107 protein-coding genes and 2 pseudogenes (1 of these 109 running past the window's edge) are annotated in these 112,967 nt (G+C 72.0%); 56 read left to right on the top strand and 53 right to left on the bottom strand.

Annotated elements, in window-relative coordinates; translation table 11 throughout:
* Positions 1–117: 117 nt before the first annotated feature.
* Positions 118–1,284, bottom strand: coding sequence for an epoxide hydrolase (locus AB0F70_RS07280; RefSeq protein WP_357445400.1), 1,167 nt, complete (start codon positions 1,282–1,284; stop codon positions 118–120).
* A gap of 101 nt (positions 1,285–1,385) precedes the next feature.
* On the opposite strand from AB0F70_RS07280, the gene AB0F70_RS07285 reads away from it, so the two are divergent.
* Positions 1,386–2,336, top strand: coding sequence for a WYL domain-containing protein (locus AB0F70_RS07285; protein WP_357445403.1), 951 nt, complete (start codon positions 1,386–1,388; stop codon positions 2,334–2,336).
* Positions 2,337–2,342: 6 nt separating this feature from the next.
* On the opposite strand, the gene AB0F70_RS07290 is transcribed toward AB0F70_RS07285, so the two are convergent.
* The gene (locus tag AB0F70_RS07290; RefSeq protein ID WP_357445406.1) at positions 2,343–2,729 is read right to left on the bottom strand and encodes a MerR family transcriptional regulator; all 387 of its coding nucleotides are present in this window, start codon (positions 2,727–2,729) and stop codon (positions 2,343–2,345) included.
* Positions 2,730–2,907: 178 nt separating this feature from the next.
* On the opposite strand from AB0F70_RS07290, the gene AB0F70_RS07295 reads away from it, so the two are divergent.
* Positions 2,908–4,404 (top strand): mannitol dehydrogenase family protein, encoded by a 1,497-nt coding sequence (locus AB0F70_RS07295; RefSeq protein ID WP_357445409.1) that lies wholly within the window; start codon positions 2,908–2,910, stop codon positions 4,402–4,404.
* Between the two features lie 3 nt (positions 4,405–4,407).
* On the opposite strand, the gene AB0F70_RS07300 is transcribed toward AB0F70_RS07295, so the two are convergent.
* Entirely contained in the window at positions 4,408–5,349 is a 942-nt protein-coding gene (locus tag AB0F70_RS07300; RefSeq protein WP_357445412.1) for a sugar-binding domain-containing protein, read from the bottom strand.
* A gap of 172 nt (positions 5,350–5,521) precedes the next feature.
* On the opposite strand from AB0F70_RS07300, the gene AB0F70_RS07305 reads away from it, so the two are divergent.
* The 5 genes from AB0F70_RS07305 to AB0F70_RS07325 all read left to right on the top strand — a co-directional run bounded on the left by AB0F70_RS07305 (position 5,522) and on the right by AB0F70_RS07325 (position 10,358).
* Positions 5,522–6,898 carry a sugar ABC transporter substrate-binding protein gene (locus tag AB0F70_RS07305; RefSeq protein ID WP_357445415.1) on the top strand — a complete coding sequence of 459 codons (1,377 nt, stop codon included), beginning with the start codon at positions 5,522–5,524 and terminating at the stop codon, positions 6,896–6,898.
* Positions 6,895–7,842, top strand: a complete 948-nt coding sequence (locus AB0F70_RS07310; RefSeq protein WP_357445418.1) for a sugar ABC transporter permease — start codon at positions 6,895–6,897, stop codon at positions 7,840–7,842. Before AB0F70_RS07305 ends, AB0F70_RS07310 begins: the two co-directional genes overlap by 4 nt.
* A 2-nt stretch (positions 7,843–7,844) precedes the next feature.
* Entirely contained in the window at positions 7,845–8,714 is an 870-nt protein-coding gene (locus AB0F70_RS07315) for a carbohydrate ABC transporter permease (RefSeq protein ID WP_357445421.1), read from the top strand.
* Positions 8,715–8,836: 122 nt separating this feature from the next.
* Positions 8,837–9,646 carry an endonuclease gene (locus AB0F70_RS07320; RefSeq protein WP_357445424.1) on the top strand — a complete coding sequence of 270 codons (810 nt, stop codon included), beginning with the start codon at positions 8,837–8,839 and terminating at the stop codon, positions 9,644–9,646.
* A gap of 214 nt (positions 9,647–9,860) precedes the next feature.
* On the top strand, positions 9,861–10,358 hold the full coding sequence (locus AB0F70_RS07325; protein ID WP_357445427.1) for a nitroreductase/quinone reductase family protein: 498 nt from the start codon (positions 9,861–9,863) through the stop codon (positions 10,356–10,358).
* Here AB0F70_RS07325 and AB0F70_RS07330 read toward each other — a convergent pair.
* The 4 genes from AB0F70_RS07330 to AB0F70_RS07345 all read right to left on the bottom strand — a co-directional run bounded on the left by AB0F70_RS07330 (position 10,353) and on the right by AB0F70_RS07345 (position 13,035).
* Positions 10,353–11,162: a zf-HC2 domain-containing protein gene (locus AB0F70_RS07330; RefSeq protein WP_357445430.1), complete on the bottom strand. Its 810-nt coding sequence runs from the start codon at positions 11,160–11,162 to the stop codon at positions 10,353–10,355. The genes AB0F70_RS07325 and AB0F70_RS07330 overlap by 6 nt on opposite strands.
* Positions 11,159–11,683: a sigma-70 family RNA polymerase sigma factor gene (locus tag AB0F70_RS07335; protein ID WP_357445433.1), complete on the bottom strand. Its 525-nt coding sequence runs from the start codon at positions 11,681–11,683 to the stop codon at positions 11,159–11,161. The genes AB0F70_RS07330 and AB0F70_RS07335 overlap by 4 nt, the downstream gene beginning before the upstream one ends.
* 24 nt (positions 11,684–11,707) lie before the next feature.
* Entirely contained in the window at positions 11,708–12,391 is a 684-nt protein-coding gene (locus AB0F70_RS07340) for a YceI family protein (RefSeq protein ID WP_357445436.1), read from the bottom strand.
* A 113-nt stretch (positions 12,392–12,504) separates the two neighbouring features.
* Complete coding sequence (locus AB0F70_RS07345) at positions 12,505–13,035, bottom strand: cysteine hydrolase family protein (RefSeq protein ID WP_357445439.1); 531 nt, start codon at positions 13,033–13,035, stop codon at positions 12,505–12,507.
* A 186-nt stretch (positions 13,036–13,221) separates the two neighbouring features.
* On the opposite strand from AB0F70_RS07345, the gene AB0F70_RS07350 reads away from it, so the two are divergent.
* Entirely contained in the window at positions 13,222–13,923 is a 702-nt protein-coding gene (locus AB0F70_RS07350) for a class I SAM-dependent methyltransferase (RefSeq protein ID WP_357445442.1), read from the top strand.
* Between the two features lie 53 nt (positions 13,924–13,976).
* On the opposite strand, the gene AB0F70_RS07355 is transcribed toward AB0F70_RS07350, so the two are convergent.
* A complete protein-coding gene (locus AB0F70_RS07355) occupies positions 13,977–14,552 on the bottom strand; it encodes a shikimate kinase (RefSeq protein ID WP_357445446.1) in 576 nt (191 codons plus the stop codon).
* Between the two features lie 101 nt (positions 14,553–14,653).
* Here AB0F70_RS07355 and AB0F70_RS07360 point away from each other — a divergent pair, with 101 nt between their 5' ends.
* The gene (locus tag AB0F70_RS07360) at positions 14,654–15,031 is read left to right on the top strand and encodes a hypothetical protein (RefSeq protein WP_357445449.1); all 378 of its coding nucleotides are present in this window, start codon (positions 14,654–14,656) and stop codon (positions 15,029–15,031) included.
* A 104-nt stretch (positions 15,032–15,135) separates the two neighbouring features.
* Here the strand turns inward: AB0F70_RS07360 and AB0F70_RS07365 are convergent, their stop codons facing one another.
* The 4 genes from AB0F70_RS07365 to AB0F70_RS07380 are packed head-to-tail and all read right to left on the bottom strand — an operon-like array spanning position 15,136 to position 17,928.
* Positions 15,136–15,420, bottom strand: a complete 285-nt coding sequence (locus AB0F70_RS07365) for a hypothetical protein (RefSeq protein WP_357445452.1) — start codon at positions 15,418–15,420, stop codon at positions 15,136–15,138.
* A gap of 48 nt (positions 15,421–15,468) precedes the next feature.
* Entirely contained in the window at positions 15,469–16,008 is a 540-nt protein-coding gene (def, locus tag AB0F70_RS07370; protein WP_357445455.1) for a peptide deformylase, read from the bottom strand.
* A gap of 14 nt (positions 16,009–16,022) precedes the next feature.
* A complete protein-coding gene (locus tag AB0F70_RS07375) occupies positions 16,023–16,748 on the bottom strand; it encodes a hypothetical protein (protein ID WP_357445458.1) in 726 nt (241 codons plus the stop codon).
* Positions 16,749–16,752: 4 nt separating this feature from the next.
* Positions 16,753–17,928: a UDP-N-acetylglucosamine--N-acetylmuramyl-(pentapeptide) pyrophosphoryl-undecaprenol N-acetylglucosamine transferase gene (locus AB0F70_RS07380; RefSeq protein WP_357445461.1), complete on the bottom strand. Its 1,176-nt coding sequence runs from the start codon at positions 17,926–17,928 to the stop codon at positions 16,753–16,755.
* A 155-nt stretch (positions 17,929–18,083) separates the two neighbouring features.
* Here AB0F70_RS07380 and AB0F70_RS07385 point away from each other — a divergent pair, with 155 nt between their 5' ends.
* Positions 18,084–18,452, top strand: coding sequence for a helix-turn-helix transcriptional regulator (locus AB0F70_RS07385; RefSeq protein ID WP_357445464.1), 369 nt, complete (start codon positions 18,084–18,086; stop codon positions 18,450–18,452).
* Between the two features lie 33 nt (positions 18,453–18,485).
* On the opposite strand, the gene AB0F70_RS07390 is transcribed toward AB0F70_RS07385, so the two are convergent.
* From AB0F70_RS07390 to AB0F70_RS07405, 4 genes are all read right to left on the bottom strand, one after another.
* Positions 18,486–19,073 (bottom strand): ATP-dependent Clp protease proteolytic subunit, encoded by a 588-nt coding sequence (locus AB0F70_RS07390; RefSeq protein ID WP_357445467.1) that lies wholly within the window; start codon positions 19,071–19,073, stop codon positions 18,486–18,488.
* On the bottom strand, positions 19,070–19,699 hold the full coding sequence (locus AB0F70_RS07395) for an ATP-dependent Clp protease proteolytic subunit (RefSeq protein ID WP_357445470.1): 630 nt from the start codon (positions 19,697–19,699) through the stop codon (positions 19,070–19,072). Before AB0F70_RS07395 ends, AB0F70_RS07390 begins: the two co-directional genes overlap by 4 nt.
* A gap of 108 nt (positions 19,700–19,807) precedes the next feature.
* Positions 19,808–20,410, bottom strand: coding sequence for a response regulator transcription factor (locus AB0F70_RS07400; protein ID WP_357445473.1), 603 nt, complete (start codon positions 20,408–20,410; stop codon positions 19,808–19,810).
* The gene (locus AB0F70_RS07405; protein ID WP_357445476.1) at positions 20,407–21,669 is read right to left on the bottom strand and encodes a histidine kinase; all 1,263 of its coding nucleotides are present in this window, start codon (positions 21,667–21,669) and stop codon (positions 20,407–20,409) included. The genes AB0F70_RS07400 and AB0F70_RS07405 overlap by 4 nt, the downstream gene beginning before the upstream one ends.
* Before the next feature lie 165 nt (positions 21,670–21,834).
* Between AB0F70_RS07405 and AB0F70_RS07410 the strand changes: the two genes are divergently transcribed.
* Positions 21,835–22,392 (top strand): small multidrug efflux protein, encoded by a 558-nt coding sequence (locus tag AB0F70_RS07410; RefSeq protein WP_357445479.1) that lies wholly within the window; start codon positions 21,835–21,837, stop codon positions 22,390–22,392.
* A 127-nt stretch (positions 22,393–22,519) separates the two neighbouring features.
* On the opposite strand, the gene AB0F70_RS07415 is transcribed toward AB0F70_RS07410, so the two are convergent.
* Genes AB0F70_RS07415 through AB0F70_RS07425 form a run of 3 tightly spaced genes read right to left on the bottom strand, consistent with a single transcriptional unit; the run spans position 22,520 to position 24,041 of the window.
* Positions 22,520–22,855, bottom strand: coding sequence for a hypothetical protein (locus tag AB0F70_RS07415; protein ID WP_357445482.1), 336 nt, complete (start codon positions 22,853–22,855; stop codon positions 22,520–22,522).
* On the bottom strand, positions 22,848–23,228 hold the full coding sequence (locus AB0F70_RS07420) for a hypothetical protein (RefSeq protein WP_357445485.1): 381 nt from the start codon (positions 23,226–23,228) through the stop codon (positions 22,848–22,850). Before AB0F70_RS07420 ends, AB0F70_RS07415 begins: the two co-directional genes overlap by 8 nt.
* Before the next feature lie 45 nt (positions 23,229–23,273).
* Positions 23,274–24,041, bottom strand: a complete 768-nt coding sequence (locus AB0F70_RS07425) for an IclR family transcriptional regulator (protein WP_357445488.1) — start codon at positions 24,039–24,041, stop codon at positions 23,274–23,276.
* A gap of 189 nt (positions 24,042–24,230) precedes the next feature.
* Here AB0F70_RS07425 and hutH point away from each other — a divergent pair, with 189 nt between their 5' ends.
* From hutH to AB0F70_RS07450, 5 genes are all read left to right on the top strand, one after another.
* Positions 24,231–25,859 carry a histidine ammonia-lyase gene (hutH, locus tag AB0F70_RS07430; protein WP_357445491.1) on the top strand — a complete coding sequence of 543 codons (1,629 nt, stop codon included), beginning with the start codon at positions 24,231–24,233 and terminating at the stop codon, positions 25,857–25,859.
* Between the two features lie 67 nt (positions 25,860–25,926).
* The gene (gene hutU / locus AB0F70_RS07435; RefSeq protein WP_357445494.1) at positions 25,927–27,603 is read left to right on the top strand and encodes a urocanate hydratase; all 1,677 of its coding nucleotides are present in this window, start codon (positions 25,927–25,929) and stop codon (positions 27,601–27,603) included.
* Positions 27,600–29,039 carry an allantoate amidohydrolase gene (locus AB0F70_RS07440; protein WP_357445497.1) on the top strand — a complete coding sequence of 480 codons (1,440 nt, stop codon included), beginning with the start codon at positions 27,600–27,602 and terminating at the stop codon, positions 29,037–29,039. Before hutU ends, AB0F70_RS07440 begins: the two co-directional genes overlap by 4 nt.
* Positions 29,036–30,451 (top strand): formimidoylglutamate deiminase, encoded by a 1,416-nt coding sequence (locus AB0F70_RS07445; RefSeq protein WP_357445500.1) that lies wholly within the window; start codon positions 29,036–29,038, stop codon positions 30,449–30,451. Before AB0F70_RS07440 ends, AB0F70_RS07445 begins: the two co-directional genes overlap by 4 nt.
* A complete protein-coding gene (locus tag AB0F70_RS07450; protein WP_357445503.1) occupies positions 30,448–31,680 on the top strand; it encodes an amidohydrolase family protein in 1,233 nt (410 codons plus the stop codon). The genes AB0F70_RS07445 and AB0F70_RS07450 overlap by 4 nt, the downstream gene beginning before the upstream one ends.
* 317 nt (positions 31,681–31,997) lie before the next feature.
* On the opposite strand, the gene AB0F70_RS07455 is transcribed toward AB0F70_RS07450, so the two are convergent.
* From AB0F70_RS07455 to AB0F70_RS07470, 4 genes are all read right to left on the bottom strand, one after another.
* A complete protein-coding gene (locus AB0F70_RS07455; protein WP_357445506.1) occupies positions 31,998–33,827 on the bottom strand; it encodes a beta-galactosidase family protein in 1,830 nt (609 codons plus the stop codon).
* Between the two features lie 93 nt (positions 33,828–33,920).
* Positions 33,921–35,264 carry a sugar ABC transporter substrate-binding protein gene (locus AB0F70_RS07460; protein WP_357445508.1) on the bottom strand — a complete coding sequence of 448 codons (1,344 nt, stop codon included), beginning with the start codon at positions 35,262–35,264 and terminating at the stop codon, positions 33,921–33,923.
* 61 nt (positions 35,265–35,325) lie between these two features.
* Positions 35,326–36,255, bottom strand: a complete 930-nt coding sequence (locus AB0F70_RS07465) for a carbohydrate ABC transporter permease (protein ID WP_357445511.1) — start codon at positions 36,253–36,255, stop codon at positions 35,326–35,328.
* 3 nt (positions 36,256–36,258) lie between these two features.
* A complete protein-coding gene (locus tag AB0F70_RS07470; RefSeq protein WP_357446001.1) occupies positions 36,259–37,137 on the bottom strand; it encodes a sugar ABC transporter permease in 879 nt (292 codons plus the stop codon).
* 148 nt (positions 37,138–37,285) lie between these two features.
* Here AB0F70_RS07470 and AB0F70_RS07475 point away from each other — a divergent pair, with 148 nt between their 5' ends.
* From AB0F70_RS07475 to AB0F70_RS07485, 3 genes are all read left to right on the top strand, one after another.
* A complete protein-coding gene (locus tag AB0F70_RS07475; protein WP_357445514.1) occupies positions 37,286–38,350 on the top strand; it encodes a LacI family DNA-binding transcriptional regulator in 1,065 nt (354 codons plus the stop codon).
* 50 nt (positions 38,351–38,400) lie between these two features.
* The gene (locus tag AB0F70_RS07480) at positions 38,401–40,842 is read left to right on the top strand and encodes a glycoside hydrolase N-terminal domain-containing protein (RefSeq protein WP_357445517.1); all 2,442 of its coding nucleotides are present in this window, start codon (positions 38,401–38,403) and stop codon (positions 40,840–40,842) included.
* 117 nt (positions 40,843–40,959) lie between these two features.
* The gene (locus tag AB0F70_RS07485) at positions 40,960–41,703 is read left to right on the top strand and encodes a phosphatase PAP2 family protein (protein ID WP_357445520.1); all 744 of its coding nucleotides are present in this window, start codon (positions 40,960–40,962) and stop codon (positions 41,701–41,703) included.
* Here AB0F70_RS07485 and AB0F70_RS07490 read toward each other — a convergent pair.
* Together AB0F70_RS07490 and AB0F70_RS07495 are read right to left on the bottom strand one after the other, a co-directional pair.
* Positions 41,700–43,283, bottom strand: coding sequence for a glycerol-3-phosphate dehydrogenase/oxidase (locus tag AB0F70_RS07490; RefSeq protein ID WP_357445523.1), 1,584 nt, complete (start codon positions 43,281–43,283; stop codon positions 41,700–41,702). The genes AB0F70_RS07485 and AB0F70_RS07490 overlap by 4 nt on opposite strands.
* Before the next feature lie 44 nt (positions 43,284–43,327).
* Positions 43,328–43,918, bottom strand: coding sequence for a helix-turn-helix domain-containing protein (locus AB0F70_RS07495; protein ID WP_357445526.1), 591 nt, complete (start codon positions 43,916–43,918; stop codon positions 43,328–43,330).
* Between the two features lie 63 nt (positions 43,919–43,981).
* Between AB0F70_RS07495 and AB0F70_RS07500 the strand changes: the two genes are divergently transcribed.
* Positions 43,982–45,679 carry an FAD-binding oxidoreductase gene (locus AB0F70_RS07500; RefSeq protein WP_357445529.1) on the top strand — a complete coding sequence of 566 codons (1,698 nt, stop codon included), beginning with the start codon at positions 43,982–43,984 and terminating at the stop codon, positions 45,677–45,679.
* A gap of 9 nt (positions 45,680–45,688) precedes the next feature.
* Positions 45,689–46,615, top strand: coding sequence for a diacylglycerol kinase family protein (locus tag AB0F70_RS07505; protein WP_357445532.1), 927 nt, complete (start codon positions 45,689–45,691; stop codon positions 46,613–46,615).
* A gap of 72 nt (positions 46,616–46,687) precedes the next feature.
* On the opposite strand, the gene AB0F70_RS07510 is transcribed toward AB0F70_RS07505, so the two are convergent.
* Both AB0F70_RS07510 and AB0F70_RS07515 read right to left on the bottom strand, forming a co-directional pair.
* Positions 46,688–47,293, bottom strand: coding sequence for an IclR family transcriptional regulator C-terminal domain-containing protein (locus AB0F70_RS07510; RefSeq protein ID WP_357445535.1), 606 nt, complete (start codon positions 47,291–47,293; stop codon positions 46,688–46,690).
* Between the two features lie 22 nt (positions 47,294–47,315).
* Positions 47,316–47,567 (bottom strand): annotated as a pseudogene (locus tag AB0F70_RS07515) (helix-turn-helix domain-containing protein); the annotation flags it as partial.
* A gap of 216 nt (positions 47,568–47,783) precedes the next feature.
* Here AB0F70_RS07515 and AB0F70_RS07520 point away from each other — a divergent pair.
* The 3 genes from AB0F70_RS07520 (at position 47,784) to pntB (ending at position 52,172) form a co-directional block, all read left to right on the top strand.
* Complete coding sequence (locus tag AB0F70_RS07520; protein ID WP_357445538.1) at positions 47,784–49,049, top strand: cytochrome P450; 1,266 nt, start codon at positions 47,784–47,786, stop codon at positions 49,047–49,049.
* 88 nt (positions 49,050–49,137) lie between these two features.
* Complete coding sequence (locus tag AB0F70_RS07525; protein ID WP_357445541.1) at positions 49,138–50,754, top strand: Re/Si-specific NAD(P)(+) transhydrogenase subunit alpha; 1,617 nt, start codon at positions 49,138–49,140, stop codon at positions 50,752–50,754.
* Positions 50,751–52,172 carry a Re/Si-specific NAD(P)(+) transhydrogenase subunit beta gene (gene pntB / locus AB0F70_RS07530; protein WP_357445544.1) on the top strand — a complete coding sequence of 474 codons (1,422 nt, stop codon included), beginning with the start codon at positions 50,751–50,753 and terminating at the stop codon, positions 52,170–52,172. The genes AB0F70_RS07525 and pntB overlap by 4 nt, the downstream gene beginning before the upstream one ends.
* 88 nt (positions 52,173–52,260) lie before the next feature.
* On the opposite strand, the gene AB0F70_RS07535 is transcribed toward pntB, so the two are convergent.
* Entirely contained in the window at positions 52,261–54,072 is a 1,812-nt protein-coding gene (locus AB0F70_RS07535; RefSeq protein ID WP_357445547.1) for a cholesterol oxidase substrate-binding domain-containing protein, read from the bottom strand.
* Between the two features lie 175 nt (positions 54,073–54,247).
* Here AB0F70_RS07535 and AB0F70_RS07540 point away from each other — a divergent pair, with 175 nt between their 5' ends.
* Positions 54,248–54,676, top strand: a complete 429-nt coding sequence (locus AB0F70_RS07540) for a hypothetical protein (RefSeq protein WP_357445550.1) — start codon at positions 54,248–54,250, stop codon at positions 54,674–54,676.
* Between the two features lie 119 nt (positions 54,677–54,795).
* Here AB0F70_RS07540 and AB0F70_RS07545 read toward each other — a convergent pair whose 3' ends face one another.
* On the bottom strand, positions 54,796–56,262 hold the full coding sequence (locus tag AB0F70_RS07545; protein WP_357445553.1) for a hypothetical protein: 1,467 nt from the start codon (positions 56,260–56,262) through the stop codon (positions 54,796–54,798).
* A 35-nt stretch (positions 56,263–56,297) separates the two neighbouring features.
* Between AB0F70_RS07545 and AB0F70_RS07550 the strand changes: the two genes are divergently transcribed.
* Positions 56,298–57,626 carry a glycosyltransferase gene (locus tag AB0F70_RS07550; protein ID WP_357445556.1) on the top strand — a complete coding sequence of 443 codons (1,329 nt, stop codon included), beginning with the start codon at positions 56,298–56,300 and terminating at the stop codon, positions 57,624–57,626.
* Between the two features lie 20 nt (positions 57,627–57,646).
* Here AB0F70_RS07550 and AB0F70_RS07555 read toward each other — a convergent pair whose 3' ends face one another.
* Positions 57,647–59,047 (bottom strand): hypothetical protein, encoded by a 1,401-nt coding sequence (locus AB0F70_RS07555; protein WP_357445559.1) that lies wholly within the window; start codon positions 59,045–59,047, stop codon positions 57,647–57,649.
* Between the two features lie 180 nt (positions 59,048–59,227).
* Here AB0F70_RS07555 and AB0F70_RS07560 point away from each other — a divergent pair, with 180 nt between their 5' ends.
* From AB0F70_RS07560 to AB0F70_RS07570, 3 genes are read left to right on the top strand one after another with little or no spacing between them, the layout of a single operon-like run.
* Positions 59,228–60,718 (top strand): hypothetical protein, encoded by a 1,491-nt coding sequence (locus AB0F70_RS07560; protein ID WP_357445562.1) that lies wholly within the window; start codon positions 59,228–59,230, stop codon positions 60,716–60,718.
* Positions 60,715–62,244, top strand: coding sequence for a condensation domain-containing protein (locus tag AB0F70_RS07565; RefSeq protein WP_357445565.1), 1,530 nt, complete (start codon positions 60,715–60,717; stop codon positions 62,242–62,244). The genes AB0F70_RS07560 and AB0F70_RS07565 overlap by 4 nt, the downstream gene beginning before the upstream one ends.
* Positions 62,225–63,700 carry a hypothetical protein gene (locus AB0F70_RS07570; RefSeq protein WP_357445567.1) on the top strand — a complete coding sequence of 492 codons (1,476 nt, stop codon included), beginning with the start codon at positions 62,225–62,227 and terminating at the stop codon, positions 63,698–63,700. Before AB0F70_RS07565 ends, AB0F70_RS07570 begins: the two co-directional genes overlap by 20 nt.
* A 188-nt stretch (positions 63,701–63,888) precedes the next feature.
* Here the strand turns inward: AB0F70_RS07570 and mqo are convergent, their stop codons facing one another.
* The 8 genes from mqo to AB0F70_RS07610 all read right to left on the bottom strand — a co-directional run bounded on the left by mqo (position 63,889) and on the right by AB0F70_RS07610 (position 70,376).
* Positions 63,889–65,391, bottom strand: coding sequence for a malate dehydrogenase (quinone) (mqo, locus tag AB0F70_RS07575; protein WP_357445570.1), 1,503 nt, complete (start codon positions 65,389–65,391; stop codon positions 63,889–63,891).
* Positions 65,392–65,503: 112 nt separating this feature from the next.
* Positions 65,504–66,196 (bottom strand): maleylpyruvate isomerase family mycothiol-dependent enzyme, encoded by a 693-nt coding sequence (locus AB0F70_RS07580; protein WP_357445573.1) that lies wholly within the window; start codon positions 66,194–66,196, stop codon positions 65,504–65,506.
* Positions 66,197–66,247: 51 nt separating this feature from the next.
* A complete protein-coding gene (locus tag AB0F70_RS07585; RefSeq protein ID WP_357445576.1) occupies positions 66,248–66,901 on the bottom strand; it encodes a pyridoxal 5'-phosphate synthase in 654 nt (217 codons plus the stop codon).
* A complete protein-coding gene (locus tag AB0F70_RS07590; protein WP_357445580.1) occupies positions 66,898–67,470 on the bottom strand; it encodes a TetR/AcrR family transcriptional regulator in 573 nt (190 codons plus the stop codon). Before AB0F70_RS07590 ends, AB0F70_RS07585 begins: the two co-directional genes overlap by 4 nt.
* Positions 67,471–67,565: 95 nt before the next feature.
* Positions 67,566–67,784 carry a hypothetical protein gene (locus tag AB0F70_RS07595; protein ID WP_357445583.1) on the bottom strand — a complete coding sequence of 73 codons (219 nt, stop codon included), beginning with the start codon at positions 67,782–67,784 and terminating at the stop codon, positions 67,566–67,568.
* A gap of 25 nt (positions 67,785–67,809) precedes the next feature.
* Positions 67,810–69,018, bottom strand: a complete 1,209-nt coding sequence (locus tag AB0F70_RS07600; protein WP_357445586.1) for a GNAT family N-acetyltransferase — start codon at positions 69,016–69,018, stop codon at positions 67,810–67,812.
* A gap of 76 nt (positions 69,019–69,094) precedes the next feature.
* Positions 69,095–69,730, bottom strand: coding sequence for an N-acetyltransferase family protein (locus tag AB0F70_RS07605; protein ID WP_357445589.1), 636 nt, complete (start codon positions 69,728–69,730; stop codon positions 69,095–69,097).
* Positions 69,731–69,806: 76 nt separating this feature from the next.
* The gene (locus AB0F70_RS07610; RefSeq protein WP_357445592.1) at positions 69,807–70,376 is read right to left on the bottom strand and encodes an N-acetyltransferase family protein; all 570 of its coding nucleotides are present in this window, start codon (positions 70,374–70,376) and stop codon (positions 69,807–69,809) included.
* 89 nt (positions 70,377–70,465) lie between these two features.
* On the opposite strand from AB0F70_RS07610, the gene AB0F70_RS07615 reads away from it, so the two are divergent.
* The 5 genes from AB0F70_RS07615 to AB0F70_RS07635 all read left to right on the top strand — a co-directional run bounded on the left by AB0F70_RS07615 (position 70,466) and on the right by AB0F70_RS07635 (position 74,942).
* Positions 70,466–71,854 carry an MFS transporter gene (locus tag AB0F70_RS07615; protein WP_357445595.1) on the top strand — a complete coding sequence of 463 codons (1,389 nt, stop codon included), beginning with the start codon at positions 70,466–70,468 and terminating at the stop codon, positions 71,852–71,854.
* A gap of 19 nt (positions 71,855–71,873) precedes the next feature.
* Positions 71,874–72,716, top strand: coding sequence for a siderophore-interacting protein (locus AB0F70_RS07620; RefSeq protein WP_357445599.1), 843 nt, complete (start codon positions 71,874–71,876; stop codon positions 72,714–72,716).
* A gap of 176 nt (positions 72,717–72,892) precedes the next feature.
* Entirely contained in the window at positions 72,893–73,858 is a 966-nt protein-coding gene (locus tag AB0F70_RS07625; RefSeq protein ID WP_357445602.1) for a hypothetical protein, read from the top strand.
* A gap of 104 nt (positions 73,859–73,962) precedes the next feature.
* The gene (locus AB0F70_RS07630) at positions 73,963–74,418 is read left to right on the top strand and encodes a VOC family protein (RefSeq protein WP_357445605.1); all 456 of its coding nucleotides are present in this window, start codon (positions 73,963–73,965) and stop codon (positions 74,416–74,418) included.
* Positions 74,415–74,942, top strand: coding sequence for an N-acetyltransferase (locus AB0F70_RS07635; protein ID WP_357445608.1), 528 nt, complete (start codon positions 74,415–74,417; stop codon positions 74,940–74,942). The genes AB0F70_RS07630 and AB0F70_RS07635 overlap by 4 nt, the downstream gene beginning before the upstream one ends.
* 52 nt (positions 74,943–74,994) lie before the next feature.
* Here the strand turns inward: AB0F70_RS07635 and AB0F70_RS07640 are convergent, their stop codons facing one another.
* The 3 genes from AB0F70_RS07640 to AB0F70_RS07650 form a co-directional block, all read right to left on the bottom strand.
* Positions 74,995–75,918 carry an NADP-dependent oxidoreductase gene (locus tag AB0F70_RS07640; RefSeq protein WP_357445611.1) on the bottom strand — a complete coding sequence of 308 codons (924 nt, stop codon included), beginning with the start codon at positions 75,916–75,918 and terminating at the stop codon, positions 74,995–74,997.
* Positions 75,919–75,992: 74 nt separating this feature from the next.
* Positions 75,993–76,994 carry a hypothetical protein gene (locus AB0F70_RS07645; RefSeq protein WP_357445614.1) on the bottom strand — a complete coding sequence of 334 codons (1,002 nt, stop codon included), beginning with the start codon at positions 76,992–76,994 and terminating at the stop codon, positions 75,993–75,995.
* A gap of 91 nt (positions 76,995–77,085) precedes the next feature.
* Positions 77,086–79,596: an ATP-dependent DNA ligase gene (locus AB0F70_RS07650; RefSeq protein WP_357445617.1), complete on the bottom strand. Its 2,511-nt coding sequence runs from the start codon at positions 79,594–79,596 to the stop codon at positions 77,086–77,088.
* A gap of 126 nt (positions 79,597–79,722) precedes the next feature.
* On the opposite strand from AB0F70_RS07650, the gene AB0F70_RS07655 reads away from it, so the two are divergent.
* Both AB0F70_RS07655 and AB0F70_RS07660 read left to right on the top strand, forming a co-directional pair.
* Positions 79,723–80,046 carry a glutaredoxin domain-containing protein gene (locus AB0F70_RS07655; protein WP_357445620.1) on the top strand — a complete coding sequence of 108 codons (324 nt, stop codon included), beginning with the start codon at positions 79,723–79,725 and terminating at the stop codon, positions 80,044–80,046.
* Between the two features lie 57 nt (positions 80,047–80,103).
* Positions 80,104–80,985: a Ku protein gene (locus AB0F70_RS07660; protein ID WP_357445623.1), complete on the top strand. Its 882-nt coding sequence runs from the start codon at positions 80,104–80,106 to the stop codon at positions 80,983–80,985.
* Positions 80,986–80,990: 5 nt separating this feature from the next.
* On the opposite strand, the gene AB0F70_RS07665 is transcribed toward AB0F70_RS07660, so the two are convergent.
* Positions 80,991–81,515, bottom strand: a complete 525-nt coding sequence (locus AB0F70_RS07665; RefSeq protein WP_357445626.1) for a hypothetical protein — start codon at positions 81,513–81,515, stop codon at positions 80,991–80,993.
* 113 nt (positions 81,516–81,628) lie between these two features.
* On the opposite strand from AB0F70_RS07665, the gene AB0F70_RS07670 reads away from it, so the two are divergent.
* From AB0F70_RS07670 to AB0F70_RS07685, 4 genes are all read left to right on the top strand, one after another.
* Positions 81,629–83,305, top strand: coding sequence for a metallophosphoesterase (locus AB0F70_RS07670; RefSeq protein WP_357445629.1), 1,677 nt, complete (start codon positions 81,629–81,631; stop codon positions 83,303–83,305).
* Positions 83,306–83,314: 9 nt separating this feature from the next.
* Positions 83,315–84,022 (top strand): metal-dependent transcriptional regulator, encoded by a 708-nt coding sequence (locus AB0F70_RS07675; RefSeq protein ID WP_357445632.1) that lies wholly within the window; start codon positions 83,315–83,317, stop codon positions 84,020–84,022.
* Positions 84,023–84,102: 80 nt separating this feature from the next.
* Positions 84,103–85,332: an MFS transporter gene (locus tag AB0F70_RS07680; protein WP_357445635.1), complete on the top strand. Its 1,230-nt coding sequence runs from the start codon at positions 84,103–84,105 to the stop codon at positions 85,330–85,332.
* A gap of 46 nt (positions 85,333–85,378) precedes the next feature.
* Positions 85,379–86,038, top strand: coding sequence for a vitamin K epoxide reductase family protein (locus tag AB0F70_RS07685; protein WP_357445638.1), 660 nt, complete (start codon positions 85,379–85,381; stop codon positions 86,036–86,038).
* Positions 86,039–86,146: 108 nt separating this feature from the next.
* On the opposite strand, the gene AB0F70_RS07690 is transcribed toward AB0F70_RS07685, so the two are convergent.
* The gene (locus tag AB0F70_RS07690; protein ID WP_357445641.1) at positions 86,147–87,493 is read right to left on the bottom strand and encodes an alkaline phosphatase family protein; all 1,347 of its coding nucleotides are present in this window, start codon (positions 87,491–87,493) and stop codon (positions 86,147–86,149) included.
* A gap of 126 nt (positions 87,494–87,619) precedes the next feature.
* Here AB0F70_RS07690 and leuS point away from each other — a divergent pair, with 126 nt between their 5' ends.
* Positions 87,620–90,577 carry a leucine--tRNA ligase gene (leuS, locus tag AB0F70_RS07695; RefSeq protein ID WP_357446004.1) on the top strand — a complete coding sequence of 986 codons (2,958 nt, stop codon included), beginning with the start codon at positions 87,620–87,622 and terminating at the stop codon, positions 90,575–90,577.
* 61 nt (positions 90,578–90,638) lie between these two features.
* On the opposite strand, the gene AB0F70_RS07700 is transcribed toward leuS, so the two are convergent.
* Complete coding sequence (locus AB0F70_RS07700) at positions 90,639–91,505, bottom strand: DUF559 domain-containing protein (RefSeq protein ID WP_357445644.1); 867 nt, start codon at positions 91,503–91,505, stop codon at positions 90,639–90,641.
* Between the two features lie 131 nt (positions 91,506–91,636).
* Entirely contained in the window at positions 91,637–93,451 is a 1,815-nt protein-coding gene (locus AB0F70_RS07705; protein ID WP_357445647.1) for a helicase HerA-like domain-containing protein, read from the bottom strand.
* A 92-nt stretch (positions 93,452–93,543) separates the two neighbouring features.
* On the opposite strand from AB0F70_RS07705, the gene AB0F70_RS07710 reads away from it, so the two are divergent.
* A complete protein-coding gene (locus AB0F70_RS07710; RefSeq protein WP_357445650.1) occupies positions 93,544–94,425 on the top strand; it encodes a DegV family protein in 882 nt (293 codons plus the stop codon).
* Positions 94,426–94,452: 27 nt separating this feature from the next.
* On the opposite strand, the gene AB0F70_RS07715 is transcribed toward AB0F70_RS07710, so the two are convergent.
* Positions 94,453–95,331, bottom strand: a complete 879-nt coding sequence (locus AB0F70_RS07715; protein WP_357445653.1) for an alpha/beta hydrolase — start codon at positions 95,329–95,331, stop codon at positions 94,453–94,455.
* A gap of 233 nt (positions 95,332–95,564) precedes the next feature.
* On the opposite strand from AB0F70_RS07715, the gene AB0F70_RS07720 reads away from it, so the two are divergent.
* The 7 genes and pseudogenes from AB0F70_RS07720 to AB0F70_RS07750 all read left to right on the top strand — a co-directional run.
* A complete protein-coding gene (locus tag AB0F70_RS07720; RefSeq protein WP_357445656.1) occupies positions 95,565–96,569 on the top strand; it encodes a helix-hairpin-helix domain-containing protein in 1,005 nt (334 codons plus the stop codon).
* Positions 96,566–98,950, top strand: coding sequence for a ComEC/Rec2 family competence protein (locus AB0F70_RS07725; RefSeq protein WP_357445659.1), 2,385 nt, complete (start codon positions 96,566–96,568; stop codon positions 98,948–98,950). Before AB0F70_RS07720 ends, AB0F70_RS07725 begins: the two co-directional genes overlap by 4 nt.
* A gap of 169 nt (positions 98,951–99,119) precedes the next feature.
* Entirely contained in the window at positions 99,120–99,911 is a 792-nt protein-coding gene (locus AB0F70_RS07730) for a hypothetical protein (RefSeq protein ID WP_357445663.1), read from the top strand.
* Positions 99,912–99,921: 10 nt separating this feature from the next.
* Entirely contained in the window at positions 99,922–100,611 is a 690-nt protein-coding gene (locus AB0F70_RS07735) for a hypothetical protein (protein WP_357445666.1), read from the top strand.
* A complete protein-coding gene (locus AB0F70_RS07740; RefSeq protein ID WP_357445669.1) occupies positions 100,611–101,450 on the top strand; it encodes a neocarzinostatin apoprotein domain-containing protein in 840 nt (279 codons plus the stop codon). The genes AB0F70_RS07735 and AB0F70_RS07740 overlap by 1 nt, the downstream gene beginning before the upstream one ends.
* A 6-nt stretch (positions 101,451–101,456) precedes the next feature.
* Positions 101,457–101,687: a hypothetical protein gene (locus AB0F70_RS07745; RefSeq protein ID WP_357445672.1), complete on the top strand. Its 231-nt coding sequence runs from the start codon at positions 101,457–101,459 to the stop codon at positions 101,685–101,687.
* A gap of 237 nt (positions 101,688–101,924) precedes the next feature.
* A pseudogene (locus tag AB0F70_RS07750) lies at positions 101,925–102,083 on the top strand (IS3 family transposase); the annotation flags it as partial.
* A 56-nt stretch (positions 102,084–102,139) separates the two neighbouring features.
* Here the strand turns inward: AB0F70_RS07750 and AB0F70_RS07755 are convergent.
* Both AB0F70_RS07755 and AB0F70_RS07760 read right to left on the bottom strand, forming a co-directional pair.
* Positions 102,140–102,688 carry a helix-turn-helix transcriptional regulator gene (locus AB0F70_RS07755; protein WP_357445675.1) on the bottom strand — a complete coding sequence of 183 codons (549 nt, stop codon included), beginning with the start codon at positions 102,686–102,688 and terminating at the stop codon, positions 102,140–102,142.
* 17 nt (positions 102,689–102,705) lie between these two features.
* Entirely contained in the window at positions 102,706–103,419 is a 714-nt protein-coding gene (locus AB0F70_RS07760; RefSeq protein WP_357445678.1) for a hypothetical protein, read from the bottom strand.
* A 481-nt stretch (positions 103,420–103,900) separates the two neighbouring features.
* On the opposite strand from AB0F70_RS07760, the gene holA reads away from it, so the two are divergent.
* The 3 genes from holA to AB0F70_RS07775 are packed head-to-tail and all read left to right on the top strand — an operon-like array spanning position 103,901 to position 105,644.
* On the top strand, positions 103,901–104,911 hold the full coding sequence (holA, locus tag AB0F70_RS07765) for a DNA polymerase III subunit delta (protein WP_357445680.1): 1,011 nt from the start codon (positions 103,901–103,903) through the stop codon (positions 104,909–104,911).
* Positions 104,912–104,964: 53 nt separating this feature from the next.
* A complete protein-coding gene (locus AB0F70_RS07770) occupies positions 104,965–105,258 on the top strand; it encodes a metalloregulator ArsR/SmtB family transcription factor (protein WP_357445683.1) in 294 nt (97 codons plus the stop codon).
* Complete coding sequence (locus AB0F70_RS07775; RefSeq protein WP_357445686.1) at positions 105,255–105,644, top strand: VOC family protein; 390 nt, start codon at positions 105,255–105,257, stop codon at positions 105,642–105,644. Before AB0F70_RS07770 ends, AB0F70_RS07775 begins: the two co-directional genes overlap by 4 nt.
* Positions 105,645–105,736: 92 nt before the next feature.
* On the opposite strand, the gene rpsT is transcribed toward AB0F70_RS07775, so the two are convergent.
* Entirely contained in the window at positions 105,737–105,997 is a 261-nt protein-coding gene (gene rpsT, locus AB0F70_RS07780) for a 30S ribosomal protein S20 (protein WP_357445689.1), read from the bottom strand.
* Between the two features lie 243 nt (positions 105,998–106,240).
* Between rpsT and AB0F70_RS07785 the strand changes: the two genes are divergently transcribed.
* Positions 106,241–107,365 carry an ionic transporter y4hA gene (locus AB0F70_RS07785; RefSeq protein ID WP_357445692.1) on the top strand — a complete coding sequence of 375 codons (1,125 nt, stop codon included), beginning with the start codon at positions 106,241–106,243 and terminating at the stop codon, positions 107,363–107,365.
* 18 nt (positions 107,366–107,383) lie between these two features.
* Here AB0F70_RS07785 and AB0F70_RS07790 read toward each other — a convergent pair whose 3' ends face one another.
* The 3 genes from AB0F70_RS07790 to AB0F70_RS07800 all read right to left on the bottom strand — a co-directional run bounded on the left by AB0F70_RS07790 (position 107,384) and on the right by AB0F70_RS07800 (position 109,301).
* Positions 107,384–107,938, bottom strand: coding sequence for a type II toxin-antitoxin system PemK/MazF family toxin (locus tag AB0F70_RS07790; protein ID WP_357445695.1), 555 nt, complete (start codon positions 107,936–107,938; stop codon positions 107,384–107,386).
* 84 nt (positions 107,939–108,022) lie between these two features.
* On the bottom strand, positions 108,023–108,454 hold the full coding sequence (locus tag AB0F70_RS07795; protein WP_357445698.1) for a type II toxin-antitoxin system PemK/MazF family toxin: 432 nt from the start codon (positions 108,452–108,454) through the stop codon (positions 108,023–108,025).
* 55 nt (positions 108,455–108,509) lie between these two features.
* Positions 108,510–109,301, bottom strand: coding sequence for an alpha/beta hydrolase (locus tag AB0F70_RS07800; RefSeq protein WP_357445701.1), 792 nt, complete (start codon positions 109,299–109,301; stop codon positions 108,510–108,512).
* A gap of 134 nt (positions 109,302–109,435) precedes the next feature.
* Between AB0F70_RS07800 and AB0F70_RS07805 the strand changes: the two genes are divergently transcribed.
* Complete coding sequence (locus AB0F70_RS07805; protein ID WP_357445705.1) at positions 109,436–110,323, top strand: aminoglycoside phosphotransferase family protein; 888 nt, start codon at positions 109,436–109,438, stop codon at positions 110,321–110,323.
* A gap of 40 nt (positions 110,324–110,363) precedes the next feature.
* Here the strand turns inward: AB0F70_RS07805 and AB0F70_RS07810 are convergent, their stop codons facing one another.
* Positions 110,364–111,101 (bottom strand): maleylpyruvate isomerase N-terminal domain-containing protein, encoded by a 738-nt coding sequence (locus tag AB0F70_RS07810; protein ID WP_357445708.1) that lies wholly within the window; start codon positions 111,099–111,101, stop codon positions 110,364–110,366.
* Between the two features lie 261 nt (positions 111,102–111,362).
* Between AB0F70_RS07810 and AB0F70_RS07815 the strand changes: the two genes are divergently transcribed.
* Together AB0F70_RS07815 and AB0F70_RS07820 are read left to right on the top strand one after the other, a co-directional pair.
* Positions 111,363–112,781 (top strand): hemolysin family protein, encoded by a 1,419-nt coding sequence (locus AB0F70_RS07815; RefSeq protein WP_357445711.1) that lies wholly within the window; start codon positions 111,363–111,365, stop codon positions 112,779–112,781.
* Positions 112,778–112,967 carry the beginning of a hemolysin family protein gene (locus tag AB0F70_RS07820; protein ID WP_357445714.1) on the top strand. 842 nt of this gene lie beyond the right edge of the window, so 190 of the gene's 1,032 nt are visible here — the first part of the coding sequence; it begins with the start codon at positions 112,778–112,780; its stop codon lies off the right edge, out of view. Before AB0F70_RS07815 ends, AB0F70_RS07820 begins: the two co-directional genes overlap by 4 nt.

Below are 112,967 nucleotides of genomic sequence, written 5' to 3' on the forward strand. Positions count from 1 at the left end.
TCCCGTGACTCGAGGGGATCGGTGACGCGGAGGGCGATCCGTGCACTGACGTTGGCACGGAGGTCCGGCCCGACCGTCGAGACAAGTCTCGACGAGCTCGACCACCGTCTTGCGTGCTCAGGCCTGGGCGAAGAACGTCCGCAGGTCCTGCACCACCAGCTCCGGAACCTCCAGGGCCGCGAAGTGGCCGCCCTTCGGGTACTCGGCCCAGTGCTCGATGCGCGCGTTGTCCCGCTCGGCGAACGCCCGGATGGTCTGGAAGTCGTCGGCGAAGACGGCAACGCCGATCCGGCCGGTGCTCACCACGGGCTCCGCGCCCGTACGCAGCTCGGTGTAGTGGTAGCGCACTGCCGTCGCGGAGGTGTTGGTGAGCCAGTAGAGGCTGGCCTGGGCGAGCACCTGGTCGCGGGAGACGAGGCTGGTGCCGTTGCCGAAGTTCTCGAACAGCTCGCTGTACGCGAGCTGTGCCACTGGCGAGTCGCTGAGCCCGGCGGCGATCGTCTGGGGCCGCGAGCCGTTCATCGCGTTGTACCCGCCCACGCTCTGGAACCACTGCATGTGTCCGAGGGCGGCGAACTCCTTGGGGCCGAACCCGTCCATCTCGCCCTCCGCGCCGGAGGGGAACGAGAAGAGCTGCAGCACGTGCGCGCCGAGGAAGCCCTCCGGGTCGAGGATCGCCAGCTCGCGCCCGATCATGGCACCGCCGTCGCTGCCGTGGATGCCGTAGGAGTCGTAGCCGAGCTGCCGCATCAGCGTGTCGAAGGTGCGGGCGACGCGGGCCATGGTCCAGCTCCCGCCGTCGGTCGGCTCGCTCAGCGGGGTGCTGAAGCCGAAACCGGGGGTGGACGGGACCACCACGTTGAACGCGTCCTCTGCCCGGCCGCCGTGCGCCACCGGGTCGGTGAGGGGCCCGATCATGTCGAGGAAGTCGAGGAACGAGCCCGGGTAGGTGTGGGAGAGGAGCAGGGCCGGCGCCCCCGGCTCTGCCGAGCGGACGTGGAGGAAGTGCACGTTCTGGCCGTCGATCTCGGTGATGAACTGCGGGAAGGAGTTGGCGCGCTCCTCGACCGCGCGCCAGTCGAACTCGGTCCGCCACTGCTCGACGGACTCGCGGAGGTACGACTCGGGCGTCCCGTAGTCCCACGAGTCGCCGGGGGCGGCCGGGGCGAACCGGGTGCGGGCGAGGCGGTCCGCGAGGTCGTCGAGGTCGGCCTGCGGGATCTCGATCCGGAAGGGGCGGATGTCGGCGGCGGTGTTGTCCTGGGTGTTCTGCGTGGTCTCCATGTCTCAGACATTACGAGCAGTTCAGGAACCGTTCGTTCCTCTATTCTCGTATTAGTGGAGTAACTTCTCGGACAAATTAGTGCCAGTTGGAAGGAGCCGCGATGAGCACGACGGCGGGGCGCCTGCTCGCCCTCCTCGGCCTGCTGCAGTCCCGCGCCGAGTGGTCGGGGGCCGAGCTCGCCGACCGGCTCGACATCACCGGCCGCACGGTGCGCAACGACGTCGCACGCCTGCGCGAGCTGGGTTACCCCGTCGACAGCGTGCGCGGGCCGGGTGGCCGGTACCGGCTGGGCATCGGCGGCAAGCTCCCCCCGCTGGTGCTCGACGACGACGAGGCGGTCGCGATGGCGGTCGGCCTGCGCTCCGCCAGCGCTGTCGCGGGCATCGAGGAGAGCAGCGCCCGGGCGCTCGGCAAGCTCGAGCACGTGCTGCCCGACCGGCTGCGTCGCCAGGTGGCCGCGCTGCGGGACGCCACGAGCGCCGGACCGGTGAACACGAGCAGCAACGTCGAGGACCCCGCCGTCGACCCCGGGCTGCTCACCGAGCTGGCCGCCGCTATCCGCGACCATCAGGGCCTGCGCTGCTGGTACCGCGAGGCACCACGCGAGATCGAGCCGGCGCGGCTCGTGGCCTGGCAGCGCCGGTGGTACCTGGTGGGGCGCGACGTCGGCTCGGGTCAGTGGCAGCAGTTCCGCGTGGACTGGCTGGAGCTGCGCACACCGGGCGGACGGCGGTTCGTCCCCACCGACCCGCCCTTCGACCTGACCGAGTTCGTGGTTCGCGAGGTGGCCCGGACGGGTTGGGCGGTGCACGCCCGGGTCCTGGTGCACGCGCCTGCCGACGGCGTGCTCGCCCGGATCAACCCTGCAGTGGGCACCGTCGAGCCGGTGGACGACAAGACCTGCGTGCTGGTCACGGGCGGCGACAGCATCGAGACGGTGGCCGTGTGGATCGGGATGCTCGGTCTCGACTTCACGGTGCGGGAGCCGCAAGGCCTGGTCGACCACCTGGCGGCGCTGTCCCGGCGCTACGCGGCGGCGATCGGCGGTTGAACCGGCTCAGCCGCGCGTGGCGCGGCCCTGCTCGATGACGGTGGTGAGCCGGTCGCGGGTCTCTGCCAGCTCGCGCATGCGCTCGTCGATCCGGTCGCGCTCGGTGGCGAGCAGCTCGAGCATGCTCGTCGAGGCCATGCCCGAGTCCATGCACGGCATGATGTCGCGCACCGCCTTGCTGTTGAGACCGGCGGCGTACAGCAGCTGGATCAGCCGGACGCGGTCGACGGCGTCCTCCGTGTAGTAGCGCTGGTCCGAGGGGGAGCGCTCCGAGGTCAGCAGGCCCTGCTCCTCGTAGTAGCGCAGCGCGCGGACGCTCACGCCGGCCTGTCCGGCGAGCTCGCCGATCCGCATCATCTCGCCGGTCCGCGCCATCGTGTGCCCCCATGCCATGTGCCTCAGCCAGTGCCTCAGCCAGTGCCTCAGCCAGTGCCTGTGCCTCTGACGTCAGTGTCAGATCTTACGGTGCAGATCCCCACACAGCGTCCGCGCTCATCTGTGACCGCGGGTGCGCTCATCTGTTAATCTGGCCGGACGTTCAACGGAGTCTGAAGGGCGGCGGAGGAGCACGATGACGGCACTCGACGAAGAGACCGTGGGCGGCCTGGCGGCGTCCGCGCCGAGCGGCGCGGAGCTGGTGGTCCCCACCTACGACCGGTCCCGGCTGACCACCGGGATCGTCCATCTCGGGGTGGGCGGCTTCCACCGGGCGCACCAGGCGATGTACCTGGACCGGCTCATGTCCGAGGGCAAGGCGCTCGACTGGGCGGTCTGCGGCGTCGGCGTGCTGCCCAGCGACGTCCGGATGCGCGACGCGCTCGCCGCGCAGGACGGCCTCTACACGATGGTGCTCAAGCACCCGGACGGACGCCTGGAGGCGCGCGTCATCGGGTCGATCAAGGAGTACCTGCTGGCGCCCGACGACCCGGAGGCCGTGCTCGAGAAGATGGCCTCGCCCGAGGTGCGCATCGTCTCGCTCACGGTCACCGAGGGTGGGTACAACATCCACCACGTGACCGGCGAGTTCGACCTGGACAACCCGGCGGTCGCCGCCGACCTGGCCGACGGCGCCGTCCCCACGACGACGTTCGGGCTGGTCACCGAGGCCCTGCGCCGCCGGCGGGACCGGGGAGTGCCGCCGTTCACCGTGATGAGCTGCGACAACATCCAGGGCAACGGCGAGGTCGCGCGGCGCGCGTTCACTACGTTCGCCCGCGCCAAGGACGCGGACCTCGCGGCCTGGATCGAGGAGAACGTCGCGTTCCCGAGCTCCATGGTCGACCGGATCACGCCGGTCACCACGGACGCCGACCGCACGCTGGTGGCCGAGCGCTTCGGCATCGACGACGCCTGGCCCGTGGTGGCCGAGCCGTTCGAGCAGTGGGCGCTCGAGGACAGCTTTCCCACGGGGCGGCCCCCGTTCGAGGACGCCGGCGTGCAGGTGGTGTCCGACGTCGAACCGTACGAGCTCATGAAGCTGCGCCTGCTCAACGCGAGCCACCAGGCGCTGTGCTACGTCGGCTACCTGTCCGGTTACCGGTACGCGCACGAGGTGGCGGGCGAGGAGATGTTCGCCCGGTTCCTGCTCGGCTACATGGACGACGAGGGGACGCCGACGCTCGAACCCGTGCCCGGCATCGACCTCGACCTGTACAAGCGCACGCTCATCGAGCGCTTCGCCAACCCGCACGTGGCCGACACCCTCGCGCGGCTGTGCGCCGAGTCGTCGGACCGCATCCCGAAGTGGCTGCTGCCCGTGGTCCGGTACCACCTCGCCAACGACGGGCCGATCGAGCACGCGGCGCTCGTCGTCGCGTCCTGGGCCCGGTACGACGAGGGTGTGGACGAGGCCGGCGAGCCCATCGAGATAGTCGACAGGCTCGCCGACCGGCTGCACCAGGCGGCGCTCGCGCAGCGGACCGACCCGCTCGCGTTCCTCCGCGACCGCGAGGTGTTCGGCGACCTGGTCGACGACGGGCGGTTCACGGCCGCCTACACGGCCGCGCTGTCGTCCCTGCACGAGAAGGGCGCCCGCGCCACGGTCGAGGCACTGGTCTCCCGGACCTAGGGGTCAGCCGAGCAGGGACTCGAGGGCCGTGGCTGCCGCGTCGTCCATCACCAGGGTGTTGGCGATGCCGCCGCGTACCGCGGCCACCAGGCCCGGTGCGACGGCGGCGCCGTAGCCGATCGCGATCACCTGCGGCGTCGCGGCGAGCTGTTCGAGCGTCACGCCCACCACACGCTCGTCGAGGCTGGTGCGGACGGGGCGGCCCTCGGCGTCGAACAGGCGGCCCGAGCACTCGGCGATGACTCCCGCCTTGGTGGCCGCCTGCTGCTCCTCGGTGCTGATCTGCGGGAACACCGTGGAGGTGCGTTCGGACCAGTGGCCGATCGCGACGACCGCGACGTCCAGGTGGTCGGCCCGCGCCAGCGCGTCGGCGATCTCCGGCTGCCGGCGCATGCCCGCGGCGGTGGCGGCGTCTGCCACGAGGAGCGGCGACCAGACCGGCCACGTCCGCACGCCGGGCATCTGGGCGAACGTGCTGATGAGTGCCAACGAGTTGCCGCTGCCCTCGACGGGCAGCGCCCCGACGAGCTGGACGACGTCGCACTGCGGCAGCCGGCCGATGTGCCGCACCGCAGCCTCTACCGTGCGCGACCACGAGACGCCGACCGTCGCGCCCTCGGCGATGTGCTCGCGCGCGGTGCGGGCGAGCTCGACCGCGACGTTCTCCCGGGTGGCCGCGGTGTTCTCGCCGCTGGCGGCGATGAGGATCTCGCGCAGCCCGAGGTGTGCGGCGAGGCGGGCGCCGCGTTCGCCGTCGGCCCGGGGCGGCGTGATCTCTATGCGGACCACTCCCTCGTCCCGGGCCTGCGCGAGCAGGCGCGCCACCTGGAAGCGGGAGATGCCGCGGTGGCGCGCGATCTCCACCTTCGACTTGCCGTCGAGGTAGTAGTCGGTGCTCACCTCGACCATGAGGTTCGAGATGAGGTTCGAATCGGGATGGGTCACCTGCGTCCTCACTCCCGCAGGCGTCAGCGGGGAACATTTGAGCGACTGTCGGGGGAGGCCTTGCTCACCTGAGCATACCGAACTACGCTGCGGATGCAGATGAGCAAGTCATGGTCTCAAATGAGCGCGGCATGGATGCCGTGCCGACCAAGAGGGCGAGGAGAGGACGAGGATGTTCCGACCTCCGAGGGGTACTTCGGTGCGAGCGAGGCTGACGGCCGCCACGGCCGCCGTCGCGCTGGCCCTGACCGGCTGCGCCGGGGCGGGCGCCGTGAGCGGCGGTGACGGCGAGCAGATAGTCGTGGCCATCGTGTCCAACCCGCAGATGCAGGACGCGATCTCGCTGCAGGACGAGTTCCGCGCCGCCCACCCGGGCGTCGACGTGCGGTTCGTGTCGCTGCCCGAGAACGAGGCCCGCGCCAAGATCACGGCGTCGGTGGCGACCGGCGGCGGTGAGTTCGACGTCGTCATGATCTCCAACTACGAGACGCCCATGTGGGCAGAGAACGGCTGGATCGAGAACCTGCAGCCGTATATCGAGGCCACCGACGGGTACGACGCCGAGGACTTCGTCCCCAGCGTCCGCGAGGCCCTCTCGCACGACGGCGACATGTACTCGGTGCCGTTCTACGGGGAGTCGTCGTTCCTGGCCTACCGCACCGACCTGTTCGAGCAGGCGGGCCTCGAGATGCCCGCGAACCCGACGTGGGACGAGGTGCGCGAGCTGGCGGCCGAGCTGAACGCTCCCGAGGAGGACTTCTCCGGCATCTGCCTGCGCGGCCTGGCCGGCTGGGGCGAGGTGATGGCCCCGATGACCACCGCTATCAACACGTTCGGCGGCGGCTGGTTCGACGAGGACTGGAACGCCACGCTCGACTCCCCGGAGTCCCGTGAGGCCATCGAGACCTACATCGACACGCTGCAGACCTCCGGCCAGCCGGGCGCCGCGACGTCCGGCTTCGGCGACTGCCTCACCCGCTTCGCCCAGGGCCAGTCGGCCATGTGGTACGACGCGACCTCCATGGTCTCCTCGGTCGAGGACCCCGCGTCGTCGACGGTGGCGGGCAAGGTGGGCTACGCCCCCGCACCTGTCGCCGAGACCGAGTCGGCGGGCTGGCTCTACAGCTGGTCGCTGGCTATCCCGTCGACGAGCGAGCACAAGGACGCCGCCTGGGACTTCGTCTCCTGGATGACGGACAAGGAGTACATCAAGCTGGTCGGCAACCAGATCGGCTGGGAGCGGGTGCCGCCGGGCAGCCGGCTGTCCACCTACGAGCTCCCGGAGTACGCGGAGGTCTCCGAGGCCTACGCGGAGGCCACGCTCGACTCGATGAACGGGGCAACGCAGCAGGGCGCGATGACCCACGAGGTGCCGTACCCCGGCATCCAGTTCGTCGGGATACCCGAGTTCCAGGACCTCGGCACACGTGTGGGCCAGCAGATGTCCGCCGCGATCGCCGGGCAGATCTCCGTGGACGAGGCCATCGCGCAGTCCCAGCGGTACGCCGAGACGGTGGCGGAGACCTACCAGGCAGAGGAGGGGCAATGAGCACCTCGACCATCGACCGGCTCGAAGGCTCGCGCCGGGCGGCGCGCAGCGAGGCGTCGTCGCGGCCGATCAGCCGTGCGGAGGCCTGGCGCCGTCGTGGCCCGCTGCTGCCCGCGCTGATCTTCACGGTCATCGTCACGCAGCTGCCGTTCCTGCTGACCATCTGGTACTCGCTGCACTCGCGGAACCTGCTGCGGCCCGAGTCCGACCTGTTCGTGGGCCTGGGGAACTACCTCGACATCGCGCGCGACTCGACGTTCCGCCAGACCGCGCTGAACTCGGTGGTCATCACCCTCGGCTGCGTGCTGGTCGCGATGGTCCTCGGAATCGTGCTCGCGCTGCTGCTGGACCGCCCGTTCCTCGGGCGCGGCGTGGCGCGCACCATGCTCATCACGCCGTTCCTGGTGATGCCCGTGGCGACGTCGGTGCTCTGGTCCATCGCGCTGCTGAACCCGACGTACGGCCTGTTCAACTGGGCCCTCGGCCTGTTCGGCATCGAGGCGGTCGACTGGACGTCGACCTACCCCGTGATCGCGATCCTGATGGCCCTGGTGTGGCAGTGGACGCCGTTCATGATGCTGCTCGTGCTCGCCGGCCTGCAGGCCCAGCCGAAGGACGTGCTCGAGGCGGCCTCCGTCGACGGCGCGGGCACGTGGCTCACCTTCCGGCTGATCACGCTGCCGCACCTGCGCCGGTACATCGAGCTGGGCGTGCTGCTCGGGATCATCTACGTGGTCAACACGTTCGACCAGATCTACCTGATGACGGCGGGCGGGCCGGGTACGGCCAGCGCCAACCTGCCGTTCTACATCTACCAGCGTGCGTTCCTCGGGTTCGACGTCGGACAGGCCGCCGCCATGGGTGTCGTCGTCGTGATCGCCACGATCATCGTGGCCTCCGCCGCGCTGCGCCTGATCTTCCGCAGCTTCGAAGTGAAGGAGTGACCATGTCTGTCGCTACTCCCGTGGCCACCTCGCGCACGTCCGATGCCCGGCGCGAGACGAAGCGCCGCGTCTCCGGTGGCTTCCTGACCACTCTCACCTGGCTGCTCGCCATCGGGTTCTTCTTCCCGGTCGCCTGGATGGCAATGACGGCGTTCAAGCAGGAGAACCAGGCTGCCTCCGACCCGCCGACGTGGTTCTTCACGCCGACCCTCGACCAGTTCCGGGCGGTGCTCGAGGGCGGCACGATGGTCTACGTGGGCAACTCGGTGATCGCTACCGGAATCTCCACGGTCCTGGTGCTGCTGCTCGGCGTGCCGGCTGCGTACGCGCTCTCGATCCGGCCCGTGCAGAAGGTCAGCGACGTGCTGTTCTTCTTCATCTCCACCAAGATGCTCCCGGTGGTGGCCGTGATCGTGCCCATCTACGTGATCGCCGGCCAGCTCAAGGTGCTCGACAACATCTGGACCCTCGTGGTGCTGTACACCGCGATGAACCTGCCGATCGCGGTATGGATGATGCGGTCGTTCTTCATCGAGGTGCCCGGCGAGGTGCTCGAGGCGGCGTCGATAGACGGTGCGGGCCTGATGCGCACCATGCGGTCCGTGCTGCTGCCGATGGTGGCGCCCGGCATCGCGGCGACGGCGCTCATCTGCGTGATCTTCGCCTGGAACGAGTTCTTCTTCGCGCTCAACCTGACGGCGTCCCAGGCGGCGACCGTGCCGGTGCTCATCGTGTCGACCATGACGAGCGAGGGCCTGTTCCTCGCCCGGCTCAGCGCGGCGGCCCTCCTGGCGTCGCTTCCCGTGATCCTGGCGGGCTGGATCGCCCAGAAGCAGCTGGTCCGCGGCCTGTCGATGGGCGCGATCAAGTAGCCCTGGCCAGATTTCACCCGGAATTTACGCAATTTGACCCAAGTTGGGGGGTTCGCGTGGAAGTGTGACCGGCGCACCGTCGCCCGCAGGGGGTCGCGGGCCGATTCACACGGAGGACGACGATGCGCACACGTCTCGGACGGGCTTGGGGGAGCGGACTCTCCGCACTCGTTGTTGCTGCCGGAGTGCTGGTGGCGCCGGGCGCCGTCGCGCAGGAGGACGCCACGCAGACCGTGGCCGCCATCCCGGCCGGTTACTACGACGGCACAGCGGGCCTCTCGGGCGAGGCCCTGAAGTCCGAGCTCAACGACATCATCAGCCCGAGCACCCGGCTGTCGTACAGCCAGGTGTGGACCGCGCTGATGGTCACAGACCAGGACCCCGCCAACTCCAACAACGTGATCCTGCTGTACGGCGGCCAGTCGCGTGCGAAGAGCCTCAACGGCGGCGACGTCGGCGACTGGAACCGTGAGCACGTGTGGGCCCAGTCGCACGGCAACTTCGGCACGGCGGCCGGCATCGGCACCGACCTGCACCACCTGCGGCCCGAGGACGTGCAGGTGAACGGCATCCGCGGCAACAAGGACTTCGACAACGGCGGCAGCGCCGTCAGCGGTGCGCCGGGAAGCCTCACCGACTCGAACTCCTTCGAGCCCCGCGACGCGGTCAAGGGCGACGTCGCGCGCATGATCCTCTACATGGCGGTGCGCTACGAGGGCGAGGAGGGCTTCGTCGACCTGGAGACCAACGACTCGGTCACCAACGGGTCGGTCCCGTTCCACGGCAGGCTCTCGGTGCTGCTGGACTGGAACAACGAGGACCCGGTGTCGGCGTTCGAGGCCAACCGGAACGACGTCATCTACGAGGACTACCAGGGCAACCGCAACCCGTTCATCGACCACCCGGAGTGGGCGGACGCGATCTGGGGCTGACCCTCGCCTGACGTGCCCGGCCCCGGTGACGCCGTCGTGCCATCGGGGCCGGGTACGTCGGCGTGTCGGGACGTCTCCAGCTGGCGATAAGTTCACGCCCTCGGCGTATGGCCGGAGCCCGCTGCGCTCACTACTCTGGAGAAGAAGGCTTGCCACCGTTCCGCGCAGGCAGGGCACCGGGCAGGCGACTCGCTCTGAGGGCCGGAGGGTCAGCGTGTCGAACGAACACAAGTCAGCCGAGCGCAAGTCAGAGCCGCGGGTCCCGCCGCGGTGGTTCGTCCGCACCGTGTGGGGGCTGCATCGCGGCCTGTACCGGATCACGGCGGGCCGGGTAGGGCTCCGCGAGCCGCGCGGACGCAGCTGGGGAACGCTGCGCCTGACGACCACCGGGCGCAGCACCGGGTGCGAGCACAGCGTGATCCTCGCGTACGTCGAGGACGGCCCCGACCTCGTCTGCCTGGCGATGAACGGCTGGGCCGACGGCGAACCGTCCTGGTGGCTCAACCTGCAGGTGCACGCCGAGGCAACGGTGGACCTGGCCGACGGGTCCCGGTTCGTGCAGGCGCACGCCGCGCAGGGCATCGAGAGGGAGCACCTCTGGGCCAGGTGGCAGGAGGTCGACGCGAACCTGGACGCCTACGCAGCGCTCCGGTCGTCCGAGACCGCGGTGGTCGTCCTGCGACCGCGGCCCGAGCCCCGGCGGTTGTCATAGCGTCGCGGTCGCTACCGGCTCCTCCTGTCCGTCGACGGTGATCTCGATGCGGTCGACCTCGGTCAGCGGTACCGACGACGACGCGTCCAGGTCCGTCGCCGTACCGCCCGACCACGACCAGGTCCCCGCAACGGTGCGCGCTCCGTCCTGGCCGACCAGCACGAGCTCGAACATGACCGGCTCCGGCGGCGTGTAGTCGGGATCCGGCTGCTCCCCGGGCTCGGGTGGGTAGTGGCAGCTCCACTCGAGGCTCGTACCCCAGTCGGTGGGTGTGACGACCAGCTCGGCGCGCATCCTGGCGTCGCCCACCGGGAGCAGCTCGATGGTGCGCGCACTGGCCACGGTGGCCGACGTCCGCGCCGTGGACACAGCGTCCGGCGGCCCGAACAGGCCGTTGTCGGCGAGCGTCGAACCGCCGACCGCTCCGGCGACCACCAGGGCCGCCGCCGCGACCGCCAGCAGCGACCGGCGTCGGGTGCGGGACCTGCGGGCCGCGCCGGCGAGGCTCGTGATCGAGACCACTGGCGCGAGCTCGGGTTCGACGTCGTACGGGACCGGCCCGCCGTCGTCGGGCAGACCTGCCGCGGGTACCTCGGCGACGAGCGCCTCCGCGTGCCCCGCCGTCAGCGTGCTGAGCAGGCCTGGCATGCCGGCGAGCTCGGCGACGGCGGCGCGGCACGTGGCGCACTCGGCAAGATGCCGCTCGTAGACGCGCCGGTCGCTCGGGCTCAGGGCACCGAGCACGTACGCCGCGTCCCACTCGGCGTACTGGTCGCCGCCGTGTCCTCCCTCTGCCGGGATCATGAGGTAACTCCTTTCTCCTGCAGGGCCAGGCGCAGCGCGCGCAGCCCGTAGTGCAGACGCGACTTCACGGTGCCGGGCGCGATGCCCAGCTCGGTCGCGAGCTCGGCCACCGAGCGGCCGCCGTAGTAGGCGCCCACGACGACCGCTCGGTGCGCCGGCGAGAGTGACACCAGCGCGTCGGCGACGAGCCACGAGTCGAGCACGGCCTGGGTCGTGTCCCGTTCCTCGCGGTCCGGAACGTGACCCGTGGCCCGCTCGCGGGTGCGCCGGGCGCTGCGGAGGTGGTCGACCGAGAGGTTGCGCGCGACCGTGAACAGCCACGCGCGCACCGATTCCTCCGAGCGTTCGAGGACCTCGGGGTGCCGCCACGCGCGCAGCAGGGTCTCCTGCACGACGTCGCGCGCCTCCTCCTCGTCGCCCGTGCGGCGCACGACGTACCGGTACAGCGCACCGGCGTGCGTGTCGTGCACCGCGGCGAGGAGCTGGTCCTCGGCGCCCGCGGGCGGGTCACCTGTGGTCACGGTCCCGTCGCCTCCGGGTGTCGGTTACTGTCCGGGCTGCAGCTGCAGCGAGAACTCGATGCTGCCCTCATTTTCCACCGTCACGAACCCGAGCGACGGGGCTTCGACGTCGAAGTCGGCAAACGTGATCGGGATGCTGCCGATGACCTGCACGGGGTCGCCGCTGGTCGCGTCGCCCGCGACCTCCGCCTCGAACGTGGCGGACTGCGTGACGCCGTGGACGGTGAGGTCGCCCGTGAGCTCGACCGCGGTGGCGCCCTCTTCGATCGCCGCCGGCTCGGTGAGCTCGAACGTCGCGGTGGGGAACTCGCCGACCTGCAGCGCGGTGTCGCGGAAGTAGGCGTCACGGGGTGCCTCGTCGGTCGCCACGCTCGCCATGTCCACCTCGATGCTCGCCTCGGTGATGGAGCCGTCGGCCACCGTCACCGTGCCGGTCACGTCCTCGGTGCGCCCCGTGACGGTCACGTCCTCGCCGTTCAGCACCTCGTCGAGACGGTACCCGGCGAACGACCCGTCGCTGACGGTCCACGCGCCGGCAGCCGCCTCGGCGTCGGGCAGCGGGACTGCAGACGTCTCCAGGCTCGGCGCGTCGTCCGCCGCCTGGTTCGCCCAGTCCGCGTACAGGCCCGGCCCGAAGATCGCCGCAGCCCCTCCGACCACGACTATCGCCGCACCGACACCGACCGCAACCTTTGTCCCTCTGCGCACGTCCGCCCCTCTCGTTCACAGGCCGACCCGTTGCCGGCCTCTGCCCCTACTACGGGTGAAAGAGGCGATCGGTTCAATCGGGTTCGAAACTGGGGTTGGCCGGGCGGGTCGGGTCAGAGCGAGACCTTGTCGTGGCGGGCGATGCCGAACGTGCAGTGCGGGTAGCGGAGGCCGGAGAAGTACATGTTCGTGTGGGCGATGATCTGCTCGCCGGTGATCCGCACCCCGTCCCACTCGGTGTCCCTGGTGGTGTGACCGTCGCTCACGAGCGTAACGTCGTAGCCGAGCGCAGCGGCCCGCTGCGTGGTGGTCCGCACGCAGAAGTCGGACTGTGCGCCGACGACGACCAGGCGGGTGGCGCCGAGCGAGTCCAGCACGTCGCGGAGATCGGTGTCGGCGAACGAGTCGCGGTACGCCTTGTGGACGAGGGCCTCGCCGGGCTGCGGGGTCAGGCCGTCGGCGAGGGCCCAACCGGGAGTGTCCCGCTCGAGGCGGGGCTCGTGGTGCTGGACCCAGACGACGGCCGCACCCGTGGCTCGGGCGCGCTCGACGAGGGCGGCGGAACGGGCGACGACGCCGTCGGCGTCGAAGCAGCCGCGGACGACGTCGACCTGCAGGTCGATGACGAGGACGACAGAGATCACAGGTACTGGGCCTTTCTGGAGGGGCCGGTACGGGCCGACATGAACACCTGCTCGGCGAAGTGTGTTGCTGTGAGTAGACACTGTCCACTCACAGCAACACGCCTCGTCCGCTGTGGTCTTGCTTCGGAGCGCCTGGCAACGGATCGTCGTCGGCCACGACACGTTCGCGGCGAATAAAATGGGCGGATGCGGATCGGGAGCGTTGAGGACCTGTTCGACGAGCTGGACCGGGTGGTCGCCGAGAGCCGCCGAGGGGACGTGACGAGGGATGCGGCCGACTACTGGACCGCCATGCTCACGCGCGAAGGGCATCCGCTCAACTCCCGCCTCCCGGACGAACCGCTCGTCGACTGGCACGGCCGCGGCCTGCTCGGCGATCTCGACGGCGCCCGGGTGCTCGACGTGGGCTGCGGCAACGGGCGCAACGGTGCGTGGCTCGCGGAGCGGGGCGCCGACGTCGTCGGGGTGGACCTTGCCGCGCCCCTGCTCGACGCCGTCCGGCCCGACCTCCCGGCGTCGATGACGGTGACCGCCCTCGACGTGCTGCGCGACCCGCTGCCGGCCGGGCCGTTCGACGTCGTCTACGACTCCGGATGCTTTCACCACCTGGCGCCGCACCGGCGCATCACCTACCGCGAGCGGATCCTGCCGCTGCTCGCACCCGGCGGGCGCTACGCGGTGGTGGCGTTCGCCCAGGAGAGTCAGCCGAGCCCTCCCGACCGCGAGGTGCTGACGAGCGGCGACCTCGGCGGCGGGATGTCGTTCCTGCTCGGGGACCTGGAGCGGATCTTCGCGCCGCTGCGTCCCGTCGAGGTGCGCCCGGCGCGCGACGACGTCCCGGGAACCTTCGGGGCGGAGTTCCTGAACGCGGGGCTGTTCGAGGCGTGACAACGGCTCGGGGTCCGACGGCGGCCGACGACGGCGCCGCCTGACGGGCCGGCCTAAGCGGCCGGCTCCGCGTACAGGCGCTCCCTGAGCTCGACGAGCTGCTCGGCCGACTCGTCCGGGCTGATCCCGTCCGTGTAGACCGTGGCGGCGGCGACCTCGGCGGCCAGCGGGTCCGCCACCCATTCGGCGATCCAGTCGTGGCCCTCGATGATCCAGTCCTTCCCACGACTCGCTATCGCACGCTCGCGCAGCACCGCTACGGAACGCACCGGGTCAGGGCTGGGCACCAGGTGGACGACGTCGGGCACCGGCGCCAGCGCCCGGCGCACCTGATCGGCGTACTCGGGCCTGGTGAAGCTGGTGTAGCCGGCGCCGAAGGCGATGACCGTGTCCGGGTGGTCCGGCACGGCGCGCTCCACCGCGTGCGCACGGGCGGGCTCCCACTCGCGTTCCGCGGCCACCCAGCCGACCGCCTCGTCCCGTTCGAGGAGCCGGTCCAGGTCCCAGCCGACCTCCGCGCAATAGGACCAGGCGATGTCGTCGAGGTCGACGAACGGGTGCCCGAGGCGCTGTGCGACAAGAGCGCCGAGCGTGGACTTTCCCGCCGCGAGCGGGCCTACGAGGATCATGGACGGCGCTCCCTGGTGAACGGGCGAAATGCCGCCCATTATTGCCCACCGTGCCGAGGCGGCCGCTGTTCGTCGGCCGAGGGGGACCGTAAAGTCCGCACATGCTTCGTACCCGATCAATCGTCAGGGGAGTACTCGCGCTCGCAGCGATCGCTGCGGTGGCACTGGCGCTACCGCTGTTGTCGCTGGCTCTCGACGAGGGCGCGATACCTCCCGCGTCGGCTCTCCCCGCGCTGCCCGAGGGCGCCCGGGTGACCGGTGAGGACATGGGCTGCGGCTCGGGAGGGTGCTGGTTGGAGCTGACGGTTGACGCTCCACAGGGGATGACGGACAAGGAGCTGAAGGCCGAGGTGCTGCCCGACGGTTATGAGTGCGCTTTTCAGGGCGTGTTCGATCTGCGGCGAGTGTGCTCGTGGCCGATGGACACCGAGGCCGGATCGGTGCAGGTCAGCCTGCAATACGAGCGATGGGTGCACTAGGCGTATATGCGACGTGGTTGGCCTGCGGCCCTGACTCGGCGTACCGGGTACGGCGAGTCAGGGCCGCAGGCCAACCAAGTCGCTGACTCGCGGGGAATCGTAAGTCAGGGCCGGCGGAACTCCGCGCGCCAGACCCTGGCGCGGCCGGGCGCGCCCGGGACCTTGAGCTCCTCGATCAGCACGGGCGACAGGCCGTCCTTGCCGAACGCCTCGATCTCCGGCCGGGTCAACGGCCAGGGCGCCGGGTGCGGGTCGTCCCGGTCCCACGGCATCGTGACGTCGCCGTCCTTCGCGGACGCCCAGAGCCGCTCGAACCAGCCGGTCGGGTCGGACGCGTCGGCGTTGCCGAGCCGCGCGGTCTCGGACTGCCAGGAACGGGGTTCGGTCACGGCATCGACCCTAGTCAGGCGGCAGGTTTGCGCACAAGGTACCCCTCGCTAGCGACCGGAGGCGGGCGCCGGCCGGTGGTGGTCGAGGTAGTTCTGCGCGGTGGTGAGGCTGGTCAGGTCGGGCATGCGGTCGAGGTAGACGAGGCCGTCGAGGTGGTCGATCTCGTGCTGGACGACGCGGGCGGTGTAGCCCGTGAACTCCGTGGTGACGGTCTCGCCGGTCGCAGTGGTGCACCGCACGGTGATGCGCTCGGCCCGGGCCGTCAGGCCCAGGTAGCCGGGCACGCTGAAACAGCCTTCCCAGTCGAGGACCGTCGCCTCGGAGCGTTCGACGACGACGGGGTTGAGCAGCTGGATCAGGCCCGTCTCGGGCCGGTCGGGAAAGACGTCGGTCCTCCTGACCTCGACGATCGCGGCTCTGACCGATACGCCGATCTGCGGTGCCGCGAGGCCCGCGCCGTTGAGCTCGCGGAGGCGGGTGACCAGTGTCGCCAGCAGGTCTCCGGCGTCGGCCGCCTCGATCGTCGCCGTGGGCGCCTTGAGGCGCGGGTCGCCGAGCATGACGACGTCGTCGGTGGAACTGCTCATGGATGGTCCCGTTCTTAGGTGACGTCGAAAAAAGTCTCCGGTCGCCCGAGGAACCTCTTCCACAGGGCGACCGACTCCAGCTCTTCCCACCTGCGCTCGGTGATGCCGTGCTCCGTCATCTCGAGGATCTGTGCACCGGGCAGCGCGGCGACCATCGGCGAGTGCGTCGCGTAGATGACCTGTGTCGCGTGCTCGTCCGCGACGTCCTGCAGCCGGTACAGCAGCTGGAGGGTCGACGCGAACGACAGCGGACCCTCGGCCTCGTCCAGGAGGTAGAGGCCTGGCCCGTCGAACCGCCCGAGGATCGCCTGGAGGTAGGACTCACCATGGCTGACCTCCCAGGACGGCTTGTCGCCGTACCCGGGCATCCCTGCGCCGGTCATGTACTCGAGCATCCCGAACGCGGTCTCCGCCCGCAGGTAGAAGCCCTTCGCGTTGCGGTGGGTCATCCCCGAACCGGCACGGGTGCGATCCAGCATGATCGCCTCGCCCAGCGGGCTCATCTCCATGGCGCTGGCGTACTTCCGGCCGCCGTGCCCGCCGCGGACGTCGAGCCCGTATCCCTCGGCGATCGCCTCCAGCAGGGTGGACTTGCCGCTCCCGTTGGCACCGACGAGGACCACGATGCTGCTGTGCAGACGGACCCCCTGAGCAGCCAGGTCAGCGATCGCGGGTATGTTCCACGGCCATGCGCCGTCCTCGACGGCGGCGGGCTTGACGCGGACTCGCTCGATCAGCACGGAGTCAGCGTAACGAGAACTGGCTCGCCTCCAGCAGCACGTCGACCAGCCGCTCGGCGGCGTCCGGGCGTCCGTGCTCGCGGGCGGCCTGGGACATCCGCTCGCGCCGTCCGGCGTCGGAGAGCAGCGGCCTGAGCGCCGCCCGGAGGTCCCTCTCGTGGACCTCGCCCTCCAGGGTGATGGCTGCTCCCAGATCCTGGAGCCGGTGGGCGTTGTGCGCCTGCTCGTTCCCGGCCGCCGAGGCGAGCGGAATCAGGACGGAAGGCTTGCCGAGCGCCGTGAGCTCCGCGATGGTGCCGGCTCCGCTCCGGGAGACGACGACGTCGGCGAGGGCGAGCACGTCCGGCAGCTCGGCGCCGACGAACCCCATGACGCGGTAGCGGGCGGCCTGCTCGGCGGGGAGGTCGGCGGTGCGTTCGAACATGTCCTGGAGGTTGTTCGGCCCGCACTGGTGGATCACGTTCGCGTGCTGGAGGAGCCAGGGCAGCGTCTCGGTGACTACCGTGTTGATCTGGACCGCTCCCTGCGCCCCGCCCGTCACGTACAGGACCGGAAGGTCCGGGTCGAACGAGTCAAGGCCCAGTGCGTCGACGGCCTTGAGCGGCTCCCCGGCCAGCACCTCGGCACGGACCGGGTTACCGGTCACGACTGCCCGCTCGCGCACGCCTTCCGGCAGCAGCTCGAGCGTGGACGGCGAGGACACCGCCACGCGGGTGGCCCGCTTGGCCAGCAGCCGGTTGGCGAGCCCGAGCCGCACGGTCTGCTCGTGCACCACGAGCGGACGGCGGAGCAGGCCCGCGGCGAGCCCGATCGGGACCGCGACATAACCGCCGGTGGACAGGATCACGTCCGGCTTGAAGTCGGCCACGATCGACCTGGCTTGCGCGACGCCGAGCGGGACGCGCGCCATGTCCTTCATGTTGGCCGCCGTCAGCATGCCCAGCGGGTTGCTCGACCGGCGGATCTTGCCCGTGGCCACCGGCACGAAGCGGATGCCCTCGGACTCCGTCACCTTGGCCTCCAGCCCATCGGGAGAACCTGCCCAGAGGACGCTGACCGCCGTGTCCGACTCTGCCAGCCTTGCCTGCAGGGCGCGGAGCGTGGTCAGTGCCGGATAGGTGTGGCCGCCGGTCCCTCCACCGGTGACGAGCAGACGGAACTCGCGTGGGTGTGAACTCACGTAGATCTCCCAGGACGGCGTGGGTGGGGCGCGGGTCAACTGTAGGCGATTTGTGACGGTCCGAGGGTTCGCTGCTGTGGTCCGGTCAGGACACCGGTGCGCTGCTGTGAGCAGAAGCGCCGCCGTCCGCCGAGGGCTCAGCCCTACGCTCAGGTATGACCCGAACCGCTCCGCCCCAGCGCCCAGGGCGCGACGGGGTGCCCGAAGGGCCAGGCACGCCGTCGACGCCGACGAGACGAGAGCCGCTGTTGCGGCACATGCTCGGTGAACGCCTGCGACAGCTGCGTCATCTGCGCGGCGAGACGCTGGACCAGACCGCCCGCCGCGCCGGGATCTCACCGCAGTACCTCTCGGAGATCGAGCGGGGGGTCAAGGAGCCGTCGAGCGAGATGATCGCGGCCATCACCGGTGCGCTGGACGTCACGCTGGTCGACCTGGTCGCCGCCGTCGCCGACCGCCTGGTCGTCGTCCGCGACACCACGCGGCAGCCGACCTGCCAGGCGGCGTTCGCGCTCGCGGCGTGATGCCCGGGCCCGTCGAGGCCCGGGCACCGCACGTCACCGCTGGTCGATCACCTGGTCCAGGAGCCCGTACTCGCGCGCCGCACCGGCCGTGAAGATGCGGTCGCGGTCGGTGTCGGCACGGAGCGTCTCGACGCTCTGACCCGTGTGCCGGGAGAGTGCGATCTCCATGTCCGCGCGGATGCGGACCACCTCGTCGGCCTGCAGGATCAGGTCCGGGATCGCGCCGCGGCCCTGTGCCGCGGGCTGGTGCAGGATGACCCGGGCGTGGGGGAGCGCCGCCCGTCGTCCCTCGGCCCCGGCAGCGAGAAGGACGGCGCCCACCGCTACCGCCTGTCCCACGCAGGTGGTCGCCACCTTGGGCCGGATGTAGCGCATGGTGTCGTAGATGGCCATCCCGGCGCTCGGGTCACCGCCCTCGCAGTTGACGTAGAGCTGGATCTCGCCGTCCGGGTTGCTCGACTCCAGGTGGATCAGCTGGGCGATCAGGGCGTTGGCGACGCCGGCGTCGATGGCGGTGCCGAGGTAGATGATCCGCTCGGAGAGCAGCTGGGAGTAGACGTCCATGATCCGCTCGCCCCGTGGGTGCGACGCGATGACGTTCGGGATGGTGTAGCTGCTCATCGTGCGTCTCCCTCGGCTGCCGCGGTGAATCCGGTTCGCTGACGATCGCGTGGCCTGATGGCCTCGAAGCTCTGCACGATCGTGTCGATGAAGCCGAAGTCGAGAGCTTCCTCGGCCGTGTACCAGTGGTCGTGCAGCGAGTCGTCGAAGATCCGCTCGACCGACTGGCCCGTGTCCTCGGAGATCAGCCGCAGCACCGTGTCGCGGGTGTGCCGCAGGTCGTCCGCCTGCAGCTCGATGTCGACGGCGGTACCCGCGATCCCCGCGGAGCCCTGGTGCATCAGCACCCGTGAGTTCGGCAGGGCCCGGCGCTTTCCCTGGGTGCCCGCCGAGAGCAGGAACTGCCCAGCGCTGTAGGCGATGCCCAGCACGAGCGTGGAGACGTCGTTGGGGATGGTTCGCATGATGTCGCGGATCGCCAGCATCGCCGGCACCGATCCGCCCGGGGAGTGGATCCACAGCTCGATGTCGGTGGCCGGGTCCTCGGTGGCCAGCGCTATCAGCTGTGTCATCAGGAGCGTGCCGTTGTCGTCGTCCAACGGTCCGTCCAGGACGAGGACGCGTCGCTCGTACAGCTCGCGTCGTGAGCTCTCGCCGAACATCGGCGGCTTCGGTGCATCAGTCATGACCTCACCGTGCACCCGGCGACGGGCCCTACGGGGCGGGATCTGCCCAGGGCAGCCCTGCTCTGAGCAGTGCTGCCCAGAGCAGCGGGATCAGCGGGATCAGCGGGATCAGATCCAGCCGCGTTCCTCCGCGAGGAACACTGCCTGCTGCCGGGAGTCCACCGCGAGCTTGCCCAGCACGGCGGAGATGTGGTTGCGCACGGTGCCGGGCGCGAGGGAGAGGGCGCGGGCGATCTGGCCGGTCGTCTCGCCGCGTCGGCCGGCGCGCAGGACGTCGAGCTCGCGGTCGGTCAGCGGTGAGCGTTCGTCGCTGAGCGCGTCGGCGGCGATCTCCGGGTCGACGTAGCGCCCGCCGGCCGCGACGCGGCGGATCACTGCGGCTACCTCGTCCGCGGAGCGGGACTTGGGCAGGAACCCGGCGGCTCCCGAGGCCAGCGCGCGCCGCAGGACGCCGGGTCGGGCGTGGCGGGTGACGATCACGCACCGGGTGGCCAGTGTGCGGTTGAGACGTTCGGTGACCTGCACGCCGTCCAGGTGGGGCATCTCCAGGTCGAGCAGGCAGACGTCGGGCCGCAGGCGTTCCGCGGTGGCGACTGCCTCGGCGCCGTCGGCGCACTCCGCGACGACCTCGATGTCCGGTTCCAGGCGGAGCAGGGCGGCCAGCGCGGAGCGGATCATGCCTTCGTCGTCGGCGAGCAGCACACGGATCATCCGGCAACCTTCCTCTCGGCGATGTCTTGGGCGGGGGCGTCGGCAAGGGCTTCGGTAGGTGCCTCGTCGGGGACGGTGACGACCACGGTGAACGTGCGGTCCTCGCGGTGCACCTCGAGGTTCCCGTCCGCCTCGGCCGCCCGGCGCGCGATCCCGTCCAGCCCGGCGCCGTCCGCGTTCTCGGGTGGGTTGATGGCGACGTCGTTGGAGATCTCGTAGCGCCACGACCCGTCGATGCGGGTCAGCGAGAGGCGGGCCCACTTGCCGCCGCCGTGGCGCAGCACGTTCGTCGTCGTCTCGCGGATGACCGGCCCGAGCGCGGACGCCGGTGCCAGCGACGCGTCCGGGGCCACCGCGGCCTCGACCTTGGTACCCGCTGCGCGCAGCAGGTCGACGGCGTTGGCGAGCTCGTCGCTCAGGGGCACGGAGCGGAAGCGGGTGGCCAGGTCGCGGGTGCCCTGGCGGGCGTCGTCAACGCTGGCGCGTGCGGCGCGCAGCTGTTCCATGCCCGCGTCCGGGTCGCGGGGCATGAGCCGCTCGGCGAGCTCCAGCTGCAGCGCGATGACCTGGAGGTGGTGGCCCTGCAGGTCGTGCACGTCGGTCGCCAGCCGCAGCCGCTCCTGGGTCGCGGCGAGCTTCGCCTCCGAGGCGCGGGCCCGGTCGAGCGCGACCAGGACGTCCCACCACCACAGCGACGAGACGGTGACGGCCGGGAGCAGGATGGCGAAGACGACCAGCTGAAGCCCGCTCGCGCTGTTGCTCTCTCCGGGGAGAAGGCGGAAGTCGATCACCGCCAGCGCGACGAGCAGAGCGGTCGCGGCCAGCACCATCCGTAGGCGCACTCCGGGTGGCCAGTTCAGCAGGATGAGTGCCTGGATCAGCGGGAGCACGCCCGCCACCCACTGCCCGGTGACGAGCCCGGCCACGAGCCCGAACACCGCGGCGGTCAGGAACGGCACGAGGTGGTGCCGCCAGATCACGAGCGGCGCATCAGCCGTCCGACGCCGGTACTCGAGCAGCGGCAGCAGCGTCGCGAGCCACCACAGCAGCGCGCTGACGCAGACGAGGGCGATCACGGCACCACCGAAGCCGGCCTCGACGACGGTGGCCACCGCGAACACGACGATCGCCAGCTCGAAGAACACGACGCTCGAAGAGACGTACCACCAGGTCACGCTGATGCTCCGCGTCAGGCGCAGTGCGCTGCGGGCTTCCACTGCCGCCGACACGGCGGCCGCGGACTCGGGCTGGCTGCTCATCCGGCCAGGTTACGGCCATGACACATGTCATGGATGCGGCGTGCGAAGGACCCGGGAGGCGGTGACAGGCCGACACTTCTGGGCTGCGCGGCCAAGCGGTGGACTGGAGTCAGGACGGGGGACACCCCGACACCCACAACCAGTTCGCAACCGTAGGAGCACACCATGAGCCTCATCGAAATCCTCCAGGACCTCGTCGCGAAGGTACCCGAGCTGCTTCAGCCGGTCATCGTCGCGGCCGCCGGAGCGATCCCCTTCATCGAGGGTGAGGGCGGTGTCGCGATCGGCATCATCGGCGGCATCCACCCAGTCGTCGCCGCGGTCGCCGCGGCGATCGGCAACTTCCTCTGCGTGGCTGCGCTCGTACTGCTCAGCTCTGGCGCTCGCAACGCCGTCGTGACGCGGCACCGGGCGAAGGTCGCCGCACGTGCCGGAGCGTCGGCCGGTGATGAGACCGTCCTGATGACGGCGCCGGCCGGGGAGACTGAGAGCGCGCGGAGCGCCACGCGCAAGGCGAAGTTCCAGCGCTCCTACGAGCGCTACGGCGTCCCGGGTGTGAGCCTGCTCGGCCCGCTCCTGCTGCCCACCCACTTCACGGCCACCATGCTCGCCGCCTCCGGCGTCGGCAAGACCCGCATCCTGATCTGGCAGGCCATCGCTATCGTCGCCTGGACCACCCTCACCGCGCTCATCATCAGCGGCGTCCTCGGGGCCGTCGGCTGATTGCTGAGCTGGTCGGGGGGCGGTTCGTCGGCGCTACCCTGGTCCGGGCCAGGTCTCCCTCGACGTTGGTGGTCCGCTCGGCGGCGGCTGCGCCTTCCGTCGCGGCGTCGTAGTCGTCGGTGGCGTGTCAGCCAGCCTTGAGGAACTCAGGGCGAAGTACCTCGCGCAGCGCGGCGGTGACCGCCGTCAGATCGATCGGTCCGGAGGCGGGCTGTGCCGCCTGGTCGAGGTATTCGAGGATCGCCAGGCGAGCCAGCGTCGACACGGGCAGGTCCCGGTCGGAGGCGATGGTGGCGAGCCTCCGGTACTGGGCATCGGTCAGTCGCACCGACAGGACGCGTGGTGCAGGGCCGGTATCGCGTCGTCGTCCGACGGCGTCCTCGGGCAGCGAGTCGTGCCGGTGGGCTTCGGATTCGTCGGCGACCTCGGTCAACAGTGCTTCGATGTCCGTGTTCTCACTCATTGGTCTTCTCCTCCTGCTTCTCAGCGACGGGCACCGATTCGACGGGCGTGGCTGCGCGCTCGTAGTGACGCTGGTCGGTGTCGTTCGATTTCCATGCGTTAGCGCCCCAGAGCTTGTCACGCTCGCGCACGGTGATGACCGTGATGAGGAAGCCGGCCGTTTCTGACCAACCGATCGTCCGGTCCGAAAGACCTTTGTTGGCGGCAGGATCTGGGCAGAAGATCACGGCTGCCGGGTCGGTGAATGCTTCGTCGGCCCATTCGGGCTCGATATTCGTCTCTCCTGCGGACTCCTTTCTTGCCGATCTGGTCCGGATGTACTCCGCGCGATGCTTCCAGTCCGGCGGTTCAGGTGGGGAGCCTTCTTCGTTCACGTAGTTGAATCTACTACGCGAAGCTCCTAACCGGTAGCGCCGGGCTCATCGTGCTCCCAGCCGCCGGCTGACCTCCTGCGCAGCACGGGTCGCCTGCTCCGCGAGGCCGGCGCGCGCGTTGTCGTCGTAGGAGTCCGAGCGGAACGTCACCGCGAGTCCCGCGACGGGCCGGCCCGTATGGTCGACGACGGCGGCGGCCACCGACGCGAAACCGGCGCTCACCTCGCCGTCCTCCACCGCGAAGCCGCGGGCACGGGCCTCGCGCAACACCGTCCGTAGCTCCCGCAGGGTGCGCGGGCCGGCGCCCGTCAGGTCGGTGAACGACCCCGGCGTCGGGTACAGCGCCCGCACCTGCGCCGGGGGCAGCAGTGCGAGCACGGCCCGGCCGCTGGCGGTGAGGTGGCTCGGGAGGTGGACGTCGACGTCGGTCACCAGGGGCGGGCGGCCTGCCGCCCGCTGCTCCACCAGGTAGAGGACCTCCCGGCCGTTCAGCACCGCGAGGTGCCCGTTCTCGCCTGCCGCCTCCACCAGGCGGGCGACGACCGGGGCGGCCAGGCGCGTGAGCGGCGCCTGCCGGGTGTACGCGCTGCCCAGGCCGAGGGCTGCCACGCCCAGGCCGTAGCGCCGCTCGTCGGGGAAATGCCGCACGAAACCCTCGTCCCGTAGCACCGACAGCAGGTGGTAGACGCTGGAGCGCGGCACCCCGATGCCGTGCGCGATCGCGCCCGCCGGCACCGGCCCGGTCTGCGCCGCGAGGAACGTGAGCAGCCGCGCGGTCGTGCGTGCGGCGGGAACGGTGCTGCTGCCGGCCACTGTCTCCTCCGATGCGATCCGATGCGATCCGATGCGATGCGGTGGTCGGCAATCCGTCAGGCGATCGGTAGTCCGGGCTGCCGACCATCTGACGGATTGCCGACCACGCGGTGGCAGGTGTCTCGTATCCCAGACTGTATCCGCGGTCGCGCCCGCGCCACGGGGCACGCGGCGGGGTTCTATGAGCGCATGAGCACCCTGCATCACGAGTGGCCGACGCCGACCACCCACGCGGCGACTGCCTCCGACCTGCCCCAGCACGTCGTTCTCGGCGGCACGCCGCTGACCGTCGACCAGGTGGTCGCCGTCGCCCGCCACGGCGCGTCCGTCGAGATCCACGAGGCGGCCCTGGCGCGGATGGCGACCAGCCGCGCGGTCATCGACGACCTGGCGCACGACGTCGTGCCCCACTACGGCGTCTCCACCGGGTTCGGGGCGCTGGCCCGCCGCCACATCCCCACCGAGATGCGGGCGCAGCTCCAGCTCAGCCTCGTGCGGTCGCACGCGGCCGGGTCAGGGCCCGAGGTCGAGACCGAGGTGGTGCGGGCGCTGCAGCTCCTGCGGCTCGCGACGCTGGTCACCGGTCATACGGGGGCGCGGCCCGTGACGGCGCAGACCTACGCCGCGATGCTCAACGCCGGGATCACCCCGGTGGTGCACGAGTACGGGTCGCTCGGGTGCTCGGGAGACCTCGCGCCGCTTGCTCATGTCGCTCTTGCCGCGATGGGGGAGGGGCGGGTTCGGGTGGTCTCGACCAACGAGGCTAACGAGACCAGCGGTGCTGCGGAGGCACTGTCCGACGCCGGGATCGCGCCCCTCGTGCTCGCCGAGAAGGAGGGGCTGGCCCTCATCAACGGCACCGACGGCATGCTCGGCATGCTCTGCCTCGCCCTCCACGACCTGCGGCGCCTCCTCGCCACGGCGGACGTCGCCGCCGCGCTCAGTGTCGAGGCCCTCCTCGGCTCGGACGCGCCGTTCGCCGAGGACCTGATCGGCATGCGCCCGCACCCGGGCCAGGCGGCGTCGGCGTCGAACCTGCGCCGGATCCTGGCGGGCTCGCCGCTCATGGCGAGCCACCGCGAGCTGGACGACGACGGCAACCCCGCCTGCACCCGCGTCCAGGACGCCTACTCCCTGCGCTGCGCACCCCAGGTGCACGGCGCCGCCCGCGACACCCTGGAGCACGCGGCCACGGTGGCGGGCCGGGAGCTGGCCTCCGCCATCGACAACCCGGTGGTCACCTCCGACGGCCGCGTCGAGTCGAACGGCAACTTCCACGGGGCGCCCGTCGCCTACGTGCTGGACTTCCTCGCCATCGCGGCCGCCGACCTGGCGAGCATGAGCGAGCGGCGCACCGACCGGTTCCTCGACGTGTCCCGCTCCGAGGGGCTGCCGGCGTTCCTGGCGCACGACCCCGGCGTCGACTCCGGGCACATGATCGCCCAGTACACGGCCGCCGGGATCGTCTCGGAGATGAAGCGCCTGGCCGCGCCGGCCAGCGTGGACTCGATCCCGAGCTCCGCCATGCAGGAGGACCACGTGTCCATGGGCTGGTCGGGCGCCCGCAAGCTCCGCCGCTCGGTCGACGGGCTCACCCGCGTGCTCGCCATCGAGGTGCTGACGGCGACGCGCGCCCTCGACTTCCGCACCGAGGCCCCCGCGGCGGGCACGGGAGCGGTGCACGACGCCGTCCGCGCCGTCGTGCCCGGTCCCGGACCGGACCGCTACCTCGCGCCGGAGATCGAGCATGTGGTCCAGCTCGTGGCGACCGGCCGGATCACGGCGGCAGCCGCGTCCGCCGTCGGACAGCTCGACTGACGCCTCGACCGGCAGCCCGACCGGCAGCCCGACCGGCAGCCCGACCGACACAGAACTGGAGCAGACCATGAACCAGCCGTACGACCGGGGTACCCCCGTCGCCGTCCGCGCCGCACGCGGCACCAGCCTGACCGCACGGAGCTGGCAGACCGAGGCCCCGCTGCGCATGCTGATGAACAACCTCGACCCCGAGGTGGCCGAGCGGCCCGACGACCTGGTCGTCTACGGCGGCACCGGCCGCGCCGTGCGCGACTGGCCGAGCTACCACGCCATCGTCCGCTCGCTCACCGACCTGCGCGACGACGAGACGCTGATGGTGCAGTCCGGGCGGCCGGTGGGCGTGCTGCGCACGCACGAGTGGGCGCCGCGTGTGCTCATCGCCAACTCCAACCTCGTGGGCGACTGGGCGAACTGGCCCGAGTTCCGCCGCCTGGAGCAGCTCGGCCTGACCATGTACGGGCAGATGACGGCCGGGTCGTGGATCTACATCGGCTCGCAGGGGATCCTGCAGGGCACGTACGAGACGCTGGCGGCGGTGGCCGCGAAGAGGTTCGACGGCACGCTGGCTGGCACCATCACCCTGACCGGCGGCTGCGGCGGCATGGGCGGCGCCCAGCCGCTGGCCGTCACGCTCAACGGCGGTGTCTGCCTCGTGGTCGACGTCGACCCGGCTCGTCTGCAACGTCGCGTCGAGACCCGCTACCTGGACGTCGTCGCATCGTCGTTGGACGAGGGCGTCGAGCTGGCGCTGGCCGCGAAGAAGGAGCGTCGCGCGCTGTCGGTGGGCGTGGTCGGCAACTCGGCCGACGTCGTGCCGGAGCTGCTGCGCCGGGGCGTCGAGATCGACATCGTGACGGACCAGACCTCGGCGCACGACCCGCTGTCGTACCTGCCGTCCGGCGTCGCGCTGGAGGACTGGGCCGACCTCGCCGCGAAGGACCCCGAAGGGTTCACGGACCGCGCCCGGGAGTCGATGGCCCGGCACGTCGAGGCCATGGTCGGCTTCCAGGACGCGGGCGCCGAGGTGTTCGACTACGGCAACTCGATCCGCGACGAGGCCCGCCAGGGCGGGTACGGGCGGGCGTTCGATTTCCCGGGCTTTGTGCCCGCGTACATCCGGCCGCTGTTCGCGGAGGGCAAGGGCCCGTTCCGCTGGGCCGCACTGTCGGGGGACCCGAAGGACATCGCCGTGACGGACAAGGCGGTGCTCGACCTGTTCCCCGACAACGACCACCTGGGCCGCTGGATCCGCGCCGCCCAGGACCGGGTCGCGTTCCAGGGCCTGCCCGCGCGCATCTGCTGGCTCGGGCACGGCGAGCGCGACGTCGCGGGGCTGCGATTCAACGAGCTCGTCGCGTCGGGCGAGATCTCGGCGCCGCTCGCCATCGGGCGCGACCACCTGGACTCCGGCTCGGTCGCCTCGCCGTACCGGGAGACGGAGTCCATGGCGGACGGCTCCGACGCGATCGCCGACTGGCCCCTGCTGAACGCCCTGATGAACACCGCCTCCGGCGCGACGTGGGTCTCGATCCACCACGGCGGCGGTGTGGGCATGGGCCGGTCGCTGCACTCCGGCCAGGTCTCCGTGGCGGACGGGACGCCGCTGGCCGCCGAGAAGCTGGCCCGGGTGCTCGCCAACGACCCCGCGACCGGCGTGCTGCGGCACGTCGACGCCGGGTACGACGACGCCGTCGCGGCCGCCGAGCGCGGCGGGCTGCGCGTGCCGATGCGGGAGACGCCGTGACGGGAGTCGTGCGGCTGCTCGACGCGATCGCCGACGTCGGGCGGGCGCCGTCGGGCGGGTACGAGCGGTTCGCGTGGACGACGCACGACCTGACCCTGCGCGAGTGGTTCGCCGCCGAGGCCGAAGCACGAGGGCTCTCCGTGGTGGTCGACCGCGCCGGGAACCAGTGGGCGTGGTGGGGCGACCCGGACGCCGACGGACCCGGAGTCGTGACGGGCAGCCACCTCGACTCCGTCCCCGGCGGCGGCGCGTTCGACGGCCCGCTCGGGGTGGCGAGCGCGTTCGCGGCGCTCGATGCCCTGCGGGCCGCGGGTGTGCGTCCGGAGCGGCCGCTCGGGATCGTGAACTTCTCCGACGAGGAGGGCGCCCGGTTCGGGCTCGCCTGCCTCGGCTCGCGGGCGGTGACCGGGACGGTCGGCGCGGACCGGCTGCTCTCGCTGCGCGACGGCGCGGGGGACAGCCTCGCGGACGTGCTGGGGCGGGTCTCGACCGGCGGTGTGTCGCCGGAGCACTACGGGCGCGACGACGAGGCCCTCGCGCGGGTCGGCGTCTTCGTCGAGCTGCACGTGGAACAGGGGCGCTACCTGGCCGACCTGCCCTCGGACGAGGCCGCACCGGTCGCCGTCGGCGCCGCCATCTGGCCGCACGGCCGCTGGCGGGTCGACCTCGCGGGCGAGGCGAACCATGCGGGCACGACGCCGCTGGCCCACCGCCACGACCCGATGCTCGACCTCGCGCGGCTCATCACCGACGTCCGCGCCGCCGCCGAGCAGGCCGGGGCGCTCGCGACACTGGCCAAGGTCCAGGTCGAGCCGAACGGCGTCAACGCGATCCCGTCCCGGGTCCGCGCCTGGATCGACGCCCGCGCGGAAACTGAGGATGCGGTCCGCACGGTCCTGTCCACCCTGTCAGGATCGCTAGCTGCGCCGAACGTAGGGCTGGTCGCCGGAACGGGCCTGAGTGGGCGACCGGGCCTGCGTTCGACGAACGCTGAGCGACCGGGCCTACGGTCGGCCGGGCGGGCCGGGGGATGGGAACCGGTGCAGGAGTCGTGGACGCCCGCCACCGTGTTCGATCCGGCGCTCGCGGCGCGGCTGGCCGACGTCGTCGGGCGGCCCGGGTCCGACCTGCCCGCGCCGGTGATCGGGACGGGCGCCGGGCACGACGCCGGCATCCTCACCGCCGCCGGTGTGCCCACGGCGATGCTGTTCGTGCGCAACCCCACGGGGGTCTCGCACTCGCCGGCCGAGCTCGCGGAGGCGGCCGACTGCGAGGCAGGCGTGGCCGCGCTGACCGCGGTCCTGGCAGACCTGCTCACGGAACCGCGTGATCGGCAAGACGTCAGGTGGTCGGCACCCCGGAATGCCGATCACCTGACGTCCTACCGACCATCCGGCGGCGGCGAGGGCGCCGCCACCGTGGGGGAGACGCGATGAGCTTCTGGTGCGAGCGGGCCTGGCTGCCCGGCGACGGTGGGGCACCCACAGGGGTCGTCGGGTCCGTTCGGGTCGAGACTGCCGAGGGCCGGATCGTCGGCGTCGAGCCCGGGGTACCGGCGTCGGGCGGCGACGTGCGGCTGGGCGGCGTCGTGCTGCCCGGGCTGGCCAACGCGCACTCGCACGCGTTCCACCGTGCCCTGCGCGGGCGGACGCACGCCGACGGCGGGTCGTTCTGGACCTGGCGCACGGGCATGTACGCGCTGGCCACGGCCCTGACCCCGGAGCTGTACGAGCGGCTCGCGCGCGCCGTGTACGCGGAGATGGTGCTGGGCGGGACCACCGCCGTCGGCGAGTTCCACTACGTGCACCACCGTGCCGACGGGACGCCGTACCCGGCAGCCGAGGGCGGCCCGAACGCCATGGCCGAGGCCCTGCGCTCCGCCGCCCGGGACGCCGGGGTGCACCTCACCCTGCTCGACACCTGCTACCTGCACGGCGGCCTCGGCCCCGACGGTCACGAGCCGCTCGCGCCCGAGCAGCTGCGCTTCGGCGACGGCACGGTAGGGGCCTGGGCGCGCCGCGTGGACGCGCTTCGCACCGCCTGGGCCGCCGACGACCGCGTGCTCGTCGGCGCCGCGGTCCACTCGGTGCGCGCCGTCACGCCGCCCGAGCTCGCGGAGCTGGCCCGCTGGGCGCGGCAGGCCGGGGCACCGCTGCACGTGCACCTCTCCGAGCAGCCCGGGGAGAACGAGGCCGCGGCCGGGGCCTTCGGCGTCACGCCCACGCGCCTGCTGCACGACGCCGGAGCACTCGGCCCCGGCACCACCGCCGTGCACGCGGTGCACCTGACCGGCGACGACGTGACCCTGCTCGGGGCCTCGGGCACTGGCGTCTGCCTCTGCCCGACGACGGAGCGCGACCTCGCGGACGGCATCGCCCCCGGACTGCGACTGCTGCGGGCGGGCAGCCCGCTCTCTGTCGGCACCGATCAGCACGTCGGCGCCGACGTGCTCGCCGAGGCGCGCGGTGTCGAGGAGCACGAACGCCTCGCGACGGGACTGCGGGGCTCGTTCCCGCCCGCGACGCTGATCGAGCTGGCGACGTCCGCCGGGCACGCCGCGCTCGGCCGGCCGGCCGCCGGGCGGATCGCCGTCGGGGCGCCCGCCGACCTGGTGGCGGTCCGGCTGGATACCGTGCGCACGGCGGGGATCGACCCGGCCCAGGTCGCACTGGTCGCGGGCGCGGGCGACGTGTCCGAGGTCGTGGCGGGCGGCGAGATGGTGGTGCGCGGCGGCGAGCACCGGGCCGGGGACGGCGGGCGCATGCTCGCGGACGCGATCGAAGAGGTCTGGGCGGTCGCCGGGCCGGGACACGACCCTCGGGACATGACGCAGAGGAGCGAAGCATGAGCGTGCTGCTGACGAACATCGGCGAGCTGGTCACGAACGATCCGGGGCATGGGGGCGGCCTCGGGGTCGTGACGGTTGCCGCTGTCGTCGTGGACGCAGGCCGGATCGCCTGGACGGGTCCCGCCGCGTCGGCGCCCGCGGCGGACGTCGCGGTCGACCTCGGCGGGCGGTGCGTCATCCCCGGTTTCGTCGACTCCCACTCGCACACGGTGTTCGCGGGCGACCGGTCCGCGGAGTTCGCCGCGCGGATGACCGGCGAGCCGTACACGGGCGGGGGCATCGCCACCACCGTCGCCGCGACGCGCGCGGCAGGCGACGACATCCTGCGGGCGCGCGGCCAGGCCCTGGTCCGGGAGATGCTCGCGCAGGGCACCACCACCGTCGAGATCAAGAGCGGCTACGGCCAGGACATCGCCACCGAGGCCCGGACGCTGCGGATCGCCCGGGAGCTCACGCCCGAGACGACCTACCTCGGCGCCCACACCGTCCCCGCCGAGTACGCCGACGACCGCCCCGGCTACCTCCGCCTCGTGACCGGCCCGATGCTCGCCGCCTGCGCCCCCCATGCCCGCTGGATCGACGTGTTCTGCGAGCCCGCAGCGCCCACCGCGTTCGACGAGGACGAGTCCCGCGCCGTGCTGCGGGCCGGCCTGCGGGCCGGGCTGCTCGCCCGGGTGCACGGCAACCAGCTGTCGGCGGGCCCCGGCGTCCGGCTCGCGGTCGAGGTCGGTGCGGCGAGCGTCGACCACTGCACCCACCTGACGGACGCCGACGTCGACGCGCTGGCCGGGTCCTGGTCCGCGGGTTCCGGGTCGTCTACGGGGTCCGACGGCGACACCGGACCTGACACCGGACACGGCACCGTCGCGACCCTGCTGCCCGCCGTCGAGTTCTCCACCCGGTCGCCCTACCCGGACGCACGCCGGCTGCTCGCCGCGGGCGTGCCCGTAGCGCTGGCCACGGACTGCAACCCGGGCTCGGGCTACAGCTCGTCGATGCCGTTCGTCGTGGCGCTCGCGGTGCGCGAGATGCGGATGAGCCCCGTCGAGGCCCTCTGGTCGGCGACGGCGGGCGGGGCGGCGGCGCTCCGGCGGGACGACGTCGGACACCTGCGCGTCGGAGCCCGCGCCGACCTCACCGTGCTCGACGCCCCCAGCCACACCTACCTGGCCTACCGCCCGGGCGTGCCGCTGGTGTCCGAGGTCTGGAAGGACGGCGCCCGGGTCTGACGCCCGCTTGCCGGCGCCAGGGGCCTGTCTGTCCGGAAGATCCGGCGGCTCGGCGGGGCACGGTGTGCTGGATCGGCGGGTGCCAGCAGGGCTGAACTTCGTTCGCGTGGGCACCAGGTTTGCGGGCTGTGCTGAACAGTTCAGCTGACGTGAAATGAGCGGGGCCAGGCCGAACGAAATTCAGCAGCCCTGGCACCCGCTCCTCGGTACTGCCTCGCCCCGGGACCGCGGTGGCCGAACAGGTCTCGACAGGCTCGACCACCGATGGCCAAGCCCGCACCGGTGGTCGAGCCTGTCGAGACCCCTTACCGCACGGCCTACTGCTCCGAGATGCCCAGGTCCGGGCCGCTCACGAACGAGGCGCGCCTGCTCGCCGCCCCGTGCAGCTCCAGCAGCACCAGCTCGTTGCCCGACTCGCGTACCAGCGGTCCCGGCACGTACAGCGTGTGCGTGGGCCCGAGGCTCCAGAACCGGCCCAGCAGCTCGCCGTTGACCCACGCCAGACCCTTGGTCCAGCCGTCGAGGCGCAGGAAGTGGTCCGCGCCGGCGACCGAGTCGAACGTGCCGCGGTGCAGGCCCGCTACCGCGGCGCCGTCGGCCCCGCTGTCAGTCGCAGCAGCGCCCAGCCCGGAGGCCTCAGCTGCGTCCAGCGCCGCCCGCAGCAGCTCCGGGGCGTCCTCGACGCGCAGCGCGGCCGCCTGCCACTCGTCCAGGGTCCGCACGGCGGTGCGTACCGGCCCGATGATCCCCTTGGGCTCGCCGATCCGCGGCCCGTAGTTGACCCGTCCCTGGTCCTCGACCAGCAGCGTGAGCTCGCCCGCGCGTGCCGGGAGCGCGACGGCGAACGTGTGCGAGCCGCGGTCGAGCACGCCCACCTGCTCGCCGTCGACCAGCACCACCGCGCGGTCGCGTATCTCGGCGACGCTCAGCACCGCGTCGTCGGCCCGGAGGTCGGTGCGGTAGACCGCGAAGCCGGACCACAGCTCCAGATCGTCGGTGCTCGGCACGTGCGTGAACGCGCGCGGCTCCTCGCGGAGCAGACCGGGCAGGACGTCGGGGAGCGCCACGTGCGCGGTGAGCTCTACGTCGAGCACCGGCGCCTTACGGGCCTCCGCACCCGAGCGCTCGCCCAGCTCCTCGGCCGACGCCACGGGCAGGTGCCGCGCGATCACGTCGCGCATCGCCCAGTACTTCGCGGTGGGGCTGCCGTCCTCCGCGAGGGGTGCGTCATAGTCGTACGACGTCGCGATGGGCCGGTAGATGCCCTTGTCGTTGGCGCCGCTCGTGAGCCCGAAGTTGGTGCCGCCGTGGAACATGTAGAGGTTGACGGAGCCGCCGGCGGTGAGCAGGTCGTCCAGGTCGGCGGCGTTCGCCTCGGCGGGCGCCAGGTGGTGCTCCAGCCCCCAGGAGTCGAACCAGCCGTTCCAGAACTCCATGCACATCAGCGGCCCGGTCGGCTGGTGCCTGCGCAGCACCTCGAACCGCTCGGTGGTGCGCGACCCGAACGTCGCGGTCCTGTGCAGCTCCGGCAGGCCGCCGCGCTCCAGCATCTCGTCGTTCGCCTGGTCGCAGGTGAACAGCGGGACCTCGATGCCCTGCTCCCGCACCAGGTCCACGAGGGCGCGCAGGTACTTCTGCCGCTCCGGGAGGGGGTCGTCGCCGTAGGCGCCGTACTCGTTCTCGACCTGCACCATGAGCACGGGTCCGCCGCGCGTCACCTGACGTTCGGCCACCAGCGGCAGCAGGCTCGCGTAGTACTTGCCTATCGCGTCGAGGAAGCCCGGCTCGTGCCGGCGCACGCCGACGGCGGGGTCCGCCAGCAGCCAGGCCGGCAGGCCCCCGCCGTCCCACTCCGCGCAGATGTAGGGGCCCGGGCGCACTATCGCGTGCAGGCCCTCAGCCGCCACCAGGTCGAGGAACCGGCCCAGGTCGCGCCGTCCGTCCAGGTCGAAGACCCCGGGTACCGGCGCGTGGAAGTTCCAGGGGACGTACGTCTCGATGGTGTTCAGGCCCATCAGCCGGGCCTTGTGGATGCGGTCGGCCCACTGGTCGGGGTGGACGCGGAAGTAGTGCAGTGCGCCACTGACGACCTGCATCCGCTCGCCGTCGAGCAGGAAGTCCTCGGGTCCGATCTCGAACGTGGGCATATGTGGTTTCCTCGGGTGCTGTCGTGACTGGGGAAAACGGTGACGACGGCGGGGGAGGCCCCCGCCGTCGTCACCGGTTGCTTGCCGGGTGGATCACTCGCTGACGCTGAAGCCCTGCTCGTTGCCGTAGCTGACTATCGACTTCTGCCAGGCGTTCAGGCCGTCGGCCAGCGACGTCGAGCCGGTGTAGGCCTGGCCGGCGGTGTCCGGGAAGATGCTGTTCGCGTAGACCTGGTACGGCAGGTACTGCCAGCCGGGCACGACGCCCTGGGCCGAGGCGGAGAGCACCTCGTTGATCTTCTGCCCGCCGAAGTACTCGGACTCCACGGCGAGGAACTCCGGGTCGTTCAGGTCCGCGACCGTGGCCGGGAAGTTGCCGCCCTCGAGACGCGTCGCGACACCGTCGCCGGCGTTCGCGTACTCCAGGAAGCCGTAGGCCAGCGCCTTCTTCTCGCTCGCCTCCGTGATCGACAGCGCGGAGCCGCCGTTCTCGGCGGTCGCGTTCTCGCCCTCGGTCCACTGCGGCATCGGAGCCACGCGCCAGTCACCCGACGCCGGAGCGGCGGCGGACTCGAGGTTCGCGGGCATCCACGCACCCATCACGAGCGCGGCGATCTCGCCGTTGCCCAGGCCCTGGAACCACTCGTCGGACCAGCCGGGGACGTCGGAGAGGAGGCCGTCGTCGATGAGGCCCTGCCACGTCTCGGCCCACTTGGCCGAGCCCTCGTCGGCGAGGTCCACGGTGACGTTCGTGCCGTCGACCTTGAACGGGTGACCGCCGGCCTGCCAGATCATCGACGTCGCGAACCCGGCGTCGCCGCTGTCCGACGTGATGTACGTGTTCGGGTCGTAGTCGTGGATCTTCTTCGCCGCGGCGGCGAACTCGTCCCACGTGGCCGGCACCTCGACGCCGGCGGCCTCGAACGTCTTGGCGTTGTAGAACAGCGCCATGGGGCCCGAGTCCATCGGCAGGCCGTACACGGCGTCATCGCTGGTCACGGCACCCCACGGACCGGGGGAGTAGGTGCTCTCCAGGTCGCTCGCGCCGAAGGGCGCGAGGTCGGCCAGCGACTCGCCGATGGAGAACTGCGGCAGTGCGTAGTACTCCATCTGGGTGACGTCGGGTACGCCGGACCCGGCGCTGATCGCGTTCTGCAGGGCGACGTAGTGGTCGTTGCCCGTTCCGACGTTCGCCATCTCGACGTTCACGTTGGGGTACTTGGCCTCGAAGTCCTCGACGACCTTGTCCAGCGTGGGCTCCCATGCCCAGACCAGCAGGTCGCCGCCCTCCTCGAGCGCCGCGGAGATGTCCTCGGCGGACACCTCCTCCGCGGGGGCGTCGCCGCCGGTGGACCCCGACGCGCATGCGGTCAGGGTGAGCGCCAGGGCGCTCGCGGCGGCGAGCGCACCTACTGCGCGGTGGTGGCGGATGGTCATGGTGGTTCCTCTCACTTCATTGTCAGTCGAACGGAGTCTCTGCGAGCCGTGCGGGGGATGCTCACTCCTTGACGCTGCCGGCGGCGAGACCCGACTGCCAGTAGCGCTGCAGGAGCAGGAAGACCGCGATGAGCGGCAGGATCGTGAGGAGCGAGCCGGCGATGACGAGGTTGAAGATGGCCTCGCCGCCCGCAGTGGTCGCCTGCTGGTTCCACGCGTTCAGGCCCAGGGTCAGGGGGTACCAGTCCGGGTTGCGCAGCATGATCAGCGGGAGGAAGTAGTTGTTCCAGGTCGCGACGACGGTGAACAGCAGCACCGTCACGATGCCGGGGGCCAGCATGGGCAGGGCCACCTGGAAGAAGGTGCGGGCCTCGCTGGCGCCGTCGATCCGGGCGGCCTCCATGATCTCGTCCGGCACCGCGTCGGCGGCGAACGTCCACATGAGGTAGAGCCCGAACGGCGAGATGAGCGACGGGATGATCACCGACCAGGGCGTGTTGGTCAGGCCCATGTTCGCGAACATGAGGAACGTGGGGACGGCCAGGGCGGTGCCCGGCACGGCCACTGCGCCGATCACTGTCGCGAACACCGCGCGCTTGCCCGGGAAGTTGAACTTGGCGAGGCCGTAGCCGCCGAGCAGGGCCAGCAGGGTCGCGCCGCCGGCGCCCAGCACCACGTACATCAGGGTGTTGAGGAACCAGCGGCCGAAGACGCCGTCGTCGTACGTGACGACGCCCACCAGGTTGTCCCAGAGCGCGAAGTCGCCGCTGAACCACAGACCGAACGAGCTGAACAGGTCGGGCTGCGTCTTTGTCGCGTTGATCAGCAGCCAGACCAGCGGGATCAGGGCGTAGATGCCGACGAGCGCGGTGAGGACGGTGAGCAGGATGCTGCGCGTCGGCCGGGCGTGCGAGCTGCGGCGGGACTTGATGCGCGGGCGCGGCCGGGGCTTCCGCACGGTGGGCGCGTTCAGCAGGGTGTTGGTGCTCATGGCTCAGGCCTCCTTGCGCATGCCGCGCAGCTGCACCACGTAGGCCACGAGCATCGTGAGCACGCCCATGATGATCGCCACCGTGGCCGAGTAGTTGTACTGCTGGCCGGAGAAGGACAGCGAGTAGGCGTACAGGTTGGGGGTGTAGTGCGTCGAGATGTAGTTCAGCGACAGCGCCTGCAGGATGCTCGGCTCGTTGAAGAGCTGGAAGGAGCCGATGATCGAGAAGATGGTCGCCACCACGAGGGCGCCGCGGATCGCGGGGAGCTTGATCGCGGAGATCACCCGCCACGGGCCAGCGCCGTCGATCTCCGCCGCCTCGTAGAGGGAGGCCGGCACGACGCGCAGCGCCGAGTAGAAGATCAGCATGTTGTAGCCGACGAACTCCCAGGTCACGATGTTGCCGATCGCGGGGAGCACCAGGGCGGAGGCGAGCGGGTCCGGGATGCTGCTGCCGAGCAGGTCGTTGACGTTGCCGACCAGGCCGAACCGGTCCCCGTACATGAAGCCCCACATCAGCGCGGCGACGACGCCGGGCACCGCGTACGGCAGGAAGATCGTGAGCCGGAAGAAGTCGCGCCCGTAGAGGCGGCCGCTGTCGATCGCGAGGGCGACCAGCAGGGAGATGCCGAGCATCACGGGCACCTGGACCGCGAGGAACAGCGTGACGCGGCCGACGCCGTCCCAGAACTGCGGGTCACCGAGCGCCCGGGCGTAGTTGTCCAGCCCGACGAACGACGTACCGCCCACGAGCTTGGTCTGGAACAGGCTCAGATACAGGGAGTAGATGATCGGCGCCAGGAAAACCAGGGCGAACACGATCATGAACGGGCCGACGAAGCCCCAGCCGGTCCAGCGGTTGCGGTGACGCATCCGCCCCATGGTCCTGGGCACGTTCTTGGGCACGGCCGGAGGCGATGCGAGCGTGGTCAAGAGAAGTCGCTCCTTCACGAGTGGGGTCAGCATGGCGTCGTGTTGACGTAAACATGGTGACCCGGACTAGGGTGCTCGTGAGTTACCGAGGTGTCAAATGCGCGCCGGTGCGCCGGTGCGTCACGAGGAGGTGGATGCCGTGGAGGGCAGAGGTCCGTCCCTGGCCGATGTAGCCGCATTGGCGGGTGTATCGACGCAGACCGTTTCACGCGTGTCGATGGGTCTGGACAATGTGCGCCCGGTCACGCGGGACAAGGTGCTGGCAGCGATGGCGCAGCTCGGTTACGCGCCCAACACTGCAGCGCGAGCATTGCGGTACGGCAGCTTCCGGACGATCGGTGTGATCGCCCACCGGCTGGCCCGGACCGGTGAGTCCCGGACGGTCGAGGCGGTCGTCGAGGCGGCGCGCAGGGAGGGCTACACGGTGACGCTGATCGACGTCGAGAGCCCGTCGTCCGACGTCGTCTCCGCCGCGGCGACCAGGCTCTCGCACCAGGCCATCGACGGCCTGGTGATCATCCGGGCCGAGACCGCCACGCCGGACACGCTGGCGCTGCCCCCGCGGCTGCCCGTCGTCGTGTCGGACTCACGGTTCGTGGGCCACCACCCCGCCGTCGGCGCGGACCAGACCGACGGCGCCCGCAGCGCCACGCAGCACCTGCTGGACCTGGGGCATCGCACCGTGCACCACGTCGCCGGGCCCGCTGACTCGATACCCGCCCAGCTGCGCGCCGAGGCGTGGCGGGACGCGCTGGTGGCCGCGGGCAGCCCGGTTCCCGAGCTCGTGGAGGGGGACTGGACGGCGGCCTCCGGGTACGACGCCGGACGCCGGCTCGCCGCCGACCCGGAGGTCACCGCGGTGTTCTGCGCGAACGACGAGATGGCCGCCGGTGTGCTCCGGGCGCTGCACGAGGCCGGGCGCGCCGTGCCGGGCGACGTCTCGGTGGTCGGGTTCGACGACGTCCTGCTGGCCGGCTACCTCTGGCCGCCCCTGACGACGGTGGCGCAGGACTTCGACGAGATCGGCACGCGGCTCGTGGCCCGGCTGCTGCAGCAGGTGCGGTCCGGGGAGATCGAGGACGACGGCGACGCCGAGGACCTGCACGAGGTGGTCCCCGTGTCGCTCCTGGTCCGGCAGAGCACGGCGCCCCCGCCGGCGTAGGCCGTGCGGACGGGAGACCTGGCAAGTTCGACCTGGCATGATCTGCCGACATGAGCAGCGACGACGCCGTCGGGCGGCACCTGGTTGAGCTGAACGAACCCTCTGGCACGTTCATCGACAGCTTTCTCGTGGGCAACGGCACGCTCGGAGCCGCGCTGCGGGGCGGCGTCGGCTCCGAGGTGTTCGACCTCAACCTCGACACCCTGTGGTCAGGAGGGCCGGCCACCGCCGTCGTCGACCCGCCAGATCCCGAGACCGTGGTGCTGCTGCGGGAGGCGATCGCGGCGGGCGACCACGCGGAGGCCGACCGGCTGGCGCGCGCGAACCTCTCGGACCGCTGGGTCCAGTCGTACCAGCCGCTCGCCCGCCTGACCTGGGCGTACGGCCCGGTTCCGGAGCATGCCACCGGCTACCGGCGCACCCTGGACCTGCGCAGCGCCGTGGCCTCGGTGCGCTACGCGGCGCCTGGCGGCGCGTCGGCCGACGCCGCGTCGGCCGCCCCACAGTCGGGCCTGGACGTCTTCGTCTCGGCCCCGTCCGCGGTCCTGGTCGCCACCGCCGTTGAGTGCGGGATATTTGCCCCTGAAGAGGCCCTTGAGGGGGCGAATAGCCAGCACTCAACGGTCGGGGTCGAGGGGGCGCATCCTTTTGTCGTCGAGCGGGAGGTGCGGGACGGCGCGTCGTGGACCGTCGTGACCGGCCGGGTGCCCGTGCTCGTCACCCCCGGGCCCGACGAGGTGGTGCGGTACCCCGACGACACCCCGGACGCCGCAGGGACGGTGCCAGCTGGGATGGGGTTCGCCCTCGTGGCCTGCGTCGAGCAGACCGCCGACGGCGCCCGCCTGATCGTCGCGGCGGAGTCCGGCTTCCGGGGGCCGGCACAACATCCGAGCGCCGACGTCGGATCGCTGGCCGCCCTGGCCGAGGCCCGCGTCGAGGCGGCCCGCCGGCGCACCACCGCCGACCTGCGTGCCGAGCACGAGCTCGACCACCGGTCCTACTACGACCGGGCGGACCTCGACCTCTCGGCCTCGGGCGACCCGGCCGCTGCGGCGGCCGAACGGTACTTCCACCTGGGGCGATACCTGATGATCGCGGGCTCCCGGCCCGGCACGCAGCCCCTGAACCTGCAGGGCATCTGGAACGCCGACCCGACGCCGCCCTGGAGCTGCGACTGGACCACCAACGTCAATCTGCCCATGGCCTACTGGCCCGCCGAGCCCACCGGCCTGGCCGACCTCGCGGAACCCCTGTTCGGCCTGGTCATAGACCTGGCCGACGCCGGACGGCGCACCGCGCGCGACTTCTACGGCACGCGCGGGTCGGCGGTGCACCACAACACCGACCTGTGGCAGTTCACCGCGCCCGTCGCCGGTGAGCCCAAGTGGTCGAGCTGGCCGTCCGCGCTGCCCTGGCTCGCCGCGCACCTCGGCGACCACCTGGACTTCGGCGCGGGGCCACAGGCGCAGGCCGACGTCGCGGCGGCTCTCCCGGTGCACCGAGCGGCCGTCGAGCACACGCTCGACATGCTGGTCGCCGACGGCGAGGGCACGCTCGTCGTGAGCCCGTCGTCGTCCCCTGAGCACACGTTCGTCCTCGACGGTCAGGAGTACGCGGTCGACGCGGGCTGCGCCATGGACCAGGAGCTCGCCGCCGAGGTGCTCGGCCGATACCTGGCCCTCATCAAGCACGGCGCCCCCGTGGAGCCTGGTCAGCCGTCGGACGACGACCTCGCCGCCCGGGCGCGCGACGCCCTGGACCGGCTGCGCCCCGTGCAGGTGGGCCCGGGCGGGGACCTGCTCGAGTACATGACGGAGCGGACACCGGGCGAGCCGGGACACCGCCACCTGTCGCACCTGTACGGCCTGTACCCGGGCACCCGCATCACCGAGACCCGCACGCCCGAGCACTTCGAGGCCGCACGCGAGGCCCTGAAGCTCCGGCTCGACCAGGGGTCGGGCTACACGGGCTGGAGCCAGGCCTGGATCCTGTGCCTCGCGGCACGCCTGCGGGACCCGGCGCTCGCTGAGCGGTCGCTCGCGATCCTGATCGATGACCTCAGCTCGGCGTCGCTGCTGGACCTGCACCCGGCCGAATGGCTGCCCGAGGGCTGGGTGTTCCAGATCGACGGCAACCTCGGTGGCACGGCGGGCATGGCCGAGCTCCTGGTCCAGGGGCACGACGACGCAGTGAGCCTGCTGCCGACGCTGCCGCCGTCCTGGTCCGCGGGTCATGCGCGCGGGCTGCGCTGCCGCGGCGGGCACGTGGTCGACGTCGCCTGGCGGGACGGCCTGCTGGCCGGCGCGACGGTCACGGCGGGCGGCCACCGGGTGATCCTTGACGTGACGCTGGGCACGTCCGTCGGGGTCCTGGACGCGTCGGGGGCACCTGTTGCGACGCTCCCCGTCGCGTCGGCGCCGTCCGGCCGCATGCGCCTGGCCTGGGACGCCACCGTGGGCGAGCGGTATACGGTCGTCCAGGGGCAGGTGTGAACGTGCAGGGATCGTTACGCACAGCGCCCGCTGGACACCTTCTTGGCACCGAACATTCACCCTGAAACCCGTAGGATCGGCACGATGGCGCAATCAGAAGGCAGGGGTGGGACGCGCGTGGAGTCACCGTCAACCGAGGCTCCGCTCGACCCGTCGACCCTTCCCACCTGGCGCAGCTCGATGGTCGCTGCAGGCATCGGGGCGCTGGTCTTCGCCTTCCTCATCTGGCAGGTGGTCGTACGCGGCCCGTTCATCGCCTGGGACTGGCAGTTCCACTACTACGTGGACGCGCACCACCCCACGGGCTGGGAGAAGATCTTTCTCGACGTCGTCGCGAACATCACCGGCGACCGCCTGTTCACCATCCCCATGGTGGGCGGCACCGCGTTCTACGTCGCCTGGAAGCAGGGTGGCCCCAGCTCGTTCTGGAAGCTCGCCACCCGGCGCCCGGTGCTCGCGGTGCTGGCAGGCCTCGTGACCATCGCGCTGATCGGCTACGGCACCAAGTTCGGCCTGGGCCGCACCGGCCCGCACCACAACATGGACGTGCTGCACGCCGGCGGTCAGGCGTTCCCGTCCGGGCACGCGTCGAACACGTTCTTCACCGGCTTCTTCATCCTCTGCCTGCTGTACGCCCACGGCGGCCTGAGGCCGAGCGTCAGCAGGCTGCGCAAGATGATCCCGGTGATCGGCGTCATCGTCGCGATCGCCGGCGGCCTCATGTCGTGGCTGGACTATCACTGGCTGAGCGACATCCCCGGTGGGTGGCTGCTCGGGTTCATCGCCTGCATGGTGTCGCTGTCGGTGCTCCGCGCCCCGCGCCGCCGCCGAAGAGAACGCATACCCGCGCCGCCGAGCTAGAGCCGCGCCAGGGCGTCCGCGACCAGCTCCTCGACGCCGTCGCGCACCGCCGCGCGGTCCGCGGGGACCAGCCCGATGCGCGTGCGCCGGTCCAGCACGTCGTCGGCGTCCAGCGCACCCTCGTGCGTCACCGCCCACTCGATCTCGGCACGGGTGATGTCCAGGTGGGCGGCACCGGCGATGCCTTGCCCGATGGCGGACGCCGAACCGGGCAGCGCTGCGGCGGCCAGCACCTCCGCGGCCTCGGTCCCGTACCGGGCGACGAGGGAGTCGGGCAGCTCGCCACCCCGACCGGACTCGACAGTCGAGCCCGGCCCCACCAGTGACGGCGCGCCCACCAGCGGCAGCGCGGTCGTCCAGCACGGCCCGGCGGTGAGCCCGGCGTGCTTGACCGCCAGGTCCACGGCGTCCTCGGCCATCGTGCGGTAGGTGGTCAGCTTGCCGCCCAGCACGTTGACCGCGCCGGTCGACGGCGACACCTCCACGAGGTGCTTGCGCGAGACGTCGGCGGAGGGACCGTCGCTCGACCCGGCGGTGTCGACAAGGGGCCGCAGCCCCGCGAAGGTGCCCACCACGTCGTCGGGCAGCAAGGGGCGGGCCAGGACGCCGGACACCGTCTCCAGCAGGAAGTCGATCTCGGCCTGCGTGGCCACCGGAACGTCCGGGACGGGGCCGGGCGCCTCCTCGTCGGTGAGGCCGATGACCACCCGCCCGAGCTGGGCGGGCAGCGCGAACACGTACCGCGAGCCGGAGCCGGGCACCGGCACCATGAGGGCGCCCGTCGGGCTGCCGAGCCGGGCAGCGGGGACGACCACGTGCGTGCCACGGCTCGGCCGGAGCCGCACCGACGGGTCGACCGTCCCGGCCCAGACGCCCGTCGCGTTCACCACCACGCGGGCCCGCACGGTGAGGGTCGCACCGGTGAGGGTGTCCTCGAGCGTCGCGCCGTCCGCGCGCAGGCTGATGGCCCGCACCCGGGTCAGGATCTTCGCCCCGCGCCCCGCAGCGGTGCGGGCGAGCGCGACGACGAGCCGGGCGTCGTCGACCAGCTGGCCGTCGTGCGCTATCCACGCGCCGTGCAGGCGCTCGCGCGCGACGGCGGGCACGAGCCGGGCGACCTCGCCGGGCCGGGCGAGGCGCGGTCCGGGCAGCACGAGGGACGACGTCCCGGCGTCGCGGCGCAGCAGGTCACCGAGGCCGAACCCGATGCCGACGGTGAGGCCGCGTCGGCGCCCCGTGCCGGGGGTCAGCGGGAGCACCTGCGGCAGCGCCCGCACCAGGTGCGGCGCGGTGCGGGTCATCAGGACGTGCCGTTCGCGCGCGCTCTCGCGAGCCACGCCGACGTCGCCCGTTGCCAGGTACCGCAGCCCGCCGTGCGCCAGCTTGGAGCTCCACCGGGAGGTGCCCCAGGCGAGGTCGCGCGCCTCCACGAGGGCCACCGACAGGCCGCGCGCCGCGGCGTCGAGGGCCACCCCGGTGCCCGTCACGCCGCCGCCGACGACGAGCAGGTCGACGGTCTCGGCGGTGAGCTCGTCCAGCTCGCGCCGGCGGCGCAGGGCGGTGAGGGCGGTGCTCTGCATCGGTCCTGCTTCCGGTGAGGGACGCCGCGTGCCGGGCGTCCGGGTCAGGGGCGGAGGTACCCGTCGAGGGCGTGTGCGAGCTCGGTGCGCAGGGCGTCGTCGTCGATGACCGCGGCGACCGTCTTGTGCGAGAGCACCACGGACTGGGAGATGAGCAGGACCATCACCGCCATGTCCGTCGCCGAGCCGGTCCGGACGGTGCCGCCCTGCTGACCGGCCGCGATGGCGGCCGCCAGCCATTCGAGGACCACCCGCTGCGACCGGCCGATCCGCTGGAACGCGTAGCGGGTGAACACCTCCGGCTCGTTGCTCAGGAGTCGCCCGAACAGGGCGTCCGCATGGAACAGGTCCCCGAACCGGACCACCTTGCCGACGATCGCCGCGCGATCGGCCGCCTGCGGGCCGACTGCGTTGATCACGAGCTGCATGCGGTGGGCGATGAGGGCGCGCAGGACCTCGTCCGCGGACTCCCAGCGGCGGTAGACCGTAGGGCGTGAGACACCGGCGGCGCGGGCGAGCTCGGTGATCGACAGGCCGCGCATACCGCGGGTCGCGACTATCTCGGCGGCGTGGCGCAGCAGGCGCTCCTCGGTGCGGTCGATACCGTCGTCAGAAATACCGTTACGAATTGTCATCTTGTGTCAAACTGTAACGCGCGTCAGGATGGGAGGCCACACCGCCAGATCAACGGAGGACGCGTGAGCACGCTGCCGGACAGCACGCAGCCGGACAAGCAGCCGGACAAGCAGCCGGACAAGCAGCCGGACAAGCAGCCGGGTAATGAGAGCCCGGACCACGAGCGCACCTACATGCGCTGGGACGGCTGGGGCGACCCGGCCCGCGCGCACGGGCTCCCGAACGGCGTGAAGCTGCTGCTCGCCGCGGTGCTCGGGCGCCTGCCGAAGGCGCCGTCCGCGCCGCGCCTCGCCGAGGTCACGATCAGCACCCCACCCCTGGCCGACGACGACCTGGCGGCGCTGGCCAAGGCGGTCGGTGACGACCACGTCGACGCAGGCCACGACGTACGGCTGCTGCACGCGGGCGGCAAGTCAACGCCCGACCTGCTCAGGCGGCGACAGGCCGTGCAGGCGGCGCCGGGCGCCGTCGTGCAGCCCGCCACCGAGGACGAGGTCGCGGCGGTGCTGGCTGTCGCGGGCGAGCGGGGCCTCGCGGTGGTGCCGTTCGGGGGCGGTACGGCGGTGACGGGCGGTCTGACGCCCGACGCCGGGCCGCACCGGGGCGTGGTCAGCCTGGACCTGCACAGGCTCTCGGGGCTGGTGGCGCTCGACGAGCTCGCCCACGAGGCGACCTTCCTGGCCGGCACCACTGCGCCTGTCGCCGAGACGCTCCTGGCGGAGCGCGGCTTCGAGCTCGGCCACTTCCCGCAGAGCTTCGAGTTCGCGACGCTCGGCGGGTTCGCCGCCATGCGGTCCTCCGGGCAGAACTCCGCGGGCTACGGACGGTTCGACACGATGGTCACCGGACTACGAGTGGTTACGCCGACGGGCACGCTCGACCTGGGCAGGGCGCCGGGCTCGGCGGCCGGACCGGACCTGACGCGCTGGTTCCTCGGGTCCGAGGGGACCTTCGGCGTGATCACCCAGGTACGGCTCGCCGTCCACCCGACGCCCGAGGCTCGACTGTTCGACGCCTGGACCTTCGGCAGCTTCGCCGCCGGCACGGACGCGCTGCGCGGCGTGGCGCAGCTCGGTACCGGGCCCACGGTGATCCGACTGTCCGACGAGGACGAGACGGCGGTGTCCCTGGCCCAGGTCGGCAACATCGGGAGGGCGCTGGCCAAGGGTTGTACCGCCGTCGTCCTGCACGAAGGACCGGCAGAGCTGGCGGCGGGCCGCCGCGAGGCGACCGCGCGGGTGCTGCGCGCCGCCGGCGGAGAGCTCGCCGATCCAAGGCTCGCCGCATCCTGGGACCACGGCCGGTTCAAGGCGCCATACCTCCGGGACGCGCTGCTGGCCCACGGCGTGTTCTGCGAGACGCTGGAGACGGCCACCACCTGGTCGAACCTGCACACGCTCAAGGCGGCGGTCACCGCTGCGCTCGCCGACGGGTTCGCGGGGGAGCGGGCGCGGAACCGCATCCTCTGCCACATCTCGCACGTGTACCCGACGGGCGCCTCGCTCTACTTCACGGTGATCGCCGGTCTCGGCACCGAGCCGCTCGAACCGTGGGACCGGGTGAAGTCCCGGGTGAACGACGCGATCATGGCGGCGCGCGGCACCATCAGCCACCACCACGGCATCGGCGCGGACCACGCGCCGTGGCTGGAGCACGAGATCGGCTCCGCGGGCCTCCGCATGCTCCGCGCGGTGCAGGCGGAGCTCGACCCCGCCGGGATCATGAATCCGGGGGCTCTCGTCGATCGTCGGCTCCGGTAGGTTTCGGCCATGACTCAGCAGGTCGGCAGGGCCGGGCACATCGCGGTGCTCGTGAACCCCGTCTCGGGGCACGGCGTCGGGGCCGACAGCGGGCAGGTCGCGATCGAGCGGCTGCGGGCCCGGGGCGTCGACGTCCGGGTCTACCAGGGCGCGAGCGAGGAGAAGACGGCCGCGCTCGGCAGGCGGGCGGTCGACGAGGGTCCTGACGTGCTCGTGGTGGCCGGCGGTGACGGCACCGTCTCGGCGGTGCTGGCGCCCTTGCTGGAGTCCGGCGTCCCGCTGGCGGTGATCCCCGGCGGCACGGGCAACGACCTCGCCCGAGAGCACGGCATCCCGCTGGACGACGCCGCGGCCGCCGCCGACCTCGCGCTCGACGGCGCCCGCCGTCGTGTCGACACGGGCACCGTCACCGCCGACGACGGCACGGTGCGCCACTTCGTCACCGTGCTGTGCGCGGGGCTGGACTCACTGACCAACGAACGCACCAACCGCATGACGTGGCCGACCGGTCCGGCGCGCTACAAGGTCGCCGTCTACCTGGAGTGGCTGCGGCTGCGGAGGTTCGCCTACCGGCTGCACCCGGCGGGCGCACCGGCGTTCGAACAGGACGGGTACATGCTCGCGATCGGCCTGACCCGGTACTACGGCGGCGGCGTGCCGATCTGCCCCGCCGCCGACCCGGCGGACGGGCTGCTGGACGTGACCCTGGTGCACGCCGTCGGGCGCTTCAAGGTGCTCGCGTTCGACGCCCTCATCAAGGCGGGCGCACACGTCGGGCGGCCCGACGTCACCACGCTGCGCGCACCGGTGATCCGGCTGGAGTCCCCGGCGGGCCTGGTCGCGTACGCGGACGGCGAGCCGGCCGGCAATCTCCCGCTCACGCTGGCGACGAACCGTGAGTCCCTCACCTTGTGCGTCCCCCACCCACCCCGTTGAGTGCGTGATATTCGCCCTCGGACGGTCGTCGAGAGGGCGAATATCACGCACTCAACGGAGATGAGCGGCAGGTCAGACCGTTGCGAGGTCTCCGGCGACCAGGCTCAGCTCGCGGCGGGCCTGCAGCGGCACCACCTCGCCGGGGATGCTGAGCCCGACGGCCCAGGTGACGTCGTCGCCCGCACGGCGCGGGACGAGGTGGGCGGCGCAGGTGATGTCGTCGCGGAACTCGCCGTGCTCTTCGACAACGTTGTCCGGCCGCATGCGCGCGAGCTGTGCGTCGAGCGCCGTGATGTCGGCGGCGGTACGCGCGGTGAACTTGCGCATCCCGGCTTCGAGCACCAGGTCGTAGCGCTCCCGGCGGGTGATGCCGAGCAGCAGGGCCTTGCCGAGCGCGGTGGCGTGCGCGGACACGTCGAGCCCGCGCTCCAGGTCCTCGAGGTACGGAGAGCCGGGGGCCTCCGAGTAGTCGACGACGACTACCCGACCTGCGCTGATGCGGCCGAGGTACGCGCTGTAGCCGGTGGTCTGGGCGAGGTGGCGCAGCACCTCACGGGTGCCGGGTCCGCGGCCGAGCGAGCCGAGCTGCTCGTAGAACCGCTGGCTCACCTGGTCGCCGACGTCGTACGTGCCGTCCTTGAGGCGGGTGACATAGCCCTTGTAGGCGAGCGTGCGCACCAGGTGGTACCGTGGTCGAGAGGTTGAGCCCGCTGCGGCGTGCGATCGCCTTGACCGGCAGACCCGGAGTTCGGGTGACGACCTCCAGGACGCGGAAGGCGCGCGCAACGCTCTGCACCAGGTCGTCCGGGCGTTCTCGGTCGGCGTCGAGTGCCACGTGCCCCCCTTGCTCGTCGGTGGGGTTGCCGACGGTCGTTTCGACTGCTGGTCCCGTCCGGATGGGTCTCGACAGGGTGGATCGAGGGTGCAACAGTGTGTGTGCCCTCGCAGACATCGTAGCCACGGGCGTGGCCGAGGTCACGATGCAGGTGGGAACACGGGCGGGATCACCCTGGGCGATCAACGACGACTGCACAGATACGGCGAATCCATGAATTTACCTGAACTGGATCATTTCCGGCAAGTACCCTCGGGGATTCGGCCCGGCGATCCGGGTCCGCTTCCCACCTTGAGTCCCACCACGAGAGGGCCGGCCCCGTTGCTCGATGACATGCGCAGCACGCAGGACCGTCCCTGGCGGGGCACGAAGCCCGTCCGGCTCAGCGGAATCTCGAACCTGAAGCCCCTGGTCCACGCGTCGGCCATGCCGGAACCGCGGGTGTTCTACGACGAGCTCGAGCGCGAGTGGGGCGAGGTCGCCCCCGTCGAGCTGGAGCCCGGCGTACCCGCCTGGCTCGTCATGGGACAGCGGCTCGTCTACGACATCATGCGCAACGAGCACGTCTTCGCGACCAACCCGCAGACCTGGAACGGGCACGCCCGCGGCGGCCTCCCCGTGACGTCGGGCCTGCGCCCGGTCCTCACGTCGCACCAGCGCTTCGCCGCGAACCACACCGACGGTGCCCTGCGGCAGCGCCTGCGCGAACCCCTCGACGACGCGTTCGAGCAGCTCTCGGAGGGCATCACCGCCTCGAAGACGCGCTCCCTGTGCAACCTGCTCATCGACCGTTTCGAGGACCGCGGCCGCGCGGACCTCATGCTCGAGTACGCGTCGGTGGTCCCGTTCCTCGTCGTCGCCGACATGATCGGGTTCGACCCGGAGGACGGGCAGCGCCTGTTCGACCTGACGCGCCGGGTCGCCGGCGGCGGGACCGATGCGGCTCCCGCCGTGGCCGAGGTCGACCGGATGCTCGGCGACCTCGTCGCGGCCCGCCGCAGACTTCCCCAGCGGGACCTCGCCAGCTCCCTGGTGGCGCACCCGAACATGCGGCAGGACGTCGAGGTGGCCCACACCCTGCTGAACGTCGCCTACGCGGGCAACCTGACGATGACTGCCTGGGTGGCGCAGACCCTGCTGCTGACCCTCACCGACTCCCGGTTCTCCGGCCGGTTGCACGGCGGACGCATCGACCTGGACAACGCCATGGACGAGGTGCTGTGGCGCTCCACGCCCACCATCAACACCCTGCCCCGGTTCGCCAGGCAGGACGTGGTGCTGGACGGCAAGCTCGTCGCGGCCGGCGACCCGCTCGTCCTCGCGATCTACGCCGCGAACACGGACCCGCGGATGGATACCGGGGACCCCTGGGACCACGTGGGCAGCCGCGCCCACGTGTCGTTCGGCACGGGCCCGCACGCCTGCCCGGCGCCCCGCACGGCGCGCGTCGTCGCGCGGATCGCCATCGAGACGATCCTGCGCAGGCTCGACGTCGTCCTGCGGATCCCCGCCGCCGACGTCGCCTGGGACCAGACCCTGTGGATCCGCCAGCCGGTGAGCCTCCCGGTCACCTTCCAGCCGCCGGTGGACTCGGCGTAACCGCTGGGGAGCGTCCGGCCGGTGTGCCGGGTGTGCCGGGTGTGTCGGCGGTAGACGGTAGGTTGCGCACGTGAGCGAGGAGGGTCACATGCGCATCGGTATCCCGGACGACGGCGGGCCGCTCGTGCCCGCCACCCCGACGACGACCGCCCGGCTGGTCGGTCTCGGTTACGACGTGGCGGTCTCGGCAGGCGCCGGAGCCGGCGCGGGCTTCCCCGACGCCGCGTACGAGGCGGCGGGTGCGGCAGTCGTGTCCGACGCCGAGGCATGGGCGTCCGACGTCGTGGCGATCACGCGGGCGCCCGACGCGCTGGCCACACCTGGCCCCGCCGGGCTGCGGCCAGGCGCGCGGGGCCCGGACGGGCTCAGGATCGGTGCGGTCCTGATCGCCCAGATCGCTCCCGCCGCCCGCCCCGACCTGGTGCGCGCGCTCGCCAACCGCGGTGTCACGGCCCTCGCCCTTGACGCCGTGCCGCGCATCTCCCGGGCGCAGTCGCTCGACGTGCTCAGCGCGCTGTCGAACGTCGCCGGGTACCGGGCGGTGGTCGAGGCGGCCGCCGAGTTCGGCGGCATGTTCTCGGGGCAGGTCACCGCGGCCGGCACCACTCCGCCCGCGAACGTCTTCGTCATCGGCGCGGGCGTGGCCGGGCTCGCGGCCATCGGCGCGGCAGGCAGCCTCGGCGCGCAGGTGCGCGCCTTCGACGTCCGGCCAGAGGTCGCGGAGCAGATCGAGTCCATGGGCGCGACGGTCGTCCAGGCCGACGCCGCCGCGCAGCAGGTCAGCACCGACGGTTACGCCTCGTCGCTCACCGCCGACCAGGAGGCGGCGGCGCAGCGCGCGTACGCCGTCGAGACGGCCGCCGCGGACATCGTCATCACGACGGCGCTCGTGCGCGGCACCGCCCCCACGACCATCACCGCCGAGATGGTCGCGAACATGCGGCCGGGCAGCGTGATCGTCGACCTCGCGGCACCGGGCGGCGGCAACTGCGAGCTGACGGTCCCGGGCAAGCGGGTGGTCAGCGACAACGGCGTGGTCATCCTCGGCTGGACCGACCTGCCCGACCGCATGCCCCGGCACACCTCCGAGCTGCTCGGCACGGCGGTCGCCAACCTGGTCCAGCTCGGCACGCCGGAGCGGGACGGTCGCCTCGCGCTCGACCCGGAGGACGTCGTCGTGCGCGGCATGACGGTGGCCGCCGGCGGCGAGGTGCTGTGGCCGCCACCGCCGGTGGCGGTGTCGGCGCCCGCCCAGGTGCGGCCCGCATCGTTGGCCGAGCCGCCGTCGCGGGGTTCTCGACCAGCGGGCAGCGGGTCTCGACCGACGGAGCGGGCTCACCCCGCCGTGCGGGCGGTGCTGATCGGCCTGGCCGCGACGCTCGCCGCGCTCGCCGTGGCGGCGTCACCCGCCGACCAGGCAGCGCACTTCACGGTGCTGGCGCTCGCCGTCGTCGTCGGGTTCTACGTGATCTCGCACGTCAGCCACGCCCTGCACACCCCGCTCATGTCCCAGACCAACGCCATCTCCGGGATCATCCTCGTCGGCGGGATGCTGCAGATCGGCTCGTCGAACCCTGTCGTGACGACGCTGGCGGTGCTCGCGTCGGCGGTCGCGAGCATCAACATCTTCGGCGGGTTCCTCGTGACCCACCGCATGCTCGGGATGTTCCGCAGGGGCGACACCACCGAGGGGAGCAGGCGATGACCGTCGAGTCAGCGGTCCAGGCCGTCTACCTCGTCGCGGCGGTGCTGTTCGTGCTGTCGCTGGCCGGCCTGTCGAAGCAGGAGACCGCGCGGCGCGGCGTCCTGCTCGGGATGACCGGCATGGGCCTCGCCCTGGCGGCGACGGTGGCGCTCGCGCTGGACCGGTCCGAACGGCCCGTCGGCGTGACCGCAGGACTGATCCTGCTCGTGCTTCTCGTGGGTGCGGCCGTCGGGACCTGGCGGGCGCGGACCGTCGAGATGACGCAGATGCCCGAGCTCATCGCGCTGCTGCACTCCTTCGTCGGCGCTGCGGCGGTGCTCGTCGGCTACGGGTCCTTTCTGACCGAGCCGCACACAGCAGGCGCCGGCACCACCGTGCACCTCGTCGAGGTGTTCCTCGGCGTGCTGATCGGGGCGGTGACGTTCACCGGCTCCGTGGTGGCGTTCGGGAAGCTCTCGGCGCGCCTGCGGTCGTCACCGCTGATGCTGCCCGGCCGCAACTGGCTCAACCTGGCCGCCGTCGTCGCGTGCGGGGCGCTGCTGTGGTGGTTCCTCACAGCGGGCAGCACAGGGGGCAGCTCGGGCCTGGTCCCGCTGCTGCTCATGACCGTGGTGGCGCTGGCGCTGGGCTGGCACCTGGTGGCGGCGATCGGCGGGGGCGACATGCCCGTCGTCGTCTCGATGCTGAACTCGTACTCCGGGTGGGCGGCCGCCGCTGCCGGGTTCATGCTCGGCAACGACCTGCTCATCATCACCGGTGCGCTCGTCGGCTCCTCGGGTGCGATCCTCAGCTACCTGATGTGCCGGGCGATGAACCGGTCGTTCGTCAGCGTGATCCTCGGCGGGTTCGGCGCGGAGCCGGGCGCCGTCGTCGAGGGCGGCGCCGTCGAACCGGGCTCCTACCGCGAGACGACGGCGCTCGAGGTGGCCGACCGCCTGACCGCCGCCCGCTCGGTGATCGTCGTGCCGGGCTACGGCATGGCGGTGGCGAAGGCCCAGTACCCGGTCGCCGACCTGGTGGCCCGGCTCGCTGCGCGGGGCACCACCGTGCGGTTCGGCATCCACCCGGTGGCCGGTCGGCTGCCCGGCCACATGAACGTGCTCCTGGCCGAGGCGAAGGTGCCCTACGACCAGGTGCTCGGCATGGACGAGATCAACGACGACTTCCCCGGGACCGACGTCGTGCTGGTCATCGGCGCCAACGACACGGTGAACCCGGCGGCGCAGGACGACCCGGCGTCGCCCATCGCGGGCATGCCGGTGCTGGAGGTGTGGCGGGCGCGCGAGGTGGTCGTGTTCAAACGGTCGATGGCGACGGGGTACGCCGGCGTGCAGAACCCCCTGTTCTTCCGGGAGAACACCGCGATGCTCTTCGGGGACGCGAAGGACCAGGTGGAGCTGATAGTGCAGGCGCTCTGACGACAGGCGCCGCCCAGTCCGGACCGAGGGACGGGGTCCGGACTGGGCGGCGACCGAGGAAGAGCGCGAGACAACAGAGCGCTGTGACTCAGCGCACCAGCCGGTCCGTGAACTCGTTCCCGAGCACCCCGTGCGGATCCAGCCGGTCCAGGACGGCGACGGCTTCCGACCACTGCCCGGCGCCGTACGAAGCGGGTATCGCCGACTCGATGACCTCGTCATCGGCCCAGGCCGCGGTATTCGTGTAGGCCCAGCCCTTCGACCACTCGACGCGCGCGAGCGCGTAGCCGCCGTCGAACGTGCTCATCAGGAACTGTTCGAGCTCCCGGTAGAACTCGTGGGCTCCGGGTGACGTCGGCTGGGTCAGCACGTCCACCCACACCGCGCAGTCGAACTCCGGGTGGTCGGGGTGCGGGCGGACGACGGACAGCAGCGGCGGGCGCGCGCCCGGCGCCGCGGAGTCGCCGGGCTGGTCGAGGCCGCTGACCCGGATCTCCACCTGCCCGTTGACCGGGAACTTGCCCGCGGCGGCCCAGGCCGCCAGCCGCTGCTTGTAGTAGGCGGCGAACTCGGAGACGACACGCTGGACGTTCGCGCGGCTGGTGAGGATCCCGTACCCGTTGGCGGTCTCGCGCAGCGTGGTGGGGCGTAGGTAGAACTGGAGCATGTAGGCGGGACCCCAGAGGTCCTTCGCGATGGTCGCGGTCAGCCCGGTCGCCGCCACCGTGTACTGCGTGGCGCCGAGCACGGGTGCGAGGTGCCAGGAGCCGCCGACGATGAGCCCTACCAGGCGGGACACCGGCGTCGGGATGATGTCGCTGAACGGGTAGTTGTACGGGGCGTACACCTGCCTGGACGTGAAGGGGCGCTCCGGGCTGAGGCTCCACACCTTGAGCCAGGGCCGGTCGGTGAACGCGAACCAGATCGTCTCCACCCGTCCGGACTCGGCCATGAAGTCGGCGAAGGTGTTCCCCCGCGCGGCGAGCGCACTGCCCGGTGCGGCGAACAGCTCGTCGGCGGTGAGGTCGACGCGGCTCTGGCAGCGCAGCGGGACCTCCTCGCCGGCCTGGAGCACCACCTCGGCGATGAGGCCGCGCCCGAGGTGGGTGGCCAGCGCCTCGCACTCCTCGTCGGTCCCGCGGTGGAAGGTCCGCACCACGTAGGCGTCGTGGTCGGCATCCCAGACGACGGCGGTGAGGGACAGGACGAGGTTGCTGAGGCTGCCGTAGGTGTGGCCAGGGCGGGCGGGCTCGCCGTCGGCCGGGACGCTGGTGCCGTGGGCGTCGATGGCGAGCGTGCCGCCAAGGGTCAGCTCACCCGGGGCGGGAGTGTTGGTGACTCCCAGCCCGTGGTCGGCGAGGAAGGCCAGCAGCGTCTCGATGGTCACCCCGGGCTGTGCCCGGACGGCGCCGGGGGCACCGGCGGGCGGGGCCGTGAGCTCCATGTGCGTCAGGTGCACGGTGGTGTCCAGCAGGAGGATCCGCGCGTCCGGCTCGGTGGCCTGGGTGATGGTCAGGGGTGACCAGGTGTGCGACTTGCCCCGCGCGCGGAGCCGCCAGCCGTTGGCGCGTGCCCAGTTGGCGAGGCGGGCGAGGTCCTGTCCGGTGCGGGGCGCACAGGCCCACAGCCCGCCGTGGGTGATCTCGCCCGCCCAGTTGATGTAGGGGGAGCGGTAGGGCATGAGCCCGGCCGGAAGCTCGGGCGCGGCGCTCGGGACACCGGCGGCGGTGGTGGCCGGGATGGTGACGGCGGTGGCCTGGGACGCGAGGGCGGCAGCGAACGGGATGCTCAGCGCTCCTGCGGCCGCCGCGCGCAGGACACCACGGCGGGAGAGCCCGCCAGTTCCGGAGGGTTCGGCGGATGTTGCAGGACCGGGGAGGTGTTCCGACTGATCCGACATGGCGCAAATGTACGATTACCTGGCGTGCGGCACCAGGGCTGCGGCCCGGCGCCTTTTGCTTTCCTGTGGTCTTCTGTGGGTGAATTGACGGTGACGCGCTGACATCGCGCGGCAACGACTTGGTATAAAGGGCGCACCAGGAGAGTCCGGTGCAGATCCTCAGTGCGGAGGCCGCGTGTTGAAACGCTCTCTCGTGACCGGAACGGTCGCGATCGTGGGGTTCCTGGTGCTAGTCGCGACCACTGAGCTCTTCTACTTCGGGCCGCCCGCCGGGGCCCACAACGCCGGCGAGGCGTTCGCGTCGGTCGTCGGCACCACGCTCATGCTGCTCACCTGGGCGGTCGTGAGCTGGTTCGTCGCGCGGACGGCGCGCGTCCTCCTCCACGCCCGGTACTCCGTGCTCATCGGCATGGTCGTCCCCGTGGCGGCGATCGTCGCCTTCGCGCTGACCGTCGACCTCGACGCCTGGGCAACGGGCTTCGGCGTGCTCCTGTTCGCGGCCGGGTCGGCCGGCGTGCTGGTGACGCTCCGGCGCAGCCGACACACCGAGTCCGCCCCGTTACCCCGGACCAACGGCCGCCCCCCGGTCCACATGGCGGCGTGACCCCGCCGTCCGACCGCCTCTCCGCCCGACCGCCCTCTTCGAGGTCTAACCTTCTCCCTTCTGAAACGGTTCAGAGCGGAGGAAGTTAGACCTCGAAGGGGTGTGCGGACGGACCAGCGTCACCAGAAGCGGGTGGGCAGGCCGTGGCGGGCGTAGACGCTCTCTATCGCCGCCCGGATCTGGGACGGCTCTCCCAGGTGTTCGTCGTCCAGGCCCAGGACCACCAGGGTCGCCACGCCGTCGTGCTCGGACCACCAGGAGTCCAGGCCGCCGCGCATCTGGCGCAGGCGACCGCGGGTCAGGCCCTGCGTGACCCCGCGCATGAGCACGCTGGAGGCCGAGGTACCCAGCGGCGCGGCGAACGTCGCGGGCAGCCGGCCCAGGTTCGAGGCCAGGCACAGCGGCGCGGTGGCGTCTCGCGCGGCGCGCCTCGCGACGGCGTCGGGCACCATCTGCATGAGCGGCTTCAGCGGGCCCAGTGTGTCGACCCGCGTGCCGAACGTCAGGGCCCGGAACTCGGCGGCGGCGCTCGCGCGGATCTGCGCCATGTCGGTCACCACCCCGGCCCGCTCGGGCGCTGGGGTCACCGTGGTGTCGACGGCGATCGAGACGCCGGACGTCGCGTTGGAGCGCAGGTCGTCCTTGCCGCGCAGGCTGACGGGCACCGAGACGCGCACCGGCATGCCGGCGGTCGCGGCGCCGGCGGCGAGCAGTACCTCCGTGCAGACGGCGATGAGCAGGCTGTTCGCCGTCCCGCCGGCCGCGTGGGCGGCGCGGTGCCAGGTCGAGGCATCGGTGTCGACGACGACCACCGGCGGGTTGGCGGGCTGCGTGTCGTCGGTGCGCGGTTCGGGCCGCGGCCGGTCCGCCGACTGCTGCGCCAGCACCGGCGGCACCGGGCCCTGCCTGGCGGCCTGCCGCAGACCGCCCACCGCGGCCCGCGCCTGCCCGGTGGCGTCGCGCAGGTCGGCCACGAGACCGGTCCGGATGCGCTCGCCCTCCTTGGGCAGCCTGCGGGTGGCGGACGGCGACCCGGTCGCGCCGGCGGCTTCCGCGGGCCACGCGTCAGGGGCTGTCCGGCCGATGGCGGCCTTGCCCGCTGCGACCGTGGCGGCCGCGACCGCTGCCTGGAACGCGCCGATGTGCATCCCGCCGTCGGCGACCACGTGCGACGTGACATAGCTGAGCACGCTCCCGCCGCTCGCCGTCGGCGCCGCCGCGAGGGCCCAGGTGGGACCGTGCTCGGGGTCCAGGTTCGCCTGGGCCTGCCGGTCCGCCCAGGTGAGCACCGCGTCGTCGGGCACGGGGGTGGACTCGATCGCCGGATCCAGCGACACCGTGGAAGCCGACCAGCGTGCCCGGGCGCCGGGGAGGCGGCCGGGCCGGACGACGCGCTGCAGCGGTCCGTCCGCCAGGCGGCTGTGCAGGACGCGCACTGCGGCGGCGTCCAGCGGCGCGGGCAGGCGCCAGACCGTCTGGTTCACCACCGCCACCCCGAGCACGCGGCGGGTGCGGAGGAAGAGGTCGTCGTCGTAGGTGAGGCGGTTGCTGGCCGCCATGTCGGTGGTGGTCGCCTGGCTGGTCACGGGGCCTCCGATGGGCGGGTGAGTAGAGTGCGCGCGTGCGTCACGTCCTGGCCCTGGTGGGCAGTCGAGGAGATGTCCAGCCGGCCCTCGCGGTAGGCCTGGAGCTGCGTCGTCGCGGGCACGAGGTGGTCACGGGCGTCGCGCCCAACCTCGTGCCGCTCGCCGAACGCCTGGGCCTGGACCCGGTGCCGCTCGGTATCGACTCGGCGGCCCTGCTGGGCTCCGACCTGGTGCGGCGCGACATGCGCTCGCCCCACCCCGTGCGGCGCGTGCGGGCGCTGCGCGCCGTCGCGGCGGCGGGCTGGGACGAGCTGCGCACCGGCCTGCTGGCCCTGCTGGACGACGTCGGCAGCGCCGACACGGTGGTGACCGGCCTGCTCGGCCAGGAGGTCGCGGCCGCCGTCGCCGAGCGGCGCGGGCTCGGCATGGCCGCCCTGCACTACTGCCCGGTCCGGGCCAACCGGGTCGTGTCGCCCGTGAGCGGGCTGCACGGGCCGGGTGCCACGCGGGCCGCCTGGGCGCTCGGGGAGCGGGTGCGCTGGGACCTGACCCGGCGCGCCGAGAACGACCAGCGCGGCGAGCTCGGCCTCGGCAGGGCCCGCGTGCACCTGCCCACCCGGCTGCGCGACGCCGGAGTCGTGGAGGTCCAGGCGTACGACCCGGCGCTCGTCCCCGGCCTGGCGGACGAGTGGGGTCCGCGCCGTCCGCTGACCGGCTTCCTGGCGTTGGACGACGACGCCCGCGCCCGCCTCGGGGAGGCCGGTTCCGGTGCCGGTCTCGAGGAGGTCCTCGCGGCCTGGCTGGACGACGGCGACCCGCCCGTCTACGTCGGGTTCGGCTCGATGCCCGTGGCGGACCCGCCCGCGCTGCTCGCCGCCGTCGACGCCGCGTGCGCGGAGCTCGGGGTGCGGGCGCTGGTCAGCGCCGGCTGGAACGACTTCTCGGCGGCCGACGGCGTCCCCGGTCCCGGCGTGGACGAGAAGCGGGTGCACGTGGTCGGCGCCGTCGACCACGCGGCGGTGCTGCCCCGCTGCCGCGCGGCGGTGCACCACGGCGGTGCGGGCACGACCGGTGCGGTGCTGCGGGCGGGGCTGCCCGCCGTCGTCGGCTGGTACTCGGCCGACCAGCCCATGTGGGGCGACGTGCTGCGAGGTGCCGGGGTCGGCGTGGCCCGCCGCGCGAGCACGCTCACGCAGCCCGGGGTGATCGCCGGGGCCCTCGCCGAGGTGCTCGACGACACCACCGCTGCCCGGGCGGTCGCGCTCGGCTCGCGGCTCGTGCCCGCCGACCGGGCGGTCGCCGCGGCCGCCGACGCGATCTCTGGCGCGGTCTCTGGCGCGACCTCCGGCGCGATCTCCGGCTGATCCTGCGTAGCGGCGCACCGTCACCACGGCTCCGCCGGGATCTGCCAGACCTCCGCCTCGGCCAGCACGAGGTCGCGCAGCGTGTCGGCGTCGGCCACGCGGTCGGGGTCCAGGCCGGCGACGCTGAGCACCGTCGCGTGACCCGCCGTCGTGCAGAAGGCGACCAGCCCACCGCCGGCGGCCCGCAGCTCGGCCGCGGTGGCCCCCTGGTAGTGCGACAGCGTGGCCACCGCACGGACCGCGCCGCCGGGCGCCTGCGTGTAGCCCTCGGGCGGCGTGCCGAGGTTGGACGCCAGCGCGGCGGCGACGGGCGGCTGCGGCAGCTTGCTCACGACGGTGTCGGGCAGCATCTGCACCAGCTCGAGCGGTACCGGCGACACACCCGGCTCCGCCCGGCCGACGGCGGTGTACGCCTCCTTGGTCGCCGCCCGCACCCAGCCGAGGTCGCGCGTGGCGAGCACGTCGGCCGGGATGGTGACCCGGGCGATCTTGGTGGAGTTCGCGCGCGGGTCGTCGTCGCCCCGGGTGGACACCGGTAGCGCGACGGGCACCGGCTCGCCCGGGAACCGGCCAGAGGCGTGCACCAGGCGGGCGAGGAACGCGACGAACCACGTGTTGGGCGTCCCGCCGTGCTCGGCGGCGACCTGGGCCACCCGGTCGGCCGGGAGCTCGAGATGCAGCACGGGGGCCCGCCAGCGATCTCCGACCTCGGAGTTCTCGACAGGCTCGACCAGCGGGGTCTCAGGGGTCCGGGCTGCTTCGATCAGCGGGGTGGCGGGCGGAGTTCGGCGTCCGCGTGCGGACTGCCGCGCCCTCGCCTGCGCCCACCGCGCGACGGCCGCTGCCTGCGCGGCGGCGTCGGCGGCGTCCGCGAGCAGCGCCCGGGTCCCGCGCTCCGGCGCCGGGACGACTATCGGGTCCGCACGCGTCGAGGCGCGCACCAGGGCGTCGATCAGCGCGGCGCCGTCCGCGACGGCATGCGCACAGGTCAGGGACACGATGCCGCCGACAACGGAGGCACCGTCGTCCGCACCCGCCCCAGTCGGAGGGTCCGCCACCACGTCCGCGGCCGCGAGCCGCCAGGACCGGCCGCTGGCCGGGTCGAGGGGCAGGTCGGCCTGTGCCTGCGCCCAGGTTCCGACGGCGCTCGCGGCGACGGCCGCCGTCTGCAGGTCGAGCACGGGCAGCGTGCCCGCGGGCGCCCACCGGTGCCGGGCGCCGGGCACCCGAGCGCGCACCACCCGGCGGTGCAGGGACCCGGCGGCGAGCCCCTCGGCCAGCTCGCGCAGGCGGTCCGCGTCGTACGGGCCGTCGAGCCGCCACAGCACCTGGTTGACGGCGGGACTGGCTTCGCCGTCGTGCCGGCGCAGGAACATGTCGTCGGCAAACTGCAGCCGTAGTGCGGACGCCTGGTTCGGCACGCTCGTCCTCCGTTCGGGCGGGTCCCGCTCCCGGGTGACCCGTCATAGTTCGGGTGAACCTTACCCATGAGGCTGACTTTCACCCGCTATATCCGGTATAACTGTCGCCGCAAGGGGACCGCGGAACTCGTCCGACGTCGTGCTGGCCGTGCCCACCTGACGATCTAGGGATCCGCACGCATGGAATACACCGAGCTTTCGGCCTACGACCTGCCGGCCGGGACCGTGACGTCCTGGACGCCGCGCGCCGACGCCGGCCGCTGGCTGCAGGACCCCAGAGAGCTGTCCCCGGGGCACGAGGCACACCTGCGCGACTCCGAGCCGGGTTCGTGGATCGGGTCCGTGCTGCGGGTGCCCGGCCCGTACGAGGCAGAGCCCCTGCGCCGCGCGATCCACGCGTGGATGAGCCGCCACGAGGTGCTCCGGACCACCGTCACGCGCGACGCCGGCCACGGCTGGCGCCGGGTGACCGCCCCCGCGGAGGCCGTCGCGATCCGGGACCTGGTGGTCGGCGACCTGACCACCGACCAGGTGACCGCGCTGCTGCCGAGCCTGCTCGCCGACGTCTCGCCGACCGCCTGGCCGCACTGCGTCCTGGCGAGCGTCGTCCCGGCAGCCCCGGACCCAGGCTCAGATTCAGACCCAGATTCAGACCCAGAGCCGGAGCGCACCGACCACTTCGTGCTCGCGTTCGGCGCCGACCACTCGGTGATGGACGCGTACTCCCAGCTCCTGTGGTTCGAGGAGATCGTCTCCCTGTACGACGCCGCCCGCCAGGGTGTGCCCGACGCCGACCTGCGCGCCCTCGAGGTCGGCTCCCACCTCGACTTCTCCGCCGAGGACCGCAAGCTCGCCATGACGCTGGCCGCCGACGGCGAGCCGGTGCGCCGCTGGCTCGACTTCCTCGGCCCCGGGGCGACCTTTCCGCACTTCGGCACGGGCATCACCCGTCCGGCCGTCGACGCCGCCGAGGCGGCCCGCCCGCAGGCGTCCCGGTCGTACTGGCTCGCCACCGCGGACCAGACCGACGACCTGAGCGCCCGCAGCCGCGCCCGCGGCGCCTCCGCCCAGTCCGGTGTGCTCGCCGCGTTCGCGCAGGCCGCGCGGCGGGTGCACGGGCCCGACCGGTTGCGGTTCGTCCTGCCGATGCACACCCGCTACGCGCCGCAGCACGCGGCCGCCGTCGGCTGGTACGTCGGCCTGTGCCCGGTTGACCTCGACCTCGCGGGTGTGGACCCGGTGCTGCGTACGGTGGCCGCGGGCCAGGGCGAGCCGACCCCCGTCATCGACGGCGACGCGCTGACCGCGACCATCGAGCGCGTGTACGCGGCGGTCTCCGCGGGCAAACCCCTGGTGCGGTACTCGTTCGCGCGCATCGCCGAGCTGGGCGGCATCACCGACGGCCCGCACTTCGCCGTGTCGTACGTCGACACCCGCTTCGTGCCGGGCGCCGAACGCTGGAGCACCTGGGAGGCAAGGACCCTGCGCAGCCCGGCGTACGGCACCGACGAGCTCTACCTCTGGTTCCTGCGCACCCACGACGGGCTCAACGTCTCCACCCGGTACCCGGACACCCCCGAGGCGCACGCCGCGATGGACGCACTGGTCGCGGAACTTCGTGGTTGTTTCAAGGCATTCGGTACGGAGAACATGCGGGAGGCGGTCGCATGATCCTCGGCGCGATGGGCACGTGGACCACGAGGCCCGGACAGGTGCTGCACGTGCGGCCGACGGCGGAGGCGCGCGCCGCCGCGGCGTCGGCCCCGGTGGACCCCGGACCGCCGTCGTTCCTCCAGGGTGACCACCTGCGCGCCTACGCGGCGCGCCGGGCGTCCGGCGGCCGGCACCGTGCCTGGACCGGCACGGCCTCCCACCTGGACGGTGTGTTCGACGGCGCGGCGCTGGCCCGCGCGCTGACCCGGCTGGTCCGGCGGCACGAAGGCCTGCGCACCTGGTTCGACGTCGATGCCTGCACCGCCGGCGGTTCGCCCGTGCGACACCTGGTACCCGCGGACGCCGTCGCCTTCGAGCCGGTGGCGGTGCCCGCGTTCTCGCCGCGGCCGGGCGGCTCGTGGGACGACTGGGTGACCACGCACCTCACCGAGACGTTCGACGCCGCCTGCCGCCCCGACTCCTGGGCGCCGTTCGCCCTCGGGGCCGTGGTCACCGACGACGGGTTCGGCCTGTTCTGGGGGTGCGACCACGCGTTCACCGACGGGGCGTCACAGCTCATGGTGCTCAGCGAGCTCGAGGAGCTGTACGCGGAGGAGCTGAACCCGTCCAGCTGGTCGAGCCTGCCGAGACCCGAACCCGACACCGCGGGCTCCTTCCTCGCCCACACCGAGGCCGAGCACGCTCTCGCCGCCGCGACCCCCGCGGACGCCCCGGAGATCCAGGCCTGGGCCGACGCCGTGACCGCGCACTACGGTCGCCTGCCCAGCTTCGCGCTGGACCTCGGCCTGCCACCCGGCGAGACCGCCCCGGTGCGGATCCGTTCAGCGACCCTGCTCGACGCCGACGGCCTCGCCCGCCTGGACGAGCTCGTCGCCGCCCACGGAGCCCGCTTCACCGGTGCGGTGTTCGCGGGTATCGCGCTCACCGACGCCCGGCTCACCGGCGCGACCGACTGGTTCGGCGTCACGGTGGTCGGCACACGCGGGCCCGGGTTCGAGACCACGCAGGGCTGGCTGTGCAACTTCGCTCCGGTCACCTTTCCAGTGGCCGACGACGGCGTCCCGGCGTCCTTCGCCGCCGTCCTGCCCGCAGCGGACGCGGCGTTCCGGCAGGCCAGGAAGGTGGCGAACGTCCCGGTGCACGCCGCGCTCGGCGTCATGCTGGCCGACTGCGTGCTCGATCCCGCCTCGCTCGGCAGCCCACAGCTGATCAGCTACCTGGACCTGCGCCGGTTCCCGGGCGCCGGCCGCCCGGCCTACGACAACGGCCTGCACTTCACGGGGGAGGGCCGAACCGCCAACGCGTCCCTGTGGGTGAACCGGGACCACGAGCGGCTGTATCTCGTCACGCAGAGTCCGGACGCGCCGGCGGCGCAGTCCGCAGTCGACCGGTACATCGCCGAGCTGACGGCCACGTTCGAGGCGGCGGTCAGCGGGGGTGCGCCGGTCGGCGCGCTGGCGGAGGTCGACGACGTAACCCGGGACGAGCGCCTGGAGGCGACCGGTGCGGGTCGTATCGGCTGACCTCTGGGAGCCGGCGCCCGGCCGGGTGCTCACCTGGGACGTCACGCCGGGTGCCGGCCTGGTGCCCGAACCCGCGCCGATCACCTTCAACCAGCGCAACCATCTGCTCGGCACGTCACACGGCGAGCCGAGCGTGTGGATCACCGCCGCGTTCGACGTCGAAGGCCCCGTCGACGTCGGCGCGCTGGAGGAAGCCTTCCGGGACATCGTCGCCAGGCACCCCGGGCTCCAGGTGGAGGCGGTCCACCGGCCTCCCGAGCAGGCCTGCGGCGTCGGCCTGGTGCGGCACGATCCCGGCACCCTCGTCTGGCAGCGGGCCGACGGACCGGTCACCCGCACCGTCGCGGCGACCAGGGAGCACCTGGTGGCAGAGCTCGGCCGACGATGCGCGCCGTTCGGCTACCCGGCCTTCCTGCCTGCCGTGATCAGCCGCCCTGACCGGTCCACCATCGTGCTCGGTATGGATCACCTGCACACCGACGCGTGGTCCACCACCGTCGTCATCGACGAGCTGGCGGCTGCCTACGCGGAACACGCCCGGCACGCGGCGGCGCCGGTCCCCGTTCTGGCCGGTGCGGTCACGGCGGGCGTCGCGACCGGAGCCGCGGCCCGCCCGATGGTCGTAGTTCGCCCGACGGCGGCAGCGGCGTCGGTCCTGCCTGCAGCCGGCCCGGCGTACGTCGGCGTCGACGATCCGCGGCTCGCGACCTGGCACGGTTTCCTCCGCGAACGCGGCTGGGCGCTGCCCACCTTCCCGCTCCCGCTCGGCGTACCCGACGGCGAGCGGGCACCGCAGCGCACAGTGGTCCGCTCCCTGGCCGGCCCCGAGACGGCAGACGCCGTCGCACGGCGCGCCGCAGGGGCTGGTGCGTCGACGTCGGCCGCCGTGCTGGCCACCTTCGCCCGGGCCGTTCATGACCTCGGCGGCCCCACCGTGCTGGAGACGCTCCTGCCGGTGCATACCCGCGCCGACGAGACTGCCCATCGGGCCGTCGGCTGGCACACGACGACGGTGCCGCTGCGTATCGAGGTGGACGCCCCCGTGCTCGCCGGGGGCTCGGCCGGAGCGCGGGCCGACATCTTCACGGACATCGTCACCGACACAGCGATCGCCGCCACCGGCAAGGCGCTGCGGGCCGCGCGGGAGCTGTCCGCGGTGCCGCTCGAACAGCTCGTCGAGACGTTGCCGCACCCGCTGCGGTTCCCGCGGCGAGACATCTTCCAGGTGTCCTACCTGGACTACCGCCGGCTCCCCGGCCATGCGACGGCCGCCGAACGGCGGGCGCACCACGTCTCGGCGGCGACCCTGGCCGACGACCTGCAGGTCTGGGTGTCCCGCACCGACGACGGCCTGGCGGTCCGCGCGCGCATGCCGCGTACCGACGTCGCGGTGGAGACGATCGACGCCCTGCTGGACCACTGGGCTGAGCGCCTCACGGAACTGGCCGTGGGCTGAGTCGACGCCCGCCGCGAAATCGACTCCAACACAGTGCATGCTGTCGTCGGCGTGTCGCGTGCATCGTGTAGGGGTCGTTCTGGGGTCCCGGACGAGCGTAGGGGTGGTCGCACTCTCAGAGCTGAGAGTGCGACCACCCCTACGTTCGCCTGATCCAGAGCGACCAGGCCTACGGTCGGCAGCGGCGGTCAGGCTCCCGCGGGGACCCGTCGGGCCGCGTCCGCGGCGGTGAGCTCCGCGGCGTCGTAGTCCGCGCCGCCGTCGAGGCTCGGCATCATCGAGGTGAGCTGCGGCTTCCACTCGGCGTACCGCTCGGGGAAGCAGCGCTCGAGCAGCCCGGTCATGGCGGCGACGGCGGTCGAGGCGCCCGGGGACGCGCCGAGCAGGCCGGCGATGGTGCCGTCCTTGGCCGCGACGACCTCGGTGCCGAACTCCAGCACGCCACCCTTGCCCTTGACCCACTTCATCACCTGGACGCGCTGGCCGGCGGTGATCTGCTCCCAGTCGCCCGGCTGCGCGGTCGGCATGAAGCGCTGCAGCTCGTGGAACTTGGTCTCCGGAGCGGCGACGACCTGGCCGACCAGGTAGGCGGTGAGGTCCATGTTCTTCGCGGCGACGCCGAGCATCGTGCCGATGTTGTGCAGGCGCAGCGACGTGATCAGGCCGAGGTACTTGCCCTTCTTCAGGTAGTTCGGGCTGAACCCCGCGTACGGGCCGAACATCAGGTAGCTCTTGCCGTCCACGATGCGCGTGTCCAGGTGGGGCACGGACATCGGCGGGGCGCCGACGTCGGCCTTGCCGTACACCTTGGCCTGGTGCTGGGACACGATGGCCGGGTTGTCCGTGCGCAGGAACTCGCCCGAGATCGGGAAGCCGCCGTAACCGCGCGCCTCCTTGATGCCGGAGGCCTGCAGCAGCGGCAGCGCGCCACCGCCCGCGCCGACGAACACGAACTTCGCCCGGACGGTACGACGGCGGGTGCCCGCGTTCCAGGAACGGTCGTGCAGGTTCAGGCGCCAGCGCCCGTCCCGCAGCTTCTTCAGGCCCCGGACCTCGTGGTTCAGGTGCAGCTCTGTGTTGTGCGCCGTGGCGAACTCGACGAGCTTCTTGGTCAGCGACCCGAAGTCGACGTCGGTCCCCTCCGCGGCGCGCGTGGCCGCGATCGGCTCGTCGGCGTCGCGGTCCTGGGTCATCAGCGGCGTCCACTGTCCGATGACCTCGGGGTCCGAGCTGAACTCCATGTCGCTGAACAGCGGGTGCACGCTGAGCGCCTCGTAGCGGCGGCGCAGGAAGTCGACGTTCTCGGCGCCGCGCACGAACGTCATGTGGGGCGTGACGTTGATGAAGTCGGTGCCCTCCATCAGGCCGGCGGTCAGGAGGTGGTTCCAGAACTCGCGGGAGGTGTGGAACTGCTCGTTGATCTTCACCGCCTTGGAGATGTCGACGGAGCCGTCCTTGCGCTCCGGCGTGTAGTTCAGCTCGCAGAGTGCGGCGTGGCCGGTACCCGCGTTGTTCCACGGGTTCGACGACTCGAGCGCCACCTCGTCCAGGCGCTCGTAGATTCCGATACGCCAGGTCGGCTCGAGGATCGTGAGCAGCGCGCCGAGGGTGGCGCTCATGATCCCTCCGCCGATCAGCGCGACATCAACCTCTTCAGAGGGACGCGGGGCTGTCTGGAGATAAGAAGTCACGTGAAGAACGATAGCGGGCTTGTGAAAAGTTGAACGAGCGCTGTGGCGTGAATCACGTGCTGCGATCCGTGACCTCCCTCACGCTCGCAGCGCTCGCCGCCGCACCTCCCGCTCAGCGGGCAGGGACCGCGGACGGCCACGGCCCCAGCTCGGGCAGCTCACCCGGCAGGGGGGTCGCCGGCACGCGCCCGGCGAGCCACGCCGTGACGTCCCGCGGGTCGCCGGCGATGTCGTCGACGGCGACGCCGTCGGGCAGCCGTACCGCCAGGAACTCGCGCAGGTGGGCGCACAGGGCGTCGTCCCACGTCTCGTACCCGACCTCCTGCGACGTGCCCGTCAGGGCGTCCACCGAGTGGATCCGCACCTCGCGCCACCAGGCGAGCACGCAGCCCGAGAGGGGTCCGCCGCGATACCCGCTGGGGGCGGCCCAGAGCGGCGACCCGGGCTCGGGCCAGGCGCTCGCCAGGTCGTCGCGCAGGGCGCCGAGGACCGCCAGGTGCTCGGCCACCGTGCGGCCCGAGCCTGCCTCGATCCCGGCGTTGCGGGCCTCCTGGCTCGCGTAGACGGGGACCACCTCGCCGTTTTCGGCGGCCTGCGCCTGACCGCGCAGCGCAGTGCCCAGCGCCGCGATATGGGACAGCACGTGCCCGCGCGTCCAGCCCTCAAGGGTCGACGGCGCGGCAAGGTCCGCATCGGTCAGGTGCCCGACGGCGGAGATCAGCGTGCCGAGGCCCGCGTCGGAGTCGGCAAGGGCGTGCGAGACGGTGCTGGTGCTGCTCACTGTGTTGCCTTCTGTGCTGCTCACGGTGGGGCTCCTTCGTCGGGCGGCGTCATGGGGTGCGTGCGGAGGGACAGGTCAGGGCCAGAGCAGGCCGCGGTTCCAGCCGTCGGCCTGGGCCCGGTACAGCAGGCGGGTGTGCGGGCCGTCGTCGGGCGCCTGCCAGAACTCGACCTCCGTCGGCGCGAGGACGTACGCGGTCCAGTCCGGGGCAGCCAGCTCGGTGTCGGCGGTGACCGCGCCGAGCGCCTCCTCGAAGGCCCGCACGTACTCCTCCCTGGATCCCAGCGGCTCGCTCTGCCGGTTGACGAGCCCGGCGGCGCGCGAGGCGTCGGGCCGCGCGAGGAAGTCCGCGCGGCTCGCCTCCACGCCCGCCGATGCCGCGCTGCCCGTCACCTTGACCTGGCGGCCCAGCTCGGGCCAGAAGAACGTCAGCGCCGCATGCGGGTTGGCCGCCAGGTCGCGCCCCTTGGGACCCGACGACTGCGACGCGAACCACCAGCCGTCCGCCGTCACGTCCTTGAGCGCAACGGTCCGCGCATGCACCCGCCCCGACGGCTCGGCCGTCGAGAGCGTCATGGCATGCGCCGCGAGCAGGTCCGCCGCTATCGCCTCGTCCATCCAGGTGACGAACAGCTCGTGCGGCGTGGGCGGCGCGGCATCCGGGTCGAAGGCCGGGAGCCCGGGCCGGGCGAACGTGGGCAGGGCGCGCAGGCGCTCGCGGAAGGTCACGTGTTCTCCTCTGGGGTCAGCTGGTTGGTCAGCAGGCCGACGAAGCCGCGCACCGCTGCGGTCAGCGCTTCCGGGTCCTGCGTGGCGCGGGCCAGGACGTAGCCGCCCTGGATGATCGCGAGGGCGGCGTGCGCGCGGTCGCGCGCGACGTCGTCGGGCAGCCCGGTCTCGCGGAAGATCGTGGTGAGGGCGCCGAGCAGGCGCGCGAAGTAGGCGGCGAGCACGTCGTGCAGACCGTCGTCGTCCATCACTGCCTGGTCGGCGGTGAGGCGGCCGACCCGGCAGCCCGCCAGGGCGTCGCGCGGCCGCTCGAGGTAGGCGACGAGCCGCTGGATCGCTGGGGAGTCGCTGCCCAGCGTCGTCATCGCCCGGGCGAGGAGCTGATCGACGGTCGCGCCGACGGCCGCCACGGCGAGGTCGTGCTTGGTGGGGAAGTGGTGGTAGAGGCTGCCCTGCCCGACGCCGGAGGCCGCCAGCACCGCGCGGGGGCTCGTCGGCCCGACCCCCTGGACGGCGAAGAGATCCTGCGCGGCGTCGATGAGGCGGTCACGTGCGGTCGGCGTGCTCATCGCCGCACCATACCTACCTCCAGGTATGGTGCGCAACCAACAAGGCCTTGAACGCCCAGGTCACGTGTGTCGGCCGGGCGCCTTGCAGGGGTGGTTCAGAACAGGCTGATGACGCCCAGCACGCCGACCGCCAGCGCGAGCGCGAGCGAGACCGCGATCAGGACGCTGTGCACGGTGAGGAACTTCGTCGCCCGCCCGTCGGCGTCCCGCGACCGGGGGTCGGCGGCGATGCGCTGCCAGAACCGCGGCCAGATGACCAGGTTCCACACGCCGGTAGCAATAAGTACGACGGACCACCCAACAGAAATTTCCACGGCCCCAGTATGAGCCTGGCGGGTATCAGAAGTAGTCGCGGACGTGGAGCTGGCGGTGGGGGAGCAGGGCGGTAAGGGTTGTGTCGTGGTCAGGGGCGCCAGTGAGGTGGCCCGCCAGCCGCAGGTTCGCCGCGGACTGCGCGCCCGCGTACAGCAGCGCCAGCCCGTTCGGGCTGAGCACTGGCCGCTCGTGGTGCGCGTCCTCGACCGCGAGGGTGTCCCGCTCGACGTGCGTGACGCCGTCGGACACCGTGAGCGTCCACGCGCCGTCGAGATCCCGCGCACCGCGGACCGCGAACGGGACGCGCGCGCCCTCCAGCGGCGAGCGGAGGCCGCCCAGCGCCCCGGCCACGTCCAGGATCCGCAGCATGTAGGGATGGGCCGAGTGCACCGTAGAGGTCAGGTCGGGCAGCACCAGCCAGGCGGGATCCAGGCCCGACGTCGAGACCCGCGCCGTGCCGACCACCGTCGAGAAGCTGCCGATGGTGCGCCACAGGGCGCGGGCGGCGTCGGGCGTCAGGGCGATGAGGTCGTCGACCTCCATGAGGGCGGTGGCGGGCGTGTAGCCCTCGCCGCGGATCCAGCTCGCGAAGCCGATCACCTCGCCCGCCGTCGTGTCGATCGCGAGGGTGACGCCCGTGTAGTCGGCGAAGAACTTCTCCGGCGGGGTCCAGAACGGCTTCTCCGCGCGCGACACCGGCCCGTTCTGGGCGGCGGCCCACCGGTGGTGGACGGCGACTATCGCGTCGAAGTCGGCGATACCCGCCCGGCGCGTGACGACGCCTTCGGGCGCCGCCAGGCGGTTCAGGTTCAGCAGGGGGACGTCGACGTCGTCGAACGAGCCGACCACCTCGTAGCCGAGCCTGCGGTAGATGCCTGGCGCCGAGGGGTAGAGCGTCGAGATCACCTCGCCGTGCTCCCGCGCCTGCCCGAGGGTGGCATCGAAGAGGCGGCCGAGGTGGCCGGATCCGCGTCGCTCCGGCTCGACGGCCACCCCTGCGACGCCCGCCGTCGGCACCCGCGCGCCGTGGAACCACGACGTGAACCCGTAGACCCGCAGGCGTGCGGCGAGGCCGTCGTCGTCGAACGCGCCCCACTCGCGGAAGCCGGCGGCCTCCCACTCCTCGCGCGTCGGGACCGGGCGGCCGTCGTTCGGCGCGCCGAACGCCTCTCCGCCGAGGCGGGTGTAGTCCGGCTGGTCGGCGTACTCGACGGGGCGCACGGTGAGGCTCATGGAGGCGACCTTAGGCAACTGGCGCTCGGGCATCCATCGGAATACCAGGTTGAGCTCCGGGCGGTCAGTCGCCGAATCAGTCGCCGAAGTAGGTGACGAGCTCCTCCGCGGGGTGCGGCCGGAACAGCGGGGTGCGCGTCACCTCGAGCGGTTCCGGCGTGAGCAGCCCTGGCAGCTCCGCGTCGGCTCGGCGGTCGCCGGGGGCGGAGCCGTCGTCGGGCACGAGGTCGCGCTGGAAGAGCACCGCGTCGTGCCACTGGCCGAGCTTCCAGCCGATCTTCTCGAACGAGCCCGCGCGGGTGAAGCCCGCCGCCTCGTGCAGCGCGATGGCCGGGTCGTTCGGCAGCACGATGCTCGCGATGGCGCGGTGGTACCCGCGGCGCGCGAGCCGCGCGAGGAGCGTGCCGTAGAGGGCGCGGCCGACGCCCTGCCGCTGGTGGTCGGCGGCGACGTACACGTTGGTCTCCAGCGTCCACCGGAACGTCGGGCGGTCCGCGAACGGCCTGGCGTACGCGAAGCCGGCCACTACGCCGTCCGCCTCGAGCACGAGCCAGGTCTCGCGGCCGAAGAACCGCTCGATCCGGCGTGTCATCTCGCGGGAGTCCGGCGGGCTGGTCTCGAAGGTCGCCGCCGAGTCGGCGACGAACGGGGCGTAGATGGCGGCGCAGGCTGCGGCGTCGTCTGGAGTCGCGACGCGGACGATGCTGTCCATGGACGGATCCTGCCGTGAACAGGCCCGATGCGATGATCGCAGCGTGGGCTTGACGACGGTGGGTCGAGCGGGTAGATCAGGTGGGCTCGCCCGACGGCGGAGCGCCTTCGAGGCCGGGCGCGAGGTTCTTCTGCAGCCGCATCACGTCGTGCCAGCGGCCGTGCTTCCAGCCGATCTCGCGGAGCGTGCCCACCACCTCGAAACCTAGCGCGACGTGCAGCCCGAGGCTTGCCTCGTTCGGGAGGGCCAGGCCCGCGACCAGGCGGCGGTACCCGCGTTCGGCGAGCCGCTCGAAGAGGGCCTCGTAGAGCGCCCGGCCCGCGCCCGTGCGGCGGCGGCCGGGTTCCAGGTAGACGCTGGTCTCGACCGACCAGCGGTAGGCCTCGCGCGGCGAATACGGCGCGCCGTAGGCGAAGCCGACGACGTCCTGTCCGCCCGCTGCTGTTGCGCCCGGGGCCTCCGCGCCCGGGGCCTGCGCGACGAGCCACGCGTGGCGGTCCGTGCAGCCTGCGATGCGCCGCGCCATCTCCTCGGTGCTCGGCGGCTCGGACTCGAAGCTGACGTGGGTGTCGCGCACGTAGTGGCCGTAGATGTCCGCGCAGGCCGCCGCGTCGTCGGGTGTGGCGGGTCGGATCGTCAGGTCCATGTCCCGATCGTGCCCGACATCCGGCCGCGTGCGAAGCCGTGTCCGGGAGGCCGGGGCCGATGTCGGTGGCTGGGCATAGCGTGTGGCTCGTGACCACGCTCCAGAGACGGGTGCTCCTCGTCGCGATCCTCGGCTCGTTCGTGTCGTTCCTCGACGGCACGGTCGTGAGCGTCGCGCTGCCCGCCATCGCGGAGGAGCTCGGCGGTGCGGGTATGGATGGACTGGCCCTGCAGCAGTGGGTGGTCGACGCGTACCTGGTGACCCTCGGCGCGCTGATGCTCGTCGCCGGCTCGGTGTCCGACGTCTACGGGCGACGCCGGGTGCTGGCGGCCGGGCTCGTGGGGTTCGCCGTCGCCTCGGTGCTGTGCGCTCTCGCCCCTACCGGCCCTGTCCTCGTGATCGCCCGCGCGCTGCAGGGCGTGGCGGGTGCCCTGCTGGTCCCGAGCTCGCTGGCCCTGATCGTCGCGACGTTCGGTGGCGAGGCGCAGGCCCGTGCGATCGGCCGGTGGACGTCGTGGACGACCGCCGCGATGATCGTCGGCCCGTTCGTCGGCGGCATGCTCGTCGACCTCGCGTCCTGGCGCTGGGTGTTCTGGATCAACGTGCCCGTCATCGCCCTGACGCTCTGGCTGCTGCGCGGGGTGCCCGCAGGGGAGGGCGAACCCGGCCGGCGGGTGGACGTCCCGGGGGCCGCGCTGGCCGCGTTCGGCCTCGCGGGCGTGGTGTTCGGGCTGATCGAGGGGGAGCGGCTCGGGTGGACCTCGCCGGTGATCCTGGTGTCCGTCCTCGCGGGTGCGGTGATGCTGGTGTCGTTCGTGCTCTACCAGCGGCGGGCCGCGGACCCGATGCTGCCGCTGCGCCTGTTCGAGGCGCGCAACTTCGCGTGGGGCAACCTCGCCACCTTCGCGATCTACGGCGCGTTCTCGCTGGGCGGGTTCGTGCTGACGCTGTTCCTGCAGCAGGTCGCCGGGTACTCCGCGACGTGGTCCGGCGTCGCGCAGCTGCCGACCACGCTCGCGATGATCCTGCTGTCGGCCTGGTTCGGCACGCTCGCCGGCCGGTACGGGCCGCGGCTGTTCATGACGCTGGGCCCGGTCGTCGCGGCGGTCGGGTTCCTCCTGATGCTCTCGATGGACGAGACCGCGTTCTACCCGACCCAGGTGCTGCCCGGCCAGCTCGTGTTCGGCCTCGGTCTCTCGATCACGGTGGCGCCCCTGACGGCTGCCATCCTCGGCGCGGTCCCGGCCCACGACGCCGGCATCGGCTCCGCGGTGAACAACGCGGTCTCGCGGGTCGCCGGGCTGCTCACCGTGGCGTTCGCGGGCATCATCACCGGCGGTGTGCTCGACGTCGCCTCGTTCCACCGGACACTCCTGGTGACCGCGGCCCTGCTCGTGGTCGGCGGGCTGCTCTCCCTGACGGGGATCCGGAACACACATGGGGCAGATCCGAACCAGGCACTGGTCAAACCGACTTAGGTGTGCCTAACCTCAGCGCATGGCATTCAAGGGGCGCAAAGCGGTCGATCCGCACGTCGTGATGGCTGAGGTCGTCAACACCAAGCAGATCACGCCGAACATGATGCGCGTGACGCTCGGCGGTGACGAGCTCGCCCAGCTCACACCGGCGGGCTACGACCAGTGGTTCCGCCTCTTCCTGCCCCGCGTGGGACAGGACATGCTGCGCCTGCCCAAGCGCACCTCGGGGCTCTGGTACGCGGAGTACCTCACCACCCCGAAGGCCCAGCGCCCCTGGGTACGCAACTACACAGTCCGCGCCGCTCGGCCCGACCTGAACGAGATAGACGTCGACTTCGTGCTGCACGCCGCGGAGGACGAGACGCCGGGCGACCCCGAGCACGCCGCGGGTCCGGGGGCCGGCTTCGCCCAGGCCGCCGACCAGGGGATGCGAGTCGGCATCCTGGATCAGGGCATCACCTTCGACGCGAGCCACCCGCACGGCTGGACGCTCCTGGTGACCGACGAGTCCGGGCTGCCCGCCGTCGCGGGCATCTGCGAGTCGCTCCCCGACGACACCCGCGGCACCGCCGTCATCGAGGTCCCCACCGCTGGGGACAAGCAGGAGTTCCGGGCGCCGTCCGGCGTCGAGATCCGCTGGGTGGTGCGGTCCGACGCGCACGCCGTCCCGGGCCAGGCCGCGCTCGCGGAGCTGCACGAGCTCGAGCTGGCCGGGCCGGCCACCGACGTGTACGCGTTCACCGTCGGCGAGTCGTCGCTGGCGACCGGCGCGCGGCGGCACCTGGTCAACGAGCGCGGCGTGCCCAAGGCGCAGGTCGACTTCGTGGGCTACTGGCGGCACGGCCGCTCGTCCCCGGGCTGAGCGGAAGGGTGGTCGGCAGAACGTCAGGTAGTCGGCATTCCGAGGTGCCGACCATCTGACGTTCTGCCGACCATCTCCATCACCAGCTCGGCGCGTGAGGGTGACCACAGGGCGGGGTGAGGGAGACCTGTGCACAGGCGGTGTTTGCGGGGGCGGCTCTGGGCGACAGTCGGTGCATGAACGAGACCGAGATACTCCTCGCGCGGGAGCACGACCGCGAGTCGCTGCGCCGGGCGCTCCGGGACAACAAGATCGAGAAGATACGTCGAGGCGCCTATCGCGACAGGCGGACCTCGACGGGCGACCGGTACCGGGACGCGACCGAGCGTGCGGTCGCCCGAATCGTCGCCGTCGGTACCCAGCTTCGTCACGCCTGCGTGAGCCACGAGTCGGCCGCCTTGCTGCACGGGCTTCGCCTGTGGCAGCTGCCGCAACGCGTACACGTCATACAGGACTATCGAGCGTCCTCGGCGTCCGCCCGAGACATCGCGCGACATCGCCTGACCCTCGGTGCGCACGAGCGGACCGAGGTCGGCGGCCTTGCGGTGACGAGCCTGGAACGTACCGTTGCGGACTGCTGTGTCTCGCTGCACCCGTTGCTCGCGCTCGTCATCGTGGACCATGCGCTCGCGCTGGGGCTGGACCTCGGGGTTGTCCGCAAGCTGGTCGGAGGTATGCGTGACGTGCGCGGTCGCCGTCGTGCACTCCTGGTGCTCGAACTGGCGGACAGCGGCGCCGAGTCTGCATGGGAGACCTGGCTGCGATATCTGGTGCTGCGAGCGGGCCTTCCGCGCCCGGTCACCCAGCTTCGGGTGAGTACGCCTCACGGTGAGTTTCGCGCTGACCTGGGTTGGACGCCGTTTCGGCTGCTGGCCGAGTTCGACGGCCGCGCGAAGTACGTCCCGGGGGCGCTCGGCCCCGGGCACGACGCCCACCGCGCGCTCTTCGACGAGAAGCGTCGCGAGGATTACCTCCGGGAGGAACGCTGGGGGGTGGTGCGCGTGACGTCCTCGGACGGCGCCGGCCCTGCCCTTGCCCGGGTGCTCCGCCACGTCCCGGACGAGGTGCGCGCGTCGTTACGCCCGATCCGGCTGCTCCCGCCGCCGCCGAGCCCTTCGAGCAGTCGGCAGAACGTCAGGTAGTCGGCATTCCGAGGTACCGACCACCTGACGTTCTGCCGACCACATGAGCCGTGCCCGCGCGGAATAGGGTTGGCGAGGCGGGAGGGGTGTGTCAGGGTCCCGGCGTGGCTTCCTTCATCTCGCACCTCACCGTGGACTGCTCCGACGCCTACTCGCTGTCCCAGTGGTGGAAACCGGTGCTCGGGTACCAGGACGTACCCGGCGACCCGAACCTGCCGGGCCACGACGAGTGCATGATCGTCGACCCCGCAGGCAAGGGGGTGCCCGTCCTGTTCATCGAGGTACCGGAGGGCAAGTCGGCCAAGAACCGGCTCCACCTCGACCTGCGCCCCCGGGCGGACCTGCGGGACACCGAGATCGAGCGGCTCATCGCGCACGGCGCCACGGTGCTGGGTGACCATCGCGGGAAGTACGGCCCCGGCACCGGCTGGGTGACGCTCGCCGACCCAGAGGGCAACGAGTTCTGCGTGCTCCGCTCCGAGGCCGAGGCCGAGGCCGAGACCGAGACCGAGGCCGAGACCGCTGCCCAACCGGCCCCGACCGAGGCCGCCGACGCGTGAGCGCCTGGGAGATCCGGCCCGAGCGGCCCGAGGACTTCGCGGCGATCCGGAAGGTACTGGTCGCCGCGTTCGGCGAGGACAGGGTCGCCGACGGCGTGGACCGGGTCCGCGAGTCCTGGATCTACCGGCCGGCGCTCGCGCTGGTCGCGGTGTCCGACGGCGAGGTGGTCGGCCACGTGATGATCGACGGCTGCACGGTCACGAACGGCGCCGGTGAACGCACGGTGGCGATGCTCACGCCCCTCGCCGTCAGCCCCGAGCACCAGCGCCGGGGCATAGGTGCCGCACTGGTGCGGGCCGCCCTCGCCGGCGCGGAGGCCGCGGGCGAGCCGTACGTCGTGCTCGAGGGCAGCCCGAAGTACTACGGCGCGCTCGGCTTCCTCCCGGCCCGCGACCACGGGATCACCATGCACCTGCCGGACTGGGCCCCGCCCGAGGCGGCCCAGGTCTACCTGCTGCCGGCATACGACGGAAAGGATCCCGGGCTGCGGGGCGTCATCGGCTATCCGCCGGTGTTCGACTGATCTCCGACCACCCCGCACCCGGTTCGTCCGCCCGCTGACCCCGCGCCCGGCGTCAGACCCGGACGACCACCTTGCCGCGCGTGTGGCCCGTCTCGCTGGCCCGGTGCGCGTCCGCGGCGTCGGCCAGGTCGAAGACCTGAGCGATCTCCACGGTCAGCTTGCCGGCGTCGAAGAGTGCGGTGAGGGCGTCGAGGTCCGCCGCGGACGGGCGCACCCAGACGTAGTGCCCGCCGTGCTCGGTACGCGCGGTGGGGTCGGCGATCGACGCGACAGTGCCGCCGTCGGCCAGGAGCTCGGCGCTCGCGGCCACCGCCCCGCCGCCGACGAAGTCGAGGACGACGTCGACACCGTCGGGCGCGATGGCGCGGACCCGGTCGACGAGGCCGTCGCCGTAGGTGACGGGCTCGGCGCCAAGCTTGCGCAGGAACTCGTGGTTCGCCTCGCTCGCGGTACCGATGACGTGTGCGCCCAGCGCCTTGAGGAGCTGCACGGCGAACGCGCCGACTCCGCCGGCCGCGGCGTGCACCAGCACCGTCTGCCCCTCGGTGACCCCCGCACGCTGGATCGCCTCGTACGCGGTGAGGCCGGCGAGCGGCACCGCTGCCGCCTCCTCGAAGCTCAGCGACGCAGGCTTACGGGCCAGCGTGCGCACGGGCGCCGCGACGAGCTCGGCGAACGTGCCGCCCTGCACGGTGTCCTTGCGCACGTAGCCGTACACCTCGTCGCCCACCTGGAACTCGGGGGTGTCCAGGCCCACCTGCTCGACGACGCCAGCGACGTCCCAGCCCGGGACCGCCGGGAACACCGTGTCGATCAGACCCTCCAGGTAGCCCTGGCGGATCTTCCAGTCGACCGGGTTCACCGACGCTGCCTTCACCCGGACGAGCAGGGTGTCGGGGCCGATGTGCGGGTCGGGCTGGTCGGTGAGCTCGAGGACGTCGGCACTGCCGAACTTCGAATACGTGATGGCTCGCATGCCAGCGACAACCCACCCGACGGACGCGCCTATTCCGCGCCCGCCGGATGGGCTTCCGCACACGGGCCGGTCGCTCAGTGGAGCGGCAGGCGTGTTACCCAGTACTCGGTGTCGTCCTCGGGTGTCGTGGTGAACCGGGCGTTCGGGAGGTACAGCGCACCCGCGAAGCGGGCGATGGTGGTGGGCGTGTCGAAGTCGTCGCTGGTGCGGGTCTGCACCACCCGGCCCTCCGACGCCGTCCGGTCGAGCCGCAGCGTCGCCACCCGGTTGCGGGTGTTCTGCGCCACGTAGAGCGTGCGACCGGTCCGGAGCATGCCGTCGCCGTTGGTGAGCCGCGCGTCGCCGAGGTCCACCCGGTCGGCATGCCCGTTGTCCGGGTCGACCCGGAACAGGTCGCCGGTCGTCGAGTTCACGACGAGCAGGTTCCTGCCGTCGGGCGCGGTGGTGATGCCGTTGGCGTTGAACCCGTCGACCTGCTCCCAGTCGCCGTGCAGGGCCAGCTCGTCGTGCGTGTCCGTGAGCCGGCCGTGCGGCCCGAGGTGCAGCCGGTGGACGACGGCACGCTGCGAGTCGGTGAAGTACGCGTAGTCGCGCGTCACGACGACGTCGTTCACGAAGCCGCCGCCGAAGTCGTACGTCGCGAGGACCTCGCCCGAGCGCCCGTCGACGACACGCGCGCCGCCTCCCGGGCCACCCGCGACGAACAGGCGACCGCGGGCATCCACGGTGAGCCCCACCGACGCCGTGCCGGGACCCTGGCTGATCACCTCGCCCTCACCGGTCAGGAGATCGGCGCGGTAGATGTCGCCGTCGGCGAGCGAGCCGAACCAGGCGACCGGGCCCGCCGTCGTGATCCCCTCCGGCTGGAAGCCGTCGGGCAGCTCTATGCGGTCCGGGAGCTCGATCTGGGGGAAGGGGTCGCGCAGGCCGTGGGCGAGCTGCGGCGCGAGCTGTCGTGCGGTGGAGTCGCTGGGGGCGGCTCCGGGTGCGGCGACCGCTGTCGCCGGGACGGCCGCGAGCGTGATCGCGGCAAGGATGGCCGCAGGGGCGGCCAGACGCTTGGGGTAGCTGAACATCCATGTCCTCCGTCCGTCGCGCAACACGGTACGTCGGCAGCCCGCCGATGAATAGGAATGTTCAGTAAAAGTGTGCCAAGCGCGTGCCGCCTCACGCCTGCCCTGGCAGCTCCGCGACCACCTCGTCCGGCGACTTGTCCGGCCGCCAGCCGCGCCACACGGAGTGCCGCATCCGCCGCTCGCCCGACGCGCCGTCGCTGCCCTCCACCCAGTCGGCGTACGTCACCTCACCCACCAGTCGGGGCGTCACCCAGCGCGCGTCCGACGCGTCCTCCTTCGGCACGCCGGACGCGCCAGGCGTCTTGCGCTCCATCCCTCGCAGCTGGGCGGTGATCTCCCGGCGCTCGCGTTCGGTGAAGCCTGTCCCTACACGGCCGACGTAGCGCAGGCTGTCGCCGTCGGTGCCCTGCTCGGGGACCGCCATGAGCAGCGAGCCCATCACCGAGGCGTTCGCCCGGCCCGGGCGCCAGCCCACGATGACCACCTCCTGCATGGCGCTGTGCTTGAGCTTGAGCCACTCCCGCGAGCGCCGTTCCGCATAGGTGGAGGTGCGGCGCTTGGCGACCACTCCCTCCAGCCGCAGGGTGCGGGAGGTGCGCATGGCGGCGTCGAGGTCGCCCTCGAACACGGGCGGGAGGTGGATGGGGGCGTGCGGGGTGACGAGGGACTCGAGCAGCTCGCGCCGTTCGGTCCAGGGCTCGCGGGTCACGTCGTCGCCGTCGGCCTGAAGGACGTCGAAGAGCATGAGGTCGACCTGGACGCGGGCCCGGGCGCGTGCGACGTCGCCCTCCTTGCGGAGGTTGGCGCGTTGCTGGAGGCGACGGAAGTCGGGGCGGCCGTCCCGGTCGAGGGCGACGATCTCGCCGTCGAGCACCACGGGCAGCCGGGACGGGTCGACCTGGCCCGCGAGCGCCGCGAGCTCGGGGAAGGTGACCGTGAGGTCCTGGCCGGAGCGGCTGACGAGGCGCACCGTCTCAGGGTCCTGGACGTGGGCGAGGGTGCGGAACCCGTCCCACTTCATCTCGAACATCCAGTCGTCGGGTTCGGTGAGCTCGCCGGGTGCGGCGTTGGTGGCGAGCATGGGCCGCCGCGCCTTCTCGCCCTTGCTCGGTGGGGTGCTGGACTTCTGCGCCGTCCGGCCCGTGGGGGAGGGCCGGGATCCAGCACTCGACGGGGCGGGGGAGCCTGGCTGGGACTTCGTCAGGTGGATGAGCCAGTTGTTCTCGGCGTCGCCGTCGCGGCCGCCGGTGCGGATCAGGGCCAGCCGCCGGGCGCCGCGCTCGGCGGAACGGAGGGTGACGATCACCTCGTCGTCGCGCCACTTCTCTAGCTCGTAGGTGCCCGAGTCCCAGATGGTGACCTCCCCGGCCCCGTACTCGCCGCCGGGGATCGTGCCCTCGAAGGAGCCGTACTCCAGGGGATGGTCCTCGGTCTGCACGGCGAGGTGGTTCTTGGCGGGGTCGGTGGGTTCGCCGCGGGGGAGCGCCCAGCTGACGAGGACGCCGTCGTGCTCGAGGCGGAAGTCCCAGTGCAGACGGCGGGCGTGGTGCTCCTGGATGACGAAGGTGGGCGCATCGACCGGCGAGGCGGGCTCGGCCGCCGAGTCGCCCGGCCCGAACGGCTCCGGCGTCTTCGCGGGGTCCCGCTTGGCCCGGTAGGTCCCCAGCTTCTCGAAGGTGGCCAGGCGCTCCGGCGTCGGCTCCAGCGCCGAGAGGTGACCTTCGAGGAGGGGTGCGAGGAGGTCGCCGTCGGCCTCGATGCGTGCCACCACCTCCTCGGGCGTGAGCTGGGCCAGGTCGGGATCCTCCAGCTCCTCCCAGGTGCGGGGCGCGGCCACCCACGGCTGCTCGCGTCCGCGCAGGGAGTAGGGCGCGATGGTGGTCTTGCTGCCGTTGTTCTGCGACCAGTCGACCAGCACCTTGCCCGACCGCAGCTTCTTGCTCATGTCGCTGACGACGAGGTCCGGGTGCTCGGCCTCGAGGTAGCGCGCGAGCTCGTGCGCGACGGCGGAGACGGCGTCGGAGTCGAGGCGCGTGTCCTGCGCCTTGCCCAGGGCCGCGTACAGGTGGATCCCCTTGGAGCCGGACGTCACCGGGTAGGGCTCCAGGCCCATGCCCTGCAGGATCTCGCGGGCCCAGCGAGCCACCTCCGCGCACTCGGCAAGGCCCGCTCCAGGACCGGGGTCGAGATCGAGCACTAGGCGGTCCGGGTCCAGGCGCGCGCCCGTGCGGCCGAACTGCCACTGCGGGGTGTGCAGCTCGAGGGTCGCGGTCTGGCCCAGCCATGTGAGGGTCGCGAGGTCGTTGACCAGCACGTAGTCGTTCGCGGAGGTCTTGTGCTGGATCGACCGGCGCTTGACCCAGTCGGGGGTCGAGACGTCGAGGTTCTTCTGGAAGAACATCTGCCCGCCGGTGCCGTCGGGCCACCGTTTGCGCGTCGCGGGCCGGTTGGCGGCATGCGGCAGCAGCACCGGCGCGACCTGCGTCAGGTAGTGCAGCACCTCGCCCTTGGTGGTGCCCGACGCCGGGTACATCACCTTGTCGAGGTTGCTCAGACGCAGGCGGTGCCCCTCGACCATGACCGTCTGCTGTGTGGACGCCATCACACCATCGTGCAGCGAGTCGCGTTCCCTTGCCCAGAAGTCGCGGAGGTGACGAGGAGATGACGTCGCCGAGATCACGTCGCAGAGGGTCGTGACGGCGGCGGTTACTCCGTTAGGCTCCGGCGAGTGATTTCGGACAGCCTTGCGATCGACGTGCTGGCACGCCCCCGGGCGACTGCGGGCGACACCTCCTCGATCGCCCGACCCCAGCAGCTCACCGTCTACGGTGCCGAGTGGTGCCGCGACTGCCGCCGCAGCAAGGCGGTGCTCGACGTCCGCCGCGTGAAGTACGTCTACGTGGACCTCGCTGCCCACCCCACCCGCGCGGACGAGGCAGAGGCCCTGACCGGGCGAAAGACCATCCCGGTGCTGGTGTTCCCCGACGGCTCCCAGCTCGTGGAGCCCACCAACGCGGAGCTGTGCGCGAAGCTGGACCGCGCGGGTCTCTGACCGTCGGCCCAGACCGAAACCTGGGCATGAGGTGCGCTTGGGGCGCACTATAGAAGGATGAGGGCGATCTGGAAGGGCGCCGTGACCTTCGGCCTCGTCAACGTTCCGGTCAAGCTGTACAGCGCGACCGAGGACCACGACGTCCCGCTGCATCAGGTACACGACGCCGACGGTGGACGTATCCGGTACAAGCGTGTGTGCGAGATCGACGGTGAGGTGGTGCCGTACGAGCACATCGACCGCGCTTACGACGACGGTGAGCGCACGGTGGTGCTCACCAAGAAGGACCTCGCCGATCTCCCGGCCGAACGGGACCGCGAGATCTCGGTGGTGGAGTTCGTGCCCAGCGAGCAGATCGACCCGATCATGCTCGACAGGACGTACTACCTCGAGCCCGACTCCAAGTCGACGAAGGCGTACGTGCTGCTGCGCCGCACGCTGGAGGAGACCGACCGCACCGCCGTCGTGAAGTTCGCGCTCCGCCAGCGCACCAGGCTGGCCGCGCTGCGCGTGCGCGACGAGGTGCTCGTGCTGCAGACCCTCCTGTGGGCCGACGAGATCCGCGAGGCCGCGTTCCCGTCCCTCGACGAGCCGGCGAAGGTCTCCGAGAAGGAGCTCACGATGTCGGCGCAGCTCGTCAGCAGCTTCGAGGCGGACTTCACGCCCGAGGACTACGAGGACGAGTACCAGGTGCAGCTGCGCAAGCTCGTCGAGGCCAAGCTCGAGTCGGGCGAGTCCGTCGACACGGCGGCGACGTTCGGCGAGGCCGCCGAGGGGGACGGCGAGGGCGCGGAGGTGGTCGACCTCATGGAGGCGCTCAAGCGCAGCGTCGCGGAATCGAAGTCGAAGTCCGGTTCACGAACCACGTCGGCCTCGAAGACGGCCTCGAAGTCGAAGTCCAGGTCGAAGTCCCAGTCGAAGTCCCAGAAGGCCGGCTGACCGGGTCAGTCGCGCAGCCGCTCCGCCAGCCCGCGCTCACCGGCCCGCATCACGTGGGCGTGGGCCCAGGCGAGCGGCGCGGGGCCGATCCGTGCGGCGACACGGAACCACGCAGGGACCGGGGACACCAGCCAGAGGAGCTGGACCTCGGTCGACCTGCCGCTGGTCGAGCCTCCGTTGGTGGAGCTTGTCGAGACCCCGGCGTCCCCGACGGCACGCACCGTCACGTCGGCACTCCCCGCCAGGTCACCGGAGACGTCGAGCAGCGCGCGACCCGGTTCGCCGTCCGACGGCGCCGTCGTCTGCCTCAAATCGAGCCGGAACTGTAGCGAATACCCGAGCGGGCTCCGAACCCGCAGGTCAGCCCAAGTCCCGGCCGCAGCCAGCCCGTCCGGCCCGACGACGGGCCGCGTCGCCGCGGCGGTGAGTCCCGGCCACCAGTCGGGCCAGGTGAACCGCGGGTCGGCCAGCACCGACCAGACCCGTGCCACAGGTGCGGCCGGCCGCCAGACGGACTTGAGCGTGAACACCGGGCCATCGTGCCGTCCGCCCCCGGCAGACCAGTCACCGACCCGCCGGGCCACAAGCTGGCCGTGTGTCGGGCGGGCCGCGGGTGGGCGCACCCCGTGACAAGGTAGAGCCGATGAGTCGTACCAACCCGCCCCACTGGCTGCGCTGGACCCTGACCGGCGTAGCCGCAGCCCTGGTGGCCCTCACGTTCGGGATCACCACCGCGCAGGCAGACCTGAGCCTCGGCCCGCACGAGGCCACGTACTCGGTCACCGCGGACGACAGACTGGTCGCGGATCTCGGCCCGCTCGGCACCGTCGTCACCGACTCCCCGCTGCCGCTCACGCTCGGGGTGCGGATCACCGTGCACGAGATCCCCGCCGACCTCTCGGCGGTGGACACCGCCAGCTTCGACGCGCTCGTGGGCGACCTCGACGGGTACCTCCAGTTCTTCGGCAGCCCGCAGCAGACGGTGCGGACCGTCGCGTGGGCACTGACCTGGGACGCGCTCCGCGGCGCGGGCGTGGCGGCAGTGGTGCTGGTCGCCGCCGGGTTCGGCCTGCGGGTCCTGCTCGGCCCTGCCCGACGCCGGGAGCTCGGCCGGACGCTCACGCCGCGCACCGGGAAGATCACCGGCGGGGTGCTCGTCGCCGTGCTCGTGGCCGCGACCGTCACAGCGAGCGCCGGGCCGGACGAGAGGGCCGCGCTGCCGGCTTCGCCGGTGTTCGCGGGGACGGCGCTGGAGGGTGCGCGCATCACGGGCCGCCTGGCGAGCGTCATCGACACGTACAGCGGCCAGCTGGTCGAGACGTATCAGGCGAACGAGGTGTTCTACGCGGGGGCGCGTGAGCGGCTGAACGAGGCGTGGGAGGCGCGGGTCGCGCAGCAGGAGGAGGCGGAGAGCGGTCCGGAACCGACGGGTTCGGCGTCGGCAAGCCCGGAGGGAGCCGACTACGTGACGTTACTGCTGGTCTCGGACCTGCACTGCAACACGGGGATGACGCCGTTGATCCGTGACCTGGCCGATCGGCTGGGGCCGGACGTCATGCTGAATGCCGGGGACACGACGATCAACGGTACGAGCGTGGAGTCGGTGTGCGTGGACTCGTTCGCGTCCGCCGTACCCGACGGGGTCCCGTTCGTGGTCTCGGACGGCAACCACGACTCCCGCCTGACGACCGCTACAGAGCTCGCGAACCGGCAGATCGTGCTGGACGGCGAAGTGGTCGAGGTGGAGGGTGTGCGGATCCTCGGCGACCGGGACCCGCTGGAGACGCGGATCGGTGGCGGCACGGTGATGGCCCGTGAGGAGACGCCGGAGGAGGCCGGCGCCCGCCTGCGGGACGTGGCGTGCGACGCGGCGGGGGAGCCGGGGCTCGGCGGGTTCACGGCGGAGGACCGTGTCGACCTGCTGCTGATCCATCAGCCTGCGGTGGGTGACGCGGCGCTGGAGTCGGGCTGCGTGCCGTTCCAGATCTCCGGGCACATGCACAAGCGGATCGGGCCGGACGTCGTGGGGTACGGCGTGCGGTACGTGAACGCCAGCACGGGCGGGGCGACGAAGGGCAACACGTCGGTGGGGCCGCTGCGGGACTCGTCGGAGATGACCGTGCTGCGGTTCGACCCCGAGCGCCGTCAGTTCGTGGACTGGCAGCTGGTCGAGGTCACGACGGAGGGGGAGGCGGTGGTGGGCGAGCGGCAGTCGTTCCCGCCCACGGTCCCGCTGCCCGACGAGGTTCCCGGCGACGACGTCGGTGGTGTGTTGTCCGGCATCGGGTCGGCCCCGTCGCCGTCCGCGCAGGACAACTAGGCTTGGCCCGTGGAGATCGCAACCGACCCGGCCGAGCTGACGCCCGTCGCCCAGGACTACCTGAAGGCGGTGTGGTCTGCCCAGGAGTGGTCGGACGAGAAGGTGACCACCAAGCATCTCGCCGACCGGCTGGGTGTGGGCGCCTCCACGGTCTCGGAGACGGTGCGCCGCCTGTCCGGGCAGGGCCTGCTGGAGCACGAGCGGTACGGCGCGATCCGCCTGACCGACGACGGGCGCCGTCTCGCCCTCGTGATGGTGCGCAGGCACCGGCTCCTGGAGACCTTCCTCGTGGACCAGCTCGGTTACGGGTGGGACGAGGTGCACGACGAGGCGGAGGTGCTGGAGCACGCCGTGTCGGACGTCTTCGTCGAACGGATGGCCGCACGGCTGGGCAACCCGTCGCGCGATCCGCACGGCGACCCGATCCCGGCGGCGGACGGCACGGTGGTGCGGCCCTCCGCCGTACCCCTGTCGTCGATGCATGCCGGTGACGCCGGCACGGTGGCCCGCATCTCCGACGCCGACCCCGAGGCGTTGCGCTATCTCGCCGAGCTCGGCCTGGACCTGGACATGCGGGTGGAGGTCACGACGCGGCGGGAGTTCGCCGGCACGGTAGCGGTGTCGTGGCAGGCGACCGGCGAGCCGGCCGGTGCCTCCGAGCGGGTGGCCGATCTCGGCCTGCTGGCGGCTTCCCGCGTCTGGGTCACGCAGGAGTAGTCTCCTCTCCGTTCCCCTCTTGCTCGTCGCCGGTGTCGCCGACGGTCCTCCCGAATCGATACGACACCCCTGGAGACCCCATGGCGACCAGCCCCTCACAGCCTGCTCCCGACGAGACGTCCGGCAAGAGCTCGATGCGCCGCGCGGCGCCCGCGCTCGTCGCCCTGGCCGTCGGCGGCTTCACCATCGGTACCACCGAGTTCGCGGCGATGGGCCTGCTGCCCGACGTCGGCGCCGACCTCGGCGCGACCGACCCGCAGGTCGGGCACACCATCACGGCGTACGCGCTCGGTGTCGTCGTCGGGGCGCCGCTGCTGACCGTCGCCGCGGCGCGCATGTCGCGCAAGCGCCTGCTGCTCGTGCTGATGGGCGCCTACACGCTCGCGAACGTGCTGTCCGCGGCGGCGCCGGACATCGGCTGGCTCGTCGTCGGCCGGTTCCTCGCGGGGCTCCCGCACGGCGCGTTCTTCGGCGTCGGCGCGGCCGTGGGCGCCGCCGTCGCGGGGCCTGCTCAGCGCGGACGTGCCGTCGCGACCATGATGACGGGCCTGACCATCGCGAACATCGTCGGTGTCCCGCTGTCCACCTGGGTCGGCCAGACCTTCGGGTGGCGCACGTCCTACGTGCTGATCGGCGCGCTCGGCATCGCCACCCTGCTCGGGCTGTGGCGGCTCGTGCCGGACGCCGCCGGCGGGCCCGGGCGTTCGGTGCGCACCGAGCTGGCGACGCTGCGGAACGTGCCCCTGTGGTTCGCGTTCGTCGCGGGCGCCATCGGCTTCGGCGGCATGTTCGCGGTCTACACCTACGTGGCCCCCACCATGACCGGCGTGACCGGCCTGCCCGGCGGGGCGGTGCCCTGGGTGCTCGCGCTGTTCGGCGTCGGGATGACCGTTGGCATGCAGATCGGCGGCCGGCTGGCCGACCGCGGTGTGCTGCGCGCCGTGGTGATCGGCTTCGCGACGACCGCCGCCTCGCTGGTGCTGTTCGCCCTGACCGGTGGCTGGGTGGTGCCCGCGCTGGCCTCGCTGTTCCTGCTCGGTGTGACGTCGCAGATCCTTGGCCTCGCGTTCCAGACCCGGCTCATGGACCTGTCGCCCGGCGCGCCGTCGCTCGGCGCTGCCCTGTGCCACGCCGGGCTCAACGTGGCCAACGGTGCCGGAGCGTTCCTGGGCGGCGTCGTGATCGACGCCGGCTGGGGCTACCTCGCGCCGGCCTGGGCCGGGGTGGTGGTCACCGTTCTCGGCCTTGCCCTGATCCTGGCGTTCGGGCGGCAGCGGGTCGCCCACCAGCCGGCGGAGACCGCTCTGTGACCTTGATTTCAGCAATGTCCCAGACTTGGCCGGTAGCGTTAGCCGTGTGACCGATACCGGGGCGACCACGACGTCGTCGGACAGTGCGATCAGCGGCCAGAACGACGTTGTCGTGCCGGGCCCTGCGCCCCTCAGCGGGCGGACCCTCGGGCTGCTCCTGGTGGTGCTGGGCGCCGTCGGGTTCGCCGGCTCGATGTGGTTGGCGATCGAGAAGTACCTGGCGTTCGTCGAACCCGATCGGACGGCGTCGTGCACGATCAACCTCTTCGTCACGTGCAGCGCCGCCATGGACTCGTGGCAGGGTGCGCTGCTCGGCTTCCCGAACCCTTACCTAGGTCTGGCGGCGTTCCCCGTCGTCATCACCACCGGCGTCGTGGTGCTGGTCGGCGCCCGGCTGCCCCGCTGGTACTGGGTGTCGCTGCTCGTCGGGACCCTGGTGGGCCAGGCGCTCGTGTTCTTCCTGATGGCGACCAGCTTCTACGTCATCGTCGCGCTGTGCCCGGCCTGCATGATCGTGTGGACCATCATGTGGCCGCTGCTCTGGTTCCAGCTGGTGCGGGGTGTGCAGTCCGGTGACTTCGCGGTCGGCGCCGGCCTGCGGGACGCGATCGTCGGCAATCGCGGCATCATCCTGATCATCGGCTACGTCGCGGCCGTGGCGTGGCTGATGCTCGCTGTGGGCGGGCCCCTCGTCGACTCGTTCTGACGCCGTCCTCCAGGGAAACAGGTACCGGGCGGGGCGTGTTGCTGTGCGTCGACATTGTCCACACACAGCAACACACCCCGCATCCGTACTGTCGCCTCGCGACCGCCGTCAGCGCCTCAGTGACTCGCGCAGCGTCCTGCCCTCGCTGCCCGACGGCGGCGCGTAGCCCAGCAGTGCCGAGATCGTCGGCGCGATGTCGATGTGGCGCGGCCTCCAGGGGTGCACGCCCGGCCGGACGCCGGCGCCCGCCAGCACCAGCGGGACGCGCAACTCCGTGGTGGCGCCGTGCCGACCGGCGGGCCCGGCGGGCGTGGCGCCGAACGACCAGCCCGGCTCCGGCTCGACGATGAGGTCGCCGTAGTTCGGGCTCATGCGCATACGGCGCTGGTCAGGCTTGTCGAAGACGTTCCGCACCTGCGGCAGCGCCTCCAGCGCCGCCCGTAGCTGTCGGACGGCGGCGGGATCACCCGCGCGCTCGCCGATGATCCGCACGTCCGCGACGCCGCCGACGACTATCGCGACGTCGGTGCCGGGGGCCGGCGACTGTCCGCTGGTCAGGATCTGGGGAACGAAGCCCGCCGCCTCGATCGCGGCCAGCGCCTCGGCGCCGAAGCCCTCGTCGAACGTGGTCATGCCGTGGTCGCCGGTGATGACGAACGCGGTGCGGCCGTAGGTCCCGGCGTCCTTCGTGGCCTGCACGATGCGTCCGAGCTGCCGGTCGATCTCGGTGAGGGCGCCGGGGAGGCGCGGGTCCGCGTCGCCGCCCTCGTGCCCTATCGCGTCGAGGGTGTCGCAGTAGACGGTCATGAGCTCGGGGATGCCGTTCGCGGTGACCAGCTGCCCACCTGAGCTGACGGGCTCACCGCGGAGCACGGCGACGGCGTCGTCGGTGCGGCGGGCGCAGTCGCCGCCCGGCTGGGTGTACAGACCGTCCGGGTCGCCGTAGGTGACGCCGTAGTTCTGCAGGATGAACCACTGCGCGGAGAACACGGTGCCGCCCTGCTCGCGGACCGACTGGGCGATGGTCGGCACGGCGAGGTCACGCTGCTGGCCCCTGGCCGTGCCGGTGGCCGGGTCGAACCAGTAGGCGGTGTTGCGGTGGGTCTCCGGCCAGGCGCCGGTCGCCACCGACGACCACGACGGGTTGGTGATCGAGGTCATCACGCCGGTCGAGGTGGTGACGCTGCCCCGGCGCAGGAGCTGTCGGAGGTTCGGCATGGGCGCCGTTCCGTCCCGGACCAGGTCGAGGTACTCGACGTCGAACCCGTCCAGTGCCAGGAAGACGACATGGTCGGCCGGGCCGTTCCCGGCAGAGCCAGTGCTGGAGCCGGTGGTGGAGGCGAGGGCAGGGTCGGCGTCGTCCGCGGGCAACGGCGCGGCGGCGGCGGTCGAGGCCGTCCACACGAGGGTGGCGGCGATGCTGGTGGCGAGGATCTTTCGCAACGAGGGCATCATGCGGGCAATTCGAGCACTCGAGGAGGGAACTTCGGGGGAGGTGCGAGCGAATGTCGGATGAACCTTCACCCTGTGGACGAGCGAGGGGCGGCGACCCCGTCGGTCGGTAGACTCGGGCGGGTGACCATGCCCGACGCACCCGAGCGCACCACGTCTTCGGACGAGCCCCGTTTCCGCTACACCCCGACCCTCGCGCAGCAGATCGAGCTGCGCTGGCAGGACGTCTGGGAGGAGCGCGGAACCTTCCACGCGGCGAACCCGCAGGGGCGACTTACGGGGCCGGGCGGGAGCCCGGCCGAGGGTGACCCGTACTTCATCATGGACATGTTCCCGTACCCCTCGGGTGCGGGGCTGCACGTCGGCCACCCGCTGGGCTACATCGCCACGGACGTGACCGGGCGCTTCCGCCGCATGTGCGGCGACAACGTGCTGCACGCGCTGGGCTACGACGCGTTCGGCCTGCCCGCCGAGCAGTACGCGGTCCAGACCGGACAGCACCCGCGCGTGACCACCGAGGCCAACATCATCAACATGCGGCGCCAGCTGCGCCGCCTCGGGCTGGGCCACGACTCGCGCCGCACCTTCGCGACGATCGACCCCGAGTACGTCCGCTGGACGCAGTGGATCTTCCTGCAGATCTTCGACTCCTGGTACGACGCCGAGGCCGAGCGTCCCGGCCCCTCGACGGGTTCTGGCACCGGCCGCGGGCGGGCCCGGCGCATCTCCGAGCTGCGCGACGAGCTGGCCGCCGGCACGCGTCCCGTCCCCGGGCACGACGGCGACAACGCCGGCGGCGCGGTCTGGTCGGCGCTCAGCGCGGAGGAGCAGCGCGACGTCATCGACACGCAGCGCCTCGCCTACGTCGACTCCTCCCCGGTGAACTGGTGCCCGGGCCTGGGCACGGTGCTGGCCAACGAGGAGGTCACCGCGGACGGCAGGTCCGAGCGCGGCAACTACCCCGTCTTCCAGCGCAACCTGCGCCAGTGGAAGATGCGCATCACCGCGTACGCGGACCGCCTGGCCGACGACCTGGAGCTGATCGACTGGCCGGACAAGGTCAAGTCGATGCAGCGCAACTGGATCGGCCGGTCCATCGGCGCCAACGTGCGGTTCGACGTCGTCGGGACCGCCGAGGGCGACCCGGCCGGCGCAGCTGGGACGCTCGAGGTCTTCACCACCCGCCCCGACACCCTGTTCGGCGCCACCTTCATGGTGGTCGCCCCGGAGCACCCGCTCCTCGACGAGGTGCCCTCCGCCTGGCCCGACGGCACGCGCAGCAGCTGGACCAGTGGGTACGACACCCCGATCGCGGCCGTCGCCGCCTACCGCCGCGAGGCGTCCGCGAAGACCGCCGTCGAACGCCAGGCCGACGCGGGCAAGAAGACGGGCGTGTTCACCGGACACCTGGCCGTCAACCCGACCAGCGGGCTGCAGGTCCCGGTGTTCACCGCGGACTACGTGCTCATGGGTTACGGCACCGGCGCCATCATGGCCGTGCCGGGTGGTGACGAGCGTGACTTCGCGTTCGCCGAGGCCTACGACCTCCCGGTCATCCACACGGTCGAGCCCGAGGGCGGGCTGCCCGCGGACCACGTCGGCGCGTACGCGGGTGACGGCGTCGCCGTCCGCTCCTCGAACGACGAGATCTCGCTGGACGGGCTCGGCGTCGTCGACGCCAAGGCGAAGATCATCGCCTGGCTGGAGAGCAAGAACATCGGCGAGGGCACCACGACCTACCGCCTCAACGACTGGCTGTTCAGCCGCCAGCGCTACTGGGGCGAGCCGTTCCCCGTGGTCTGGGACGAGAACGACCGTCCGGTGGCGATCCCCGACGAGCTGCTCCCGGTGAACCTGCCCGACGTGCCGGACTACGCGCCGCGCACCTTCGACCCGGAGGACGCCAACTCCGAGCCGGAGGCGCCGCTGGGCCGCAACGACGACTGGGTCTACGTCACGCTCGACCTGGGCGACGGGCCCAAGAAGTACCGCCGCGACACCAACACCATGCCCAACTGGGCCGGGTCGTGCTGGTACTACCTGCGCTACCTCGACCCCACCGAGACCACGGCCGCCGCGCTCCCCGAGCTCGAGCAGTACTGGCTCGGGCCGCAGCACAACCCGACGTCCGGGCCCGCGGGCGGCGTCGACCTGTACGTGGGCGGCGTCGAGCACGCGGTGCTGCACCTGCTGTACGCGCGGTTCTGGCACAAGGTCCTGTTCGACCTGGGCCACGTGACGAGCATCGAGCCGTTCGGCAAGCTGTTCAACCAGGGCTACATCCAGGCCTACGCCTACACCGACTCACGCGGCCAGTACGTGACCGCCGAGGAGGTCGAGGGCGACGAGCAGACCGGCTTCACCTGGCAGGGCCAGCCCGTCAACCGCGAGTACGGCAAGATGGGCAAGTCGCTCAAGAACGTCGTGACGCCCGACGACATGTACGAGCAGTACGGCGCCGACACGTTCCGCGTCTACGAGATGTCGATGGGCCCGCTGGACCTGTCGCGCCCGTGGGACACCCGTGCCGTCGTCGGCTCGCAGCGGTTCCTGCAGCGGCTCTGGCGGAACGTCGTCTCGGAGGAGACCGGTGAGCTCACGGTGACCGACGACGAGCCGGACACCGCGACCCTGCGCGCCGTGCACCGCGCCATCGCCGACGTCCGCGTCGAGATGGAGCACATGCGGCCCAACACGGCGATCGCCAAGCTCATCACGCTGAACAACCACCTGACGGGGCTGTCGGCCGTGCCGCGCTCCGCCGTCGAGCCGCTGGTCCTGATGACGGCGCCCATCGCGCCGCACATCGCGGAGGAGCTGTGGTCGCGGCTCGGGCACGAGGAGTCGCTGGCGCACACGCCGTTCCCGACGGCCGAGGCGCAGTACCTGGTCCAGGACACCGTGACCTGCGTGGTCCAGGTCCAGGGCAAGGTGCGCGCGCGGTTCGAGGTCGCCCCGGACATCTCCGCGGAGGACCTGGAGGCGGCGGCGCTCAGCGAGCCGAACGTGGTCAAGTTCCTGGACGGCCGCGGTGTCCGCAAGGTGATCGTCCGCGCCCCGAAGCTGGTCAACATAGTCCCGGCCTGACCCTCGTTGAGTGCTGGATCTTCGCCCCTTCTCGCACCACACAGGGGCGAAAATCCAGCACTCAACGCTCTAGGGCTGTGCGGATGCGGCGCAGCAGACGCTCGGGGTACCGGATGACATCGTCTGCAGTCGCCGTGATGATCAGCCATCCCGCGTCCTCCAGGCGCTGCCGGCGCTCGACATCGCGACGCCAGGTCGCCGGGTCGGTGCGGTGGTGGTCGCCGTCGTACTCGATGGCGATCTTGAGGTGCGGGTATGACAAGTCCGGCAGCGCGAGGAACAGGCCGTCTTCATCCAGCGCAGGGACATTGACCAAGGGCTCGGGCAGTCCGGCGTCGACTATGAGCAGTCGCAGATCGGTCTCCATCGGGGAGTCAGTTCCCGGCCGGATCAGTTCGATCGCCTCCCTGCAGAGCGCGAGCCCTTTCATCTTGAAGGTTTCGCGCATCAGGAAGCTCAACGCGTCGGTCGTGGTCACAGGATTCTTGCGGCGTGTCATCGCATCCCCGAGCCTGACCAGGCTGCTCCTGTCCAAACGGTGCGCCACCTGGAGCCAGGTCTGCGGAGCCGACGTGATTCGCAGGCCGAAGCGGTCGAGGACGTCGATCTGCTTCTGTCCGCAGAAGTGCGGAGCGATGGCGAATCGCTGTGGCCGTTCGCCTCGGCGCGGCGTGACGACGTGGATGGCGTGATCGTCCTCGAGCTGCCAAGGGATGTCGATGCCGTGCAGGCGCAGCGCCGTCGTTCTGGCGAATGCCGCATTCGGGTGCACGACCCGCGCTATCGCCCGGCAGCGGTCGATCAGTGATGGGTTCGTGCCGTCGACTCTGACGCCCGTTGTCGGTGCGGCGAAGCGTGTGTTTCGGATCTGCTTTGGTGTGAGGTCGAGAGCCTGAGCCTCTTCGACTGTAAAGATGATGGATGACACCACTCCATGCTGGAAGCGGATGTCTCTCCTCGCCGCCTATCCACAGCTCTTCTTTGTCCCAAAAGTTGAGTGCTGGATTCTCGCCCCTCTGAAGCAAAGAAAGGGGCGAAAATCCAGCACTCAACGGAGGGTTAGCGGCGGCGGGTGCCGAAGAGGGAGCGGGTTAGCTCTCGGACTATGACCGTGCCCGCCGTTCTTGCCAGCGATCCGACCACGCGGTTGCGCTCCCGGGCGGTCTGCTCCTTGTGCCGTGCCTCCGCCCTTTCGCGGGTAGCGGCCTCCCGTTCGAGCTTGGCGCGCTCCTTCGCGATCTCGCGCTCGTCCTCGGCGGCCGAGGTCTCGCCGTCGGCCGCGGCGTGCCCCGCAGCCTGTTCCTGGGCCTTCGCCTGGAGCAGCTCGAACGCCGACTCCGCGTCGACAGCGGTGCCGTACTTCGCCTGACCGGCTGACGCGGCCACCACCCGGTCGATCTCAGCGTCGCCTGCCGGATCCATCGAGGCCTGCGGGGCCCGCACCCGGGTCCACGCGACCGGCGAGGGCGCACCCTGCTCGGTCAGTACGGTGACCACCGCCTCGCCGGTGCCGAGCTCCTGCAGCAGACGCTCCAGGTCGTACGGCGACGTGGGGAAGGTGCGCGCGGCGGCCCGGAGCGCGGTGGCGTCGTCGGGTGTGAAGGCACGCAGCGCGTGCTGCACCCGGTTGCCGAGCTGGGCCAGGACGTCGGACGGCACGTCCTTCGGCGACTGCGTCACGAAGAAGACGCCGACGCCCTTGGACCGGATCAGCCGGACCGTCTGGACGACCTGCTGCAGGAAGTCCTTCGAGGCGCCCGCGAACAGCAGGTGCGCCTCGTCGAAGAAGAACACGAGCTTCGGCTTGTCGACGTCGCCGACCTCGGGCAGCTCCTGGAAGAGGTCCGCGAGCAGCCACATCAGGAAGGTCGAGAACAGCTGCGGCCGGTCCTGCACGGCAGGCAGCTCCAGCACGCTCAGTACACCGAGGTCGCCCCTGGTGGCGATCAGGTCCGACGTCGAGAAGGCGGGCTCCCCGAAGAAGACGTCGGCGCCCTGACCCTCCAGACCCACGATCTCGCGCAGGATGACGCCCGCCGTCGCCGCCGAGACGCCGCCGATTCCCTTGAGCTCACCCTTGCCCTCGTCCGAGGTCAGGTGGGCGATCACCGACTGCAGGTCCTTGAGGTCCAGCAGCGCGAGACCCTTCTTGTCGGCCCAGTGGAAGATCAGCGTGAGACTCGACTCCTGCGTCTCGTTGAGGCCGAGCACCTTGGACATCAGCAGCGGCCCGAAGTCCGTGACCGTCGTGCGGATCGGGACGCCCTTGCCGATCCCGCCCAGCGAGTAGAACTCGACCGGGTACTGGGTGGGCGTCCAGTCCTGCCCGATGCTCGCGGCGCGCTCCGCGACCTTCGGGTTGTCGGGACCGGGGAGCGCGAGCCCGGACAGGTCGCCCTTGACGTCCGCGAGGAAGACGGGCACGCCGGCCAGGGAGAGCCCCTCGGCCATGCCCTGCAGGGTCTTGGTCTTGCCGGTGCCCGTCGCGCCCGCCACGAGGCCGTGCCGGTTCAGCATCGAGAGCGCGAAACCGACCTGGACCTGCGGGTTCGGGTTGGCGTCCCCGCCCGGCTCACCCTCGAGCAGGGCGCCCAGCGGGAGGGTGGCCTCCGCCGCATAGCCCGCGGCCACCTCGGCCGCGTAGCCCTGGACGGCGACGGATGCGCCGGACTGGGCGGCGGCGGGACCGGCGGGCGGTTCGGCGACAGCCGGTACAGCGGCGACAGGTTCGGTGCCAGCCGGTTCAGCGGCGGCCGGATCCGCAGGGGACGCCGGGGTCGGCTCGGCGGCGCGCTCCGCATCGTCGAGGGCCTTCTGGGCTGCCGCGGCAGCCTCCCGCAGTGCGGCGAGGTCGGGCTTCGATGCATCGGACATGTCTCGGATGCTAAGTCGGCCCGGCGCGCCGCGCGCGGGGAGAACAGGCGGTTTCGTCGTCCGGATCCTCGCGCGGATAGAGTGGCGCGGTCATGCGCACCCGACGTCGTACATCCCGCCCGGCACCCCAGGAGGTGCGGGTCGTCACCGACTCGACCGCCTGCCTGCCCACCGGCCTCTCGGGCGGCCCGGTCGTGGTGCCCTTGCGTGTCCTCGTGGGCGACGAGGTCTACGCGGAAGGTGAGGACGTCACGCCGGAGCGGCTGGCGGAGCTGGTCGCCGGGGGCGCTCAGATGACCACGTCCCAGCCGCCCCCGGAGGCGTTCGCGGCCGTCTACCGCAGCCTCGGTGACGAGGGCGCCCGGTCCATCGTGTCGGTCCACCTGTCAGGGGCGCTGTCCGGCACGGTCGGCTCCGCTGGTACGGCCGCGGCGCGGTCGCCCCTGCAGGTGCGCGCCGTCGACTCGCGGACCGGCGCGGCAGGCCTCGGCTTCGCCGCCCGGGCCGCCGCGGAGTGTGCCGCCGCCGGGGCCGACGCCGCCCACGTGGCCGCCCGGGCCATCGAGGTCGCCGGGACCGCGCACGCCCTGTTCGTCGTCGACACCTTGGAGCACCTGCGTCGCGGCGGCCGGCTGTCCGGCCCGGCGGCGGCGCTCGGCACGGTCCTCGGGGTCAAGCCGATCCTGAAGCTGTCGGACGGCGCCGTGGAGCTCTCTCAGCGGGTGCGGACCCGAGCGGCCGGTGCCGAGCGCCTCCTGGAGCAGGCCGCAGGTTTTGTCGCCGGGGCGACGCGACCGGTCGTCGCCGTGCACCACTTCGGCGCGCACGACCGGGCGCTCGCCCTCGCGGGCCGCCTGCACACGCGCACCCGGGTAGACGTCGAGGTCACACCGCTGAGCGCGGTGCTGGGAGTTCACGTCGGCCCGGGCACGCTCGCGGTGGTCGTCGCCGACCTGGGCGACCACGCGCACTGAGGCTCGGGAGCTCGGCTCGGCCGGCGCTCAGCTGGTCAGGACCTCGCGCAGCTTCGCCGCGAACTCCACGGGCTTGTCGGCGGGCTGGCCGTACTCGCCGCCGCTGAACCCACCGTGCCCGCCCGGGAAGACGACCGGTTCGGAGCCGAGCCGCGCGGCCGCCCCGCGAGCGGCGCGGCCGGTCATCTGCTCGCCCGTGTCCGCGCCGACGGCGATCACCACGTGGGGAGAGCCCGCCGCGATGGTCTCGTACCGCGGCTCGTACGGCGGCAGCACCAGCATGTTCACGCCGAACATCAGGTCGTCGCGCGAGCCGTCGTCCTCGGTCGGCAGGCCGAACGCGGCAGGGTCGGGGTCGGGCTGCTTCGCGTAGTCCGCGGTGAGCTCGCCCTCTGCCATGAGCACGGTGATGAACTTCGCCATGGCGGCGCCGAAGCCCTTCGCCTGGTAGGTGTCGTGCATGTCCGTCATGGCGGCGGTCATCGCCTCCCGGTCGGGGAGCGCGGTGGCCAGGGGCGGCTCGTGCGCGACGACCATGCGCACGTCCTCCGGATGGGCTGCCGCGAGCTCGAGCGCAACCACCGCGCCGCCGCTGGACGCGAACAGGTCGACCGGTCCACCGCCGACCGCCTCGATGACGCGGTGCACGTCCTCGGCATGGGTCGCGACGCCGGGCAGCTCGGTCTCGGTGCCGAGGTCCCGGGTGCTGCGCTCGACGCCACGGGGGTCGTACGTGACGACGGTCCGGTCCGTGAAGTGGCCCGCGAGCGTGACAAAGCCTTCCGCTCCCATCGGGAGGCCGATCAGCACCAGCGGCGGCTCGTCGGACGGCGTCGCGGCCTCGCGCACGTCGTAGGTGAGGACGCCGCTCGGCACCTCGAGGGTGAGGGTCTTCTTGTCCGTCATCGTGTTCGCTCCTGACTCGGTGGCGCTTCTCGCGCTCGCTACCAGGTCAGACGACGGCCCCGGGAAGAACTCATCGGCGACCGCCGGCGGAACCTGTCGGTCACGCGCGCGGACCCTCGCGACGGCCCGGTGCGGCTGCGAGCCCGACCACAGCTCGCGTTTTTCCGTGTCTGTGCACAGGTGGGCCACTGAGGTCACCGGAGGACGGCGAGGCACGCCTAGCGTCTTGAACCATGCAGCCAGAGACCGCGCAACAGCGACTTCCCGACCCGTGGCCGTTCAGCCCGGTGCGCGGGCCCGGCAGCCGTCCGGTCCCCGGGCAGGGCAGTCCGGACGAGTCTCGGACGGATGAGGCTCGGACGGATGAGGCTCGAACGGACGAGGCTCGAACGGACGCCGACGAGCTGGTGGCCCGGCTGCGTTCCAGGCGGTCAGCCTCCGGGGTGGCCGCGGCCTACGCGGCCGCGCACGGCCACCCGACCGACCCCCGGCCCGAGCAGGGCGCCCGCAGGTGGGCTTTGAAGGGCAAGACGGCGGTGGTCGCGCTGGTGGCGGTGCTCCTGCTCGGCGTGGGTGTGGCGGCGCTGTCCCTCGGCGGCGACGGCGTCGAGCCGCTGACGCAGCTGGCGGCGGACGGGTCGGTGGATGGGCAGACCGGCGGACCTGCGGGATCGTCCGCGCAGCCGGTGCCGTCCGCACCGAGCGGTCCGTTGCCGGCCGCCCCGGCACCGGGCTCCACCGGCGCGGCGGACGGCGGCCTGCTCGTGCACGTCGTCGGCGAGGTGGCCGAGCCAGGCCTCGTCACGGTGCCCGACGGCGCTCGTGTGGCCGATGCGCTGGAGGCGGCCGGCGGGACCACCCGCAAGGCCGACCTGACCGCCGTGAACCTGGCGCGCGCGGTCGTCGACGGCGAGCAGCTCTACGTGCCCAGGCCGGGGGAGCAGCCGCCCGGGGCCGCGGCACCCGGAGCCGGTGGGCCCGCACCGGGCGCGGGTGGACCGGGCACGGGTGGACCGGGCGCGGGCGACGGAGCCACGGGCGCCACCGTCGACATCAACACCGCGGACGCGGCGGCTCTGGAGACGCTCCCCGGTATCGGTCCGTCCATCGCCCAGGCGATCGTCGAGTGGCGTACGGCCAACGGACAGTTCGCGAGCGTCGACGAGCTGGAGGACGTGCCGGGCATCGGCCCGGCAACGCTTGCCGAGATCCGCGACAGCGCACGGGTAGGGCCATGACCGACCTGCGGATCGCGCCGGCGGCCCTGGCGGTTTGGGTGGCGGCCTGGCTGCTGACCGGGCCAGGGGCGGGCTGGACCGGCCCGGCGGTGTGGGCGGCCGCGGCGCTCGTCGCGGCCACCTGCCTCCACCTGCTGCTCGCGGCGGTCCTGACGCGAAGGGTCGGCCGGCCCGCAGTCGCGCACGCGGCCCTCGCCACCGCCTGCGCCCTGGCAGTGACGGTCTCCGCGCACGTGCAGCTCGCGGGTCGCGCACCGCTCGGCGACCTCGCGGAACAGCGGGTGACGGTGACCCTCACCGGCCTGGTCGTCTCCCAGCCGGAGCCGTTCTCGTTCGCCCCCGGGTCGTTCGCCCCCGGGGCGGGGCAGTACCGCTGGGTCCTCGCGGCCCGCACCATCGAAGCGCGCGGCGTCGGCTCGGCGGCCCGGGCACACGTCCAGGTGCTGTCGAGCACCGCGCCCCGGTACGGAGCGACCGTGACCCTCTCGGGCGCGCTGCGGCCCGCCGACCCCGGCGCGGCGGAGGCCGCCCGCCTGACCGCCGACGGCGCGAGCGAGATCCGTGCCCCACCCGCGGGCCTGCGAGTGCTCGACACCCACCGCACGGCACTCCTCGACGTGACGGACCCGCTGTCCGCACAGGGCCGCGGGCTGGTCCCGGGCGCCGCCATCGGCGACACCACCCGCCTCCCGGACGACCTCGCCGAGGAGATGAGGAGCACCGGCCTGGCTCACATCACCGCAGTCTCGGGCGGTCACTTCGCGGTGGTCGTCGCTGTCCTGACCCTGCTCTGCTCGCTGGCCCGGCTGCCGAGGCCGGCCAGGGTGGCCCTCGTCGCGCTCGCCGCCCTCGCGTTCGTGGCGCTCGTCCGGCCGGAGCCCGCAGTGCTCCGCGCCGCTGTCATGGCGGCCTTCGCCCTGACCGGAGTCGCCATCGGGCGGCCGTCGCAGTCGGTACCGGCGCTCGCGGCGTCGGTCGTGGGGCTGCTGGTGGTGGACCCGTGGCTGGCCCGCTCGTTCGGGTTCGCGCTGTCCGCTGCGGCGACCGGCGGTCTGGTGCTGCTCGCGGCGCCGCTGGCCGCCCGGCTCGCGCCCTGGACGGGGGACGCAGCCGCCTTTGCCCTGGCGGTCCCGCTCGCCGCACAGGCGGCGTGCGGCCCGGTGCTGGTGCTGCTCGATCCGTCGGTGTCGACCGTGTCGGTCCTCGCGAACCTGCTGGCCGCCCCGGCACTGGTGCCAGCGACGCTGCTCGGGCTCGTCGCGACGGTCCTCGCGCCGGAACTGCCGATGCTCGCCGGCCTCGTGGCCTGGGCCGCGAGCGGCGCCACGTGGTGGATCGCGGCGGTCGCGCACTGGTGCGCCGCGCTCCCCGGCGCCGTCGTCCCGTGGTTGGGCGGACCGCCGGGAGCCCTCCTGCTGGCGGCGCTCACGGGCGTCGTGCTGTGGGTGGTGCTGCGGCATGCCCCGCGCCCGGGCTGGCCCGAGTCCTGGCGCACGGCGGCCCGGTCGAGCCTGCGCGAGGCGCTCACCACGCGGCGACGGCGGCTCACCCGGGCGCGCGTCGTGGCGCTCCTCGCGGCCGGCTCGGTGGCGGTGCTCGTCGTCGTGGTGGCGGTGCCGCGCCTCGCCGTCCGACCGGGCATACCGCGGGACTGGCTGGTGGTGGCGTGCGACGTCGGGCAGGGGGACGCGCTGGCGCTGCGCACGGGGCCGACGTCGGCGGTGGTGGTCGACGTGGGGCCTGACGGGCCCGCGGCGGGCCGCTGCCTCGACGAGCTCGGCGTGGCCAGGGTGGACCTGCTCGTGCTGAGCCACTTCCACGCGGACCACGTGGGCGGCCTCGAGCCGGTGCTGGCGGGGCGGGAGGTGGCGGCGGCGCTCGTGTCCCCGGTGCCGGAGCCCGCCGCGAACGCGGCGGCGACCGGGGCGGCGCTGGCGGCCGCCGGTGTGCCGGTCGGCGTCGCGCGGACGGGGGACCGGGGGACGGCGGGGTACCTGACCTGGCAGGTGCTGCTGGCGGGTGCGGGCGAGGGCGCGAACGACTCGAGCATCGTGCTCGCGGCCCGGACCGGCGGGCTCGACGTGCTCGCGCTCGGTGACCTGGAGGATGCGGGTCAGGCGGAGCTGGTGCCGCTGGCCGGGCAGACCGACGTCGTCAAGGTGGCCCATCACGGCTCGGCGGTACAGTCCCGGGCACTGGCGGAACGCCTGCGTCCGGCGGTGGCGCTGGTCTCGTCAGGTCGGGACAACGACTACGGCCACCCCACCGACGAGGCACTCGATCTGTACGCGGGCTTGGGCGCCGCTGTCGTCCGGACCGACCAGTGCGGCACCGTGGCACTCGTGGTCCGCGGGCAGGAGGTGTCGCTGGCGGGCTGCTGAGCAAGTTCTCCCGGGCAGTCCCCGTGTGACGCGTCGCGCCTCTTGTACCAGGTCACGCCGATGTACGGCCGCAGGCTCGCCACACTTCGCGAAACGTTGCGGATCCTGTGGGCCGCTCTAACGTGGGTGAGGACGGAGAGTTTCGTCAGCACCTACGAAGGGGGGCTTCGTGGCTGATCTCAAGCTGACCGTCCGGCGGTATCGTCGGACCATCGCGGTATCCGTGACGGCGGCTCTGCTCGTACCGGCGATGGCGTTCAGCGCCGCGGGGCGGGACCAGGCTGCCGCACAGCTCGAGCTGCGACAGGAGCTCCTGGCGGAGTCCGTGGTCACCGACGTCTCGGAAGCCGACCAGACGGTCCGGGTGGACGTCGCCGCGGATCCCGCGGCCGCGGACGCCTGGCTCGAGGAGTCGGCGGAGGTGCTGGACGGCTGGACCGTCGTCGTGGCCGGGATGGAGAGCAGGTCCGGCGCAGACCGCGCGAAGCTGGACGCCGAGGCGGTTGCGGGCGACCCGTCGTCGCCGGGCGAACCGTGCCCGGAGACTCCGAAAGGCCCCCGCTCTGCCGACGGCGCCACCACTCCCTACCTGGGCTGCGAGCCGGACGGAGACGTCCAGGCCACCACCCGGTCGGGCGAGAAGGGGCCGGCGAACACCACTCTGGCCGAGGCGGTCGACGAGGTCCTCGCGTCCTACCTGCCCGGCGCCGGCCTGGCGCCCACCACGGTCCAGATCGACGAGGGCGAAGCGACGGTAGACGTGGCGGCCGGGTTCGAGCAGGCGCTGTCCGGCGCCGAGGTATACCCGGGTGACGTCTGGCAGGCGCTCCTGTTCACCGCGCACAGCAACGGCAACATCGACTCGGTGAAATTCACGCTTGCCGGGGACTGCCTCGCCTTCGCGTTCGCGACGGGCGGCGACATGTGCGCCTCGACCGACCTGCCGATCGACCTGGGCTGAGGGGGCGACCATGCGTGCGACATCTCGCCGGCTCCTGTCCTGCCTCACTGCTCTGGTGCTCGTGGCCGGCGGGCTGCTCGCGGTGGCCCCGACGGCGTCGGCGGACGTCACCTACGTCCCGGAGAACTGGAACGGCAAGGTGGTCTACCTGTCCCAGGCGTGTCACGACCGGGGCGACACCATCTGCCGCACCAACACGGGCTGCCGCGGGTTCAGCGAGAACGGCAACTCGTACAAGGTGGCCGTGTCCGCGGCGACCCAGTACGACCCGGAGCACATGAACCTGCTGGAGCGTGGTTACAAGGTGGTGCGCGGCAACGGCCTGACCAGGACGAACATCGCCAACTCCAACCGGGCGGGCGCCGACCTGCACCTGCCCATCCACTCCAACGCGGTCAGCAACGCGTGCGAGAAGGGGCATTCGCCCGAGCGGTACGGCACCCACGTGATGTACGTGTCCAAGGCAGGCAAGGAGTGCGCGGGGATCATGCGGTGGCGCGTGGGCGCGAGCAGCCCTGGCACGAACGACGCCCGCCAGTACCGCACCGACCTGGGCGAGCTCAACCAGACCAACGCCGTCGCCTGCTACCTCGAGCAGGAGTATCACGTGTGGGACCAGGGAGTGAGCTGGATGCTGGACCGCGGTGCCTGGACCTGGCGGATCGCCCTCAGCGTCGACGTCTTCCTGGGTTACCCGTGATGCGCGCCCGGCTGCTGGTCCCGGTCACCGCCGTCGTGCTCGCGCTGGCCGCCTGCACAGCGGCCCCGCCGAGCTCCGGCCCGTCCGTCCCGGCGGAGGAGCCCGGCGCGACGAGCAGCCCCGGAGCCGGCCCGACGGCGTCGGGCGACCCCGAGGACACGAGCGACGAGCCGGCCATCACCGTCCGCGCCGCCGACGGCGCCTGGGTGGTGCGCGGCGCGGGTTTCACGGGCGGCAACCAGTATCTGGTCCAGTGCACCGGCGGCACGACGGCGGGTGCGAAGGCGCTCGACGAGTGCGACATGTCGACCAGCGAGCAGGTGGTGGCGGACGCCGAGGGCCGGATCTCGGCGACGCGGCCTGCCCGGGCGTTCGTCAACGTCGGCTCGGTGTCCGAGGTGGACTGCACGGGGGACCCGTGTGCCCTGGCCGTCGCTGACCTGTCCGACGTGGTGCTCGCGGCTGCCCCTGCCCCGCTGCCCGACGGCTCGGAGCCGCCCGACGCGCCGACGCTCGTCCTCTCGGAGCAGGAGCTCGGCGCCGACAAGGGCCGGGTCACAGTGACGGGCGAGGGCTACGCGCAGGGCGCCGCGGTCCGGCTGGTGCAGTGCGCCACCACGCCGGACGGCGGTGTTGATGGTGATAACTGTCTGTACGACGACGGCAAGCGGGTGGTCGCCGACCGCACGGGCTCGGTGCTCGCCCGGCTGGCGGTAGTGCGCGAGATCGAGCTGGTCGGCGGCGGCGTCGCCGACTGTGCGGTGGCGGGCGCGTGCGTGGTCGCGAACGCCTGGACCGACGGCGGACGCATGGCGGTGGCCGATCTCCTCTGGGAGTGATCGTCGGTGGTGCGTGGTTTCCCGCTCGTCGACGACGTCGACGACGCGGCCAGCGTCGAGCTGGTCGAGCTGCGCGCAGGGGTACAGCGCGCTGTGCTCGTCGTGGTCGACGATGGTCAGATCGCCGCGGCCGGTAAGCTCGCGGACACCGTCAGCGGTGACGTCCGCGACGCTGTCCTCGCGTGCGACGAGGCGCTCAGCAACTTGCTGCGCCGTGATGAGGTGGTCGGTCATTGATCATCCGTCCTCTCGGCTCGCTCGGTGCGGAGGGGTGCTCCGGTCACCAGAGGGGACGGGCACGAATTTGTGACCTGCGCCAACTAGAGAGACAGCGGGCAAGTCGAGTTGGCACATCGGTCACTCGACCTGTCACGTTCGCGTTTTCCGGTCACACGATCTGTCACACCGCAGGTCAGGGAGTTGGACGTGGTCGGCCGCGCAGTGATCTGTGACAGCTCGTCTGACCAAACCGGGGACCGCCGCTCCTGGACCACCCGTGAGCAACTCCGCATCGCGATCGTGACCTGGATCGAACGGACCTACCACCGACGCCGCCGACAGCCAGCTCTTGGCCGTTTGACCCCGGTCGAATTCGAGACCGGCATGAACACGCCAGCCGCCCTGGCTGCGTGACTACAACCTGGAGCGATGAGGCATCGGATCGGAGGTAGAGCCCAGCGACGGAACGGTCAGTGCTCGTCCGCCATCTGGAACGCGCCCGCTTCGAGGCGATGAATGAGTTGCTGGGTCCAGTCCGATCGGCTGTCCGCGGTGTGGAGCCAGAGTTCGATGACGGCGCCGACCGGCCCCCACTCGCGCACATCGGCGTCGGTCGGGAGAGACGAGGTGATGGCGGTGCGCCAACGCTGCATCCCCGCTACTCGTTGATGCAGCAGAGAGATCGCCTCGGCGCGGGGCAGGTCTTCGATGAACCCGACCGCGGCCGATAGCGTGTCGAGTCGGGGGTCGTGCCGTGAGAGCGCTGCGCGCAGCAGGCCGAAGTATGCCGTTTCTCCTTCGACGGTGATCTCGTACGCGGTGCGTGGTGGGCCGCCGGCGTCGCTGGCCGTGGCGTCGTAGGCGCTGAGAAGACCGCGAGCGCTCATCGAGGTGAGCGCGTGGTACACAGAGCCGGACGTGGCCGTCGACCACTCGTGAGCACCCCAACTCTCAAGGTCGACCCGGACCAGGTAGCCGTGGGCGCGCCCGCGCCGCCGGACGGCTCCGAGTACGAGCATCCGGACCACCGACTGGCTCACAGTGCTGCGGCCAGGTCGTCAAGACTGGCAAGCACGTCCGCCTCCGCGCGCCGCTGGGCGGCGGTCAGTGTGATGTTGGTCGCCTTGTCCAGGAACTCACGGGCGGCTACATCGTCGCCAGCGCGCGCGGCGAGTTCGGCACGGTAGGCCAGCGCTTCGAGTAGCTCGATCGGTCCCGCCGTGTCCCGATTGCGTTCGAGTGCGGCATCGAGAATCCGTGCCGCCTGCCGGTGCTTGCCGTGGGAGTCACCCATGACTACGGCGCTGCGCAGGGAGGCTGCGAGCCTGTCGAGCACCGCCTCCTCGTCCGCCGGTTTGGCTGACATGGCCATGACCCTGATCCAGTTGCCGCCAGGATCGATCACGGTGAACCCGGACATGTTGTCGGAGTTCTTCCGCACGCGTGGGCGCGTCATGCGGGGGATGCCCGAGACGAGGATCTTGCCGTGCGTAGCGCGCATCCCCTCGGCGAACGCCCGGAACAGTTCGCCCGTGTCGGGGACCAGTACGAGGCAACTTCCATAGGAGTCCTCCGGCTTGAACCCGCGGATGCCGAAGAAGTGGAGGTTGATGTCCTCGCGCTCGAGAGCCACATAGGGATTGGGCAGCTTCTGCGAGTAGGTCATGCGGAAGCCCAGCATCCCGTAGAACTCCACCATCGCATCGATCGATCCGCAGGGCAGCATTGGCACCGTCATCTCGCCAGCCATACGACCTCCTTCGATTCGTAGCCAAATTTGGTTACCATCAGCCTACAGGAGCCCGTTGACCGTGCAGAGTCTTCGATTGAGAGGCATTAGGGACGCAGGGACCTGGGCCCATGGACGTCGCCGCCAGTTTTGTGACTGTGAACCTTGAGCGTCCTGCCTTCCGGGAGTGTTCGCATCGACGCGCTCTGAACACGCCAGCCGCACTGGCTGAGTGACTACAACCTGTCACCTGTCCGTGCAGCAGACCCCAACTAGCCAGACGATGGGTAACTACTCACTGGCTGCCGCGATGCTTACGGGGTTGGGCTGATAGTTGGCGCATCCGATGGCGTGCTTCCAGGGCTGTGCCACGATGTAGCCGGTCCAGTCGTGGCCCTCTGCGACGCGTCACGTTGCACGTATCTCGCACGGCGCACGTTGGCCGGAACCTGGAAATGGGCTCCTACCTGCTAGAACGTCCGCTACGTGAAAGGCTGTGTCAGTGCCTCCAGCGACCAAGCGCCGTACCGCCACACCCGTCACCGGCCGTAGCTGGGACGAGCCGACGCTCGCCCCGGTAGTGCTCGTGCGTGGGGCCGAGCCGCTCCTGGCCGAACGTGCGGTGGACGGCGTCGTCGAGCTGGCGCGTGCGCGTGACCCCGAGATCGAGAAGGTCGAGCTGGAGGGTGCCACGTACGGCCCGGGGCGGCTGGTGGTCGCCGCGAGCCCTTCCCTGTTCGGCGAGGCCAAGATCGTCGTGGTCCGGTCGGCGGAGTCCGGCACCGAGGACCTGATGGCCGACCTCATCTCGTATGTCGGCTCGCCGGACGAGGAGACCGTCCTCGTGGTCGTGCACGGCGGTGGGCAGCGTGGCAAGAAGATGCTCGACACCATCACCAAGTCGGGTGCGCCGGTCATGGTGTGCGAGCCGGTGACCAAGGACGGCGAGAAGGCGTCGTTCGTGGCAGGGGAGTTCAAGGCCGCGCGCCGTCGGGCCGATGCCGAGGCGGTGCGTGCCCTGGTGGATGCCCTCGGCAGCGACCTGCGCGAGCTGGCGTCGGCCTGCTCGCAGCTGATCGCCGACACGACAGGCACCATCACGGCGGCCACCGTGGACAAGTACTACGGCGGGCGCGTCGAGGCGACGGGCTTCCGCGTCGCCGACGCCGCGGTGGCCGGTGACGCCGGAGGCGCCGTCGCGCTCCTGCGGCACGCGCTCGACACGGGGCTGGACCCGGTGCCCATCGTCGCTGCCCTGGCGCTGCGGCTGCGCAACCTCGCGAAGGTCGCGTCGATGCGCGGCGGCGGCGGGTTCTCGGCCCGCGACATCGGCATGGCGCCCTGGCAGGTGGACCGTGCCCGCAAGGACCTGCGGAGCTGGACGCCGGAGGGCCTGGCGGCGGCGATCTCCGCCGTCGCGCAGGCGGACGCGGACGTCAAGGGCGAGTCCAGGGACCCGGTGTTCGCCGTGGAGCGTGCGGTCCTGACCATCGCTCGCTCCCGCCGGTCCTGACCTTTCGGCGCCCCGACTCGACAGGCAAGTGATTACTTGCCTATTGTGGGGGCGTGGCTGACGACATCTTCAAAGCCCTGGCCGACCCCACCCGTCGGACGATCCTCGACGAGCTCAGCGAGCGCTCGGGGCAGACCCTGTTCGAGATCTGCGGCCGGCTGAGCATGAAGCACGAGCTCAGCCTCTCGCGCCAGGCGGTGTCCCAGCACCTCGCGGTGCTGGAGGCCGCAGGGCTGGTCGAGACCCGGCGGGACGGCCGCTACAAGTTCCACGACCTGAACACCGAGCCGCTGAAAGGTATCGCGGAGCGGTGGATCGGGTCCGATCCAGCGGAGGACACACCATGAGGATCCATCTGGCGACCACGTTCGTCGACAACCAGGCCAAGGCCCTGAGCTTCTACACCGACGTGCTGGGCTTCGTGAAGAAGCACGACGTTCCCCTGGGCAAGGAGGACCGGTGGCTGACGGTGGTCTCGCCCGAGGACCTGGAGGGCGCCGAGCTGCTGCTGGAGCCGGCCGGCCACCCGGCGGTCCAGCCCTACCGGGACGCGCTGGTCGCTGACGGCATCCCGGTGACCGCGTTCGCGGTGGACGACGTCCGCGCGGAGTTCGAGCGGCTGAGCGGGCTCGGCGTGCGGTTCACGCAGGAGCCCCTCGACATGGGGACGGTCATCACGGCAGTGCTCGACGACACCTGCGGCAACCTGGTCCAGCTCCAGCAGCTCATATAGCCGGCCATGTCACCGGCCCGCTCGGCCGTTGAGCGCGGGCACGCGAAAGACGCCGTCCTCCCCATGGGTGGACGGCGTCTTTCGAAGCTTGCTCAGAGAGCGGCGACCGACTTCGCGAGGGCCGACTTGCGGTTCGCGGCCTGGTTCGCGTGGATGACGCCCTTGGCGACAGCCTTGTCGAGCTTGCGCGACGCGGTGGCAAGGGTGACCGTCGCGGTCTCCTTGTCGCCGGCTGCGACGGCCTCGCGCACCTTGCGCACGTTGGTCTTCAGCTCCGACTTGACGGACTTGTTGCGCAGACGAGCCTTCTCGTTCGTCTTGATGCGCTTCATCTGGGACTTGATGTTTGCCACGATGGGACTTCCTGGTGTGTTCGCCTGACGGCGAGCGGATAGGTCGTAGAGGGCGGTCACAGTTCCGGGACTGGGGTGGGGACCCGTGGAGAGGAACTGAGACTGTGCCCGCCGACCTGGGCGGACACGCGACCTCCAAGGTTACCAGAGGCTCGGGCGCCTCGGGCGAGGAGTCCGTGTGACACCGGCTACGGCCGCCGTCGGCCAAGAATGGCCCTGACGAGCCACCTTAGGATTCGAACCATGACTACCGCGACGCTGAGAGGCCGTTTCCAGTGGACCGTGGTGGTTCCAGTCCTTGCCGCGGTGCTCCTCGTGGTGACGTGGAGCAGCCATGACCACCCGGTGATCCTGGCCGCGATCGGCGCCGCCCTGGTCGGGTCGGTGCTCGCCGCGGTGCACCACGCCGAGGTGATCGCGCACAAGGTCGGCGAGCCGTTCGGCTCCCTCATCCTCGCGGTGGCGGTGACCGTGATCGAGGTCGGCCTGATCATCATGCTGATGAGCAGCGGTGGCGACGCGGCCAGCACCTATGCCCGGGACACCGTGTTCGCCGCCGTCATGATCACCTTCAACGGGATCGTCGGGCTGTCCCTGCTCGTCGGCGCGAGCAAGCATCATCTGGTCAGCTTCAACGCGTCGGGTACCGGGTCGGCGCTCGCCACGGTGATCGCGCTGGCCGGGGTCACGCTGGTCCTGCCCCGCTTCACGACGTCGGCGGACGGCGGCGCCTACACGCCCTTCCAGCTCGCCTTCGCGGCGGTGGCCTCGCTGGTCCTGTACGGGGCGTTCGTCTTCACGCAGACCGTTCGGCACCGCGACTTCTTCCTGCCCGTCACGAGCGACAAGTACGGCCGTGTCACGGGCGTCATCCGGGACGAGGACGGCGACGACCACGCCGACCCGCCGGCTGCGAAAGAGGCGTGGATCAGCGTCGCGCTGCTGGTCCTCGCCCTCGTCTCGGTGGTGTTCCTGGCCAAGATGCTCTCGCCCACCATCGAGTACGGAGTGGCCGCGGCGGGCCTGCCGTACGGGGTGGTCGGTGTGGTGATCGCGCTCCTCGTCCTCGCACCCGAGTCGATCGCCGCGGTCCGCAACGCGCTCCGCAACCGCGTGCAGACCAGCCTCAACCTCGCCTACGGCTCAGCCATGGCGTCGATAGGCCTGACCATCCCCACCATCGCCGTCGCGATGATCTGGATGGACGGGCCGCTCACCCTCGGCCTCGAGCCGGTCCAGATGGTGCTGCTCGCGGTCTCCGTGGTCGTGGCGATGCTGAGCATCGCGCCGGGCCGGGCCAAGACGCTGCAGGGCGTGGTGCACCTCGTGCTCCTTGCCGCGTTCCTCGTGGTGTCGATCCAGCCGTAGCCCGGTCCGCCGGAGCGGTTACAGCGCGGCTGCCACCTGGTCGAAGACGGCCCGGTCCAGGATCGCGCCCTCCCGGCGGACGGCGTCCGGGTGGATCCGGATCACGCGGTTGAGGCGCACCTCGGAGGCGCGGCCGGTGCTGTCCCAGGCGCCGGTGCCGATGTCCATCCAGCGGCGGCCGGCGCGGGCCTCCTGCCCGGCGTCGCGGTCGTGGTCCTGGCTGGTCAGCTGCAGCGCGAGGAGCCAGGGGCCGTCGTTGCCCACGATCAGCACCGGGCGGTCCTTGCCCTGGCTGTGATCTTCTTCATAAGGCACCCACGACCAGACGACCTCGCCCGGGTCGGGCTCGCCGTCGAGCTCGGGGCGGTAGACGGGCTTGACCGTGCCCTCGAAGTCCCCGGGGTAACCATCGGTCTCGGGCAGGTTCCGGCCCGATGCCGGACGGCGGTCCCGGGGCGTTGGCCCCGACGTCTGCCGGTCGTTGCCGGTGCGACGGTCGCTCTGGTCGAAGAAGGCGCCTGCCACGGCCTCGACGACGTCGCCGAGCAGCTTGATCCACGGGTTCTGGTTCACGCAGGGCAGAGTAGCCCGGCGTTGGCCCGCGAGCAGGGCGTGCCGACGCCGGTGACCGTGCCCGGGCGCCGGCGTCAGCCCCGATCAGGTGAGGTCGAGCGCCCGGTCCATGTACTTCACGACGTCGTTGAAGACGTCCTCCGCGAGGATGTCGCCCTCGCGGCGCACGTCGTCCGGGTCGACGCGGACGACGCGGTTGATCCGGACCTCCGACTCGCGGCCCGTGCCGTCCCAGGCACCCGTGCCGACGTCCATCCAGATCCGCCCGGCGCGCACCTCCTGCAGCATGTCGCGGTCGTGGTCCTGGCTGGTGAGCTGCAGCCCGAGCAGCCAGGGACCGTCCTTGCCCACGAGCAGCACCGGACGGTCCTTGCCCTGGCTGTGGTCCTCCTCGTACGGCACCCAGGTCCAGACGACCTCGCCGGGGTCCGGGTCACCGTCCAGCTCTGGGTTGTAGATCGGGTGGACCTCACCCTCGAAGTCGCCGGGATAGCTGTTGTCTGATGCGAAGGTCACGCCCGAAACCGTACCGGAACGGGTTAACCGCACATCAGGGACCTAACAGCAGGAATCAGTCGGCGCACGCCCGGGCGAACTCGGCCAGCTCCGCCGCCATCGGCTCCGGCTCCCAGCTGTGCATCGCGCCCGGCAGCTCCTTCTCCGTACCCTTCGGCACCGCCGCCACGATGCTCGCGGCCGCCACCGGCATCTCCGGGAAGGTCTCGGCCCCGTACATGGCGAGCACGGGGACCGCGACGTCGAGCGTGCCGTCCTCCAGCGCGCGCTGCGCCCAGGCGAGCGACTGCGCGTCGGCGCGGTAGGCGGCGACCGTGCGGGCGATAGCGGACCAGGCAGGGGAGGCCTCCATCTCGGCGAGCCACTCGGGCGGCATGTCCTTCATGTAGTGCCGCATCGCGTTCTCGTGGTCGTCGGCGTCGAGCAGGCGCTCGATCTCGTCGGCCCACGCCTGCGTGGTCTCCGCGGGGTCGCCCAGTGGCGCCTCCCAGAGGGCGAGGCCGGTGACCGGCAGTCCCGCGGCGGCGGCCCGGAGGCTGAGCGAGCAGCCCGACGAGTGTCCGACCAGCACCGCGGAACCACCCGCTACCTCGATCATCGCGGCGACCGCGGCCAGCTCGCGATCGAGGTCGAGGCGCCCCTCTGCGGGGCTCTCCCCGCGGCCCAGCCGATCGAACGTGATGGTGGTGAGCCCGGCGTCGGCGACGCGCTGGGCGGTCTCGGCGGTGATCGGGTCGTCGGCGCGGTCCGGTCCGGCGCCCGTCACGAAGACGACGGCCGGTCCGGTGCCGCCGCGCAGGTCGTAGGCGACGCGGTCGCCCTGGCTGGTGGTTGCGTAGTCGGTCATACCGGTCTGACGACGCGGCGCCCGCCAACTCATCGCTGATCCGGGCCGCCGGGTGCCGAACGTAGGCTTGGTCGCCCGAGCCCATCGGGCAAAAAGTGCTCGCCCAGGGGTCGCGACGGTGTCACGGTGTGCGGATGAGCCTGCACGACGACGAGGTCGCCTCCACCCCCGAACTGGTGCATCGTCTGGTCGCGGAGCAGTTCCCGCAGTGGGCGGACCTGCCGGTGACGCAGGGCCCGGCCGGCGGCACCGATCATCACCTGTTCCGCCTCGGGGACGAGCTGCTCGTCCGGATGCCGAAGATCGCCTGGGCGCAGGACCAGGCGGGCTCCGACGCCCGCTGGCTCCCGCACCTCGCGCCGCACCTGCCGCTCCGGCTCCCCGTGCCCGAGGCGGTCGGCGAGCCGGGCGAGGGCTTCCCGTTCCGCTGGTCCGTCACGCGCTGGCTCGACGGCGCACCGCCCGCCGTGGGCGCCCTCGGCACGACCGCCGCCCGGCAGCTCGGCGAGTTCGTCGCGGCCCTGCGCACGGTGAGCACCGACGGCGCTCCGGTCAAGGACGGCACCTCCCGTGGCGTCCCGCTCGCGCGGCTCGACGACGACGTGCGCGCCGCCGTCACCGAGTCCGGCACCCGCATCGACGGCCGGGCCGTGACGAAGGTGTGGGACCGGGCGCTCGCCGCGCGCCCGGCGACTGACGGGTACTGGATCCATGGCGACCTGCTGCCCGGCAACCTCCTCGCCGACGGCGGGCGCATGACCGCCGTCATCGACTGGGGCGGGGTGGGCGTCGGCGATCCCGCCGCCGACCTGATCCCCGCCTGGACCCAGTTCGCGGGCGCCGAACGCGTCGCCTTCCGGGCATCCGCCACCGACGGGCTGACCGACCCCGGCGACGCCTGGGAGCGCGGGCGCGGCTGGGTCCTGGTCCAGGCGGTGATCGCGCTGCCGTACTACTGGGACCGCTGGCCCGCGTTCGCGCGCGGGAGCCAGGAGCGCATCGCCGCGGTGCTCGCGGCCTGACGACACGGTCCGCGAAGGCGCACCGAGTCGAGACAGCCGGTCACGGCACTATCGGCTCCGCGAGCGCCGCGTCCAGGACGGCGCGGTCGCCCTCGACAACGAGCCCTGCCTCGGCGGGGGTGAGCCGACGCCACAGCATGAGCGCGAGCCCCTCGGCCGGCCCGGAGACGACGGCGTCGGGCGCCACCTCGGCGGGCTCGCCGGGAGCGCCGAGCACCCAGGTGCGCGTGCCGTCGACGTCGGTCGCCACGAGGGCTACCGGGTGCTGCAGCGGCGCCATGCGGCCGAGGCCCACCTGGCGCGGCTGGAACACGGTGACGACCTCGTCCACGGTGTCCGCCCAGACCTCGGGATCGGTCCCGACGAGGCCGACGGAACCGGCCCCGGCACGCGCCGCGAGCAGGTCGTGGAGGTGCACGAGCGTCTCGTGGGTCTGCCGCCGGTGCCAGAACCGCACCGGACCGGGTCCCATGGGCTCGGGATGGGCGAGCACCCGGCCGACCGATTCGGGATCGATCTCGGCGAAGGCCTCGCGCAGGTAGGCGGCCTGGGCCGCGTAGTGCGGTGCCAGGTCGAACGGCCCGTCGCCCAGAGCTGGCCCCTTGACCCCGCGGGCATTGCCGGCGGCCCAGTGGTGGACTTGCGCGAGGTGCTCCACCAGCTCGCGGACGGTCCAGTCGCCGCAGGCGGGGACTCGCGCGTCGGCGTCGGCGCCCGGCACCGCGGCGAGGAAGTCGTCCTGGAACCGGGTCAGCAGGGCGAGGTGGTCGAGACTCATGCCGAAAGGTACCGCGCACCACCGTCACTCTGACGCCCCGGATGGACGTTCAGGATGGACGTTCAGGATGACTACCGCCGCACACCGTGGAACCGTAGGGGCACGTCCGACGTTCTTCCACGCGATGCCCCAGCGGCATCCGGCCGGAGACCCTCGGGCCGCCACCGAACCGCACCACATCTCGCGAAGGATCATGGACGCCGACAGTCATAGTCCCTGCCCAGCCGTACGCCGTAACCCCGCAGGGCGGAGGTGGTGGCGTTGAGCTGGGTGATCTCGCTCCTGCTGGGCGTCGTGGTGATCCTCGCGATCACCGCCGTGACGGGCTACTTCGTCGCGCAGGAGTTCGCGTACATGGCGGTCGACCGCGCACGCCTGGCGGCCCGCGCGGAGGCCGGCGACGCCGGGGCGCGGCGCGCGCTCGGCGTGACCCGCCGCACCAGCTTCATGCTCTCCGGCGCGCAGCTCGGCATCACGGTCACCGGCCTGCTGGTCGGCTACGTCGCCGAGCCGCTCGTCGGTGAGTCGCTGGGCGTGGCGCTCGGCGGCGTCGGTGTGCCGACCGGTGTCGGCGTCGCGGTGGGCACCGTCCTGGCGCTCGTGCTCTCGACGCTCGTGCAGATGCTGTTCGGCGAGCTCGTCCCGAAGAACCTGGCGATCGCGCGGCCTGAGCCCGTGGCCCTGTGGCTCGCGCGTTCGACCACCGTCTACCTCGCGGTCTTCGGCTGGCTGATCAGGGTGTTCGACGCCGCGTCGAACGCGCTGCTGCGCCTGCTCCGCATCGAGCCGGTGCACGACGTCGAGCACTCGGCGACGGTCCGCGACCTCGAGCACATCGTCGCGGACTCGCGCGCCAGCGGCGACCTCCCCGGCGACCTGTCGGTGCTGCTGGACCGCATCCTCGACTTCCCCCGGCAGGACGTCGAGCACGCCATGATCCCGCGGGCGCGGGTCGGCGTGGTGCGCCCCGACGACACGCTCGCCCAGGTGCGCGAGCTGATGGCCCGCGGGCACTCCCGCTACCCGGTGCTCGACGACGACGGCGAGGTGGTCGGCGTCGTGCACCTGGCGGACCTGCTGTCCGCTGGGCCCGCGGCGGCGACCGTCGCGGACCTGCTGCGTCCTGCGCTCGTGCTGCCCACTGCCATGGCGCTGCCGGACGCCCTCCGGGAGCTGTCGGCCACGCGGAACCAGATGGCGTGCGTCGTCGACGAGTACGGCGGGTTCGCCGGCGTGCTCACCGTCGAGGACCTCGCGGAGGAGCTGGTCGGCGAGATCACCGACGAGCACGACGACGAGATCGACCCCGTGACCGCGGCGTCGGACGGGGTGTGGGTGATGGCCGGCGACGTCCACCTCGACGAGGTCGAGCGGTCCGTCGGGCGCGACCTGCCCGAGGGTGACCACGAGACGATCGCCGGGCTGGCGATCGCCGTCCACGGCTCGCTGCCTGCGGCGGGCGACGTCGTCGACGTCGCACTGCCCGCCGACCCGGCCGACCTGGTCGCGGCCGAGCCGCACCCGGACGAGGTGCTCCGGATCGAGGTGCTCGAGGTGGAACGGCACGTGCCGTCCCGCGTCCGGGTCACCGTCGTGGACGCACCGGCGGATGCCGAGAACGCCGAGACCGGGAACGTCGAGCCCAAGAACGCCGAGACCATGAGCGAGGAGGCCCGATGAGCAACCCATGGGTGGTGGCAGTGGTCACCGTCGTCATCATCGCGCTGAGCGCGTTCTTCGTCGCGGTGGAGTTCGCCCTCCTCGCGGCCAAGCGGCACCGGCTGGAGGACGCCGCGACCACCAGCCGCTCAGCGCGCGCCGCACTGCGCAGCGCGAGCGAGCTCACGCTGCTGCTCGCGGGCTCGC

This window comes from Promicromonospora sp. NPDC023805, assembly GCF_040639635.1.
Lineage (GTDB): Bacteria > Actinomycetota > Actinomycetes > Actinomycetales > Cellulomonadaceae > Promicromonospora.

Coding starts and splice junctions, on each gene's coding strand:
- AB0F70_RS07280 (WP_357445400.1), bottom strand. CDS start 1,284: ATGGAGACCACGCAGAACACCCAGGACAACACCGCCGCCGACATCCGC.
- AB0F70_RS07285 (WP_357445403.1), top strand. CDS start 1,386: ATGAGCACGACGGCGGGGCGCCTGCTCGCCCTCCTCGGCCTGCTGCAG.
- AB0F70_RS07290 (WP_357445406.1), bottom strand. CDS start 2,729: ATGGCATGGGGGCACACGATGGCGCGGACCGGCGAGATGATGCGGATC.
- AB0F70_RS07295 (WP_357445409.1), top strand. CDS start 2,908: ATGACGGCACTCGACGAAGAGACCGTGGGCGGCCTGGCGGCGTCCGCG.
- AB0F70_RS07305 (WP_357445415.1), top strand. CDS start 5,522: ATGTTCCGACCTCCGAGGGGTACTTCGGTGCGAGCGAGGCTGACGGCC.
- AB0F70_RS07310 (WP_357445418.1), top strand. CDS start 6,895: ATGAGCACCTCGACCATCGACCGGCTCGAAGGCTCGCGCCGGGCGGCG.
- AB0F70_RS07315 (WP_357445421.1), top strand. CDS start 7,845: ATGTCTGTCGCTACTCCCGTGGCCACCTCGCGCACGTCCGATGCCCGG.
- AB0F70_RS07320 (WP_357445424.1), top strand. CDS start 8,837: ATGCGCACACGTCTCGGACGGGCTTGGGGGAGCGGACTCTCCGCACTC.
- AB0F70_RS07330 (WP_357445430.1), bottom strand. CDS start 11,162: ATGATCCCGGCAGAGGGAGGACACGGCGGCGACCAGTACGCCGAGTGG.
- AB0F70_RS07350 (WP_357445442.1), top strand. CDS start 13,222: ATGCGGATCGGGAGCGTTGAGGACCTGTTCGACGAGCTGGACCGGGTG.
- AB0F70_RS07355 (WP_357445446.1), bottom strand. CDS start 14,552: ATGATCCTCGTAGGCCCGCTCGCGGCGGGAAAGTCCACGCTCGGCGCT.
- AB0F70_RS07360 (WP_357445449.1), top strand. CDS start 14,654: ATGCTTCGTACCCGATCAATCGTCAGGGGAGTACTCGCGCTCGCAGCG.
- def (WP_357445455.1), bottom strand. CDS start 16,008: ATGAGCAGTTCCACCGACGACGTCGTCATGCTCGGCGACCCGCGCCTC.
- AB0F70_RS07385 (WP_357445464.1), top strand. CDS start 18,084: ATGACCCGAACCGCTCCGCCCCAGCGCCCAGGGCGCGACGGGGTGCCC.
- AB0F70_RS07390 (WP_357445467.1), bottom strand. CDS start 19,073: ATGAGCAGCTACACCATCCCGAACGTCATCGCGTCGCACCCACGGGGC.
- AB0F70_RS07395 (WP_357445470.1), bottom strand. CDS start 19,699: ATGACTGATGCACCGAAGCCGCCGATGTTCGGCGAGAGCTCACGACGC.
- AB0F70_RS07400 (WP_357445473.1), bottom strand. CDS start 20,410: ATGATCCGTGTGCTGCTCGCCGACGACGAAGGCATGATCCGCTCCGCG.
- AB0F70_RS07405 (WP_357445476.1), bottom strand. CDS start 21,669: ATGAGCAGCCAGCCCGAGTCCGCGGCCGCCGTGTCGGCGGCAGTGGAA.
- AB0F70_RS07410 (WP_357445479.1), top strand. CDS start 21,835: ATGAGCCTCATCGAAATCCTCCAGGACCTCGTCGCGAAGGTACCCGAG.
- AB0F70_RS07415 (WP_357445482.1), bottom strand. CDS start 22,855: ATGAGTGAGAACACGGACATCGAAGCACTGTTGACCGAGGTCGCCGAC.
- hutH (WP_357445491.1), top strand. CDS start 24,231: ATGAGCACCCTGCATCACGAGTGGCCGACGCCGACCACCCACGCGGCG.
- hutU (WP_357445494.1), top strand. CDS start 25,927: ATGAACCAGCCGTACGACCGGGGTACCCCCGTCGCCGTCCGCGCCGCA.
- AB0F70_RS07445 (WP_357445500.1), top strand. CDS start 29,036: ATGAGCTTCTGGTGCGAGCGGGCCTGGCTGCCCGGCGACGGTGGGGCA.
- AB0F70_RS07450 (WP_357445503.1), top strand. CDS start 30,448: ATGAGCGTGCTGCTGACGAACATCGGCGAGCTGGTCACGAACGATCCG.
- AB0F70_RS07455 (WP_357445506.1), bottom strand. CDS start 33,827: ATGCCCACGTTCGAGATCGGACCCGAGGACTTCCTGCTCGACGGCGAG.
- AB0F70_RS07460 (WP_357445508.1), bottom strand. CDS start 35,264: ATGACCATCCGCCACCACCGCGCAGTAGGTGCGCTCGCCGCCGCGAGC.
- AB0F70_RS07465 (WP_357445511.1), bottom strand. CDS start 36,255: ATGAGCACCAACACCCTGCTGAACGCGCCCACCGTGCGGAAGCCCCGG.
- AB0F70_RS07470 (WP_357446001.1), bottom strand. CDS start 37,137: ATGGGGCGGATGCGTCACCGCAACCGCTGGACCGGCTGGGGCTTCGTC.
- AB0F70_RS07475 (WP_357445514.1), top strand. CDS start 37,286: ATGCGCGCCGGTGCGCCGGTGCGTCACGAGGAGGTGGATGCCGTGGAG.
- AB0F70_RS07480 (WP_357445517.1), top strand. CDS start 38,401: ATGAGCAGCGACGACGCCGTCGGGCGGCACCTGGTTGAGCTGAACGAA.
- AB0F70_RS07490 (WP_357445523.1), bottom strand. CDS start 43,283: ATGCAGAGCACCGCCCTCACCGCCCTGCGCCGCCGGCGCGAGCTGGAC.
- AB0F70_RS07495 (WP_357445526.1), bottom strand. CDS start 43,918: ATGACAATTCGTAACGGTATTTCTGACGACGGTATCGACCGCACCGAG.
- AB0F70_RS07505 (WP_357445532.1), top strand. CDS start 45,689: ATGACTCAGCAGGTCGGCAGGGCCGGGCACATCGCGGTGCTCGTGAAC.
- AB0F70_RS07520 (WP_357445538.1), top strand. CDS start 47,784: ATGCGCAGCACGCAGGACCGTCCCTGGCGGGGCACGAAGCCCGTCCGG.
- AB0F70_RS07525 (WP_357445541.1), top strand. CDS start 49,138: ATGCGCATCGGTATCCCGGACGACGGCGGGCCGCTCGTGCCCGCCACC.
- pntB (WP_357445544.1), top strand. CDS start 50,751: ATGACCGTCGAGTCAGCGGTCCAGGCCGTCTACCTCGTCGCGGCGGTG.
- AB0F70_RS07535 (WP_357445547.1), bottom strand. CDS start 54,072: ATGTCGGATCAGTCGGAACACCTCCCCGGTCCTGCAACATCCGCCGAA.
- AB0F70_RS07560 (WP_357445562.1), top strand. CDS start 59,228: ATGGAATACACCGAGCTTTCGGCCTACGACCTGCCGGCCGGGACCGTG.
- AB0F70_RS07565 (WP_357445565.1), top strand. CDS start 60,715: ATGATCCTCGGCGCGATGGGCACGTGGACCACGAGGCCCGGACAGGTG.
- AB0F70_RS07590 (WP_357445580.1), bottom strand. CDS start 67,470: ATGAGCACGCCGACCGCACGTGACCGCCTCATCGACGCCGCGCAGGAT.
- AB0F70_RS07600 (WP_357445586.1), bottom strand. CDS start 69,018: ATGAGCCTCACCGTGCGCCCCGTCGAGTACGCCGACCAGCCGGACTAC.
- AB0F70_RS07605 (WP_357445589.1), bottom strand. CDS start 69,730: ATGGACAGCATCGTCCGCGTCGCGACTCCAGACGACGCCGCAGCCTGC.
- AB0F70_RS07610 (WP_357445592.1), bottom strand. CDS start 70,376: ATGGACCTGACGATCCGACCCGCCACACCCGACGACGCGGCGGCCTGC.
- AB0F70_RS07620 (WP_357445599.1), top strand. CDS start 71,874: ATGGCATTCAAGGGGCGCAAAGCGGTCGATCCGCACGTCGTGATGGCT.
- AB0F70_RS07625 (WP_357445602.1), top strand. CDS start 72,893: ATGAACGAGACCGAGATACTCCTCGCGCGGGAGCACGACCGCGAGTCG.
- AB0F70_RS07640 (WP_357445611.1), bottom strand. CDS start 75,918: ATGCGAGCCATCACGTATTCGAAGTTCGGCAGTGCCGACGTCCTCGAG.
- AB0F70_RS07645 (WP_357445614.1), bottom strand. CDS start 76,994: ATGTTCAGCTACCCCAAGCGTCTGGCCGCCCCTGCGGCCATCCTTGCC.
- AB0F70_RS07650 (WP_357445617.1), bottom strand. CDS start 79,596: ATGGCGTCCACACAGCAGACGGTCATGGTCGAGGGGCACCGCCTGCGT.
- AB0F70_RS07660 (WP_357445623.1), top strand. CDS start 80,104: ATGAGGGCGATCTGGAAGGGCGCCGTGACCTTCGGCCTCGTCAACGTT.
- AB0F70_RS07670 (WP_357445629.1), top strand. CDS start 81,629: ATGAGTCGTACCAACCCGCCCCACTGGCTGCGCTGGACCCTGACCGGC.
- AB0F70_RS07680 (WP_357445635.1), top strand. CDS start 84,103: ATGGCGACCAGCCCCTCACAGCCTGCTCCCGACGAGACGTCCGGCAAG.
- AB0F70_RS07690 (WP_357445641.1), bottom strand. CDS start 87,493: ATGATGCCCTCGTTGCGAAAGATCCTCGCCACCAGCATCGCCGCCACC.
- leuS (WP_357446004.1), top strand. CDS start 87,620: ATGCCCGACGCACCCGAGCGCACCACGTCTTCGGACGAGCCCCGTTTC.
- AB0F70_RS07705 (WP_357445647.1), bottom strand. CDS start 93,451: ATGTCCGATGCATCGAAGCCCGACCTCGCCGCACTGCGGGAGGCTGCC.
- AB0F70_RS07710 (WP_357445650.1), top strand. CDS start 93,544: ATGCGCACCCGACGTCGTACATCCCGCCCGGCACCCCAGGAGGTGCGG.
- AB0F70_RS07715 (WP_357445653.1), bottom strand. CDS start 95,331: ATGACGGACAAGAAGACCCTCACCCTCGAGGTGCCGAGCGGCGTCCTC.
- AB0F70_RS07720 (WP_357445656.1), top strand. CDS start 95,565: ATGCAGCCAGAGACCGCGCAACAGCGACTTCCCGACCCGTGGCCGTTC.
- AB0F70_RS07725 (WP_357445659.1), top strand. CDS start 96,566: ATGACCGACCTGCGGATCGCGCCGGCGGCCCTGGCGGTTTGGGTGGCG.
- AB0F70_RS07735 (WP_357445666.1), top strand. CDS start 99,922: ATGCGTGCGACATCTCGCCGGCTCCTGTCCTGCCTCACTGCTCTGGTG.
- AB0F70_RS07740 (WP_357445669.1), top strand. CDS start 100,611: ATGCGCGCCCGGCTGCTGGTCCCGGTCACCGCCGTCGTGCTCGCGCTG.
- AB0F70_RS07755 (WP_357445675.1), bottom strand. CDS start 102,688: ATGCTCGTACTCGGAGCCGTCCGGCGGCGCGGGCGCGCCCACGGCTAC.
- AB0F70_RS07760 (WP_357445678.1), bottom strand. CDS start 103,419: ATGGCTGGCGAGATGACGGTGCCAATGCTGCCCTGCGGATCGATCGAT.
- AB0F70_RS07775 (WP_357445686.1), top strand. CDS start 105,255: ATGAGGATCCATCTGGCGACCACGTTCGTCGACAACCAGGCCAAGGCC.
- AB0F70_RS07785 (WP_357445692.1), top strand. CDS start 106,241: ATGACTACCGCGACGCTGAGAGGCCGTTTCCAGTGGACCGTGGTGGTT.
- AB0F70_RS07800 (WP_357445701.1), bottom strand. CDS start 109,301: ATGACCGACTACGCAACCACCAGCCAGGGCGACCGCGTCGCCTACGAC.
- AB0F70_RS07805 (WP_357445705.1), top strand. CDS start 109,436: ATGAGCCTGCACGACGACGAGGTCGCCTCCACCCCCGAACTGGTGCAT.
- AB0F70_RS07810 (WP_357445708.1), bottom strand. CDS start 111,101: ATGAGTCTCGACCACCTCGCCCTGCTGACCCGGTTCCAGGACGACTTC.